Annotated in this window: 99 protein-coding genes, 8 tRNA genes, 2 other RNA genes, 5 pseudogenes and 1 riboswitch (2 of these 115 cut by a window edge); of the genes and pseudogenes, 70 read left to right on the top strand and 44 right to left on the bottom strand. The window is 34.9% G+C overall.

Annotation, left to right across the window (positions count from 1 at the left end; translation table 11 throughout):
- Positions 1 to 387, top strand: the 3' portion of a protein-coding gene (locus tag K5I29_RS03395; RefSeq protein ID WP_264434448.1) for a LytR/AlgR family response regulator transcription factor. 300 nt of this gene lie to the left of the window's left edge; 387 of the gene's 687 nt are visible here — the last part of the coding sequence; the start codon falls outside the window, past its left edge; its stop codon occupies positions 385 to 387.
- A gap of 64 nt (positions 388 to 451) precedes the next feature.
- On the opposite strand, the gene pdxR is transcribed toward K5I29_RS03395, so the two are convergent.
- Positions 452 to 1,873: a MocR-like pyridoxine biosynthesis transcription factor PdxR gene (pdxR, locus tag K5I29_RS03400; protein WP_264434449.1), complete on the bottom strand. Its 1,422-nt coding sequence runs from the start codon at positions 1,871 to 1,873 to the stop codon at positions 452 to 454.
- Positions 1,874 to 2,197: 324 nt separating this feature from the next.
- Between pdxR and K5I29_RS03405 the strand changes: the two genes are divergently transcribed.
- The 8 genes from K5I29_RS03405 (at position 2,198) to K5I29_RS03440 (ending at position 6,036) form a co-directional block, all read left to right on the top strand.
- On the top strand, positions 2,198 to 2,476 hold the full coding sequence (locus K5I29_RS03405) for a cupin domain-containing protein (RefSeq protein WP_264434450.1): 279 nt from the start codon (positions 2,198 to 2,200) through the stop codon (positions 2,474 to 2,476).
- Between the two features lie 20 nt (positions 2,477 to 2,496).
- Positions 2,497 to 3,396, top strand: coding sequence for a dihydrodipicolinate synthase family protein (locus K5I29_RS03410; protein WP_264434451.1), 900 nt, complete (start codon positions 2,497 to 2,499; stop codon positions 3,394 to 3,396).
- Positions 3,397 to 3,419: 23 nt separating this feature from the next.
- Positions 3,420 to 3,650 carry a thioredoxin family protein gene (locus tag K5I29_RS03415; protein ID WP_264434452.1) on the top strand — a complete coding sequence of 77 codons (231 nt, stop codon included), beginning with the start codon at positions 3,420 to 3,422 and terminating at the stop codon, positions 3,648 to 3,650.
- Between the two features lie 88 nt (positions 3,651 to 3,738).
- A complete protein-coding gene (locus K5I29_RS03420) occupies positions 3,739 to 4,071 on the top strand; it encodes a 2Fe-2S iron-sulfur cluster-binding protein (RefSeq protein ID WP_264434453.1) in 333 nt (110 codons plus the stop codon).
- 12 nt (positions 4,072 to 4,083) lie between these two features.
- Positions 4,084 to 4,626: a GNAT family N-acetyltransferase gene (locus K5I29_RS03425; protein ID WP_264434454.1), complete on the top strand. Its 543-nt coding sequence runs from the start codon at positions 4,084 to 4,086 to the stop codon at positions 4,624 to 4,626.
- Positions 4,627 to 4,723: 97 nt separating this feature from the next.
- Positions 4,724 to 5,170, top strand: a complete 447-nt coding sequence (locus K5I29_RS03430; RefSeq protein WP_264434455.1) for a GNAT family N-acetyltransferase — start codon at positions 4,724 to 4,726, stop codon at positions 5,168 to 5,170.
- Between the two features lie 36 nt (positions 5,171 to 5,206).
- A tRNA-Ala gene (locus tag K5I29_RS03435) sits at positions 5,207 to 5,277 on the top strand.
- 27 nt (positions 5,278 to 5,304) lie between these two features.
- On the top strand, positions 5,305 to 6,036 hold the full coding sequence (locus K5I29_RS03440) for a YggS family pyridoxal phosphate-dependent enzyme (RefSeq protein ID WP_264434456.1): 732 nt from the start codon (positions 5,305 to 5,307) through the stop codon (positions 6,034 to 6,036).
- Between the two features lie 108 nt (positions 6,037 to 6,144).
- Here K5I29_RS03440 and K5I29_RS03445 read toward each other — a convergent pair whose 3' ends face one another.
- Positions 6,145 to 6,714, bottom strand: a complete 570-nt coding sequence (locus K5I29_RS03445; RefSeq protein ID WP_264434457.1) for a Crp/Fnr family transcriptional regulator — start codon at positions 6,712 to 6,714, stop codon at positions 6,145 to 6,147.
- A 286-nt stretch (positions 6,715 to 7,000) separates the two neighbouring features.
- Between K5I29_RS03445 and K5I29_RS03450 the strand changes: the two genes are divergently transcribed.
- The 4 genes from K5I29_RS03450 to speD are packed head-to-tail and all read left to right on the top strand — an operon-like array spanning position 7,001 to position 9,830.
- Positions 7,001 to 7,717, top strand: a complete 717-nt coding sequence (locus tag K5I29_RS03450; protein WP_264434458.1) for a serine hydrolase domain-containing protein — start codon at positions 7,001 to 7,003, stop codon at positions 7,715 to 7,717.
- Between the two features lie 15 nt (positions 7,718 to 7,732).
- Positions 7,733 to 8,374, top strand: a complete 642-nt coding sequence (locus K5I29_RS03455) for a beta-lactamase family protein (protein ID WP_264434459.1) — start codon at positions 7,733 to 7,735, stop codon at positions 8,372 to 8,374.
- A 60-nt stretch (positions 8,375 to 8,434) separates the two neighbouring features.
- The gene (locus K5I29_RS03460; protein ID WP_264434460.1) at positions 8,435 to 9,466 is read left to right on the top strand and encodes a bis-aminopropyl spermidine synthase family protein; all 1,032 of its coding nucleotides are present in this window, start codon (positions 8,435 to 8,437) and stop codon (positions 9,464 to 9,466) included.
- A 4-nt stretch (positions 9,467 to 9,470) separates the two neighbouring features.
- Positions 9,471 to 9,830, top strand: a complete 360-nt coding sequence (gene speD, locus K5I29_RS03465) for an adenosylmethionine decarboxylase (RefSeq protein WP_264434461.1) — start codon at positions 9,471 to 9,473, stop codon at positions 9,828 to 9,830.
- A 107-nt stretch (positions 9,831 to 9,937) separates the two neighbouring features.
- Here speD and K5I29_RS03470 read toward each other — a convergent pair whose 3' ends face one another.
- Positions 9,938 to 10,561: a histidine phosphatase family protein gene (locus K5I29_RS03470; protein WP_264434462.1), complete on the bottom strand. Its 624-nt coding sequence runs from the start codon at positions 10,559 to 10,561 to the stop codon at positions 9,938 to 9,940.
- 161 nt (positions 10,562 to 10,722) lie between these two features.
- On the bottom strand, positions 10,723 to 12,723 hold the full coding sequence (gene mobC / locus K5I29_RS03475; protein WP_264434463.1) for a conjugal transfer protein MobC: 2,001 nt from the start codon (positions 12,721 to 12,723) through the stop codon (positions 10,723 to 10,725).
- A 301-nt stretch (positions 12,724 to 13,024) separates the two neighbouring features.
- Between mobC and K5I29_RS03480 the strand changes: the two genes are divergently transcribed.
- Positions 13,025 to 13,780: an aminoglycoside 6-adenylyltransferase gene (locus tag K5I29_RS03480; RefSeq protein ID WP_449404060.1), complete on the top strand. Its 756-nt coding sequence runs from the start codon at positions 13,025 to 13,027 to the stop codon at positions 13,778 to 13,780.
- A gap of 155 nt (positions 13,781 to 13,935) precedes the next feature.
- Here the strand turns inward: K5I29_RS03480 and K5I29_RS03485 are convergent, their stop codons facing one another.
- On the bottom strand, positions 13,936 to 15,234 hold the full coding sequence (locus K5I29_RS03485; protein WP_264434465.1) for a relaxase/mobilization nuclease domain-containing protein: 1,299 nt from the start codon (positions 15,232 to 15,234) through the stop codon (positions 13,936 to 13,938).
- Between the two features lies 1 nt (position 15,235).
- Complete coding sequence (gene mobA, locus K5I29_RS03490) at positions 15,236 to 15,673, bottom strand: conjugal transfer protein MobA (protein WP_264434466.1); 438 nt, start codon at positions 15,671 to 15,673, stop codon at positions 15,236 to 15,238.
- A gap of 683 nt (positions 15,674 to 16,356) precedes the next feature.
- On the opposite strand from mobA, the gene K5I29_RS03495 reads away from it, so the two are divergent.
- From K5I29_RS03495 to K5I29_RS03510, 4 genes are read left to right on the top strand one after another with little or no spacing between them, the layout of a single operon-like run.
- On the top strand, positions 16,357 to 17,124 hold the full coding sequence (locus K5I29_RS03495; RefSeq protein WP_264434467.1) for a ParA family protein: 768 nt from the start codon (positions 16,357 to 16,359) through the stop codon (positions 17,122 to 17,124).
- 5 nt (positions 17,125 to 17,129) lie between these two features.
- Positions 17,130 to 17,552, top strand: a complete 423-nt coding sequence (locus K5I29_RS03500; RefSeq protein ID WP_264434468.1) for a DUF3408 domain-containing protein — start codon at positions 17,130 to 17,132, stop codon at positions 17,550 to 17,552.
- Between the two features lie 11 nt (positions 17,553 to 17,563).
- Complete coding sequence (locus tag K5I29_RS03505; RefSeq protein ID WP_264434469.1) at positions 17,564 to 17,839, top strand: DUF3408 domain-containing protein; 276 nt, start codon at positions 17,564 to 17,566, stop codon at positions 17,837 to 17,839.
- 2 nt (positions 17,840 to 17,841) lie between these two features.
- The gene (locus K5I29_RS03510) at positions 17,842 to 18,480 is read left to right on the top strand and encodes a conjugal transfer protein TraD (RefSeq protein ID WP_264434470.1); all 639 of its coding nucleotides are present in this window, start codon (positions 17,842 to 17,844) and stop codon (positions 18,478 to 18,480) included.
- A 35-nt stretch (positions 18,481 to 18,515) separates the two neighbouring features.
- On the opposite strand, the gene K5I29_RS03515 is transcribed toward K5I29_RS03510, so the two are convergent.
- A complete protein-coding gene (locus tag K5I29_RS03515; protein ID WP_264434471.1) occupies positions 18,516 to 21,674 on the bottom strand; it encodes an SIR2 family protein in 3,159 nt (1,052 codons plus the stop codon).
- 286 nt (positions 21,675 to 21,960) lie between these two features.
- On the opposite strand from K5I29_RS03515, the gene K5I29_RS03520 reads away from it, so the two are divergent.
- The 10 genes and pseudogenes from K5I29_RS03520 (at position 21,961) to K5I29_RS03565 (ending at position 29,762) form a co-directional block, all read left to right on the top strand.
- Positions 21,961 to 22,266: a DUF4134 domain-containing protein gene (locus K5I29_RS03520; RefSeq protein ID WP_028069456.1), complete on the top strand. Its 306-nt coding sequence runs from the start codon at positions 21,961 to 21,963 to the stop codon at positions 22,264 to 22,266.
- An 11-nt stretch (positions 22,267 to 22,277) separates the two neighbouring features.
- Positions 22,278 to 22,610 carry a DUF4133 domain-containing protein gene (locus K5I29_RS03525; protein ID WP_264434472.1) on the top strand — a complete coding sequence of 111 codons (333 nt, stop codon included), beginning with the start codon at positions 22,278 to 22,280 and terminating at the stop codon, positions 22,608 to 22,610.
- Positions 22,607 to 25,115: pseudogene (locus tag K5I29_RS03530) on the top strand (TraG family conjugative transposon ATPase). Before K5I29_RS03525 ends, K5I29_RS03530 begins: the two are co-directional and overlap by 4 nt.
- Before the next feature lie 19 nt (positions 25,116 to 25,134).
- Entirely contained in the window at positions 25,135 to 25,767 is a 633-nt protein-coding gene (locus tag K5I29_RS03535) for a DUF4141 domain-containing protein (RefSeq protein WP_264434473.1), read from the top strand.
- 3 nt (positions 25,768 to 25,770) lie between these two features.
- Positions 25,771 to 26,766: a conjugative transposon protein TraJ gene (gene traJ, locus K5I29_RS03540; RefSeq protein WP_264434474.1), complete on the top strand. Its 996-nt coding sequence runs from the start codon at positions 25,771 to 25,773 to the stop codon at positions 26,764 to 26,766.
- A 12-nt stretch (positions 26,767 to 26,778) separates the two neighbouring features.
- On the top strand, positions 26,779 to 27,402 hold the full coding sequence (gene traK / locus K5I29_RS03545) for a conjugative transposon protein TraK (protein WP_264434475.1): 624 nt from the start codon (positions 26,779 to 26,781) through the stop codon (positions 27,400 to 27,402).
- Between the two features lie 10 nt (positions 27,403 to 27,412).
- On the top strand, positions 27,413 to 27,841 hold the full coding sequence (locus K5I29_RS03550) for a hypothetical protein (protein WP_264434477.1): 429 nt from the start codon (positions 27,413 to 27,415) through the stop codon (positions 27,839 to 27,841).
- A 12-nt stretch (positions 27,842 to 27,853) separates the two neighbouring features.
- On the top strand, positions 27,854 to 28,138 hold the full coding sequence (locus K5I29_RS03555) for a nitrogen regulatory IIA protein (RefSeq protein WP_264434478.1): 285 nt from the start codon (positions 27,854 to 27,856) through the stop codon (positions 28,136 to 28,138).
- A complete protein-coding gene (gene traM / locus K5I29_RS03560; protein ID WP_264434479.1) occupies positions 28,125 to 29,450 on the top strand; it encodes a conjugative transposon protein TraM in 1,326 nt (441 codons plus the stop codon). Before K5I29_RS03555 ends, traM begins: the two co-directional genes overlap by 14 nt.
- Positions 29,451 to 29,477: 27 nt before the next feature.
- The gene (locus K5I29_RS03565) at positions 29,478 to 29,762 is read left to right on the top strand and encodes a hypothetical protein (RefSeq protein WP_264434480.1); all 285 of its coding nucleotides are present in this window, start codon (positions 29,478 to 29,480) and stop codon (positions 29,760 to 29,762) included.
- On the opposite strand, the pseudogene K5I29_RS03570 reads toward K5I29_RS03565, so the two are convergent.
- Positions 29,737 to 31,094: pseudogene (locus K5I29_RS03570) on the bottom strand (IS3 family transposase). The gene K5I29_RS03565 and the pseudogene K5I29_RS03570 sit on opposite strands and share 26 nt — an antisense overlap.
- 63 nt (positions 31,095 to 31,157) lie before the next feature.
- On the opposite strand from K5I29_RS03570, the gene K5I29_RS03575 reads away from it, so the two are divergent.
- The 4 genes from K5I29_RS03575 to K5I29_RS03590 all read left to right on the top strand — a co-directional run bounded on the left by K5I29_RS03575 (position 31,158) and on the right by K5I29_RS03590 (position 35,660).
- A complete protein-coding gene (locus K5I29_RS03575; protein WP_264434481.1) occupies positions 31,158 to 33,596 on the top strand; it encodes an RHS repeat domain-containing protein in 2,439 nt (812 codons plus the stop codon).
- Between the two features lie 2 nt (positions 33,597 to 33,598).
- Positions 33,599 to 34,219, top strand: coding sequence for a hypothetical protein (locus K5I29_RS03580; protein WP_264434482.1), 621 nt, complete (start codon positions 33,599 to 33,601; stop codon positions 34,217 to 34,219).
- A 128-nt stretch (positions 34,220 to 34,347) separates the two neighbouring features.
- A complete protein-coding gene (locus K5I29_RS03585) occupies positions 34,348 to 35,082 on the top strand; it encodes a hypothetical protein (protein WP_264434483.1) in 735 nt (244 codons plus the stop codon).
- 11 nt (positions 35,083 to 35,093) lie between these two features.
- A complete protein-coding gene (locus tag K5I29_RS03590) occupies positions 35,094 to 35,660 on the top strand; it encodes a hypothetical protein (protein WP_264434484.1) in 567 nt (188 codons plus the stop codon).
- A 408-nt stretch (positions 35,661 to 36,068) separates the two neighbouring features.
- On the opposite strand, the gene K5I29_RS03595 is transcribed toward K5I29_RS03590, so the two are convergent.
- The 4 genes and pseudogenes from K5I29_RS03595 to tsaE form a co-directional block, all read right to left on the bottom strand.
- Positions 36,069 to 36,146, bottom strand: a tRNA-Val gene (locus K5I29_RS03595).
- A gap of 43 nt (positions 36,147 to 36,189) precedes the next feature.
- A complete protein-coding gene (locus K5I29_RS03600; RefSeq protein ID WP_264434485.1) occupies positions 36,190 to 36,567 on the bottom strand; it encodes a DUF4258 domain-containing protein in 378 nt (125 codons plus the stop codon).
- Positions 36,568 to 36,602: 35 nt separating this feature from the next.
- Positions 36,603 to 37,795, bottom strand: a pseudogene (locus tag K5I29_RS03605) (alanine dehydrogenase).
- A gap of 4 nt (positions 37,796 to 37,799) precedes the next feature.
- The gene (tsaE, locus tag K5I29_RS03610) at positions 37,800 to 38,210 is read right to left on the bottom strand and encodes a tRNA (adenosine(37)-N6)-threonylcarbamoyltransferase complex ATPase subunit type 1 TsaE (protein WP_264434486.1); all 411 of its coding nucleotides are present in this window, start codon (positions 38,208 to 38,210) and stop codon (positions 37,800 to 37,802) included.
- 402 nt (positions 38,211 to 38,612) lie between these two features.
- Between tsaE and K5I29_RS03615 the strand changes: the two genes are divergently transcribed.
- The 3 genes from K5I29_RS03615 to K5I29_RS03625 are packed head-to-tail and all read left to right on the top strand — an operon-like array spanning position 38,613 to position 45,792.
- Entirely contained in the window at positions 38,613 to 42,917 is a 4,305-nt protein-coding gene (locus K5I29_RS03615) for a T9SS type B sorting domain-containing protein (RefSeq protein ID WP_264434487.1), read from the top strand.
- Between the two features lie 4 nt (positions 42,918 to 42,921).
- Positions 42,922 to 43,848 (top strand): PorP/SprF family type IX secretion system membrane protein, encoded by a 927-nt coding sequence (locus K5I29_RS03620; RefSeq protein ID WP_264434488.1) that lies wholly within the window; start codon positions 42,922 to 42,924, stop codon positions 43,846 to 43,848.
- Between the two features lie 12 nt (positions 43,849 to 43,860).
- Positions 43,861 to 45,792: an OmpA family protein gene (locus K5I29_RS03625; protein ID WP_264434489.1), complete on the top strand. Its 1,932-nt coding sequence runs from the start codon at positions 43,861 to 43,863 to the stop codon at positions 45,790 to 45,792.
- 47 nt (positions 45,793 to 45,839) lie between these two features.
- On the opposite strand, the gene K5I29_RS03630 is transcribed toward K5I29_RS03625, so the two are convergent.
- From K5I29_RS03630 to K5I29_RS03640, 3 genes and pseudogenes are all read right to left on the bottom strand, one after another.
- The gene (locus K5I29_RS03630) at positions 45,840 to 47,189 is read right to left on the bottom strand and encodes an anaerobic C4-dicarboxylate transporter family protein (RefSeq protein ID WP_264434490.1); all 1,350 of its coding nucleotides are present in this window, start codon (positions 47,187 to 47,189) and stop codon (positions 45,840 to 45,842) included.
- Positions 47,190 to 47,258: 69 nt separating this feature from the next.
- Complete coding sequence (locus K5I29_RS03635) at positions 47,259 to 48,323, bottom strand: type II asparaginase (RefSeq protein ID WP_264434491.1); 1,065 nt, start codon at positions 48,321 to 48,323, stop codon at positions 47,259 to 47,261.
- 64 nt (positions 48,324 to 48,387) lie between these two features.
- Positions 48,388 to 49,857 (bottom strand): annotated as a pseudogene (locus K5I29_RS03640) (anion permease).
- A gap of 269 nt (positions 49,858 to 50,126) precedes the next feature.
- Between K5I29_RS03640 and K5I29_RS03645 the strand changes: the two are divergent.
- The 10 genes from K5I29_RS03645 to K5I29_RS03690 all read left to right on the top strand — a co-directional run bounded on the left by K5I29_RS03645 (position 50,127) and on the right by K5I29_RS03690 (position 59,493).
- The gene (locus K5I29_RS03645) at positions 50,127 to 51,362 is read left to right on the top strand and encodes an HD domain-containing protein (protein ID WP_264434492.1); all 1,236 of its coding nucleotides are present in this window, start codon (positions 50,127 to 50,129) and stop codon (positions 51,360 to 51,362) included.
- Positions 51,363 to 51,392: 30 nt separating this feature from the next.
- Positions 51,393 to 52,418 carry a UDP-3-O-(3-hydroxymyristoyl)glucosamine N-acyltransferase gene (lpxD, locus tag K5I29_RS03650; protein WP_264434493.1) on the top strand — a complete coding sequence of 342 codons (1,026 nt, stop codon included), beginning with the start codon at positions 51,393 to 51,395 and terminating at the stop codon, positions 52,416 to 52,418.
- A gap of 2 nt (positions 52,419 to 52,420) precedes the next feature.
- On the top strand, positions 52,421 to 53,809 hold the full coding sequence (locus tag K5I29_RS03655; RefSeq protein ID WP_264434494.1) for a bifunctional UDP-3-O-[3-hydroxymyristoyl] N-acetylglucosamine deacetylase/3-hydroxyacyl-ACP dehydratase: 1,389 nt from the start codon (positions 52,421 to 52,423) through the stop codon (positions 53,807 to 53,809).
- Between the two features lie 10 nt (positions 53,810 to 53,819).
- A complete protein-coding gene (lpxA, locus tag K5I29_RS03660; RefSeq protein ID WP_264434495.1) occupies positions 53,820 to 54,614 on the top strand; it encodes an acyl-ACP--UDP-N-acetylglucosamine O-acyltransferase in 795 nt (264 codons plus the stop codon).
- Positions 54,615 to 54,646: 32 nt separating this feature from the next.
- Positions 54,647 to 55,213, top strand: a complete 567-nt coding sequence (efp, locus tag K5I29_RS03665; protein ID WP_264434496.1) for an elongation factor P — start codon at positions 54,647 to 54,649, stop codon at positions 55,211 to 55,213.
- Positions 55,214 to 55,225: 12 nt separating this feature from the next.
- Positions 55,226 to 56,155: a UDP-3-O-(3-hydroxymyristoyl)glucosamine N-acyltransferase gene (locus tag K5I29_RS03670; protein WP_264434497.1), complete on the top strand. Its 930-nt coding sequence runs from the start codon at positions 55,226 to 55,228 to the stop codon at positions 56,153 to 56,155.
- Between the two features lie 6 nt (positions 56,156 to 56,161).
- Positions 56,162 to 56,521, top strand: coding sequence for a nuclear transport factor 2 family protein (locus K5I29_RS03675; protein ID WP_264434498.1), 360 nt, complete (start codon positions 56,162 to 56,164; stop codon positions 56,519 to 56,521).
- A 112-nt stretch (positions 56,522 to 56,633) separates the two neighbouring features.
- Positions 56,634 to 57,509, top strand: coding sequence for a succinate--CoA ligase subunit alpha (sucD, locus tag K5I29_RS03680; RefSeq protein ID WP_264434499.1), 876 nt, complete (start codon positions 56,634 to 56,636; stop codon positions 57,507 to 57,509).
- 107 nt (positions 57,510 to 57,616) lie between these two features.
- A riboswitch (SAM-I-IV-variant riboswitch) is annotated at positions 57,617 to 57,710 on the top strand.
- A 30-nt stretch (positions 57,711 to 57,740) separates the two neighbouring features.
- Positions 57,741 to 59,063 (top strand): Na+/H+ antiporter NhaC family protein, encoded by a 1,323-nt coding sequence (locus K5I29_RS03685; protein WP_264434500.1) that lies wholly within the window; start codon positions 57,741 to 57,743, stop codon positions 59,061 to 59,063.
- Between the two features lie 64 nt (positions 59,064 to 59,127).
- Positions 59,128 to 59,493, top strand: a complete 366-nt coding sequence (locus tag K5I29_RS03690; RefSeq protein WP_264434501.1) for a DUF805 domain-containing protein — start codon at positions 59,128 to 59,130, stop codon at positions 59,491 to 59,493.
- Between the two features lie 38 nt (positions 59,494 to 59,531).
- Here the strand turns inward: K5I29_RS03690 and K5I29_RS03695 are convergent, their stop codons facing one another.
- Positions 59,532 to 60,167, bottom strand: coding sequence for a nitroreductase family protein (locus K5I29_RS03695; protein ID WP_264434502.1), 636 nt, complete (start codon positions 60,165 to 60,167; stop codon positions 59,532 to 59,534).
- Between the two features lie 132 nt (positions 60,168 to 60,299).
- Here K5I29_RS03695 and fabG point away from each other — a divergent pair, with 132 nt between their 5' ends.
- From fabG to K5I29_RS03720, 5 genes and pseudogenes are all read left to right on the top strand, one after another.
- Positions 60,300 to 61,046, top strand: coding sequence for a 3-oxoacyl-[acyl-carrier-protein] reductase (fabG, locus tag K5I29_RS03700; RefSeq protein ID WP_264434503.1), 747 nt, complete (start codon positions 60,300 to 60,302; stop codon positions 61,044 to 61,046).
- A gap of 72 nt (positions 61,047 to 61,118) precedes the next feature.
- The gene (locus tag K5I29_RS03705; protein WP_264434505.1) at positions 61,119 to 63,143 is read left to right on the top strand and encodes a hypothetical protein; all 2,025 of its coding nucleotides are present in this window, start codon (positions 61,119 to 61,121) and stop codon (positions 63,141 to 63,143) included.
- 851 nt (positions 63,144 to 63,994) lie between these two features.
- Positions 63,995 to 67,116: pseudogene (locus K5I29_RS03710) on the top strand (S41 family peptidase).
- 6 nt (positions 67,117 to 67,122) lie between these two features.
- The gene (locus tag K5I29_RS03715) at positions 67,123 to 67,683 is read left to right on the top strand and encodes a GNAT family N-acetyltransferase (protein ID WP_264434506.1); all 561 of its coding nucleotides are present in this window, start codon (positions 67,123 to 67,125) and stop codon (positions 67,681 to 67,683) included.
- A gap of 175 nt (positions 67,684 to 67,858) precedes the next feature.
- Positions 67,859 to 68,119, top strand: a complete 261-nt coding sequence (locus K5I29_RS03720; protein ID WP_264434507.1) for a hypothetical protein — start codon at positions 67,859 to 67,861, stop codon at positions 68,117 to 68,119.
- Between the two features lie 69 nt (positions 68,120 to 68,188).
- On the opposite strand, the gene K5I29_RS03725 is transcribed toward K5I29_RS03720, so the two are convergent.
- Together K5I29_RS03725 and K5I29_RS03730 are read right to left on the bottom strand one after the other, a co-directional pair.
- Entirely contained in the window at positions 68,189 to 68,608 is a 420-nt protein-coding gene (locus K5I29_RS03725) for a hypothetical protein (RefSeq protein ID WP_264434508.1), read from the bottom strand.
- A gap of 23 nt (positions 68,609 to 68,631) precedes the next feature.
- On the bottom strand, positions 68,632 to 69,753 hold the full coding sequence (locus K5I29_RS03730) for a glycosyl hydrolase family 79 N-terminal domain-containing protein (protein ID WP_264434509.1): 1,122 nt from the start codon (positions 69,751 to 69,753) through the stop codon (positions 68,632 to 68,634).
- Between the two features lie 247 nt (positions 69,754 to 70,000).
- On the opposite strand from K5I29_RS03730, the gene K5I29_RS03735 reads away from it, so the two are divergent.
- From K5I29_RS03735 to K5I29_RS03745, 3 genes are read left to right on the top strand one after another with little or no spacing between them, the layout of a single operon-like run.
- Positions 70,001 to 71,455 (top strand): MATE family efflux transporter, encoded by a 1,455-nt coding sequence (locus K5I29_RS03735; protein WP_394358584.1) that lies wholly within the window; start codon positions 70,001 to 70,003, stop codon positions 71,453 to 71,455.
- Positions 71,452 to 72,450, top strand: a complete 999-nt coding sequence (locus K5I29_RS03740) for a nitroreductase family protein (RefSeq protein ID WP_264434510.1) — start codon at positions 71,452 to 71,454, stop codon at positions 72,448 to 72,450. The genes K5I29_RS03735 and K5I29_RS03740 overlap by 4 nt, the downstream gene beginning before the upstream one ends.
- A gap of 6 nt (positions 72,451 to 72,456) precedes the next feature.
- Positions 72,457 to 73,593, top strand: a complete 1,137-nt coding sequence (locus K5I29_RS03745; RefSeq protein WP_264434511.1) for a polysaccharide pyruvyl transferase family protein — start codon at positions 72,457 to 72,459, stop codon at positions 73,591 to 73,593.
- Between the two features lie 51 nt (positions 73,594 to 73,644).
- On the opposite strand, the gene K5I29_RS03750 is transcribed toward K5I29_RS03745, so the two are convergent.
- The 9 genes from K5I29_RS03750 to K5I29_RS03790 all read right to left on the bottom strand — a co-directional run bounded on the left by K5I29_RS03750 (position 73,645) and on the right by K5I29_RS03790 (position 87,200).
- Complete coding sequence (locus tag K5I29_RS03750) at positions 73,645 to 75,441, bottom strand: acyl-CoA dehydrogenase family protein (protein ID WP_264434512.1); 1,797 nt, start codon at positions 75,439 to 75,441, stop codon at positions 73,645 to 73,647.
- Positions 75,442 to 75,503: 62 nt separating this feature from the next.
- Positions 75,504 to 76,685, bottom strand: a complete 1,182-nt coding sequence (locus K5I29_RS03755; protein WP_264434513.1) for an acetyl-CoA C-acyltransferase — start codon at positions 76,683 to 76,685, stop codon at positions 75,504 to 75,506.
- A 10-nt stretch (positions 76,686 to 76,695) separates the two neighbouring features.
- Complete coding sequence (locus tag K5I29_RS03760) at positions 76,696 to 79,086, bottom strand: 3-hydroxyacyl-CoA dehydrogenase/enoyl-CoA hydratase family protein (RefSeq protein WP_264434514.1); 2,391 nt, start codon at positions 79,084 to 79,086, stop codon at positions 76,696 to 76,698.
- Between the two features lie 23 nt (positions 79,087 to 79,109).
- Complete coding sequence (locus tag K5I29_RS03765; RefSeq protein ID WP_264434515.1) at positions 79,110 to 79,559, bottom strand: MarR family winged helix-turn-helix transcriptional regulator; 450 nt, start codon at positions 79,557 to 79,559, stop codon at positions 79,110 to 79,112.
- Between the two features lie 123 nt (positions 79,560 to 79,682).
- A complete protein-coding gene (locus K5I29_RS03770) occupies positions 79,683 to 81,455 on the bottom strand; it encodes an AMP-dependent synthetase/ligase (RefSeq protein WP_264434516.1) in 1,773 nt (590 codons plus the stop codon).
- A gap of 127 nt (positions 81,456 to 81,582) precedes the next feature.
- The gene (locus K5I29_RS03775) at positions 81,583 to 83,355 is read right to left on the bottom strand and encodes an AMP-dependent synthetase/ligase (RefSeq protein WP_264434517.1); all 1,773 of its coding nucleotides are present in this window, start codon (positions 83,353 to 83,355) and stop codon (positions 81,583 to 81,585) included.
- A 32-nt stretch (positions 83,356 to 83,387) separates the two neighbouring features.
- Complete coding sequence (locus tag K5I29_RS03780) at positions 83,388 to 84,614, bottom strand: DUF445 domain-containing protein (RefSeq protein WP_264434518.1); 1,227 nt, start codon at positions 84,612 to 84,614, stop codon at positions 83,388 to 83,390.
- Between the two features lie 6 nt (positions 84,615 to 84,620).
- The gene (locus K5I29_RS03785) at positions 84,621 to 85,028 is read right to left on the bottom strand and encodes a thiol-disulfide oxidoreductase DCC family protein (protein ID WP_264434519.1); all 408 of its coding nucleotides are present in this window, start codon (positions 85,026 to 85,028) and stop codon (positions 84,621 to 84,623) included.
- Between the two features lie 3 nt (positions 85,029 to 85,031).
- A complete protein-coding gene (locus tag K5I29_RS03790) occupies positions 85,032 to 87,200 on the bottom strand; it encodes an endonuclease MutS2 (protein WP_264434520.1) in 2,169 nt (722 codons plus the stop codon).
- An 86-nt stretch (positions 87,201 to 87,286) separates the two neighbouring features.
- Here K5I29_RS03790 and ung point away from each other — a divergent pair, with 86 nt between their 5' ends.
- Complete coding sequence (gene ung, locus K5I29_RS03795) at positions 87,287 to 87,940, top strand: uracil-DNA glycosylase (RefSeq protein WP_264434521.1); 654 nt, start codon at positions 87,287 to 87,289, stop codon at positions 87,938 to 87,940.
- Between the two features lie 32 nt (positions 87,941 to 87,972).
- Here ung and K5I29_RS03800 read toward each other — a convergent pair whose 3' ends face one another.
- The 4 genes from K5I29_RS03800 to tsaD all read right to left on the bottom strand — a co-directional run bounded on the left by K5I29_RS03800 (position 87,973) and on the right by tsaD (position 91,863).
- A complete protein-coding gene (locus tag K5I29_RS03800) occupies positions 87,973 to 89,091 on the bottom strand; it encodes a redoxin domain-containing protein (RefSeq protein WP_264434522.1) in 1,119 nt (372 codons plus the stop codon).
- A gap of 126 nt (positions 89,092 to 89,217) precedes the next feature.
- Positions 89,218 to 89,910, bottom strand: coding sequence for an OmpW/AlkL family protein (locus K5I29_RS03805; protein WP_264434524.1), 693 nt, complete (start codon positions 89,908 to 89,910; stop codon positions 89,218 to 89,220).
- Positions 89,911 to 90,136: 226 nt separating this feature from the next.
- Positions 90,137 to 90,841 (bottom strand): 16S rRNA (uracil(1498)-N(3))-methyltransferase, encoded by a 705-nt coding sequence (locus K5I29_RS03810; protein WP_264434525.1) that lies wholly within the window; start codon positions 90,839 to 90,841, stop codon positions 90,137 to 90,139.
- Positions 90,841 to 91,863 carry a tRNA (adenosine(37)-N6)-threonylcarbamoyltransferase complex transferase subunit TsaD gene (gene tsaD, locus K5I29_RS03815; protein WP_264434526.1) on the bottom strand — a complete coding sequence of 341 codons (1,023 nt, stop codon included), beginning with the start codon at positions 91,861 to 91,863 and terminating at the stop codon, positions 90,841 to 90,843. Before tsaD ends, K5I29_RS03810 begins: the two co-directional genes overlap by 1 nt.
- 360 nt (positions 91,864 to 92,223) lie before the next feature.
- On the opposite strand from tsaD, the gene K5I29_RS03820 reads away from it, so the two are divergent.
- The 5 genes from K5I29_RS03820 (at position 92,224) to K5I29_RS03840 (ending at position 99,859) form a co-directional block, all read left to right on the top strand.
- A complete protein-coding gene (locus K5I29_RS03820; protein ID WP_264434527.1) occupies positions 92,224 to 96,495 on the top strand; it encodes a translocation/assembly module TamB domain-containing protein in 4,272 nt (1,423 codons plus the stop codon).
- Positions 96,496 to 96,579: 84 nt separating this feature from the next.
- Entirely contained in the window at positions 96,580 to 97,569 is a 990-nt protein-coding gene (gene pfkA / locus K5I29_RS03825) for a 6-phosphofructokinase (protein WP_264434528.1), read from the top strand.
- Between the two features lie 10 nt (positions 97,570 to 97,579).
- Positions 97,580 to 98,581 (top strand): type I glyceraldehyde-3-phosphate dehydrogenase, encoded by a 1,002-nt coding sequence (gap, locus tag K5I29_RS03830; protein ID WP_264434529.1) that lies wholly within the window; start codon positions 97,580 to 97,582, stop codon positions 98,579 to 98,581.
- A 59-nt stretch (positions 98,582 to 98,640) separates the two neighbouring features.
- Entirely contained in the window at positions 98,641 to 99,483 is an 843-nt protein-coding gene (locus tag K5I29_RS03835; protein ID WP_264434530.1) for an N-acetylglucosamine kinase, read from the top strand.
- A gap of 1 nt (position 99,484) precedes the next feature.
- Complete coding sequence (locus K5I29_RS03840; protein ID WP_264434531.1) at positions 99,485 to 99,859, top strand: methylglyoxal synthase; 375 nt, start codon at positions 99,485 to 99,487, stop codon at positions 99,857 to 99,859.
- Between the two features lie 30 nt (positions 99,860 to 99,889).
- Here the strand turns inward: K5I29_RS03840 and K5I29_RS03845 are convergent, their stop codons facing one another.
- A complete protein-coding gene (locus K5I29_RS03845) occupies positions 99,890 to 100,963 on the bottom strand; it encodes a glutaminyl-peptide cyclotransferase (RefSeq protein WP_264434532.1) in 1,074 nt (357 codons plus the stop codon).
- A gap of 89 nt (positions 100,964 to 101,052) precedes the next feature.
- Here K5I29_RS03845 and ffs (K5I29_RS03850) point away from each other — a divergent pair.
- From ffs (K5I29_RS03850) to K5I29_RS03860, 3 genes are all read left to right on the top strand, one after another.
- An RNA gene (gene ffs / locus K5I29_RS03850) (signal recognition particle sRNA small type) lies at positions 101,053 to 101,151 on the top strand.
- Positions 101,152 to 101,313: 162 nt separating this feature from the next.
- Positions 101,314 to 101,412: signal recognition particle sRNA small type (gene ffs / locus K5I29_RS03855), an RNA gene on the top strand.
- A gap of 181 nt (positions 101,413 to 101,593) precedes the next feature.
- Positions 101,594 to 102,424, top strand: coding sequence for a universal stress protein (locus K5I29_RS03860; protein ID WP_264434533.1), 831 nt, complete (start codon positions 101,594 to 101,596; stop codon positions 102,422 to 102,424).
- Positions 102,425 to 102,460: 36 nt separating this feature from the next.
- On the opposite strand, the gene K5I29_RS03865 is transcribed toward K5I29_RS03860, so the two are convergent.
- Positions 102,461 to 103,219: a C40 family peptidase gene (locus tag K5I29_RS03865; protein ID WP_264434534.1), complete on the bottom strand. Its 759-nt coding sequence runs from the start codon at positions 103,217 to 103,219 to the stop codon at positions 102,461 to 102,463.
- Positions 103,220 to 103,295: 76 nt separating this feature from the next.
- A complete protein-coding gene (locus K5I29_RS03870) occupies positions 103,296 to 104,474 on the bottom strand; it encodes an acetyl-CoA C-acyltransferase (protein WP_264434535.1) in 1,179 nt (392 codons plus the stop codon).
- Between the two features lie 272 nt (positions 104,475 to 104,746).
- Between K5I29_RS03870 and K5I29_RS03875 the strand changes: the two genes are divergently transcribed.
- The 6 genes from K5I29_RS03875 to K5I29_RS03900 all read left to right on the top strand — a co-directional run bounded on the left by K5I29_RS03875 (position 104,747) and on the right by K5I29_RS03900 (position 105,329).
- Positions 104,747 to 104,830: transfer RNA gene (locus K5I29_RS03875), tRNA-Ser, on the top strand.
- 7 nt (positions 104,831 to 104,837) lie between these two features.
- A tRNA-Pro gene (locus K5I29_RS03880) sits at positions 104,838 to 104,912 on the top strand.
- Between the two features lie 13 nt (positions 104,913 to 104,925).
- Positions 104,926 to 104,999, top strand: a tRNA-Arg gene (locus tag K5I29_RS03885).
- Positions 105,000 to 105,076: 77 nt separating this feature from the next.
- Positions 105,077 to 105,160 (top strand) — tRNA-Ser (locus tag K5I29_RS03890).
- 7 nt (positions 105,161 to 105,167) lie between these two features.
- Positions 105,168 to 105,242, top strand: a tRNA-Pro gene (locus K5I29_RS03895).
- A gap of 13 nt (positions 105,243 to 105,255) precedes the next feature.
- Positions 105,256 to 105,329 (top strand) — tRNA-Arg (locus K5I29_RS03900).
- 33 nt (positions 105,330 to 105,362) lie between these two features.
- Here K5I29_RS03900 and K5I29_RS03905 read toward each other — a convergent pair.
- The 5 genes from K5I29_RS03905 to K5I29_RS03925 all read right to left on the bottom strand — a co-directional run bounded on the left by K5I29_RS03905 (position 105,363) and on the right by K5I29_RS03925 (position 109,940).
- Entirely contained in the window at positions 105,363 to 105,893 is a 531-nt protein-coding gene (locus tag K5I29_RS03905; RefSeq protein ID WP_264434536.1) for a hypothetical protein, read from the bottom strand.
- A 9-nt stretch (positions 105,894 to 105,902) separates the two neighbouring features.
- Positions 105,903 to 106,523 (bottom strand): hypothetical protein, encoded by a 621-nt coding sequence (locus tag K5I29_RS03910; RefSeq protein WP_264434537.1) that lies wholly within the window; start codon positions 106,521 to 106,523, stop codon positions 105,903 to 105,905.
- Positions 106,524 to 106,527: 4 nt separating this feature from the next.
- Positions 106,528 to 107,460 (bottom strand): transglutaminase, encoded by a 933-nt coding sequence (locus K5I29_RS03915; protein WP_264434538.1) that lies wholly within the window; start codon positions 107,458 to 107,460, stop codon positions 106,528 to 106,530.
- Position 107,461: 1 nt separating this feature from the next.
- On the bottom strand, positions 107,462 to 108,307 hold the full coding sequence (locus tag K5I29_RS03920) for a substrate-binding domain-containing protein (protein WP_264434539.1): 846 nt from the start codon (positions 108,305 to 108,307) through the stop codon (positions 107,462 to 107,464).
- Positions 108,308 to 108,431: 124 nt separating this feature from the next.
- Positions 108,432 to 109,940 (bottom strand): succinate CoA transferase, encoded by a 1,509-nt coding sequence (locus K5I29_RS03925; RefSeq protein WP_264434541.1) that lies wholly within the window; start codon positions 109,938 to 109,940, stop codon positions 108,432 to 108,434.
- A 163-nt stretch (positions 109,941 to 110,103) separates the two neighbouring features.
- Between K5I29_RS03925 and K5I29_RS03930 the strand changes: the two genes are divergently transcribed.
- On the top strand, positions 110,104 to 110,916 hold the full coding sequence (locus K5I29_RS03930; RefSeq protein WP_264434543.1) for a helix-turn-helix transcriptional regulator: 813 nt from the start codon (positions 110,104 to 110,106) through the stop codon (positions 110,914 to 110,916).
- A gap of 37 nt (positions 110,917 to 110,953) precedes the next feature.
- Here the strand turns inward: K5I29_RS03930 and K5I29_RS03935 are convergent, their stop codons facing one another.
- The 5 genes from K5I29_RS03935 to K5I29_RS03955 all read right to left on the bottom strand — a co-directional run bounded on the left by K5I29_RS03935 (position 110,954) and on the right by K5I29_RS03955 (position 114,474).
- Positions 110,954 to 111,547, bottom strand: coding sequence for a hypothetical protein (locus tag K5I29_RS03935; protein WP_264434544.1), 594 nt, complete (start codon positions 111,545 to 111,547; stop codon positions 110,954 to 110,956).
- A gap of 136 nt (positions 111,548 to 111,683) precedes the next feature.
- The gene (locus tag K5I29_RS03940) at positions 111,684 to 112,556 is read right to left on the bottom strand and encodes a nucleoside phosphorylase (RefSeq protein ID WP_264434545.1); all 873 of its coding nucleotides are present in this window, start codon (positions 112,554 to 112,556) and stop codon (positions 111,684 to 111,686) included.
- Position 112,557: 1 nt separating this feature from the next.
- On the bottom strand, positions 112,558 to 112,908 hold the full coding sequence (locus K5I29_RS03945; protein ID WP_264434546.1) for a translation initiation factor: 351 nt from the start codon (positions 112,906 to 112,908) through the stop codon (positions 112,558 to 112,560).
- 68 nt (positions 112,909 to 112,976) lie between these two features.
- Positions 112,977 to 113,927: an isopenicillin N synthase family dioxygenase gene (locus tag K5I29_RS03950; protein WP_264434547.1), complete on the bottom strand. Its 951-nt coding sequence runs from the start codon at positions 113,925 to 113,927 to the stop codon at positions 112,977 to 112,979.
- 91 nt (positions 113,928 to 114,018) lie between these two features.
- Complete coding sequence (locus K5I29_RS03955) at positions 114,019 to 114,474, bottom strand: hypothetical protein (protein ID WP_264434548.1); 456 nt, start codon at positions 114,472 to 114,474, stop codon at positions 114,019 to 114,021.
- A gap of 253 nt (positions 114,475 to 114,727) precedes the next feature.
- Between K5I29_RS03955 and acs the strand changes: the two genes are divergently transcribed.
- Positions 114,728 to 115,343, top strand: the 5' end (the start) of a protein-coding gene (acs, locus tag K5I29_RS03960) for an acetate--CoA ligase (RefSeq protein WP_264434549.1). It continues 1,292 nt past the right edge of the window; the window shows 616 of its 1,908 coding nt (coding positions 1–616); its start codon is at positions 114,728 to 114,730; its stop codon lies off the right edge, out of view.

Raw genomic sequence — 115,343 nt, forward strand, 5'->3', positions numbered from 1 at the left:
TTTCATCGCTCCATCCAAAAAGCTAAGAATTATTTTGGTCTTATAGAGGTCAACGCTTCATCACCAACAACCCAAGAGCTGATTATTAAAAGCGAGGGCGAATGGTTACGTATCGAACCTTCCGAAATCCTATTTCTGAAAAGCATGCAGAATTATGTTGTTATTCATTTAGCTAATTTCAAACCTAAAATGGTTTTACAGCCACTAAGAGAGGTATATGCTCTTTTACCCTCATTCTTTGTACAAACGCATCGCTCATACGTAGTCAACATTAATCTGATAGATAAAATTGGTGATAGCTGTTTAACCCTCCGTGAGTTTACTATTCCGCTTAGCAGGTCGAGAAAGAAAGAAGTAATTGAGTTGTTTATTAATAAAAAACAATGATATTTAGATAGCAAGAATAATATTTAAAAACCTTCCAAGAGAAAATTTTTTCACAAAAAAAATATCATATTACTTCTCCCAAAGCAATAATTCCCTCTTCCAAATCTTTTTCAGAAAGTGAGCCGTAGCCCAATCTTATACCGTTTATGGTTTCATCGAAGCTATACGTATCGGGCGTAATGATTTTAATGCCTTTGCTCTTTAGCTTTTTGGAAATCTGTAACCAGTCCACTTGCTTATTAGGAACGACCCAAAACGCCAAACCACCTTCGGGAATTGTATAAGTTGCTTTATCCTTAATGTATTTATTCAACACAGTTGCCATAAAATCTCTTTTGACTTTGTAGTGATTGGTTGACTTTTTGATATGCCGTTTTATTGTACCGTCTTTGATAAGTTGCAAAACCGCCTGTTCCATTATGCTGTCGCTCTGCACATCAATAATCTTTCGCAAACTGCCCACCTGTTCAATCAAATCACTGTCGTTACTTGCCAAATAACCGATACGTAAGGCGGGTGCAACAACTTTACTCATTGTACCAATGTAAACGTAGTTTTTTAGTTCTGTAAAACTTGATAATGGCAATACCGGACGATAACCAAAATGAAACTCATTATCGTAATCATCTTCAATAATTGTAAAACCGTGTTTGTTGGAAAGCCCTATCAATTCCAATCTTCTTTTCAAACTCAATGTTACAGTAGTCGGATATTGGCGATGCGGTGTAACGTAAATTGCCTTTATCTTTTTTCCCGATTTCAGATAAGAAGTTACCTCATCAATCTTCAGACCTTCTTTATCCACACTTACAGGCAAAAGTTTTGCACCTGCATGCTCAAAGGCTTTCCAAGCAGGTTTATATCCTGGATTTTCAACAAGTACATAATCACCTTTTTTAAACAAACATTGAGCCGTTAGATACATCGCCATTTGACTACCACGAGTGATGCAAATACTTTGTTCGTTTATCTGCATACCTCTTTGATGATTGAGCATCTGAACAATAGTTTTTCTAAATTCCAAATCGCCTAATTCATTGCCGTAGCCCATCATCTGCCACCTTGCTTTTTGGTTGAAGATTTGGCGGTATGCCCTTGCCAGTTCTGGAATGGGTGCAATTTTACTGTCGGGGCTTCCGTCATCAATTTGCAGATGATAATGCTTACCCTCTTTATTTTCTATGCTAGAAGTTAAAGGCTTAATTTTTTGTACTTCTTTAAAATCAGGCAATGTATCAGCAACAAAAGTTCCCTGCCTTTCTTTGGAAACCAGCCAACCCTCAATAAGCAATACATTAAGAGCTTCTACAACCGTATTCCGATTGACCTTTAAAAGTTGTGCAAGGTTTCTACTGCCCGGCAAGGCATCACCTGATTTTAACCTCCCCGAATGAATATCTTTTATAATAGCATCGGCTATTTGTAGATAAATGGCTTTATCGGATTGTTCGTCTAACTGTATTTCAAATTTCCAACCTCTCAGCATCTGGACTATCTATTTTTACAAAAACTGTATCATTATAACAGTCCAAAGATACAATACTTTTGTAATGCAATAATGCAACAGAACAATAAAAAATTTCAGTTATGTCAAAATTAGAAACAGCGACAGAAGTAAAAAAATCAATCCACGCAGAGCAAAAACAATTCAGCTCAAAGGACTTCCATCAAACCTTTGCAAGACCAACTTTTGTGAGGACATCACACGTTATCCACAAAAATGTTGAAAATGCAGGCGTACACAATCAGTTTTCGGAAGAAAGAAAACACCCTGTTTTCTTTGTGGATTTACCGAGCAAAAGACGTAAGTATGACCATTGGAGGGTTACTTCCCGGACAAAAAACACACAAACACCGCCACACCTACGAAACCATATTGTATGTGCTGGAGGGTAAAGGTTCTACTCTTGTAGAAGACGAAATCGTAGAATGGGAAGCAGGCGATGCCGTTTATATTCCGTCGTGGGCGTGGCATCAGCATCAAAACCTCAGCGAAACTGAACCTGCAAAATACATCGCTTGCGAAAATGCACCTCAACTACAAAACTTAGGAGTAGCATTACGTGAAGAAGAAGGTAGAGATTTTTAATTTTTAAAACAGGACAGCAAATGAACAAAGTACCATTTAAAGGCGTAATCGCATACCCGGTTACACCATTTGATGACAACGAGAATGTCGATATTTCGTTATTCAAAAAACAAGTAGAGCGATTGGTTACAACAGGTTCACACGGTATTGCTCCATTGGGTAGCACAGGTGTAATGCCTTACCTCAACGATGCTGAAAAAGAAGCCGTAACCGAAGCGACTATGCAACAGGTAGCAGGCAGAGTGCCTACATTGGTAGGTGTTTCCAACCTTACTACGGAAAAAACCGTTTACCACGCACAATTTGCCGAAAAAGCAGGTGCTACGGCAGTAATGATTATCCCGATGAGCTATTGGAAACTGACCGACGACGAAATTGTGAAACATTACGATGCCGTTGCTTCTAAAATTTCCATCCCCATAATGGCATACAACAACCCTGCAACAGGCGGTGTGGATATGTCGCCTGCATTGTTGAAGCGTTTATTGGAAATTCCGAACGTAACGATGATAAAAGAAAGTACAGGGGATATTCAACGTATGCACTATTTGAGAAGAGAATTAGGTGAAGAAGTAGCTTTTTTTAACGGTTCTAACCCATTGGCACTATCCGCTTTTTCGGCAGGTGCAAGAGGTTGGTGTACCGCTTCGCCCAATCTAATACCCGAACTCAACATTGCCCTTTATGATGCCATACAGGAGAACGATTTGGAGAAAGCCCAAAGAATATTCTACAAACAGTTTGATTTGTTAAAGTTCATTGTAGCCAAAGGTTTACCACGCTCTATAAAGGCAGGCTTAGACCTATTGGGAGTAGGTGGAGGCGGTTTTAAAAGCCCTTTGAAACCACTTAGTGAAAATGAAATAGCCGAACTGGACAGCATACTTTCGGCTATTGAAAGTGAAGTTTATCAGTATTAACCATAATTCTAAAATAACGTAAAATGGCAAAAGCAATTTTTTATCACGCAGGTTGTCCTGTATGCGTAAGTGCAGAAAAGGACATTTTAAATCTTATACCTGAAAATCAGGTTGAAGTAATCCATTTGGGTACAGACAAAACAAAAGTAAAAGAAGCAGAAAATGCAGGTGTACAATCTGTTCCTGCATTGGTTTTGTCTAATGGCAATGTGCTACACATCAACTTTGGTGCTTCCATAGAAGATTTAAAGTAACGTCAATCTAAAAGCCCGAAAGCAGTAAAGACTTTCGGGCTTTATACACTATTGTTTCAATGTTAAACTACTACAAGCAAATTATAATATGAACCCTAAAGGAGAAACTAAACTTGCCGAAGAACAAGACGAGTATTCGGAAAACGTGAAAGTAACATTGATATTGAATGGTAACACAAAACATATCCAATGGAACAAACAGATACCTTTGCTTGATGCGATGCTCAATGCCGGAGTTGATGCTCCGCATTCCTGTTGCAGAGGTACGTGTGGCACTTGTGTATGTAAATTGGAAGAGGGCGAAGTGCGTTTAAGGAGGAATTTCGTTCTATCTGAAGCCCATATACAGCAAGGCTTGATTTTGGCTTGTGTGTCCAATCCTATAAGCGATAGCATTAAAATAAACTATGATAAGTTTTAATATTTAAAAAAAATGAACATCAATATCCAACCCCTGTTAGAAAACGAAAAAGCAATCCTTTATCCATTGCAGGAAAAGGATTTTGAGGCTTTGTATACCGTAGCATCCGACCCCAAAATATGGGAACAGCACCCCAATAAAGACCGTTGGAAAAAAGATGTATTTAAAACATTCTTTGACCTTGCAATGCAAAGCAAAGGAGCATTTAAAATCGTAGATAAAACCACAGGAAACATTATCGGAAGTACACGCTTTTACAATTACAACGAACAGGAAAACAGCATTTTCGTAGGCTATACCTTTTATGCCGTTGCCTATTGGGGCAAAGGCATAAACAAATTGGTAAAAGTCACGATGTTGGATTATATTTTCCAATTCGTTTCAAAAGTATATTTCCATATCGGGGCAAACAATATCCGTTCGCAGGTTGCCATAGAGCGTATCGGTATAGATAAAATTGCGGAGGAAGCAGTAACCTATCCGGACGGAGCATCACGATTGAATTTTGTCTATGGAATAAGTAAAGAAAAATGGTGTAAACCGAAAAAGCGATGAGCGTTGTTCTGGACTACTTACATATCATCAAACTGTACCATCAAGCTAATCCTGTAATTTGATACTTTTACAGCATTAATCAAAATAATTTATTGAAATGGAGTACAACATTAAGAAAGTAGGACTAAAAGATTTAGACACAACAGCAGAGTTATTTAATCTCTATCGGGTTTTTTACCGTCAGGCAGATGATTACGAAAAATGCAAACAGTTCATTAAGGAAAGATTAGACAACGACCAATCAAACATTTTTGTCGTGTATGCAGACGGCAAAGCAGTTGGTTTTGTTCAGCTGTACAAACTATATCATTACATCAAACTGGCAAAGCAATGGCTGTTGAGCGATTTGTTTGTTCATCCCGATTACAGATGCAATGGACTATCAGTTGCTTTAATTGACAGAGCCAAACAGTGGTGTGATGAGACAGGAGCTTGCGGATTGATGTTGGAAACTGAAAAAACGAACGACATTGGCAACAAGCTTTATCCACGTTGCGGATTTGAATATGACGATAAGCACAATTATTACTATTGGTGGAAATAAAAAGAAAAGGCGGACTAAGTCGGTTCGCCTGAAATTGGTCGGATGGCTGAGTGGCAAAGCAAGGATACGCAATATCTTTTACAATGGTTCAAATCCATTTCCGACCTCAAAATATTCCAAGAAAACATCAACGTATGAATGAAGAAATCTTGCGAAATATGGCAGTTATACAAGAACGGATAAACAATGCCTGCAAGGAAAGTAACAGAAATCCCGATGAAGTAAAATTGTTATTAGCAACTAAAACCGTACCTGTCGAACGTATCAAAATTGCATTGCAAGCAGGACATACACTGATAGCAGAAAACAAAGTGCAGGAACTCAAAGAGAAATATGAAGCATTGAAAGGTGTTTCACATACCAATCATTTCATTGGGCATTTGCAAACCAATAAAATCAAAGAGGTTTTAAAATATGATGTTTCCTGTATTCAATCTCTTGACCGTATAGACTTGGCAGAAAAGTTACAGCAACGTTTGGAGTATGAAGATAAAACGATAGATATACTTGTACAGGTCAATACGTCCAATGAAGAAAGTAAATTCGGGGTGCATCCCGATAAAGCCATAACTTTGGTTCAGCAGATTGCCCGATTGAACCGACTAAAAATAAAAGGATTGATGACCATTGGTTTATTCAGTGCTGAAACCGAGAAAGTGAGACAATGCTTTAAATTATTGAAAAGTATTCAACAGGAAATTATCGCATTAAACATTCCTGATATACAAATGAAAGAATTGTCAATGGGAATGAGCGGAGATTTGGAAACAGCTATTGCAGAGGGAGCAACAATAATACGTGTAGGAACAGCAATATTTGGCCAGAGAATACATCCTGACAGTTATTACTGGGATGAGACCAATTAATGTTTAGTGATTTAGGTCCGCATACGTAACAGACAAACACCATCTTTCAGCTGAGTGCCCATATTTTTTAAAGGAACTAAATTAACCCAGTCCACTCATTAATTGATATTAAATCCTTGCTCTTATTCTGCTCAATGATACTGGCGAAACGCCAATATAAGAAGCTATCTCTTTGAGCATGACTCTTTGAAATAAGGATGGTTGTGTTGACAAAAGCTTTTGATATCGCTCTTCTGGACTCAGTAAAATATAATCGAGGTGCCTTTCTTCCGATAATATTCCTTCTTTCTCAGTTATCACACGAGACCAATTTGCTATTTCGAGGTTCTCATTATATAGATTTCGCATCTTCTCCATATCGATTTTTAACAAGCTGACACTTTCTAACGCTTGAAAATTTTCATACCCTTTTCTTTTGTAAAAGTATCCATATGTAGATGTGACAATATCACCTTCTTTCGGAAACCAAAAAGTAATTTCTCTATCCTCGGTGTTTATATAGGCACGAAGTATTCCCTGCTTTACAATATAGGAGTGCATATCCAATTTCATGTCGGATATTAGCAATTCTCCTCGTTGCATTTCTATAAGGGTTAAACAAGTACAAATTTTTTCTAAGGATCCTTTAGAAAGTAATTCTTTATAGGGGATGTACTCGCTGTAATTTTTATTTTCCATTTAAAATTTTGTATTGCGATAGTATTTACAAAGGTACAAAAAGGTAATGTCTCGAAGTTTCTTAACACAAGTTAAGTAACTTAACTACTTAAAGGAATATATTTGCGATGTATCATAACGTAAGCAAAAAACGAAAATTAAAGAAGTGACATTTTGCGATATAAGCCGAGAGCAGATCGCAAAGATTCTCTCAGATGAATCGGAACTTTAGCTGAAGCAACAACTGTGCAAGCATTAATTTTGATGTCTAGTGTGGTTTATAAAAAGGTTTGTAAAAAAATAAAGTATGAAAGAAAAACTCAGATCATTAATTTCCAAGGTAAAGGAACAAGAGAGTTTTAATGGTGTGGCTCTACTAGCAGTTGATGGAGAAATACTATTGAGTGAAGCAATAGGTATAGCAGAAAAAAAACAAAATACAGCGCGTTTATTGACAACGAACTCAATGTTTGAACTCGCTTCTGTCTCAAAGCCCATTACGGCGACAGCAATTATTCGTCTGCAGCAAAAAGGAAAGCTAGATTTCGACAACCCCATTTCCAATTGGATTCCAGAACTTCCATATTCCGGCATCACAATTCGACATTTGTTAAATCATACCTCTGGTTTACCTGATTATATGGAGTTGTTTGCTAAAAAATGGAACCCAGCCCGCTATGCTTTTAATGAAGATGTACTTCGTCTAATAGTAGAGCATCGACCTGATGTATTGTTTGCTCCCAATGAAAGCTGGGAATACAGTAATACTGGCTATATTCTTTTGGCAATCCTCATCGAACGAATATCTGGTCAGTCGTATAGCGAGTATCTTGAAGAAGCGATATTTAAGCCGTTAAAAATGGACCGAAGTATGGTGTTTAATCGTAGAATTAATTCTCGTTTTACGCCATTAGATTACGCATATGGGTACGTATATCGCATTGGATATGGCGGTTATGTATTGCCTGACGAAATACCTGAACTTAATTATGTGAAATATTTAGATGGTTTACAGGGAGACTGAATGATAAACAGTACTGTGAATGACTTGCTACGCTTGGATAGAGCTTTGTATAATGATGAATTCATTATCGCAGAAACGAAAAAACTTATGTACTCACCAGCTATAATAAATAATGGGGTATCTATTAATTATGGGCTGGGATGGTTTCTTCAAGAAGATGATCGATTAGGAAGCATAGTTTATCACACGGGTGGTTGGCCGGGGTATTCAACGTTGTTTAAGCGATATATTGACCGTGATATAACCCTTATACTCTTGCAAAATGGTGAACGGAGTCACTCTTATACCCAGCAATTAGTGACAAGTTTTGAGCAAATCATGTGTGACGATGACTCTTATGATCTACCAATTCCTTTAGAAAACAAAAATATTATTGAATTTAACCCGAGGAATGTCCAAGCATTTACTGGAAAGTATAGGTTTGGCGACGAGGAGGGGAAATCTCTTGCCGTAGATATATATATTGATAAAGAACAACTATGTATGAAATTAGCAAATGGTATGATATTAACACTTTTACCACTAAATTCAAACCGCTTCTTTGAAGAGCATACTGCTACCGAGCTAGAGTTCATATTCCAGGAGATGGATAATAACATTCGCCTGCTTTGGTATACTAACTCCGAACCAGAAATAGCTCAGCGTATCTTTCAATAAGGGTTAAATTAATTAACATATGCAAAGTACATTTAAAGTTTATAGAGATATTTTTGCTATATGACAAAAAAGAAACAAATTTTAAATCAGATTCATACATCTTCTTGTCCTCACGAGCCTTACGTGCTGGTGGAGAATATACTTTCTGAGATATACATAAAACAAAGTTTGAAAACGTTGGATATTTCTGAGAATTTCAATATACCAAAACCAACGGCTGTAGCCATTAGAAATGAATTGCTTTCTAATGGATTAATAGAACAAGTAAATAGAAAAATCCATTTATCCCCTCGAGGTATTGAATACGTAAGAAATACGCTCAGATACGGACTTGTCTGTTTAGACAAATACCAACAATTTATTCATGGGCATTCTGAAATAGTCGAATTTATACACTCCAAAATCCAATCAATTTTGAAACAACGACCATATGTAAAGTATGAATTAGACCAAGCACATTGCACTATTGAAACCCTTTTGAATAGGGTCAGATTTTCTTTGTTAAACTTTGATATCATCGGTAGAAGAGTACTTTGCATTGGAGATGATGACTGTCTTAGTATTGCTATTATTAGCGTTTTGAAAGCCATCAGCATTGGTAAAGGCTTAATTTGTGATATTATAGTGGTCGACATTGATGAGCGATTAACCAAGTTTATAAAACTAACAGGTATAAATGAAAATTACCCAATTGATACAGTACTTGGAAATCTGCAGTGCCATTCTTCCATTAAACTCCCCCAAAATATTGATACTGTTTTTACAGATCCACCATATACCATAAACGGTCTTAATTTATTTCTTTCGGTAGCAAATATTTCTTTAAAACCTAGTATTGGAGGAAAAGTGTATTTGTCATTTGGTCAAAAGAAAGCTATGGATTTGATGAAAACGCAAAATATAATTGATAGTAATGGATTTTTGATAGAACAAATTAGAAAAAAATTCAACAGATATGAAGGGGCAAGCATTCTCGGTGGTAGGAGTAATATGTATTACTTAATGAAGATAAAGTCAAAAATTGACACGGCAGTAGAGATAGAAAATATTTATACCTATTCAAATAGAAATAAACAAAAAAGAGATAATTGAGAAATTGAAAAAAGATATTAATACGAAAGGGATACACTACATATTAGACCTCTGGAATTGCAACCAAAAAATTTTGAATCAGCCAAATACATTGTTAAATATTCTTACCACTTGTAGTGAGAAGCTTGAAACTCAAGTTGTCGGAAAATGCTTTCACCAGTTTCAACCGCAGGGAGTGACAGGAATATTACTACTGGCCGAGTCTCACATCTCAATACATACATTTCCTGAGTATAGTTATGCCAGCGTTGATTTTTATCTATGTAGTACTGATAGGGATGCGATTGAAGCAGTTACTTGGATAATAGACCAACTTTCCTCTGAAAAGTGGCATATCAAAACTTTGGTTCGTGGCGTGTTGTGAAAAATAAATCCACAATGAAAGTCGTATGAAATGTCTCCACCTAATTGCGTTAAACACTATACAATTGAAGACATTTTAAATCCGCCCGATACTGGTTAAGGATTGGCTTACCAAAATTTGACATAAGAGGTATCGCTCAATCTTTTGATAACCCTTTTTCCTGTGCTTGTTTGGTGTAAAAATGAGACACCTCCACTTACACCGTATAAGTCAATTCTATTTAATATTTCAGCTTCCAAACCCAACCACATCGCATTGAATATGCTCAATGTATCTCCGTGGGAAACAATAATTATATTTTCATCATCATGGATGATGATTTCGTTGTAGAAAGGTAGTAATCTTTGCCAAACATCATATCTGGATTCTGCATCGTTAAAGCATTTATCGTAAATTGTTATTTCCTCATTTTCGATGTTTTCTTTTAGCCATTGTACAGATTTTCCGTTTGCTTTACCTAAACTCCTTTCTTTTAAAGCATCTGTTATCCGAGGTTGTATATTCAGCTTTTCTCCAATGATTTCGGCAGTTTGTTTTGCTCTTTTAAGAGGGGATGTAAAGAGCGAAAATTCATTATTTTTAATCTCTAATTGTAGACTACAGGCTATATTTTCTGCTTGCTCAATTCCTTTTTCAGATAGTTCCCAGTCTGTCCATGAACCAATCATTCTATTAGTATGATGAATTGATTCGGGATGTTGGATGGTGATTATATTTTTCAATACGGTCATTTTGTTTTATAGTCTTTATGCAAAGTTTGGTGACAGTTTTGCGTCCGCACCGGACGGAGAACATTCTTAACCAAAAAATACGTAGGCGTTTTGTGCTAATTTAAAGAAAAACACAACACGAAATATATTATAAGCTGAAAATGCTCAATGTTAGATTGTTACTAATCCTGCTGTATCAAATGCTGTAAATCGGGGTCGTTCTTGATACGCTCCATTTCGCTTTCCACAATCTGCAAAACGTCCGTTTTGACTTGCCTGTAATTGTCTTCAATGACTTGCTTCATATTGTCGTTGCCGTTTTCATCAGCAAAAGATAAAATCTGCGGTATCTTCTGATATGCTTTGGTTTCGGCAGAAACCTTTTCGTTATCCACTACAATTTCAGCATGAAATATTTTCTGCTCGATACGCTCATCGAAGTTGTCCGATACTGCCCCGACAAATATACCCTGTGTGAGCGTGGATATTTTGGAAGCCGGAATAAGGCTGTCTAATTGGGTGGATATAGAAGTAGATTTGTCATTACGGTTGATGGTCATGCTTTGCCGTTTCTGCAACACTTTCCCGAAGCGTTCACTTAGGTTTTTAGCTGTTTCGCCCACTACCTGACCGGAGAAAATATTGCCCACCGTATTTTGGATGACCTTGCTTTCCTTGTCGCCGTAATCCCTTATTAATTGCGAATAGTCTTGAAAACCCAAGCACACAGCCACCTTATTGCTACGTGCCGTTGCGATAAGATTATCCAAACCCCGAAAATATATCGTAGGCAACTCGTCTATGATAACGGAACTCTTTAACTTATCTTTCTTATTGATAAGTTTTACAATCCTCGAATTGTACAATCCTAAAGCGGACGAATAGATATTTTGACGGTCGGGATTATTACCCATGCATAGGATTTTCGGTTCTTGGGGGTTGTTGATGTCCAGTGAAAAATCATCCCCCGTCATTACCCAATAAAGTTGTGGCGAAATCATGCGTGACAACGGAATTTTTGCCGATGCTATTTGCCCCTGCAACTGGTCTTGCGCTCCGCCCTGCCACGCATCCATGAAAGCCGATAAATAGTTTTCAAGTTCGGGGTATGAGGTCAAAATTGTAAACACGTCTGCATATTTTTTATTAAGCAATTCAATAGCATGGGGAAACGTGCAATACTTCCCGTTTTCATAGATTTTCAGAAACCAAATGATTGAAGCAAGCAGTATAATTGGGCTTTCCACGAAAAAATCCCCTTGCTTCAAAATCCACGACCTGTTGAGGTTTAACATGATGGTATAAGAGGCTTCGTAAGCATCGGATATATCCGTCATAAAGGCAGGGCTTAACGGATTGCATCTATGGCTTCGGCGTGGGTCGTCAAAATTGATAACATAAAACTTGGGTGTTATCTTATACTTATCGGAATGTTTCAGCAAATGGTTGTAGGCAATGGTGGAAAGGTCGTCAAACTTGAAATCGTAGATATACATCGCAAAGCCCTTTTCGATATGTTGCTTGATGTAATTGTTTACGATGGCGTAGGATTTTCCGGAGCCGGGAGTGCCAAGCACAATCGAAGCTCGAAAAGGGTTGACGATATTAATCCATCCATTGTTCCACTTGCCTTTGTAAAAAAACCTTGTGGGAAGATTGACCGAGTATTCATTTTCTATCAGACGGGTTTCTTGTTGGAAACTCTCGTTTTCATTATTAAAAACATCGTCCATCAGATTGTTGCGGAGTAGTCTGCTCATCCATACCCCTGCCATGAGCAAAGCTATATATCCCAAGCCCGTTGTAAGGATGTAAAGCGATGTGGCAATCACTGCCGACAGCTTTAATAATGGTATGTTCAGAAAGAACAGCACAAAGCCAATACCTAAGGCGGTGTAAATCTTAGCCCATGTTATCTTTTCATTCTTTACGCCCTTAGTACCGAGACAGCTTAACGCCAACAATAGCAATGCGAAAATCTTAGTGAAAAGCGTGTGTGAAAAAAGCCCTGCGGTACGGTTGAAATTGGTCAGTATCTTGCCGATGATTTCCAGTGTCCATCCACGCTCGGCAAAGAAACCGTAACAGAACCAATAAAAATGCATCAGTACCAATAGAATACTTACGGCACGCATAAAAGCCATAATTTTGGCTAAGCCTCTCAAATCGTCTTCTCCTTGCATAACAAAAATTTTAGTGATGCAGGGAATTTAGAGGCTATTTAAAAGCACTTATTCAAAGCGGTGTCGGATGGCTTTTGGTGGCTTAGTTTGGCTGAGTATAGTAGAAGCCGAAAAAGTAAAACTTGCTATTGAGTATCAAGAGCAATTTTTTGTAACTTTGTTCCTAACAAAAAACTAAAATATTTAATCCAATGAAGCTGTAAGTAACCGTTCAAAAATGGAGTTGACAATTCATCACTTTGTATAAGTGATGAAGAAATGCATGCAAAACTTTAAATTTAGTACAATGACACAGCTACAAATGATTGATACGACCAAATCAATCGCTCAACAGGACGAAAATGTTTCCGCAGTTTTAATGTATGGGTCGTTTACCAAAAACGAGGGCGACCAATATTCTGATATTGAGTTTTATATTTTTCTGAAAAGCAAAGAAAATTTTTCTGCCAAAAAGTGGGTAAACAAGATTTATTCGACAACGTTATACTTTACGAATGAATATGGCAGTGAAGTCGCAATTTTTGAGAACCTGATTAGAGGTGAATTTCATTTTTTAACAATAAATGAGATTGACGTCATAAAATCGTGGGAGGGCTTTGTATCGTTCAGTGATTTTGACCAAATGAACTTAATTGACAAAGACGGTTTTTTGACTGAAACACTTAATCAAATAAAAACAAAATTGCCCGACAGAACTACAAATGAAAATATCTTATTTTTAAGCCAATCATTACTGAATGTATTGTTGACAACAAGTAACTTGATTAAAAGAAAGGAATACGCTCACGCTTACCAAAGCCTGTCAAACGTACAAAAGTATTTACTTTGGTTAATCCGAATAGCAACAAATCAAACCCACCATTGGGAAAGTCCGACAAAAAGTTTAGAGAATGATATTGACAAAGATTGGTATTCAGAATTTAGATTGACAACATCTGATTTGGACACTGGCAATTTAAAAGTAGCTTTCCAAAATTCATTGAACTTATCAAAAAAGCTGTTTGATGAATTAGGTGTTAAGACAGACCTAAAACGACTACTAAATAGGATTGAATAAGCTGATTTTCTATTTCTTTATGTGGTTGGGAAATGTTTATTGCTTGTAATCTATTCCTACAAATGCGGTTTACCCATCCACTCTGTTAAACGTTTCATTCAAAGCTAACCATCAAAGACCAAGATGTTAATCCTGGTCTTTGATGGTCAAAAAAGCTATTGTTGTCTTCCATGCCTTTTGCGTTTCTTCTTTTTCTTCATACGGTTGGCAAATTCCTGTTCCTCGTAGTCTTCGCCCTGTGCCTCCGGCAGTAGCCCACCCAATCCGTCTATCCATAAATCATCGGTCTGCTGTTCTTTATTTAGGAAGTTAAAAAGTGCATGGGCTTCCTCTTTCTCTACGGTGTTGCCTGTGATCGATGACTGATTTTGTGCGTTTGTTTTTTCAGTTTCTTGGCGTTGCCCAACCGCTTGCTCGTTCCACCAATCATTAAAGACATTCGCCGAAAGGTTTTTACCTAAAGCTGAACCGTTCCAAACGGTACGGCTTTCGTGGTCGATAAAAGTCATACCATATATACGCGCCTCATCGTTGCGCCGTACCACGGTATTGATACCCTGTTCCAATAACTGCTTTTTAAAATCGGTTTCGTTTGTAGCGGTGTGTATTGCCACTTCAATGGTGCTTTTGAGTACAGCTCTTACGGGGTCGGCTTTCATTTTCTCTTTAGCCTTTGCGAATTGGTTTTGCAATTCGTCCAGTCCTGCCTGCTTCCCGAAAAGGGATGCCTTAAAAGGATTGCTCGCTTTTTCTCCCTGTTCGTTCAGCGCAAAATAAACAAGACCGTTTTTAGGCTGTCCGTGCAGTTCCCCTTTGACTTCCTCCGCCGTAATATTGAAAAGCGATAGCAAAGCGTTGTACGCTCCGAGGCTTGCGTAACTGTAATACTTCGGCAAGTGTCGCACCACCGATGCGATTTGGCTCTTAACGTCTCCGGCTCTGTAATCCACCGGACGGAATACCTGCTCGTTTCCGGTACGCTGTTTTTCCGTTGCAGGTATAAGATTGTACATTTGTTCCAAATCCCGACAGATTGCCATCGAACGTGGATGGTCGTAACTGTCCCGTAGCTTCTTGCCGTCCAAACCCACACAGACCGTTACGATATGAATATGGGTGCGTTCAATATCGGTATGCTTAAAAACGATATATGGTTGGTTGCCATATCCCATGCGCTCCATGTACTCCTGCGCCATTTTTACGAACTGCCCATCGCTAACCCTATCCACAGGATCAGGGTTCAGCGATATGTGGCGCACTGGCTTTTCCGTTCTGATATTTGCGGACAGATACGGCTCAAAACACAGGTGCAGGTAACTGGTCGAATAGGTATTATCCAATGTTTCGGGTATTCTGTTCAATAATAAAACCTGCCCGTTTTCACTGTCAATCTTCTTTTGGTTGTATGAAATTGCACCGTACAAATTCTCGCTCTTGCCAATCTTTGCTATCATCTTATCTATGTTTTTGTAGGTGTTCTCTTTCAAATTCCTGTGTTAGCTCAATCACTTTCCGGCATAAATCCGCCATTTCTGCCGTCTGCTTTTCCAGTTTAAAGAGGTAAGCCGATGCCTTTTTCTCCGAGAAATTGCGGTAAAGTATCTTCACGATTTGGTTATAATTCACACCAACGGCTCTGAACTGGCTGTAAAAATTGGTGAGCCTTGTATGAAAATCGACTGCATCCATATCAATTTTTACGGTCTTTATTGGCTTCTGAAAGATACAGGCTGTAATGAAATGTGCCATTACTTTCATTCCCGATTGCTCGAACAACGTAAGAAACTGTGCATTTTCCATGTCGTTGAGACTAATCGAATAACGGTGGCTAGCAGGGTCTTTCTTAGGCTTGCGACCAACTTTGTTTGTTCGGTTTCTTCTGTTGTCTTCCATATATAAATCCATTAATAATTACTATAAACTGCGACTTCGGAGCGGTTTTCAGCCCCCTGCAAGATCAAGTGGTTTTGAGGTGCGGGAATTTATTTCGAGCATCTCAAAACATAACTTGCTCTGTTCGGGTGAACAGAAAATCCGCCTTACGGGTCGGATTGGATAAAGCGGAAAAAAACGGCTTTGAGCCGTTCCACTCGTTAATGCTATACCCCAATAATTTCTCCATTCACCCCTTGCATTTAAGTCCTTACAAAGTAAGGGTAGCTTTTCCAAAACATTGCCCTATCGCTCCCGACCAAACATTGCCAATAAATGCCCCAAACTACCGCGTTAAAAGAGTGCATCGGAATAACCTGCTTCTTTGTGCTATCAGTCACGCAAGCCTGTTTGCAGGCATCCGCTCCCGATGGCAACGCTGAATGACAGAGCGCAGGATTGCAGGAATGCCGCAACGCATGACGGCATTCCGCACGGCAGGCAGGAATATCGGACGACAAGCAAGCCATCGGTCTTGCCCGTGTGAAAGCCGTAATGACGGCACGGCTGACTGAACGAACGATGGCAAGCCCGACAGACAGGATTGTATCAAGACTGCCGGACGGTGTGCAGGGATGACAGCCCTGTTTCATGCAGGACGGCAGGCAGTACACGGAAAATAGAAACTTAAAAATAGAATAGAAATGGAAGCAACAAACAGGACAAAATTCATTGCTTTTTCAAGCCAAAAAGGAGGCGTTGGAAAAAGCACATTTACAACCGTTACGGCAAGCATACTCCATTACCAAATGGGTTATAACGTAGCCGTTTTTGACTGCGATTATCCACAGCACAGCATCTGTCAGATGAGGGAACGGGATTTGAAAGTGGTCATGCAAAACGAGGTGCTGAAAAAACTGGCACACCGCCAATTTTCCACCATCAACAAGAAAGCCTATCCGGTATTGCAAAGCAAGGCTGACAATGCCCTAACGGATGCGGAAGCATTCGTAAAGTCCTCGGCTGTTCCCGTGGATATGGTTTTCTTCGATTTGACGGGTACGGTGAACACTTCGGGCTTACTGAATACTCTGGCAGGAATGCACCACATCTTTTCGCCCATCACCGCAGACCGTGTGGTCATGGAAAGCACATTGAGCTTTACCGATGTGCTGACCAACGTCCTTATGAAACATGGGCAGACCTCCATCGAAACCATAAGGCTGTTTTGGAACATGGTCGATGGCAGGGAAAAATCGCACCTGTACGAAATCTACGGCAACGTCATTAAGGAGGTCGGACTGCAAGCAATGGAAACACGTATTTCCGATAGCAAACGCTTCCGCAAAGAAAGCGAGACAACCGCAAAGAACGTCTTCCGTTCAACGTTATTGCCTCCCGATAAAAGATTGTTGAAAGCCTCCCGCTTGGATTTGTTCATCAGTGAATTTTTACGAACCATCAAACTGTAACTGCTATGGAAAACGAAAACAAGAAAAAACCGAATGCTCCGATTGACGAGGCATATCTCATGTCCATTATGGCAGGCGAAACAAAGAAGCCCCAACAGGCGGTAGCTCCCCAAGAGCCGAACGCAGAGCCGACAAAGGAAACCACTACGGAAAAGCCCGTAACCAAAGAGCGTACCCGACAAAAAAGGGCTTCCGGTACGGGCTATGGTGAGCGTTTTCTCAACAGCCATACCATGACACGCCGTGGCGACAAGAGCATCTACATCCGGCAGGAATACCACGAACGGCTTTCCCGTATCGTGCAGGTTATCGGGGAAGATAAGATACCCCTTTATGCCTATTTGGACAATATTCTCGAACATCATTTTGAGCAATTCGAGAAAGCCATCACCGATGATTTCAACGATAAGTTTAAACCCATTTTTTAAAGTATTCGATTATGAACAAGACACAGCAAAACCAACAGAAAAAAGTACTGCGCATAGCCCGATACAAGTCGGCTTTTCTAAGACCGACCGGAGTTGTCGCACGGTGTGGAAAGTCGGTATATATCTGCCCCGATTTCCACAAGAAATTATCCCGTATCGTCTGTATTCTCGGAGAAGGAGATATTACGCTTACCGATTACCTGCACAGTGTACTGAAATACCACTTTGAGGATTTCGGCGAGGAAATAAATACAATCCATGCCCGAAACCAAAAGCCAATATTATAGCTATGGAAACATTGATTGTAATATGCCTTATCATCGTCATCATCCTTTTGCTGAAAGATAAGGTGGTCATCCATAAGACTATCCGCAGGGAAATAAAGCCGGAAAAGAAAAGTCCCGACCTGCCGGATATTATGGGGCTTCCAAAACCTGTGGAACGCCACACCTTGCCACTGGATGCCACAAAGAGACAATCGGGCGAACGTGACGGGATAGCTGATAATTTTGGTACAGAAACCTACGGGATAGGTTTTGGATTGGAAAATCCGCAGATTGAGGGAGAGCCGGATGAAGTTTTCGGGAGTATGTCCGATTTTGAAAATCAGGAAGACGAATGGGATGAGTACGGGTTTGAGGACAGCGACAATGAGTTTGCCACAGGGGTTACCTTTGATGAACTGACAACCGTGGGGGCATGGTTGGAGCAAGATACACTTGAACCTGCCCAGCAACAGAAAGCGGTGGATATAGTTCAGCGATTACAGGGAACGGAATTGTTAAGTCTGCTCGAAAACTCAATGGATGGGGCTTCACGGAAGATTGCAGAATTGTTGGACAAGAGCCTCTCCGCCGGAACGGATTTCAGTTCTCCCGATTTGCGGAAAAGTGATTTAGAGGATTTCGACATTGGGGAGTTTGTGTGAACAAACTCCCTTATTATTTGGTCTTGATTACGAAGTTATATAAAAAGTCTATAATCATACGATTTTCCCTCAAATCTTGAAAGCAGTTTACCAATTCGAGCAATCTGATTTGATGAATCAATTGTCGCAGGAAGTTTAGAATATAAATCAAGAGAGTTCCAATTCATCTTAGTTAATCCTAATATTTCTCTCGCAATAATATCTATATTCGATTCACCATAATGCTTAATTATTTTTATCGGTGCAGGGATACTCCGACCCCCTAAATAAAATTTATAGTTAGGTTGTCGTACAGAAGGTACTATACCATGTGTCCATAACAGAGCTGTATGTTTATTTGTCACAATGCAAGTACCTCTTGAGATTGGGAATTTGTCAATTTGTAAATTATTCTGATACACACTCATTGCTAAGAACCGTGCATCTGCTTCGTAATTTATTTCTATAAGGTCAATCTTTTTTATTCCAGCTTTATTAAGACTTCCTTTTATACCGTTAATTTCATCCTCCGTAAACTTGGTTCTTTTGTGTATCACCACTCTTTCAGGTATTTTGTCCATCGACTGATAAAATAGTTCATGGATTGATACCCCAAATTGAAAAGCTTCCTTAAAAGACAGATAAGGGTTATTTTGATTATCTAAAAAATAATTATCAATTTTTGAAAGCCTATATTTTAACCCTTGACCATTAGAATCGTAAATATGACTACAACCGATAACAATTTCAGATTTATCTCCCCTATGTGAAATACTATACCCAATTCCTGCATAAGCTGTGTTTTTCTCTTGACCATATAACAGCCAAGGTGTTCTAAGTGATTTAACGTAAAAGGATAGTGAAAGCCACCAATAAATTTGACACTTCAATTTATCATCTAATGTCTCCTCTCTTATTAATTGGGTAGTAACGCCTTTGGAAGCAGAAAATGCCTTGACGTAATCATGTAAGTCAAAAGTTTCACCTTGATTAGTGTAATTCTCAAATGGTTGCCATTCATTGGGAATAAATATCACGACAGGTCCCACACTTTGAGTATTCGCTAATTGTTCTATTCTCGATGTTATCAATCTTGCTAATTTCAAAGCATTTGTATGATTTTCCTCCACACTATCCGCTTTAAAATTAATATCTACCCATTTTTCGCTATTATCAGCATTCGGTATATTTATAGGTAAATTGTATGTAGATAAAAAACCAGGATATTCGATTAAGTAGTCAGAATTGTTGTTTTCTGGCGCATGCTTTGAATTTAATTCTGAAAGGAAATCAAATAGTTTGTCAGCATAATTTCTACCGCATATGACGGTGAGATTTACCTCCGTCGAATAGACTAATCCATTTAAATTGACATCAAAAGGCCTATTATTGACTAAACCTCTCATCGGGTGATAATCTTTGAATTCGATATCTGATGCAACATTTCGGAACATCAACTGTGGTTCTAAAAACTGAACACCTCTAAATTGGGTTTGCCTTTTGTTATAATTATTCGGATTATATGTCCGAAAATTTGGGTCTAAAACATTAATTTCACCAAATGCAGTATTGGAAGATATTTGAAACTCAAATCCAGTTCCCGACTTTTCGGGATATTCGAATTTTAAATTCCTTTCTGGAAATATAATTCCATTCCAAAAATTCAATAATTCATCATATTTATTGTTGTATAATTTTTCTAATTGCCCTTTACTTATCGATTGTTTATGCTGTTTTGAAATCTCGTTATTAGAAGTAAGATGAACGGCAGGAACGAAAGATAAATATGCAAATTTGCTGTTTTTATCGAAGTAAAACGAAAGAAACAATGCCTTGTGTATGTTAATCTCATCGTATTTACCAACGATAGATTTTAACCAAATTTTATCCTTGAAATTCGTATCTATTTCATACTTGTTGATAATATATTTCAAGACTGCTTTTAACATTAAAGACTGAAAGGCAGAAACATTTTCTACATCATATTTTGAAATAGGCTCTCTTTTTATTTCCGATTTTAGGTGTGCTTTGAAAACTTTATCTATGTCTGTTAACGTTCCGACAGCATAGACCTTACCTTTAAAAGGTACTGCACATATACTTGTTTCCTTTGTTATTTCCTTTAAAAAACTCCACGGTCTTTCATCTTTATAATCTATCTCAAACTGAAAAACTTCTTTTGGAAATGTAACAGCATGAAGGTTGCTTTTTATGTATTTATCGGTTTTCTTAATATTTAGGCTAAACTCTGTTTTAAAATATTCTTCATCTTTTGAGGACTCCAAAGCTTTTTGGATTTGTTGCTCAATTTCAGAATTTCCCTCAAATGCCGATTTTGATAAATGTATTAAGGTCTTATCGAAACCATCAGTTGATATGTAATATGCTTCTCGTCCCGACTTCCTGATTTTTGAAATCAAATCAGATACTTCTTTATTTATTTGGTCACCAAATCCACACCAATATAATCTACCAGAGCCTTTTTTGGAGAACGCCATAAAAATTGCGTCCATAAGAGACTTATCTCTGCCACTATAGCCTAACACTATTAGGTTTTTATCAATGTGATAATTAGAAAAATGCTCTATAAAAGTATCATTTTGATTATCTAACTCCTTTTCCGTATTCTTCAGAGTAGAGAATTTGTAATCACCATGTAAGGCGATAGTTAGCAACTCTTTACTACTTTGATTTCTATAAATTCTATCAGCGTTATCTAATGTTACCTCTATTGGTGTCAGTTTATTCTGATGTGCTGAACGAACAATTAACCCATCAAAATTTGTCGTCCAAACGGATTTGACAATGTTATGTTCAGCTAACGTGCAAAGTAATTTATATCCGATATAGGGTTCTTTATTTTCAATGAGACTGAAAAAATATTTCCGTCTATCATCGGCAATAGGATAAGCTTTTTCGGCATAAAAAGAATATTCATTAGGAGAATCTATAGGAGGATATTCTCCTTGATTATCTAACCAGTTTTGAATGCTCTTTCGGACAGATTCATTTTTGTAGTTTTTATAAAACTCTGCGGAATTTATATTTTTCGAAAGATAGATATCCTTCTTCCATTCCCAAATACAATCGTATGCAGATTGAATTCCAGAACTAATTGAAGCTCCTGCACCTAATAAAAATGAATGTGGAACATCCACATTTCTTTTAAATGACCTTAAAAAGGCATCATATTCAAGTTGTATATTTTCCGTCATAAAGTAATAATTCCAAGTTATTCAGGAACATAAAAGTCCTATAATTTCTACCATGAAAAATGAGCGATTAACAATAAGTAATGTTCAAATCAGTTTTGAAACACTTAAAAGTTTTGCTTGATTCAATTATTTGCTAAAATACTAATTTTTGAGTGTCTAATCGCCACTCACTGCCAACTAATTCCGCTGAATTCCACTTTCCCGTACCGCTTCGATTTCCATAAGACTTTTGTTGCAAAAGCCCACACGGGGTGGGCAGGCAATAACAATTTAATTCAGTTTAATCATGGAAAAACAAAGCAAAAAAGTGTTGCTGACAGGCGTCGCGTTCCTGTCGGCATTTGGTGTGTTCGCACAGGGCAACGGCTCGGCAGGTATCACCGAAGCCACGCAGATGGTAACGAGTTACTTCGACCCTGCAACCCAATTAATCTATGCAATTGGTGCAGTGGTTGGGCTAATCGGAGGCGTAAAGGTGTACAACAAATTTAGTAGTGGTGACCCCGATACAAGCAAGACTGCGGCGTCGTGGTTTGGGGCTTGTATCTTCCTTATAGTCGCAGCGACCATTCTCCGTTCATTCTTCCTTTAATCTGGCGTATTATGAGCAACTACAATATCAATAAAGGTATCGGTAGGACGGTTGAGTTCAAAGGGCTGAAAGCACAGTACCTGTTCATCTTCGCCGGAGGTCTGCTCGGTGTGCTTATCCTCGTCATGATAATGTACATGGCAGGTGTAAACTCATACATCTGTCTGTTTGTCGGGGCAGGCGGAGCATCGCTTATCGTTTGGCAGACATTCGCATTGAACGGCAAATATGGCGAATACGGATTGATGAAAGTCGGGGCAAAGAAAAGGCATCCGAAATATATCATCTGTCGCAGATCCGTACATCGCTATCTGAAATGCACCCCTAAATCCAATGCCCTATGAGAAATACAGGAAAAGCCACAACTCTCGAAAGCAAGTTTCCATTACTGGCGGTGGAACACAACTGCATCATTTCAAAGGATGCGGACATCACGGCTTGCTTTCGAGTACACCTGCCGGAACTGTTCACCGTAGCATCGGCAGAGTACGATGCCATACATTCAGCATGGCACAAGGCTATCAAGACCTTGCCGGATTACGCCATTGTCCACAAACAGGATTGGTACATCAAGGAAAGTTATGCGCCGGATATTGCACAGGAAGACCAAAGTTTTCTTGCGAAATCCTATCAGCAACATTTTAACGAACGTCCTTTTTTAAACCATTACTGCTACCTCTTTTTGACCAAGACGACCAAAGAGCGGATGCGGATGCAGAGCAACTTTAGTTCGCTTTGCAGAGGTGTCCTTATCCCGAAAGAAATTAGAGATAAAGAAACCATACGCCGCTTCATGGAGACGGTTGCACAGTTTGAGCGGATTATCAATGACAGCGGTTTTGTGAAACTGGAACGCTTGTCCGAGGGTGACATCATTGGCACAGACGGTACACAGGGGCTGCTCGAACAATACCTTACCCTGTCGAGGAGAAACCGGAACGCCCATGCAGGATATAGCTTTGGGCAGTGAGGATGTGCGTATCGGCAACAAAAGGCTGTGCATGCACACCTTGTCCGATACGGACGATTTACCCAACATGGTATCGGCAAATACGAGGTATGAAAAGCTGTCCACGGACAGGAGCGATTGCCTGTTGTCCTTTGCCGCTCCGGTTGGCTTGCTCCTTAGTTGCAACCACATCTACAACCAATATTTGTTTTTGGATAACAGCGATGAGAACCTACGCAAGTTTGAAAAGTCAGCCCGTAATATGCACTCACTGGCAAGGTATAGTCGTGCCAATCAGATTAACAAAGAGTGGATTGAGAAATATCTGAATGAAGCGCATAGCTTTGGGCTTTCCTCAATCCGTGCGCACTTCAATGTGATGGCGTGGTCGGATGACCCGTACGAACTCAAACAGCTAAAGAACGATACGGGCAGTGCGTTGGCATTGATGGAATGCAGACCGAGGCATAACACGGTAGATGTTGCAACGCTGTATTGGGCGGGCATGCCGGGCAATGCAGGTGACTTCCCGGCAGAGGAAAGTTTTTATACGTTCATCGAGCCTGCACTGTGCTTCTTCACCGAGGAAACCAATTACCAAAGTTCGCCATCACCTTTCGGTATCAAGATGGCGGACAGGCTTACGGGAAAACCGATCCATTTGGACATTTCCGACCTGCCCATGAAAAAAGGTATTATCACGAACCGTAACAAATTTATTTTGGGGCCATCGGGTTCGGGTAAGTCTTTTTTTACCAATCACATGGTACGCCAATACTATGAGCAAGGTGCGCACGTCCTGCTGGTGGACACCGGAAACTCTTATCAAGGATTGTGTGAGTTGATTAAGGGCAAGACCAAAGGTGAGGATGGTGTTTACTTCACTTACACGGAAGACAACCCGATTGCATTCAATCCATTTTACACGGACGATGGTGTTTTCGACATCGAGAAAAGGGAAAGTATCAAGACTTTGATACTGACCTTATGGAAGCGTGATGACGAACCGCCGACCCGTTCGGAGGAAGTGGCGTTGTCCAACGCAGTGAGCGGTTATATCGACCGTATCAAGCAGAGCGATGAATATCCCTCTTTCAATGCATTTTACGAGTACGTAAAAGGCGACTACAAAAGGGTACTGGAAGAAAAACAGGTAAGGGAAAAAGACTTTGACGTTGCAGGTTTTCTAAATGTATTAGAACCTTACTATCGTGGGGGTGAATACGATTACCTGCTCAATTCAGATAAACAACTTGACCTACTTTCCAAACGCTTTATCGTGTTTGAAATTGATGCGATTAAAGACCACAAAATCCTCTTTCCCATAGTGACCATCATCATTATGGAGGTCTTCATCAACAAGATGCGCAGGCTCAAAGGTGTACGTAAGCTAATACTGATTGAGGAAGCGTGGAAAGCCATCGCCAAAGAGGGAATGGCGGAGTACATCAAGTACCTTTTTAAAACCGTCCGCAAATTTTTTGGTGAGGCCATCGTGGTCACGCAGGAGGTGGACGACATCATCCAGTCACCCGTGGTCAAGGAAAGTATCATCAACAATTCCGACTGTAAAATCCTCTTAGACCAACGCAAGTACATGAACAAATTCGATGACATCCAAGCGATGCTCGGACTGACGGAAAAGGAAAAATCCCAAATCCTTTCCATCAACATGAACAACGACCCGTCAAGGCTTTACAAAGAGGTGTGGATTGGGCTTGGCGGTACGCATTCCGCCGTGTATGCCACAGAGGTTTCGCTCGAAGAATACCTCGCCTACACCACGGAGGAAACCGAAAAAATGGAGGTCATGCAACTGGCTTCCGAACTGGAGGGCAATGTGGAACTGGCGATAAAGCGCATTGCTGGGCAAAGGCGTGAGAACACAAATAATTATTAATCATTTAAAAATCAGAACAATGAAAAAAGTAATGTTACTGGTGTGTACGACATTTATGCTTGCCGTTGCACCGTCCGCAAAGGCACAATGGGTGGTAGTTGACCCGTCAAATCTGGCATCGGGTATCATCAACTCCGCCAATGAAATTGTGCAGACCTCTTCCACTGTATCGAATGTAGTGAAGAATTTCAACGAGGTAAAAAAAGTGTATGAACAGGGTAAGGAGTATTACGACAAATTGAAAGCGGTAAACAACCTTGTGAAAGATGCCCGAAAAGTGCAACAAACGGTGCTACTCGTAGGCGATGTGTCCGAAATGTACGTGCAGAATTTCGGTAAAATGATGAACGACCCGAATTTCAGTCCGCAGGAACTGACGGCAATTGCCAATGGTTATTCCACGCTATTGAACGAGAGTACCGAACTACTCAAAGAACTGAAACAGATTGTTACCTCTACCTCGCTTTCACTGAACGATAAGGAACGTATGGACATTATCGACAGGGTTTACAAAGAGGTCAAGGATTACCATAGCCTTGTCCGCTATTTCACCAACAAGAATATCTCCGTGAGCATTTTGAGGGCTAAAAAACAGAACAACACCAAGAGGGTGCTTGAACTGTACGGCACTGCTGAACAAAAATACTGGTAAGCTATGGAATGGAACAATCTTCACGAACTCCTGCGCTCGCTTTACGATGAGATGCTCCCACTGTCCGCCGATATGGCGACAGTGGCAAAGGGTATCGCCGGATTGGGCGCACTGTTCTACGTAGCACTGAAAGTGTGGCAGGCATTGAGCCGTGCAGAACCGATAGACGTGTTTCCGCTCCTGCGACCTTTCGCCATAGGGCTTGCCATTATGTTCTTTCCGACCATCGTATTGGGAACTATCAATGCGGTAATGTCTCCGGTGGTAAAAGGCACACACGCCATGCTCGAAAACCAAGTGCTTGACCTAAACAAGTTACAGCAACAAAAAGACCTATTGGAGAGGGAGGCGATGCTCCGCAATCCCGAAACCGCTTACCTCGTAAGCGATGAGGAATTTGATAAGAAACTGGACGAATTGGGGTGGTCGCCGTCCGATTTGGCTACGATGTCTGGAATGTACCTTGACCGACAAGCCTATAAGATTGAGAAAGCCATAAAGGAATGGTTTCGCAACCTATTGGAAATACTTTTCCAAGCCTCCGCTTTGGTCATCGACACCATACGGACGTTCTTCCTTATCGTACTGTCCATCCTCGGGCCGATAGCCTTTGCGATAAGTGTATGGGATGGTTTTCAATCCACACTTACGCAATGGCTGACCCGATATATCAGCGTGTACCTGTGGTTGCCCATCGCCGATATATTCAGCTCCATGCTTGCAAAAATTCAATCCCTCATCATCGAACGGGATATTGATATGCTCGCCGACCCGACCTATATCCCAGACACATCCAATACGGTGTACATCATTTTCATGCTGATTGGCATAGTGGGCTATTTCACCATTCCAACAGTGGCAGGTTGGGTTATCCAAGCCGGAGGCGCAGGGAACTTCATGCGCAACGTCAATCAGACAGCATCGAAAAGCGGAAACATCGCCGGAGCCGGAACAGGGGCTGTTGCAGGCAATATCGGTGGCAGGTTAATGAACAAATAAAATCAGGAAGCAATGGAATTTAAGACACTAAGAAATATCGAAAACAGCTTTAGGCAAATACGGCTGTACGCCATTGTATTTGCCGTACTCTGCACCTGCGTGGTAGGATATGCCGTATGGCAGTCCTACCAGTTTGCGGAGGCACAACGCCAAAAAATATATGTACTGGACAACGGTAAATCCTTGATGCTGGCACTGGCACAGGATGCAAGCATCAACAGACCCGTTGAGGCAAGGGAACACGTTAAGCGTTTCCATGAACTGTTCTTTACGCTCGCACCGGATAAGAACGCCATCGAAAGCAACATGAAAAGGGCTTTTAATCTTGCCGACAAATCGGCATTCGATTATTACAAAGACCTTTCGGAAAAGGGCTACTACAACCGTATCATTTCGGGCAACGTGCAACAGCGTATCGAAGTGGACAGCGTGGTCTGCAACTTCGACACCTATCCCTATGCCGTAAGGACGTATGCCAAACAGTTTATCATCCGTCCAAGTAATGTGACCAAACGAAGTTTAGTCAGCTCGTGCCTATTGTTAAACTCGGTCAAGTCCGACAACAATCCCCAGGGCTTCAATATCGAAAAATTTGCCGTGTTGGAAAACAGGGATGTAGAAGTCGTTGACCGCTAAAATAAAGATTATGGAAGCAATATCAGATTTGAACACATTCGCCAAAATCCTTACCGCAAAGGGGTATAACGGCTATTTCCATACGCAGGGAGCGTATGCCGGAAAACTGAAAGACAGCATAAGTGAATACCTCGAAAACTGCCGAAAGGGTGCGGAGGGCGTACCAAAGTCGCAGTTATTATTGACGGGCTTTCTGCAATGGGCAGGCGATAACAAACCCTATGTAGAATGCTGTATGTGGGTGAAGTACCTAAACGGGAAATTCTTCCTCCATAAAATGGAAGTTGCAAGAAAAGACCAATTCGGGCAATTACTGAAACAAACGGAACTGACCGACCTGTCGGTCGTGACCGCTCCCAAAGCAAAGGAGGCAATCGCTATGGTGAGCGATGCACAGGAGCAAAAGGCGGTTCACAGGCAGAAACGGTTCAGTCTCTAAAACGGGTTAGGCATGAAAAATCTAAGAACGGCAATCAATAATTGGTTTGACAAACTCGATGGACAGTGGCGAGCGATGCCTGTCAAAAAACAGCACCGCTATACGCTACTGCTCTTTTCGGGCTATGCGCTATTGTCCATTATCGTACTGTTGAAAATCTGCTACGATGTAGCACAGCCCGATAATACTATGACCATTGAGCATATCGAAAACCCTATTAGGCAAAACAATTCCTCGGTTTCTCCGCAGGACAGTATTAAAACAATTTTAAAAGGTAAAAATTATGAAAGACAGTGAAAACAAAAGGGTAAGTTTTTTGGTCGAAGATGACGACCCCAAAAACGGAATGGATGCACCGCAGGACGGTGCGCAGAACAAAGCCGAAAAGTTAAAGAAGCCTATCATTTTTGCCCTTATGGGCGTGGTGTTCTTCGGCTGTATATATTTAATCTTCAAACCATCTTCCGACAAGCAAAAGGTTGAGGATATTGGTCTGAACGATGCCGTACCACAGGCAACAGATGCAGTGCTTCAATCCGATAAGCAAAAGGCTTATGAACAGGAAATGCTCGAACAGAAAATGGAGGAAAAGCGCAATGCGCTCCTGTCATTATCCGACTATTGGAGCGAGGACAGTATCGCCGATCCGGAAGCGGAGCAACCGGATGAGGGCTACGAAGACGGTTACGCTTACGGCGGTGGTACACGCAGGAACAGCAACCCTGCTTTGAACAGCTACCGCAATGCACAAAGTACGCTGACCTCGTTCTACGACAACAGCGATTACGAAACGCAGGAACTCCGCAGGCAGGTTGAGGAACTGAAAGAACAACTGGCAGAAAAGGACGTACCGCCTGTAACGACCGTGGATGACCAGTTGGCTTTGATGGAAAAGTCATACGAAATGGCATCCCGTTACCTGCCACAGTCTCCGGCACAGGGGGAAAATACGGACACAACAGTTTCGGCAAAGAGTACCTCACAAAAGGAACATTTCGTGGCGTTCACCCCTGTAAGGAAAAATGCGGTTTCCGCATTGTACCGTGAACCGACCGACAGTGCTTTTTTGGCAAACTGGAACGAAACCCGAAACCGTGGCTTTTATACGGCAGGCGTTTCGGAACAGGTCATACAGCCGAAAAACAGCATCAAGGCGGTAGTACAGGAAACACAGGTCGTGACAGGCGAAAGCGGTGTACGGTTGCGCCTGTTGGAAACAGCAAAAACGCCTGTTCGCTCCATTCCGGCAGGAACGGTACTGACGGCAAATGCCAAGTTTCAAAGTGGCAGGTTACAGTTAAAGGTAACATCCATCGAATTTGAGGGCAACATTATTCCGGTCGATATAACCGTGTATGATGTGGACGGACAGCAAGGGCTATATGTACCATATTCACCCGAAATGAATGCCCTTACAGAGATAGCCTCCAACATGAGCCAAACCTCCGGTACTTCCATCATGATGACCCGTTCGGCAGGGCAACAGATGGCAGGCGACCTTTCCCGTGGTGTGGTGCAGGGTGTATCGGGTTACTTCTCCAAGAAAGTGCGGACACCCAAAGTAACGGTTAAAGCCGGTCATCAGCTATTCCTCGTTTCAAAAAACTAATGTTCAACACTAAAAATCAGAAAGAAAATGAACGCAATATTTAAAAACCTCTTGGCACTGGTCTGTTTGACCCTCTTTATTACAGGTGCAAATGCACAGCAAGTCGCATCCAGTACAACAAAATTGAGCATGGGCAAGGTTGAGCCTTACGAAATGCAGGTGACGTACAGCAAGACCTCGCACCTCATATTCCCGTCCGCCATCCGCTACGTGGATTTGGGCAGTGTGTATGTTGTCAAAAGAATTGAGACACTTTGTTTAAAAAAATTAAGAGAGCGTTTTTGTTTTATAAATGTATTATTTTTTCTTTAAAATACAGTTGTTTTCTTTTTGCAAAAGTTTGATTTTTAATTATTTCTCTTTGTTTTAAAATTTGGTCTGATCTACCAAAGTACACATCTGCAGGTGTTAAATTATTTATAGCCTCATGATACCTACTGTTGTTATAATTTTCTACGAACTTTTCTAATGCTTGTATTAATTCTTCAGGATGGTAATAATGATCTAATTTCATAACGTTTTTCATTGTTCTGTGGTATCTTTCAATCTTTCCCTGCGTTTGTGGGTGTAGTGGTTTACCTCGAATATGTTTCATTTTCTGCGTGTTTTTTAAGTAATCACTCAGTTCATTTGATACGTAGCACGGTCCATTGTCAGAAAGCAACTTAGGCTTTTGTTTGGTTTTTAACTTTGCCTTTTCAATAGCCGTTTTGACGGTTCTTTTTACATCTTCAGCCTTCATTGAGCTGCATAACTCCCAATGAATGATATAGCGGCTGTAATCGTCTAAAATTGTACTTAAATAATACCATCCCCAACCAATTATCTTAAAATAAGTAAAGTCAGTCTGCCACATTTGATGAACAAAATTAGTTTTATCTTTAAACTCATTCGCGGCTTCAATTAAAATATGACTAGGGGCTGGTAACAAATCTCTTTGTCTTAAAATGCGATAAACACTCGATTCTGAAATGTAGACGCCCAACTCATCGGTCATTTTAAAAGCTAATTCTCTAGCGGATAACTCTGGATAATCCAAGGCTAGCTCAACTAGTACATCTTTTTGTGATTCAGGAATACTGTTCCATTTTCGATATACGGTCTGATGCTTGGGTTCAAGTCCTTTAAATCCATTTTCCAGGTAACTCGCATACCATTTGTAAAAGGTACTTCTGGCAATACCAAACTCTTGTAGGGTCCGCTTTACGCCAATTTCTGAGCGAGTAACTATTTGGATTATTTCATATTTTTCACTAGCTGTTAATCGCATGTATCTCCCGAATTTATTTTTTAATCCAACGAATCCGAGGTTTTTTTTACAATATCATAACGAACCACTAAGTCAGCTATAATTTCTTTTAAACGCAGGTTTTCTTTACGCAAATCAGAAACTTCATCACTAGTTGCTTCACGTGTAATATCGCCAGATAACCTTTTTTTACCTGCTTCTAAAAACTCTTTATTCCATTTATAGAATTGAGATTGAGAGATGCTATACTTTCGACATAACTCTGATACAGAGATTTCGGCTCGCAAGGCTTCCATAACGATTAAAATCTTTTGTTCTGCTGTAAAGATTCGACGCGTGTTGTTGCGAATATCTTTTACAAACTTTTCTGGAGTTTTCTTTTTAGATGTAGCCATAATTAAAAGTAATGTTTTTCGTTTAAACACTATCTTAACTTTTCTATTTTATGTGTCCACTTTTTGCTGACGATTTACAATGAATCAGGAAGGCTGTTAAGCAAAAAAACAACAGGGAAATCTAATTTAGAAGTGTTTTATACTTACAGCCCAGCTTTAAAAAACTTGCTTATTAAAGAAGAGGGGACAAATGAAGGTAATTCATTCGCTAATACCGTAAATTATGATAACTATTTTAGGATTTCAGAACAAACAAATACTACTCCTTATTTTAGCTTTAAAGAAATTGTAAACTATGATGCAATAGGGCGGGTTAATAATTCAAGCTCTGAAGTTATAAAAGACGGACAAATACTACAGAATGTAACATTAAACCATCAATACAATCCGTATAATGGAGAGGTAATGTCAGTTAAAGAAGTAACAAATGGTACGGTAGGCAAAACGATTTGGGAAGTAACTTTAAAAAGTCAAAGAGGGGAAGCTTTAAAACAAAAATTAGGAGAAGCTATTTTTGTAGAACATGATTTTGATCTTTATGGAAACCTAATCAATATTAGAAATAGAAATGAAACGCAATGGTTATCCAATAAAGAGTATCAATATCAAGTTGATAGAGGTTTACTTATTAAAAGAAAAGATACGCACTTTGGTTGGGAAGAAAACTTTACCTATGATACTTTTGATAGGTTGTTAACTTGGTCGTCTCCGTTAGGTACCAATTCTAATACATACATTTCTGATGGTAGAATTAACCAAAACAGCCAAGTAGGTCAATACAGTTACAATACGGCTGCCAAATACAAAAAGGAAACAATTGCTTTAAATGAAAATGGAGCGAGCTATTATAATAATAGATCTACTCAAACGGTAGTTTATGATGGTTTTAAACGTCCTTTAAATATTAAGGAAGAGAATAGAGGTATTATAGATTTTGAGTACGGTATTAACAGTTCTCGCATTAAGGCTGTAAAAAACAATCTGATAACCAATGAGAAAACTACTAAATATTATGCTCCAAATGGTACTGTTGAAATAGCTGTAGATGAAAACCAAAATGCAAAAATTATTAATTATTTAGGTTCTCCATACGAAACACCGTATATTTATATAACAGATGTTAATTTAAACTCAAAAATAAAAAGTAATGAAAGCTTTTATTATTTAGGCAGGGACTTTCAGGGATCAATTACTGAAGTTTTTGACGCAAACGGTAGCTTTGCTATAGAAAGACGTTTATTTGACCCATGGGGTAATGTAACCAAGCTAGAAAACAATGTCAGTCATAACTATGCAGAAGGGGAAAATGCGTACCTTGTATTCTTAGATCGTGGCTATACAGGACACGAACATTTTAACGAGGTGGGGATCATTCATATGAATGGTAGAATTTATGATCCTATATTGAAACAATTTTTAAGCCCTGATAACTTTATACAAGATCCGTCTAACTCACAAAACTACAATCGTTATGGATATGCTTGGAATAATCCGTTAAAATACATAGATCCAAGTGGTGAATTGTTTGGAATGACAGTATTTGCAGCTGCAGTTGTAAAAGCTGCAGTTGTAAGCGCATTTGCATACACTATGGTTGGCTTAACAACTTGGACGGAATTTTCTGCTTTAGGTTTGTTAAAATCTACAACAATAGGAGCTGTAAGTGGAGCAGTATCTTTTGGAATAGGTAATCTAGTAAGCAGCTTTTTAAGTAATCTTCCTGCTGATTATGTACTAACCAAATTAGACGTAGGGTTGATTACTGGTACCCAGGCAGTTATGCATGGTATTTCACAAGGTTTTATTAGCGGTATTACAGGTGGAAGTTTTGAGACAAGTTTTGTTAGTGCAATGGTATCTAGTTTAGTTTCTACTGGTGTTGAATTTACTGGAGTAATCGCTGGTATAGGAGATTCTGGTACAGCAACTATATTATTTGGTACTGCATCAGGAGCTATAGCTGCCAAATTAACTAACGGTAATGTATGGCAAGGGGCTGCTGTAGGATTCTTTGTAAGTGCTTTAAATCACGCAGCGCATAAAATAGTTGAAAACATTGAGTTAGATGAGTTTGCAAAAACTGCATTTGGAGAAGATTATAAAGTGAAATATGGCGTTAAATCATTAAAATGGGGAAGTCAAATGAAAAAAGGCGAAGTAGAAGGTGCGTATTATAATCCAGATAATCAATCTATTATCAATAATGATTCACGTGTTGGCGGGATTAATACTCCAGATAATAGAATTTATATTTCTGATATATATAAAAATTACCCTTTACATTTAGAAGTTACAATAGGACATGAATTGATTCATTCTTATCATAGGACAATTTTTGGAAACAATTACTCACAATCATATTCAGAACATGCTGCATACCAATATTCAATTGATTTTACAGCAAAACACAATATGGCAAGAACAATGGAAGAATTTCAAAATTTCCAAGCAAAATACAAATCAAATGATTTATATAATTATAAATTAATACCAGGTTTTTAATTATGAAGAAAAAAGTATTATTATTAATCTTAAACATATCATTATTTAATGCGTGTCACGGGCAATTAGTAAAAAATGAAGATTTACATTTTTTTTACTTGGGGTATTCAATTTCAACTTTTAATAATGAAGTTAAAAATAATGCATATTTAAATATATTAATAAATAACATTGGAAACGATACTTTATATCTTTCTAAGAGTAACATACGAGTTATTATAAAAAAAGACAATAAGAATATAAAGGATAATAACTATAATGGAGATGCTAATAATAAAAATTCTTATCAACCATTCATTCCACCTTCGTTTCCATCAAAGTATAAGAGTGAAGAAAAGGAAAAGTACTTAATTATGAAAGACTCATTAATTAACATTTATTCAAATAAACTCTTTGAAAAAAATTTAAAAAAAAATCAATTGATAAATAGGTATAAAGAAAATATCTTGAAAAAAATAAAAGAAGATTGTATCGTAATTTTACCTAAAGAAACATATGAATATAATTATCTTGTTAAAAGTAAAAAAATTAATAGAGAATCTAAAATTGAGATATCATATGATTCTAAAAATATTTTTAGCACGATAGAATATGACAACAAGGTATTTAAAATCCAATTATAAAAAATTAGAGACACACATATAAATTAGTTCTATACTTTAAAGTTTATGAACTAATAGATATTTTTAACACAACAGCTACATTAACTCAATTACAAGTAGATTTAATTGTTGGAGGAGTACAGACTTTAATGCATAGTATTTCACAAGGAATAATTAGTGGTATCACAGGGGGGAGCTTTGAAACAAGTTTTGTAAGCGCAATGGTATCTAGTGTGGTTTCTTCGGGAGTTCAGCTAGGTGGAGTAGCAGCTGGCATAGGCGAGTCTAGCGCAACTACTATTCTTTTCGGTACTGCATCAGGTGCTATAGCCGCAAAACTTACTAATGGAAATGTATGGCAAGGGGCGGCTGTAGGATTCTTTGTAAGTGCTTTAAATCATGGAGCGCACCAAATGATACAGAAAGATCCAATAAAAAAATATTGGGATACTAATGGTGATAACAAACTTAATAAAAGTGAGGCTGATAATCACTGGTTGAATGGTAACGGAGAACCTATCACTGTAGATAATAGATTTATTGATTGGTCAGGCTTAAATGTAGAAAAACTTAAAGCTTTGAAAATAGGTGGCACATATGCAATTGAAACTCACGAAGCGTTTATCCATTTAAAGTATGAAACTGCAGCAACATATGGAGGAACATCATTTATAAAAACAGGTGTAAATACAATTGAGGTACAAGATCAAATGTATCATTACAACTATAGAAATAATAATTCTATAAAAAATATAATAAGAAATATAATGACGCGAGTAGGATTACCTGTTGGGCAAAGAGCTGGGACAGGTGCATTATATAGTGGAACGGATTATAAGATACATTATGAAAATAGAAGTATAAAAATTTCAGATTTAAAATAAATATAAATAAAATGAAAAAAATTTATTTTGGAATAATAATATTATTTTGTTTTACTAGTTGTAACGACAAAAATTATTTAGGAAATAATTTTTATTATTTATCTGAATATGAGTCAATGGATATAGGTTATCCTTATGGAACTATTATTTACAAATCAAGCGAAAAGAACATGTTTGAAAAAATAATTATTAATTCTGATGTAGTCAATATAAACAATGATGAGAATTATATAATTGTAAAACAGAGTCCTAATAAAAAACTACTACTTGAGAGCATTAAAAATGATCTAAATGTTTGGAACAATTATTATATTTCAATAAAAAAAGATAGTTTAATCGATTTGAATAATCAAAAAATATCAATCTACAATATTCATAAATTAGTCACAAATAGAGGTACAGAAGTAATTACGGATAGTATTTTTAATAACGAAGTACTATATAGAAAAATGTTTAGAAACAAATTCAACTACTATATAATAGAAAAAAAAACCGATTCTGTTTACGGTCCACTAACTCTGGAAGAACTAAATGTATTTAAAAAAAAAAAAAAAATAGATTTAAATTTCGAAAATTAAAACAAAACCCAGCTTAACGCTGGGTTTATTATTACATATATTACATAATACTTTATGTTTTTCTTTTAGCAATAAAACAAATACAAACAAAGAAATATTATTTATAAAGGTTTCATAGAACTGAAAAATAACAAAATGATTCCAGCAATTTTTTATCAATCTGAACATTTAATTTACTAGCAAACTATCTAAAATACTTACAATTTTACGGGCAATATCAATAGAAGGTAAAACCTCGTTACGCCCTGTATCTACCCAACACATTTTTATGAATACCCAAACGGTTGCTAAATCCGTTTTCTAAAGATGCATAACATGCATAATAAAAAACAAAACGTCCCCTGTACTATCCCCTAAAAACAAAAAAGCGTTGTTATCTACTAAATAACAACGCTTTATATATTTTAATGGTGGGCGATAAGGGATTCGAACCCCTGACCCCCTCGGTGTAAACGAGGTGCTCTGAACCAGCTGAGCTAATCGCCCTAAAACTTAATGCAACAAATATAAAATTATTTGTTTATTTCTATTAAATTTTTTTAATATTTTTTAAAACAACTTTATCTGGGTAGTTTATTAATTCTAGTTCAATAGGTTGGTTTTCTGGGTTTCTTCCTTCAACAATATATATTTTACCCGTTTCGTAAGGCAAATTACTTCTAGAAAAATCAATATCTCCGTGTTTTAAGTTTAAACGAACATCATCTAAGCTCATTTTTTCATTTTTCATTTCAAAATTAGCTTCTTCAGATGTCTGAAACGGTTTGCTACGTAAATCTTTTAAAACTCTACAATTAGGTAAATAGCAAAAAGTTTCTGTTTCTTTTTGATGCAAAATAAACCAAACGGCAAAAGCACCAATCATTAAACCAATTAGGTAATAACCTAAGCGTTGTATAAAATTCATTTATATTTATTTTGTGTAAAAATACAATTTATATTTTACATTAATAGTAAATTTAAATCTCTATAAGCTAAACCAAACCAATCGGCAATATGGCGTTTGGTAATCATACCAGCATAGCAATAAACACCAGCACGAATGGCTTTGTTGTAGGTGATTGATTTTTCTACGCCGCCATTTTCTGCAATTTCTAATAAAATAGGTTCTAGCATGTTGCTTATAGAAGTTGATGCTGTACGAGCATATCGAGACGGAATGTTAGGCACGCAATAATGTATTACTTCATTTTTAATAAAAGTCGGATTTTCGTGCGTGGTAACTTCAGAACTTTCAAAACATCCCCCAGTGTCAATGCTTACATCTACAATTACAGCTCCTTTTTTCATGTTTTCTAGCATGGTTTGTGAAACCAAAATAGGAGCGGGTATCGCCGCGTTTGGCACCAATGGCAACATCGCAACGGCGTAAAGCTTTTAATAAAGTATTGTGTTGTAGGGTAGATGTGTATACGGGAGCGCCAATATTATTTTGTAGGCGACGTAATTTGGTAATATCGTTATCAAAAACTTTAACGCTAGCACCTAATGATATGGCAGTTCGAGCCGCATATTCGGCAACGGTTCCTGATCCTAAAATTAAAACTTCGGTTGGGCGCACCCCAGTAATATTACCGAACAACATACCACGGCTGGTTAATGGGTTTGCCATTATTTCGGCAGCTATTAAAATAGATGCGGTACCGGCAATTTGGCTTAAGGCTCTTACTGCAGGATAACAACCGTCTGCATCTTGAATAAAATCGTAAGCTAAGGCAACAATCTTTTTTTGTTGCAGTTTTTCAAAGTAATTTTTATCTCGGGTTTTTAATTGTAAGGCAGAAATTACTGTTGTTTTAGGTTGAATTAAATCTAACTCGTCTAACGATAAAGGTTCAACTTTTAATAGTAGTGGGCATTTAAAAATACGAGCTGCATCTTGTGTAATTTCGGCTCCAGCCTTAATATAATCGTTATCACTAAAGGTTGCACTTTCGCCCGCCTCCGCTTTCAATTAATACACGATGTCCGTTATTAACCAAGGTTAAAACCGAATCAGGGGTTAAGGCAATGCGCTTTTCTTGGTAATATTTTTCTTTCGGAATACCAATGTGCAAAGCACTTTTATTAACGGGAATAGCTAATTTTTCTTCTAAAGGCATAAATGCCGTACTTGAAAAGGACGAACGTGGCATAAAACTAATTTTTAATAAAAAGTTTGCGTTTACCGTTAGGCAACGTTTCAATAGTAATTTTTGTATGGTTTTTGGGTAACAAATTACTTGCTTTTTCGGGCCATTCTATAAAACAAAAATGGTCTGAATATAAATATTCTTCAATACCAAAATCATACGCTTCTTCTTCCGAATTTAATCGGTACAAATCAAAATGATAAAACGTTTTGTTTTCGGCAGTAACATGCTCGTTTACAATAGAAAATGTTGGGCTTGAAGTTGCATCGGTAACGCCTAAGTTTTTTAGCAATGCTTTTATTAAGGTAGTTTTTCCTGTACCCATTTGGGCATCAAACAAAATAATATTGTTGGTTGTGTTTTGGATGATTTGTTTTGCAACGGCATCAATTTCTTCTAGGCTATAAACAATTTCCATTTTTACAATTTTTTACAAATTTATTTAAATAAAAGTAATTTTTGTTGCATGATGCGACAAATTATTGAATGTGTAATTTTTTAAAATGTGCTATTAGTAAATCTAAACTTTTTTTTACATAAATAGAAATGTTAATTTTTTAATCAATTGCTAAAGTTTAAACAATATAAAAAGTTTATTGAGGTTATATAATTATCGATTAAAGTTCATTTTTTACTGATTAAAAACATTTATCAGTTAGTTAACCCCAAAATCTTTGAATAAATGAAAAAGAATCTAACGTTAAAACCTTTATTCTTTGTCTGTTTGTTCTTTTTTTTTTCAGGAATAGCAAACAGTTATGGGAGTTGGTCACATTTATCCAGTAAATCGCCAATTTCAACAAGGAATTCAAACAACGATGTGTTAGTATCACCAACAAAACCTTCCTTCGTTTTTAGTGATAATTATTTTTTTGCTGATGCCATTTCTTCCTCCTCCAAAAACATAAGTCAGGCATCCTATTTATTTCACACCTTTAATTATGCTATTTTACCACAAACCGTTAATGCTTGTGGCAGTTTACTTATTGTTGATTTTTTGCAACAAAATAATATAGAACTTGATGCTATTGAAAGTTTAGAAGTTTATGATAGCACCAACCAATTGGTTACCAATTCAAGTATTACAGAAAGTGGGGTTTATAGATTTGAAATTACTTCTAATCTGGGTGCTTCAGAATCTTCACTTGTAGCAGTTACAATTACGCCGGCTCCCGTTTTAAGCATTGTTAATGAACAAGTTTTTTTACAAGTAGGACAAACACATCAAATTCAGGCAACTACAACCAACGGTTCTATAATTACGTATATTGATGTTGCTAAAAATCAGCCAGTTCAGGCAAACGTTGGGCCATTTACAACTGCTGGTACTTATATTTATAAGGTTGTTGCTACGCAAAATGAATGCGAAACTGTAAAGTTTGTTACGATTGATGTTAAAGATGTTGCTGCTTGTAAACAAAATAATGTTCGAGAATATGCTACTATCGCAAAACCAGGTAGAACCTTATTAGGTTCTGTTACAAATGCTGCAAACGCTGCTAATGCAAATACAGAAACCTATGCAACAATTACCTTACCTATAAGTTTATTAGGTTTAACTACTGCCTATTTAGATTTAGAGTTTACTAATCCGGTGCCGGCTGGTAAACCTATTGTTTTAAAGCTTGGTACAGGTTATGGTGCTTTAGATTTGCTTTCTGGAGCAACTTTAACAACAATTGTAGAAAGCCAATCTGGAGGCAGAGTAACTAGCGGATTACCGCAAAGCATTCAGGCCAATTTACTTGGCTTACTTAATGGAAAAAATGAATACGAAGTAGTTTTTAATCCCAACCCAAGCAATCCCAACCAAAAGATTTATGGGGTTCGTATTCTTATTACAGCAACTTTATCGGTTGCCCAAAACTTAAACGTTTATAATGCCTATTACAATTCGGATGCGTTAAACACAAATTGTGAAAGTGAAGTGATGGACGTTTTAAGCGGAACCAAAGGTTACGGCGTAAATGTAGCTAATGCTACAGTTGGCGTTAACAATCCTAGAAATTTTATGTTAGATGATGCTAATGCATTTACGCAAATGTTTGTTAATGTTGGTGTTTTAGCCGAATCATATTTAACGCCCGTTTACTCAACATATTCACAAAAAGAAGATGTGATTGAGATGGTTGTTTCTGATCCGAACGGATTATTAAACGTATCGCTTTTAAGCGCTTTAACATACCGAAAATTCGATCATCAAACCCCAGTTGGGCCTATAAATTCTTTAAATGCTAATCTGTTAAGTTTAACCTTACTTTTCGGGTCAACAGATAAATTTGTATTGCGTATTCAAGATTCAAATACTTTAGGACCTTGGGACAGATTTGAATTGCGTTTGGGAGCTGTAGCTAATGTTTTAGAAGCAATAAACATTTATTCAATTAAAAGACAACCCCAAATAAATTTTGTTAACAATCCAGCAGCAACCAATTTTACATTTTGCGTTGGTGAAGAAATTGTAGTAGAAAATCAAGAATGTACAAGTTTTAAATGGTACGAAAGTGCTACAGGAAATGATTTATTATCAAGCGCCAACTCGTTTACTATTCCAGCAAGTTTTTCTGGTAATAAAACAATTTATATTCAAGCCGTTAGAAACGGATGTGAAGTTTTAGAGCGCTATCCGGTGGAAATAACTGTAAAACCATCGTTAGTTAGCACAAACATTTCTGCCACAGCAACGCTAGATGTTGCAAATAAATGTTCAGGAAATGTTGCCCTAACCGCAACTGTTGCATCATCTGTAACCTTAACAAATCCGCAATATCAATGGTTTAAGTTAGTTAATGGTGAACAAATTTTGGTTGAAGATGAATCAAACAACGTTTTAAATGTTTCAGGTTTATTACCAGGAGCTTATTCCTATTTTGTGGGAATAGGTTCTGATGAATATTGTTTTACTCCAGAAAGCGAAAGAGTTCAGGTTGATTTTGTTGTACCGCGTAACACAACCACTGCCGATTTTACATCGAATCACACCGTTGATGTATGTAATGATTTGACAGTTTCGATTACGCCAGATGCTGCCTTAACTAACGTAACTTATGAATGGTATTTAGATGCTGCAGGAGTTACTAAAATTACTAACGTAACGCTTAACGGAGTAACGTACCAAGTTACTGCCAACCAATTATTGGTTACTGGCTTACCTATTGTTAATGCGCCGTTAACATATTATGTAGCTTTGGCGAGTGATCAAACCTGTGCAGATTTAACCAATTTATTACCTGTTGTTGTAAATTATGAACCACAGCCCAATTTAGCAGTATTAGTTCCGGGCGATCAAATATTCTGTCAAGCTAGCCAAGCAACTTTAGCCGATATTCGTTTAAATGCTACTGATATTGTTTGGTACGATGCTTTAACAAACGGTACTGTTTTACCTGCATCAACTATTTTAACAGATGGTGCTACATATTATGCGATTCGTACAACAACAGAAAGTTGTGCAAATGTGAGCCGTTTAGCAGTTACGGTTCGTTTAGACGATGTACCGGCACCAACTTTACCAGCAAATCAAATGTTTTGTGAAGTAAATCAGCCTAAGGTTAAAGATTTAGAGGCAAACAATTATTTGGTTGTTTGGAAAGATGAAAATGGGGTTGTTTTAAATGAAAACGATTTGTTAGTGCACGGCAAACAATATTTTGCATACAATGCACCGGTTGCAAATTGTGAATCGGCAACTGCAACTGCTGTAACAGTTACTATTACAACAGGGCAAACCACTGCTGTTAAAAACAATTTAGCTGTTTGTGATAGTACGGCTAACCTGCAAAGCTTATTAGCCGTTTATAATGGAGTTTGGTATGCAGATGCTGGTAAAACAACAATTTTAAATCCAACCGATGTTTTAGTTGCCGGTCAAACGTATTATGCAACGGATTTAGATTCTACAACTTGTGAAAGTACAGCGTACGAAATAACAATTCAAATTGTTCCTGATGCAATTGCAATAACTGCTTCTCAGGGTACAACTGATTTTTGTATCAATCAGGAATATACGTTTCAAGCAACTCCTGGTTTTAATACGTACAATTGGCAATTTGGTACAGCTACCGTAGTAAATGGAGGTGGAATAAACGATTCGTTTATAACGGTTAAATGGAGTACAACAGGTGCACATTCAGTTACTGTTTCGGTAGATGATTTAGCTTGCTTACCAACCAACGAATACGTATTTAACCTTACAACCGTTCCAGATGCAGTTACTATAACCAATTCGGAAGGCACAACTAATTTTTGCATCAATCAAGGATACACATTTCAAGCAACGCCAGGTTTTAGTTTGTACAATTGGCAAGTTGGTAATGCAACTGTTGTAGCTGGTGGTTCTGTAAACGATTCGTTTATAACTGTGAAATGGAATGCGCCTGGATTAAACACGCTTGCTGTAACCGTAAATAACTTAGCTTGTTTAACATCTAACCAACATGAAGTTGTTGTTACAACTTCGGATTGTAGTGTAATTTTAGATCCCGATTTAGGATTGCAAATTAGCTCTAGCCACGCAACACCGTATTTTTTAGACGATGTTCTTTTTACCATAAAAATTGTAAATATGGGAGAAGTAGACTTTACTGATGTTGTAGTTGCTTTTGAGTTAAGTTCAGGATTTGAATTCAAATCTTTTCAAACTCAAACCGGTACATACAATCGTAGATCGTGGACAATTCCTGAATTAAAAGTTGGCCAAGAAGCTATTTTATATGTTACGGCAAAAGTTTTAGAATTTGGTTCTCACGGCCAAGAAGTATCGCTAGTAAGCAGTGTTCCTGTTGATTTACATACCGAAAATAACTCAGCATTTTTACAACTTCAACCTGTAAAAAATGATTGTTTACTTGTTTACAATGAAATATCTCCAAACGGTGATGGCCAAAACGATTATTTTGTAGTTAGTTGTATTGAACGATATCCGCATACACAACTCCATATTTACAACCGATACGGAAATGTAGTGTATAAAAATGCAAACTACAACAATACATTTAACGGACATGCAAACGTTTCTAGAACCTTTGCAGGCAACGAGTTACCTAGCGGAACCTATTTTTACACATTAGATTTTGCAGATGGTACTACAGAAAAAAAATCAGGTTGGTTATACATAATGAGATAAGAAAATGAGACAGTTATATACAATTAAAAATATATTGGTATTTGCAATTTTAAACTGCTGTTCGTTTGCTTACGCGCAACAAACACCCGGTTATACGCAATACATGTACAACACCATGGCTATAAACCCTGGTTATACAAGTTCGGTAGAAAGTGCCGAAGTAAATCTTTTATACCGAACGCAATGGGTTGGTTTAGACGGGGCCCCAAAAACAGCAAATTTTAGTGCTTTAACTCCTTTTTCTTATGAAAGAATGGGTATTGGACTAAACGTTGTTAACGACCGCATCGGGCCAGCTAACGAAACATTAGCTACCGTAAATTATGCCTACAATGTAAGGTTATCTTTATTACATAATTTAGCTTTAGGTGTAAATGCCGGAGCAAAGTTTATGAATATTGATTGGAGTAAAGGCCGCCGAATCGAAGATGCTGATCCGGTTTTTGGTAAAAACATTAACGATTTAAAACCCGTAGTTGGTGCAGGTATTTATTTTTATACTGATAAATATTATGTTGGGCTTGCCGTACCTAATTTTGTTCGTTCTAATTATTATGATGATATTCAGCAGGCGCATGTGGTTGATGCTTTACATTATTATTTAATAGCCGGTTATGTGTTCAATCTTAGTTCGTCGGTTAAGTTTAAACCCAGTGCTATGGTTCGAGCAGTACAAGGAGCTCCGCTATCGTATGATCTTTCAGCTAATTTTATGTTTCATGATAAGTTTACCATCGGGGCTTCATATCGTTGGGACGATTCGGTTTCAGGATTAGCTGGTTTTCAAGTTTCAGATGCCATTTTTATTGGTTATGCGTACGATTATACCACAACTAATTTAGTGAAATACAATCACGGTTCTCATGAAATTATGTTGAAGTTTAGGCTTTTAGATAAGCATAAAACAATTAAATCTCCTCGATTTTTTTAAAAACTAAAAGTCATGAAAAAAACAATTCTAATTTTAGTATTTTGTTTAGGCACTGTGGGCATGGCTCAAGACAATTGGAAATGGTTGTTTGAAGAATACAAGCAACTCAATTATCCTGAAGTGGTGCACCTTTATGAAAAACAAGCTAAAAAAATAAAAGATGATAAAGTTTTACCCGCCGATGTTTACGAAGCAGTTGGTGAATCTTATTTAAAAACGGGTAATTACAGGCAGGCATCGGTTATGTATGGCAAGTTGCATCAATTACAAAAACACAACATGAACGAGGCGCATTTTATTAATTATACGCAAGCTTTACGTACATCGGGTTTTTATAAAGATGCAAATGATTTGGTAGAAGAACGCTTAAAAGCTCAGAAAAATACCAGCGCTTTAAAACTTTTCAATTTGCATAAAAAGCAAATTGATTCTATGGCCCAAGTACAGCCTTTGTATAAGGTGAGCAATATTTCTAGTAATTCTTCCAATTCAGATTTTGGAACGGCATTTTATGGCAATAAAGTTTTATATGCATCAAGTAAAGATGCACCAAAAGCATCTAAAAAGACAGAAGTTAATTTGCAGCCGTATTTAACAATTTATGAAGCCGAGAGAAATGCATCTAACGGAAATTTATCTAACGAAAAAAAATTTCACCCTGAGGTACAAAACAAATACCACAATGCAACGCCAACTTTTTCGCCAGATTATAAAACCATGTATTTTTCAACCAATTTGCAACATAAAAACAAATTAGTTTTAGATACAAACAAGGTAAATAACATTCAAATTTTGCGCGTTCCGATTGTTGATGGTAAACTTGGAGAACCAACCGATATGTTTTTCTCTAATCCAGATTATTCGTTTGGGCATCCTGCCATGTCATCTGACGGAAATTATTTGTATTTCACATCAGATATGCCCAATGGAGCAGGGCAGACCGATATTTACCGTGTTCGGGTTTTTGGAGATGCCTCATATGGGCCGATAGAAAGTTTGGGGACAACAATAAATACTGCCGGACGCGAAATGTTTCCGTTTGTACAAGACGATAAGTTGTATTTTGCTTCAGATGGACATTACGGATATGGCGGTTTAGATATTTTTGAGGCAACTATTTATCACGACGGAACTTTAAGTAATCCAGTCAACTTAGGTAAACCTGTAAATAGCGCTTGGGATGATTTTGCATATATTGCTGATGCGAACGATGATTTTGGCTATTTCTCATCAAACCGTTCGGGCGGAAAAGGAGATGATGATATTTACTTTTTTTTGAAAGAAAAACGAGTGTCTTGTACTCACGCAGTTTCTGGTTTTGTATTTTATGAAAAAGATAAAAGCCCGATTGCTGGTGCTAAAGTTATTTTAACCAATGATAAAGGCGAAAAGTTGGCCGAGGTGCTAACCAATGCAGACGGAAAATACGAAAGCGATATTTCGTGTAATAGCAAAGTTTCTGGCGTTGCAACTAAAGCTGGATATTCAACAGCTAAAAATCAATTTATAACAACTAACGAACCTGTTGTTGCCAATAATTACTTGTTAGCAAAGCTTGATGATTTTTTAGTTACCGATGGTGATTTTAAAAAAATAGATATTAATACTATTTATTTTGATTACAATAAGTTTGCAATTACGCCACAAGCTAAATTGGAGTTAAATAAGGTTGTTGGTGTGATGCAGCAATTTCCGGATGTAAAAATTAGAATTGAATCTCACACCGATTCTCGCGGAAATGACGCCTATAATCTAAAATTATCTGATAACCGAGCTAAAGCAACGCAAAACTATTTAATTGAGCAAGGCATTGCTGATAGCCGAATTGTAAGCGCGAAAGGCTACGGAGAAAGTCAATTAAAAAACAAATGTAGCAATCAAGTTACCTGTTCAGAAGCAGATCATGCTGTTAATCGGCGTTCTGATTTTATAATAGAAAAATAGCAACAAAAAACCTTATCGATTTCGATAAGGTTTTTTATTATATCTGTTTAAAGTAAAAAAGCACCAAGTAAAAACCCAACGGCTATGGCTACAATAACACCAACCAATCCGGGTAACATAAAACTATGATTTAAAACGTATTTACCAATTTTGGTACTTCCGGTTCGGTCAAAATTAATAGCTGCTAATAGGGTAGGATAACCGGGTAATACAAAATCCGAATTTACAGCAGGAAATATGGCAATTAATGCCGGAGTTGGTATTCCTAAAGCAATTCCTAACGGCATCATTGTTTTGGTTGTTGCTGCTTGACTAAACATTAATGCACCTAAAATAAATATTGCAATTGCAAATGTCCATGGATGTTCGGTTACAAAACCTTCTAGAACACCTTTAATTACCACTTCGTTATTTAGCATAAAAGTTGCGCTCATCCAAACAACTCCGAAAACCGAAACAACTGCTGTGGCCATTGATGTAAATAAAGAAGTTTTTGAAACATTTGCAGTTGGTGTTTTAGTTAAAAATAACATTAAAGCAGATGCGGTTAATGTAATAATACTAATAACGGTAACCATGGTTAATTCGCCATTGGCTTTTAAAACCAAGCTGGCTTTTCCGGGCTCAAAACGCGGTAATATTTCAGGAAAGGCACCACAAACTACAATTAATACCACTGCAACAGAAAATATGATTACCGATAATTTTGCGCCTTTTTTTAGCGGAGCAGCAGTTTTAGGATTATCATCCGCTTCTAAACTTTTTGCAAATTCCGGATCTTTCATTTTTTCAATAAAAATAGGATCATCAACCAATTCTTTTCCTTTTTTAAGTACAGCAAAACAAGCCAATAAAATACCAGCTAAGCAAGCCGGAATAGCAATTTTCATCACATCAATTAAAGCGCCCGGATAAGCTAAGATGCCTGCGCCAGCAAATGCAGCAGTTGCAGCACTCATTGGGCTACCGGTTATGGCTAAATGCGAAGCAATTACAGAAACGCTTAACGGGCGTTCTGGTCGTATTCTTTTTTTTGCAGCAACTTCAGCAATTACGGGTAATAACGAATAAAGTAAATGCGCGGTGCCGGCAAATAAACAAAAAATGTAAACCGTAAAAGGAGCAATAAATACAATTTTAGACGGATTACTACGAATTATTTTTTCGGCCAAACGAACCAAGTATTCTAAACCGCCACAAGCTTCTAAGGTTGCAGCCGTGGTAACAATAACCATAATAACCAACATGACATCGATTGGTGGTTCGCCGGGTTTCATGTTAAAAAGAAAAACAAAAATTAATAAACCTAACATTCCTGTTAAGCCCAAACCAATTCCTTTCATTCTGGAACCGATTAAAATCATCAACATTAAAATTGCAAATTGTAAAAATATCATGCTAAAATGTTTAAATAAAAAAATGGAGTTTGGTATTGTAACCATAACTCCATTTTTTTATTTATCGTATTAATAGGCAAAGAAAATATCTTGCAATTGCTGTTGCTTATTGGTTTGGGTTAAAGCTAACATAAGCAAAATTCGGGCTTTTTGTGGTGATAAATCATCGGCTACAATAAAACCAAGTTTTTTATCTTCTACTTCGTTATCTAAGGTAACGCGGCCAGAACCTGCTCTTGCAGCGCGGCATACCGCTACGCCTTTTTTAACTGCATTTTCTAAAGCCCAACCTACTGGTGTGTTAAAATTACCATTACCCATGCCAGCATAAACTAAACCTTTAGCACCTTCTTGTACGTATATATCAACTGCTTTTGGGTTGGCATCGGCATAGCCATAAATAATTTCAACTTGAGGTAATGTTTTTAAACCTTTAATATTGAATTTTTGGTCGTTATCACGAATCGATTTGTAAAAATACGATACTTTACCATCAAAAATTAATCCGATTGGACCAAAGTTTTTAGATTTAAATGTAGCTGTATTGGTAGTTGATGTTTTGGTTACATCGCGAGCGGCATAAACTTCTTCATTCATGGCTACAACAACACCAACTTCGGCACTATTTGGAGATGCAGCAACCATTACGGCATCTAATAAATTTCTGTTTCCGTCTTGGCTCATTGCTGTTGATGGGCGCATAGCCCCAACTAAAACAACGGGTTTATTTGAGTTTACGGTTAATTCTAAAAAATAAGCAGTTTCTTCTAACGTATCTGTTCCGTGAGTAATAACAACGGCATCCGCTAAGTTTTGAGCAAATATTTCGTTTACACGATTGCTTAATTTTAACCAGGTTTGTACATTCATATCTTGGCTTCCGATTTGCGCAATTTGTTCGCCAGATATTTGTGCCAATTGATGAATTTGTGGTACAGCATTTAGTAAATCATCAATCGGAACTTTACCTGCTGTATAAGCTGCTTTGGTTGCCGATTCGCCAGAACCTGCAATGGTGCCGCCCGTTGCTAAAATAAATACTCGAGGTAATTTTTTTGATGATTGATTTTGTGCTTGTGTGGTTTGCCATGGCATAACCAATAAAATAAATAAAAAAGGTATAATTTTTTTCATGTAACAATTTATATGATTGACTAAACTAAGAAATACATTTTATTGCATTTATCCTAATGCACTTTTACCAGTAACCTAAAAATTTCCACCATAAACCACCAATAAAAATCCAAATTAGTAAGTTTACAACGCTAACTACAAAACCTGTTTTCCACCATTCGCCTAAAGTTGTGTAACCGGTTCCAAAAATAATAGGTGCAGTACCTGTTCCATAATGGGTTAACGACATCATTAATGAAGATGAAAATCCTAAAATTAAAGCCCATAACATCGGTGGTGCATCTAATGCAATTCCGGCAATGTAAAAGGCACCAAACATAGCAGTAATATGAGCGGTTGTACTTGCAAAGAAGTAATGGGAATACACGTAAATGAGTAGTAATATTAATACACCTAAAACCCAATGCAAGCCTAAATTACCGATTCCGCTTCCTACGGTATGTGCCAACCAAGAAACCAAGCCTAGTTTTCCTAAAAAACCAGCCATCATCACCAACGCGGCAAACCAAACAATGGTATCCCAAGAACCTTTGTTTGATAAAACATCATTCCAAGAAATTACGCCGGTTATTAATAAAATTGCTAAGCCAATAAAAGCAGCTGCCGTTGGCGGTACCTCAAATTGTTCTCCAAAAAACATTGCTGGAATACCGGCCCATAAAAATAATAAGATGGTAAAAACCCCCATGGTTATTTTTTCGGGTAAAGAAATAGGCCCTAATTCTTTTAGTTTTTCTTTTGCGAATTGTGGGGCATCTGGTGTTTTTTTAATTTCTGGTGGATATAAATAGTAAATTACAATTGGAACAATAAATAATGAAAATAAAGCAGGAAGCAAGGCTGCAACCGCCCACATGCCCCAAGTTAATTTAAAGCCTGAACCTTCAAAAATTAAACTTACAACTAATGGATTAGGAGCTGTTGCGGTTATAAACATGGCTGATGTTATAGGATTGATGTTGTAATTTACCAATGCCAAATATTTACCAATTTTATTAGCCGATTCATCTTCAGGTTTAGAATTAAAACTTACAGCGATTGATCGCATAATTGGGTGAATAATTCCACCGCCTCGCGCGGTATTACTTGGTGTTACAGGAGCAATAATGGTTTCTGAAAAACCCAAGGCATAAGCGATACCTAATGTGTTTTTTCCGACTAAGGATATTAAGAAATAACCAATTCGAGAACCTAACCCGGTTTTACTTAAACTAATCGAAATCATAACCGAGATTCCGATCAACCAAATTAAATCGTTAGAAAAACCACTTAACGCATCTGCTAATGCAGCTTTTGGATTACCTGGGTTGGTAACTTATGTAATGGCTACCAATGCAATAGCAACGATTGAAATACCACCAATTGGTAAAGCTTTACCAATAATTGCTGCAATTGTGCCAACAAAAAGGGCTAGTAATTGCCAAGCATTTTCACTTACGCCTTCTGGAACCGGAATAACAAACCAAATTAATAAAGTTATGCCAATTGCAATTAAGGCTGGCATTGTTTTAACGGGGGTTAACTGATAAGCCATATTGTTTATTTATAGTTATCATTAAAACGCAATTCCTATATAAATAATATGTAACAACCCAAATATTAGTTGTATAGCAATTAATATTTAAAATATCACGTCTGTATTTATCTTGTTTTTACGGATTAACATCTTGTAAATGCTTCGAAAATAAAATAGCTACATCTTTTTATATTAAGAATTTACTCCTGCAATAAACCGACTAAAGTCATTTTTTTTTTAATATGTATCAATTTTATGTTATTTTTGCTGAAAATATCTTTTATTAGGTGAGTAACTCTAACAAATTAAAAATACTAAATGATCCTATTTATGGGTTTGTAACTATTCCAAATAGTTTGATCTATGACATAGTACAGCATCCTTATTTTCAGAGGTTGCGTCGTATTAGTCAGATGGGTATGTCATTTTTAGTTTTTCCGGGAGCTCATCATACACGTTTTCACCACGCCATTGGCTGCATGCATTTAATGCAAAAGGCTGTTTATTCTCTTCGTTTTAAAGGCGTTCAGATTTCTGAATCTGAAGAAAATGCCCTTTATATTGCTATTTTATTACACGATATTGGTCACGGTCCGTTCTCACATGCTATGGAACATTCTATAGTTGAAGGGGTGCATCATGAACAATTGTCGTTGCGTTTTATGCATGAATTAAACGAAACGTTTAACGGTCAGTTAGATTTAGCTATTCAGGTGTTTAAAGGCGAATATCCACGTCAATTCATGATTCAATTAATATCTTCTCAATTAGATATTGATCGCTTAGATTATTTAAAACGTGATAGCTTTTATAGCGGTGTTGCCGAAGGAAATATTAATTCGGAGCGCATCATTCAAATGCTAAATGTGGTTGATGATGTTTTGGTGGTAGAAGAAAAAGGTATTTATTCGGTAGAACATTTTTTAGTGAGTCGCCGTTTAATGTATTGGCAAGCTTATTTTCATAAAACCAGCTTAGTTGCCGAACTTATTTTAACCAAAGTTTTTAATCGAGCAAAAGAATTGGCCCAAAAAGGACAACTTGTTCCTTGTACCAAACCGTTGCAGTATTTTTTAAACCGCACGTTAACACAGGAAACATTTTCTAAAGAAGATTTATTTCAGTTTTCACTTTTAGACGATTCGGATATAATTGCAGCAATTAAAACTTGGATGTTTGAACCCGATTATGTGTTGTCAGCTTTAAGTAAGATGATTATTAATCGCGATTTACTTAAAATAAAGATGCTCACCGACAAAGTTTCTAAAGAAAAAGTTGACGAGTTAAGACAAAAACTAATACAACAAACCGATATAACAGCCGAACAAGCTAAATATTTAGTTTTTAGCGGTAAAATAAAAAATCAGGCTTATAATTTAGAAGACGGACCTATTTATATAAGTGATAAAAAAAATCAAATTAAAGATGTTATCATGGTTTCCGATCAGTTAAATTTAAAAGCTTTAACTAAACCAGTAACAAAATATTATCTGTGTTTTCCGAAATCACTTTTAGAAAACTAGATTTAAATAAATTTTATATTTTTGCTCAAAATGAAATTCACAGCAGAACAAATAGCAAACGTTTTAGGCGGTACGGTAGAAGGAGATGCAACCATTGAGGTTGATAAATTATCTAAGATTGAAGAAGGTGAACCAGGTTCTTTAACGTTTTTAGCAAACCCAAAATACAACCATTACATATATACAACCAAAGCAAGCTTAGCCATTGTTGCTACAACTTTTGAGGCAACTCAAGCTTTAGATGTTACCTTAATTCGTGTTGAAGATCCGTATAAATCATTTACACAATTACTTGAATATTACAATCAGGTAAAATTAATGAAATCTGGGATTGAACAGCCTTCTGTAATATCAGAAAACGTAACTTATGGTGACAATTTATATTTAGGAAGTTTTGCTTACATTGGTAAGAATGTTGTAATTGGAAATAATGTTAAAATTTATCCAAATACATTTATTGGAGATAATGTAACTATTGGCGATGATACCATTCTTTTTGCTGGCGTTCGCGTGTATTCAGAAAGCGTAATTGGTAAACATTGTGTAATTCATTCAGGAACTATTATTGGTTCTGACGGATTTGGTTTTGCACCATTAGAAGATGGAAGTTATAAAAAAGTTCCTCAAATTGGTAACGTGATTTTAGAAGATCATGTAGAAATTGGTGCAAATTCAACTATTGACCGCGCAACTTTAGGTTCAACTGTTATCAGAAAAGGCGTAAAGTTGGATAACCATATACAGGTAGCGCACAATGTTGAAATTGGCGAAAATACGGTAATTGCATCGCAAACCGGTATTGCAGGTTCTACAAAAATTGGTAAAAACTGCATTATTGGTGGTCAAGTTGGTATAGTAGGGCATATTACTATTGGTAATAATGTTCGTATTCAAGCACAAACAGGCGTAAGCAGAAGTGTAAAAGATGGCGAAGCCATTCAAGGAACACCAGCATTACCATACAACGCGTATAACAAATCTTTCATCCATTTTAAAAACTTGGATAAAATTGTAAAAGACATAAATAACCTTAAAAAAAATAATAAACTAGATTAATCATGGTTAAACAAACAACCATTAAGGAGCCAATCTCTTTAGAAGGAGTTGGGCTACATACTGGGCAAAACGTTAAAATGACATTCAAACCTGCACCAATTAACAACGGATTTACATTTGTTCGTGTTGATTTAGAAGGTGCACCCGTTATTGAAGCAGATGCAAATTATGTAACTACCACACAAAGAGGTACAAGTTTAGAAAAACGTGGTGTTAAAATTAATACTACAGAGCACGTACTTGCAGCTTTTGTTGGTTGTGACATTGATAACGTTATTATTGAATTAAATGCATCAGAACCTCCAATTATGGATGGTTCGTCAAAATACTTTGTTGAAGCGATTGAAAAAGCAGGCATTGTAGAACAAGATGCAGAACGTAAAGTTTATGTAGTAAAAGAAGTGATTTCGTACGTAGATGAAATATCGGGTAGTGAAATTACAATTATTCCAGCGGATGAATATTCTATTACTACCATGGTAGATTTTGGTACCAAGGTTTTAGGTACACAAAATGCCAATTTAAAATCAGTATCACATTTTAAAGACGAAGTTGCAAACAGCCGTACATTCTCATTTTTGCATGAATTAGAAGGTTTATTAGCTAACGGATTAATTAAAGGTGGCGATTTGAACAACGCTATTGTTTATGTAGATAAAGAAATATCTGACGAAACAATGGGGCATCTTAAAAAAGCTTTTGATAAAGAGCAAATTTCAGTAAAACCTAACGGAATTTTAGATAATCTAACCTTGCATCATCCAAACGAAGCTGCGCGTCATAAATTATTAGATGTTATGGGCGATTTAGCATTAATTGGTATGCGTATCCAAGGTAAAGTTATTGCCAACAAACCTGGCCATTTTGTAAACACTATGTTTGCTAAAAAAATGGCTAAAATCATTAAAAACGAGCTTAGAAATTACGTACCATCATACGATTTGAATAAAGAACCGCTAATGGACGTAACAAAAATTATGGCGATGTTACCACACCGTTATCCGTTTTTATTGGTAGATAAAATTATTGAAATGACCGACAGCCAGGTGGTTGGAGTTAAAAATGTTACCATGAATGAAGAATTCTTTCAAGGGCATTTTCCAGGAGCACCTGTTATGCCAGGCGTTTTAATAGTTGAGGCTATGGCGCAAACGGGAGGAATTTTAATTTTAAGTTCGGTACCAGACCCAGAAAATTACTTGACATATTTTATGAAAATAGATAATGTTAAGTTTAAACATAAAGTTTTACCTGGTGATACATTAATTTTTAAATTAGATTTATTATCACCAATTAGAAGAGGAATTTGTCATATGCAAGCCAATGCTTATGCAAATGGTAAATTAGTAGCAGAGGCCGAATTAATGGCTCAAATTGTAAAAGTGAATTAATTTTTTTATTATGAATCAACCTTTAGCATACGTTCATCCAGGAGCAAAAATAGCTAAAAATGTAGTTATCGAGCCGTTTTCAACCATTCACAACAATGTTGAAATCGGAGAAGGTTCTTGGATCGGATCTAACGTAACTATCATGGAAGGTGCAAGAATCGGGAAAAATTGTACAATATTTCCAGGTGCAGTAATTTCAGCTGTACCTCAAGATTTAAAATTCGGTGGCGAAGAATCTTTCGCTATTATAGGTGATAACACAACCATTCGCGAATGCGTAACTATAAACAGAGGTACTATTGCTTCTGGCCAAACCGTAGTAGGTAGTAATTGTTTAATTATGGCTTATGCACATATCGCTCACGATTGTGTAGTAGGCGATCATGTAATTATGGCAAATGGTGTTGCGCTTGCAGGTCACGTAACGGTAGGTAACTATGCTGTTATTGGTGGTTTAGCAGCGGTGCATCAGTTTATTTCAATCGGAGATCATTCAATGATTTCTGGTGGTTCTTTAGTACGTAAAGATGTACCTCCTTTTACAAAAGCAGCAAATGAACCGCTTTCATACGTAGGTATTAATTCAATCGGATTAAGACGTAGAGGATTCTCGACAGAAAAAATTAGAGAAATTCAAGACGTATATCGTATTTTATACCAAAAAAATTACAACAATTCGCAAGCAATAGATATTATTGAAGCAGAATTAGAAGCAACTCCAGAACGCGATGAAATTATTACTTTTATTAAAAACTCATCAAGAGGTGTAATGAAAGGCTATACATCATCATTAAGTAAAGACTAATTTTTAAATTAATTATTAAATAAAATTATAAAATGGCAACTACAGCTGATATTAGAAACGGTTTGTGTATTAAATACAACAATGATATTTATAAAATCACTGAATTTTTACACGTAAAGCCAGGTAAAGGTCCTGCATTTGTTAGAACAAAAATGAAATCGGTAACTAACGGAAAAGTTTTAGATAATACTTTTTCGGCTGGGCATAAAATCGACGTTGTACGTGTAGAAACACAATCGTACCAATATTTGTATGCTGAAGGTGATGATTTTCACTTCATGAACACAGAAACATACGAACAAATTACTTTACCAAAAAGTGCTTTAGATTCACCAGAGTTATTAAAAGAAGGTACTGTAGTTATGGTTCAAATTAATACAGAAACTGAGATGCCTTTAGCAGTAGATATGCCAGCTTCTATTATTTTAGAAGTTACTTATGCAGAGCCAGGAGTAAAAGGTAATACAGCTACAAACGCAACTAAACCAGCAACGGTTGAAACAGGAGCAACAATTAATGTACCTTTATTTATTAACGAAGGAGATAAAATTAAAATTGATACTGCTACCGGTGCTTACATGGAGCGTATTAAAGAATAATTTACATACATTATGAAGTTTCAAAAACCGCAAACATTAGAAGCTATTGCTCAATTAATTGATGCAAAGTTTGTTGGCGCAAATGATTATCCGGTACTGGGCATGAATGAAATTCATGTGGTAGAACCCGGAGATATTGTTTTTGTCGATCATCCAAAATATTACGATAAAGCCTTAAATTCAGCAGCAACCATTATTTTAATCAATAAAGAAGTTGCTTGTCCAGAAGGTAAAGCCTTATTAATTTCTGATGATCCGTTCCGAGATTTTAATAAAATTTCTAAGCATTTCAACCCATTTGTACCAGCAACAGCAGTAATAGCATCTAGTGCAAAAATTGGTCAAGGAACTGTAATTCAGCCTAATGTATTTATAGGTAATAATGTAGTAATTGGTGATAACTGTTTAATTCATCCAAACGTAATTATTTACGACAACATTACCATAGGTAACAACGTTATAATTCATGCAGGTACCGTTTTAGGTGCTGATGCGTTTTACTATAAAAACCGCCCTGAAGGGTTTGATCAGCTGTTGTCTTGCGGTACTGTAGTTATTGAAGATCATGTTACATTAGGAGCTCTTTGTACCATTGACCGAGGGGTTACAGGTAATACAACAATTGGTGCCGGAACAAAAATTGATAATCAAGTGCACGTTGGGCACGATACGGTTATTGGTAAAAAATGTTTAATTGCATCACAAGTTGGTATTGCAGGTTGTGTAGTTATTGAAGACGAGGTAACATTATGGGGCCAAGTTGGCATGACAAGCGGTATTACAATCGGGAAAAAAGCTGTAATATTAGCACAATCTGGTATTTCTAAATCTTTAGAAGGAGGTAAAAGTTATTTTGGATATCCTGCTGAAGAAGCTAGAGATAAATTAAAACAAATTGCAAACGTAAAACGCATTCCAGAAATTCTTAACAAATTAAAATAAGATAAAATGAATGTAACCGACATTGTACTTAATTTTTACAAAACAGATGCACTAACTAATCATCACGCAATTGTTGCGCTTTTACATGATGACTTAGAAGTAACATGGTATTCAACCGAAGGGTATCTTCACTTTAATAAAGAAGAATTAATAGATTATACCATTAAATTAGAAAAAGCATATAGCAAATCACGTTACGATATTACACATGTTTTGCACGATAAAAATCAAGTAGCTTTGCGTTACACGCATTACGTTTCGCCAATTGATAATCCCGAGCAAGAATTAATTTTAGCGCATTTTATGGGAATTTGGGAAATAAAAGACCAAAAGCTCTATAAAGCATATGTAATGAGTCAAAGATAATTTGAATATTTTTGTTCAAAAGTATCTAAAAATCGTTCAATAAGTTGTATATTTAGACTTTAAAATAATACTTGCAAAACAATAATAAACAAACAATAATAATAATTAAGTTATGAGCGTTTTAGTAAATAAAGATTCTAAAATAATTGTTCAAGGTTTTACAGGAAGTGAAGGAACTTTCCACGCTTCTCAAATGATTGAATACGGAACTAATGTGGTAGGTGGAGTAACACCAGCAAAAGGTGGAACAACACATTTAGATCGTCCAGTTTTTAACACAGTACAAGATGCTGTAGATACAACAGGAGCAGATACATCTATCATTTTCGTACCGCCAGCATTTGCTGCAGACGCTATTATGGAAGCTGCTGCTGCTGGTATTAAAGTAATTATTTGTATTACTGAAGGTATTCCAGTTGCTGACATGACAAAAGCAAACCAATACGTAAAATCTAGAGAAAACTGCCGTTTAATCGGACCAAATTGTCCAGGTGTTATTACTCCAGGTGAAGCTAAAGTTGGTATTATGCCAGGTTTTGTATTCAAAAAAGGTAAAGTAGGTATCGTATCTAAATCTGGTACTTTAACTTATGAAGCTGCTGACCAAGTTGTTAAACAAGGTATGGGTATTACAACTGCAATTGGTATTGGTGGTGACCCAATTATTGGTACTACAACTAAAGAAGCAGTTGAACTTTTAATGAACGATCCAGAAACTGAAGCAATCATTATGATTGGTGAAATTGGTGGACAATTAGAAGCTGATGCAGCTCGTTGGGTTAAAGCAGACGGTAACAGAAAACCAGTAATTGGTTTTATAGCTGGTGAAACAGCTCCAAAAGGACGTACAATGGGTCACGCAGGTGCTATTGTTGGTGGTGCTGATGATACAGCAGAAGCTAAAAAACGCATTATGAGAGAAAACGGTATTCACGTTGTAGATTCTCCAGCAGAAATTGGTAAAAAAGTAAAAGAAGTTTTAGGATAATTATCTTAAAACCCACAATAAAAAAGCAGATTCCTATATAGGAATCTGCTTTTTTATTTGATTTAACTTCTCAATTTGCAATTCTATTAAATAGTAGTATCTTTGCACATTATTATCACGAATCTCACAGAGATAGCAACCTGCAACAACAAGCAAGGTGCTAAAAAGATAAGCCAAGATTTTGGAAAAAATGTTGAAATTGCTTCTCTGTAGTTCGTTTATTTATATGTTATGAATTCAGAATTACAAAACAACAAAAAAGCATCTTTCATTAGTTTAATTCCTTTTGCTTTTTTTATTTTTTCCTTTTTAGCTTTTGGTATAATAACCGAAAGTTTTTATACCATTCCATCACCAATAGCAGTAATAATAGGTATTGCATCCGCCGTGCTATTATATAAAGGCGCAATTAACGATAAAATGGAAACCTTTATAAAGGGTTGTGGCGATAGCAAAATTATAACCATGTGTATTATTTATTTATTAGCAGGTGCTTTTGCAGTTGTAACTAAATATATTGGTGGGGTAGATGCTATTGTAAATTTAGGTCTAAATTATTTTGATTTGCGTTTTTTACCTTTAGGTGTTTTTCTTGTTGCTTCATTTTTATCAACTGCATCCGGAACTTCGGTTGGTTCAATCGTTGCTTTAGGCCCGATTGTTATGGGATTTCATGAGGTAACTCCAGAATTGTTGCCTTTATTAGCTGGCGCTTTACTTGGCGGATCTATGTTAGGAGATAATCTTTCTATGATTTCAGACACAACCATAGCTGCAACGCAATCTTTAGATTGTGATTTAAAAGATAAATTTAAAGTAAACCTTTATATTGCTTTACCAGCAGCCGTTGTTACGGTTATTATTTTATTATTTATAGGATTTACCGCACCAAATATTACAGCCGAATTACCCGTTGTAGCAGTAAATTATTGGACAATAATTCCGTACCTATTGGTAATTGTATTAGCAATTTTAGGATTAAATGTTTTTGTTACCTTATTTATTGGTATTCTTTTTTCTGGGCTAATCGGATTTAGTTTCGGAAGTTTAAATTGGATTACTTACTGCACCGAAATTTATAATGGATTTTTAAGCATGATCGATATTTTTTTACTGTCTTTGCTTACTGGTGGATTAGCAGCTATGGTAGAAAAACAAGGCGGAATAGCATTTTTAGTTTCTAAAATTAAAAAATTAATTAAAACGCCAAAATCAGCTCAGGTTGGTATTGGAGTAATTACTTCGTGTATTAATTCAGCTATTGCAAATAATACCGTATCAATTGTAGTTGCAGGGCCAATTGTAAAAGATATTTCAGATGAATATCAAATCGATAATCGTAAATCGGCAACCATAATGGACATTTTTTCATGTATTATTCAAGGCTTGTTACCTTATGGGGCACAAGTTTTATTGTTGTTGAGTTATGAAGGTACACAACTAAGTTATGGTCAACTTTTTATTTCTTCTTTCTACTTGTATATTTTATTAATTTTTACCCTAATTGCTATTTATTTTAAACCAGTAGATAGATATTTATCTAAAATGAGATAACCGTGCAATAAATATTTTTTTTGCCGTTATATAGATGATTATGTATAATTATTAAATTAAAATTATGTTTCAGTGGTATAAAAAGGTAGTTTTTGAAAACTACGCAAACTTTAATGGAAGGGCAAGAAGAAAAGAATATTGGTATTTTGCTTTAGCAAATATAATCGTGTCTTTTGTAGTTGGTTTTATTTGCGGACTATTAAGTTTACCAGATGCAATTATGAGTGCTTATTCTTTAGTTATTTTAATTCCAAGTATTGCAGTAGCTGTTAGAAGAATGCATGATGTAAATAAAAGTGGTTGGTTTGTTCTAATCCCTATTTATAATCTAATTTTAGCTTGTACTGAAGGAACAATTGGAGATAATAGATTCGGAAAAGATCCTAAAGGAAAAGGAGAATCAATCGATGATATTGGAACTCAACAATAATATAATAAAAAAAGCCTCGAATTTCGAGGCTTTTTTTATTACTTAATTTCAATTACAAATTCTTCTTTAGGTAATCTAACTTTTTTCATTGGGCCAACCCAATCTTTTTCAGCATCAGCATAACCCACGTACATTAAAACAACGCTTTTAAGGTTTAAATCGTGTAGTTTTAAAACATCATCAATTACTTTTTTATCAAATCCACCCACGGGTGTAGTATCAACTTTTAATTCGGCAGCTTGCGCCAGGGCTAAACCTAAAGCAATATAAACTTGATTGGCTACGTGGTTATGATTCTCTGCATCAGAAAGGCTTCCAAACTTAGCTTTAATTTTGTCTGTATAGCTATTAAAACGTCCTTGTGGCAAACCGCGTTCTGAAGTAGTTAAATCATAAATGTAATCAATTCTTTCAGGCGTATATTTGTCCCAACCAGCAAAAACAAGCAAATGCGAGCAATCGCGCATGCATTCAGGGTTTAATGATCCTTCAACTAATTTTTCTTTAATTTCTTGGTTTTCAACAACAATAACTTTAAAAGGTTGTAAACCGGATGATGTTGGTGCTAAACGTGCTGCTTCAACTATTTTATCTATATTTTCTTGAGAAACTTTTTTGGTTGCATCATATGCTTTAACAGCATGTCTCCAATTTAAATTTTGAATTAATGTCATACTAAATAATTTTTATACAAGTTACGATGGATTCTTATTTTTAAAAACAAATCAACCATTATTTATCACGCATCTTATTTAGAACTTTATATATAATTATTATATTTGTTGCGAAATAAAAACTAAATCTATATGAAATTGTTAGAAGGAAAAACAGCAATTATTACTGGTGCTACGCGTGGTATTGGTAGAGGAGTTGCTGAAGTTTTCGCAAAACAAGGTGCGAATGTGGCTTTTACATACAGCTCGTCTGAAGAAGCTGCCAAAACATTAGAAAATGAATTATCAGCTTTAGGTATTAAAGCAAAAGGATATAAATCTAACGCTGCAGATTTTAATCAATCTCAAGAATTGGTTGATGCAGTTTTAGCAGAATTTGGTACTATTGATATTTTAATCAACAACGCAGGTGTTACTAAAGATAACTTATTAATGCGTATGTCTGAAGAAGATTTTGATTCGGTTATTGATGTAAACTTAAAATCTGTTTTCAACATGACCAAAGCCGTACAAAAAACAATGCTTAAAAACCGCAAAGGTTCAATTATAAACATGAGCTCGGTAGTTGGGGTTAAAGGTAATGCCGGACAAACAAACTACGCAGCATCAAAAGCTGGAGTTATTGGTTTTTCTAAATCAATCGCGTTAGAATTGGGTTCTCGTAATATTCGTTGTAACGTAATTGCTCCAGGTTTTATTGAAACCGAAATGACAGCTAAATTAGCGCCAGAAGTAGTAAAAGGTTGGGCAGATGCAATTCCTTTAAAACGTGGCGGATCTGCAGAAGATGTTGCTAACGTTTGCGTTTTCTTAGCATCAGATATGTCAGCTTATGTAACCGGTCAGGTTATTAATGTTGATGGCGGTATGTTAACATAATTAAAAAGATAAGTTTCATTTTTACAATTATTTGATTTATTTTCACAAAAGCCAAATCAAATTTTTTTTAAAATGATGCAAACGCAAACCTTATTAATAATCGCAGCTGTTGCGGCAGCGTTTGGATTATCTTATTTACAATATATTTTTAAAGCTAAAACAAAACGAACGTACGTTTATGTTTTAGCTTTTTTGCGTTTTATAAGCTTTTTATTGGTGTTTGTTTTACTTATAAACCCAACTATTACAACTAAAACCCAACAAACAGAAAAGGTTGTTTTACCTGTTTTACTAGATAATTCTCAATCTATAAAAATATTAGATAGCGCTTTTACACAAACCAATTGGGTAACTTATTTCAAACAGCATAAAGCACTTAATGCAAAATATAACGTACAAGTTTATCCGTTTGCAAAAAATATTGAATTAGAAACCGATTCTTTAAGCTTTGCTGGGCGAGAAACGCAAATTGCACAAGCTGCCATAACCTTAAAAGGTTTATATAAAAATTCGCACCATCCGGTTTTGTTAATATCCGACGGAAATCAGACGCAAGGTTCCGATTATGTTTTTGCTTTTTCACCCAATAATACCGTATATCCGGTTGTAGTTGGAGATACAGCTTTTGTTTACGATGCGCAATTAACCCACGCACAAACTAATAAATATGTTTATTTAAATAATGAATTTCCGATCGAAGTTTTTGGCTATGTTGCCACACAAGTTCCTACAACAGTTAATTTGGTTGTTACCGAAAGCGGAAAGGTTGTTTATAAAAAACAAATAGAAATTACACCCAATAAAAATGCCATTGCCGAGGTGATTTATTTAAAGGCACAAGCTGTAGGTGTAAAAAAATATAAAGTTGAGTTACAAAGTAAACTACCCGAAAAAAACATACAAAACAACAGTAAAGTTGTTGCTGTTGAAGTAATTGATCAAAAAACGAATGTTGCCTTGCTTAGCAACATCATGCATCCCGATTTAGGTACATTAAAAAATGCAATCGAAAAAAACGAACATCGCAAAGTAAGCCTTTTAAAACCTGATCAGGTACAATCGCTGCAAGCATATGATGTTGTAATTTTATACCAGCCCGATGCAGGTTTTGCTAAAGTTTGGGATGAAATAGAAAAAAAACAATTGAATTATTGGCTTATTGGTGGTTTGCATACCAATTACAATTGGCTCAATCAAAAGCAAAAAGATTTTCAGTTTCAATTCTCTAATCAAAAAGAAGCATATGCCGGTCAAATTAACCCCAATTTTACTGTTTTTGAACCGCCTAATTTAGCATTTGATGCCTTGCCGGGCTTAGATATGCCTTTCGGAACATTTAAGCCCCAAACGCAGCAAAATACCTTATTGTATTTAAAAATAAAAGGAATAACAACCCATTTGCCTTTGCTCACGTTTACTGAAGTTCAAAATAAACAGAAAAAAAGTTATTGGTTTGGTGAGAATTTATGGAAATGGCGGATTGAAACAGCCGATCAGAATTCGTATTTTGATGAATTAATTAATAAAATTGTTCAATATTTAGCCATTCAGCAGCCCAAGCAAAACTTATTGGTAGATATAGATCCGATTTACAATCAGAACGAAACCATTCAGGTAACTGCTCAATATTTTAATAAAAATTTAGAATACGATGCGCAAGCGGTTTTAGAGGCCAATTTAGAGCAACTTACAACCAATAATAAAACGAAGCTTGTTTTTACCTCAGCAACCAATCAAGCGATTTTAAATCTTGAAGGTTTAGATCCTGGTGTATACCAAATTCAAGTAATCGAACCTAAAAGCAAAACGCAAATATCCAAAACATTCGAGGTGCTTGCTTTTAACCCAGAAAAACAAGCGTTACAAGCCAATAAACAACAATTACAAGCTTTGGCTAATCAATTTAAAACAAGCTTGTATTACAGTCAGAATATAGAAGCTGTTATTCAAGATTTACTTGCTAATTCAGATTATGTGCCAACACAGCATGAAAGTAAAACTCAAAAAAGCTTGATAGATTGGCGTTATATTTTATTACTTATTTTGATTTGCTTTACTGCCGAATGGTTTTTACGTAAATACAACGGATTAAAATAAATGTTATAAATAAAAAGCAACCGCAGCATTGCGGTTGTTTTTTTTGTTTCTGTAATTCATAATAACTTAAATATAAAGTAAAATGTATTTTTTAAAACAGAAAAGAATAGGGGTGAAGTGAAAATAAAGCAACAACATTTTTAATTAGCTATAAAATAGAGTATTTATTTTTTGTTCATATTTTTAATTAACTGTTGCAAAAAATATTCATTTAAAAACTTTTTAAGTTTTAATTATTTGTAATAGTTGTTTGTAATATTTTATTATGGTTAAAATAATGCAAGTTTTGTTTTAAGTAAATATAAATAATAAGAATGAGTAAAATTTTGTTGTGTAATTTTTGTGTATTTGTAAAATTTAAAACAAATCGTTTTTTAGAAGGCCAAAATCATATTAAGGGTTTTTTTTGAACAAAAATCAATATAGATTTTATTTATAATAAAAAACTAATTAGCATATAATCAAAATAATAAGCATATTTATATCAACTAAAAGTTTAAGTAAATTAAATCAGTAATTACTCTTGGTTTTTATATAATTTAATTTTGTAAAAAGATGCTTTGTTCAGGTTTGTTTTATAAAATGTCTTATTTGTGCATTTGTTGTTTTTTAGTTTTATGAATTTATTTTTTATTCGATGTCGTTATTGTGTAAAATAAAATTAAATGCTAATCATATTTTTTTGTAAACTTCTAACAGAACAATTTAAAATTTGTTACAAAAAATTTTACCTTTAAATTGTATTATGTGCTACTTTAAATTGATTTATTTAATTAGATATTTTAATTATTTCAAAGTGAGATATTTCTTAATTAATTATTAAGTTTATGCTAACTATAATCTCACTAAAAATGAATAAAAAAATTACTACGCTATTTAGCTGCCTTTGTTTTTTATCAGCAGCTGCTCAACAACAAGCTTATTTTACTTCAAACCCATCTTTAAGCCCAGACGGAAAAACAGCTTATTTTAGTTACGAAGGAGATATTTGGAAAGTAAAAACATCGGGCGGAAATGCATCTCGTATAACCGCTTTACCGGGTGAAGAAATTAATCCGCGTGTTTCGCCAGACGGAAAATGGTTGGCATTTAGTTCAAACCAATTTGGTAATTACGATGTTTTTGTGATGCCCATTCAAGGCGGACCAATTAAGCAACTAACTTTTCATCAAGCAAAAGATGATGTAGAAAGTTGGTCGTGGGATAACGAAACCATTTATTTCACATCAACTGCAAATAATAATTACGGCAGTTATAAAGTAAATGTTAATGGCGGTACGCCTCAACCTTTATTTAGCAATTATTTTAATACAACCAATGGATTAGTTGAAACGCCAGCGGGCGAATTTATTTTCACCAATTCAACCGAAAGTTCAAATCAGGTTGCTCGTAAACGATATAAAGGTGAAAATAACCCCGATTTACTCGCTTACAATCCTAAAACAAAAGCATTTAAACAATATACCGATTACAACGGAAAAGATTTTAATGCATCGGTTGATAAAAACGGTGTTATTTATTTTATTTCTGATGAGAATAATGGCGAATACAATTTGTATAAAATTGAAAATGGCATCAAAACAGCACTTACGCAATTTGATTCTTCAATAAAAAAACCTTCGGTTTCTGCTGACGGATCTAAAGTTGTTTTTGAAAAAGATTATCAATTGTATTTGTATGATGTAGCAACAAACAGCACCAATCCGATTTCGGTTCAGGTTAATACCAATCCGGTTTTAGCAAAAGATAAAAGTTTTACTGTGGCAGATGATATTTCGTACTTCGATGTTTCTCCCGACGGAAAAAAATTAGCTTTTGTAAGCCGCGGAATTGTTTTTGTTTCTGATCTAGAAGGTAAGTTTGTAACCCAAATTACCAACGGTAAAGAACGTGCTATGGAAGTAAAATGGTTGAAAGACAATAAAAACCTGCTATTTAATCAAACCAACAACGGGTACCAAAATTGGTTTACGGTAGAAGCTACCGGTAAAGGTTTACCCAAACAACTAACAAACGATTTACGTAACAACCGTGATATTGCGTTTAATAACGATTTAACCGAAGCGGTTTATTTAAGCGGTCGTGACGAAGTACGTTTATTAGATTTAAAATCGTTTAAATCTAAACCGATTGTAAAAGATGAATTGTGGGCCTTTCAAAATTCTGCACCTTCGTTTTCACCTAACGGGGAATATGTTTTGTTTACAGCCAAGCGCAATTTTGAGTTAGATATTTTTGTGCATCATATCAAAAAAATCAAACAATTAATTTAACCAACACCAGCGTTACCGAAACCGATGCAGTTTGGTCGCCAAATGGTAAGTACATTTATTTTACGAGCGATCGTATCAATCCGTCTTATCCATTAGGAATGCAAAATCCAAGCGTTTATCGTTTTGCTTTAGATTGGTTTAACGATCCGTTTAAATCCGATCAGTTTGATAAGTTATTTGAAGAAGAAAAGAAACTAGATAAAGCAGAAAAAAAACAAGAAAAAGAAGCGTTTAAAGCGCTAACGGTAAATGCTGATGGTGTTTTAGAACGTGTAGAACGCGTTTCTGACCGTTTCGGTAACCAATCATCTCCACAAGTTTTTGAAGATGGCAAAAAAGAAGTTGTGTTTTACAACACCAACCAAGAAAACGGCAAATACCAATTGTACCGCAAAACGTTTGTAGATTTTGATGAAACTAAAAACGATAAAATATTTAATCGTGCCTCGTATCAAATTTTAAAAAACGATAAAAACGTTTACTTTTTAAGCGGTGGCAACATTTATAAAATGGGAATTAACGCCACCAATCCGGAACAAATTAAAATAAACCATGCGTTTACTAAAAACCTGAATAATGAATTTGTACAAATGTACGATGAAGCATGGGCTGGGGTAGAAGAGAATTTTTATGACGAAAATTTTCATGGTTTAGATTGGCAAGCCAAAAAAGCACAATATGCAGCTTTTTTACCTTACGTTACCAATCGTAACGATTTACGTATTTTATTAAACGATTTGTTGGGCGAATTAAATTCGTCGCATTTAGGTTTTTCATCATCAGGTAAAGAAGAAGAAAAGCAACTTACCTATTTTACCAACGAAACCGGAATTGTTTTTAAAACAGATAATCCGTTTGAGGTAGAACGCGTGGTGCGTAAATCGCCAGCATTTGCACAATCGGTTGATGTTTTGCCTGGCGATATTTTAGTTTCGGTTAACGGTGTGAAAATAGACTCAAGCCAAAATCGTGATGCATATTTTACAACACCAACCAAGCAAGATGAATTAGTTTTAGAATTTAATCGTAACGGTAAAGTAAAAACTGCCAAAATTCATCCCATATCAAACGCGGCTTTTAAAGGCTTGTTATATGATGAGTGGATTGCTGCTAACAAAAAACAAGTTAATGAGCTTAGTGATAATAAAATAGCGTATTCGTACATGAAAAATATGGGGACGGCTGAATTAGAATCGTTTTTGTTGGATATGGTTGAACAAGAAAACCAAAAAGAAGGATTAATTTTAGATTTACGATTTAACACCGGCGGAAATGTGCACGATAAAGTACTTAACTTTTTAGCACAACGTCCGTATTTACAATGGAAATACCGCGAAGGTCAATTAACCGTACAACCTAACTTTGCTCCTGCAGGTAAACCAATTGTTTTACTTATAAACGAATATTCATTAAGCGATGCCGAAATGACAGCTGCTGGGTTTAAAGAATTGCAATTGGGTAAAATTATTGGTCAAGAAACGTACCGTTGGATCATTTTCACTTCAGCAAAAGGATTGGTTGACGGATCGTCGTACCGATTACCTGCTTGGGGAACTTATACGTTAGCTGGTGATAACCTTGAAAAAACAGGGGTTGCGCCAGATATTTATGTAAAGAATACGTTTGTTGATCGTTTAGAAAATAACGATCCGCAGTTAGAACGTGCAGTGCAAGAAATTTTAAAAGATTTAGCCAAATAGTTTTTTATGAAAATTGATGTTAAGGCAAACTTTTGTTTAGAATTGGTTACCATACAGGATGCGCCAGCTATTTTTGATATTATTGCTACTCAAAAATTGTACTTAGGGCAGTGGTTGCCATTTATAAAACATACCAACCAAGTAAGCGATACCGAAAATTGGATTGCCAGTTTGTTGCAAAAACCAAAAGAAGCTTTAGAATTTACATTTGCTATGAAAGTGAACCAGCAAATAATTGGCTTAATTTCTTTATTACGGACCGATTTGGCAAACAATAAAACTGAAATTGGTTATTGGGTTTCAGAAAGTTTTTCTGGACAAGGGTTTACAACCTTAGCAACCCAAGCTATTTGTAATTATGCTTTTAATACGTTGCATTTTAACAGAATAACCATTAAGTGCGGTAGTTTAAATTTTGCAAGCCAAGCCATTCCTAAAAAATTAGGATTTACTTTTGAAGGAATTGAAAGGCAAGCCGAACAATTGCAACCTAATTTATTTCATGATTTGCATGTTTTTTCACTTTTAAAAAGTGAATATCAGTCCATAACATTCAACTGCGATTAATTAACTAATTTTTAATAAACTTTTTGTTTACAATAAAATAACCCCAGAAATAGGTTCTGGGGTTATTTTATTGTAAACAAATCACTCGTAATATTAAATTAATTTTAACTTTTGTAAAATCGTTTTTTTACTTTCTCAAAGCCCTTATTTTTGCATCAGCTAAAACATAATAACCATGAACGATTTAAAAGATTTTGCTGAAGAGTTAAATGAAATTAATGAAGCTTTGGAAAATCAGCAACCTGATGCTGATCATTTACTTTATGATTTAGAAAAAAGAGTTGAAATAGCAATGGATATGGAACACGATCCGAAAGCTATTTATCGCTTTGAAAAACTTTTACATAAAATTCAGAACACAAAAAAAGAATTTGATTTTTATGACGAAAATACCATTATGGATTATATGTTTCCGAATGGGCAAGACGAAGATTAAAGCACATTGATCTTTTAATTAAAAATCCCGTGGTTGTTGTGGACCCGGGATTTTTTAATTTACTACGTTTTACTTTGGTAAAGTAAAAAAACTTAAGCTATATGCAGGTATTTTTACTATTCCTTTTTTTACGTCTTTACCAATAATTTCTGGCAATTCATCGGCTTCTGTAATAGCAAGTTTATTTCCGTTTAAAAAAACTTCAGTTCCTTCTAATTTATCTGATGTTAATGTAAATTGTTTTGCATTTTCAGATAAGTTTAATTCAATTTCTTTCTCATTTGTATTAATAACTAACAAAGTTAGGCTGTTGTTGGTGTTTTTTGTGTTGTGCGCAAATAAGTAAACTCCAGGTTCGCCTTTTCCTGCCTCATAAACTTCGGTTCCCATTAATTTAGACCAAAGCAAAGCAGCCCAATAATTGGGTTTAGGTAGGTAAGTACTTTGATCTAATAAGCTGTAAATTCCTGCTGCTAAGGTATTGTACATAATTATCTGAACGCCTTTTTTAGCTAAAGATCCGTGTTGGTATAATATCTAAACGAATCTAAATATGTTGCTGAATACGGATCACCGCCTGCAGCAGCTTGTGCTGTTTCTGTTATCCAAATTGGTTTACCTGGCATAAACTTGTCACGCATTCCGGCATAAAAGGTTTCTACGGTATCCGTTTTAAATAACCAAGCTTCTGTTAATGCATCTTTCGCTTTTATTGTAAATGGCCCGCTTTGCATCATTCTAATTGATGCAGCTCCATAAAAATGATATGAAAAAACATCAAATTTAGCTTCTGGTTTGGCAGATAATAAAGCTTCGGTTGGTAAAATGGTCATACCAACTCCTTGTAAAGTTACGGTAGGCGAGCCCTCGCCAACCGAACTAGGACCTACGGTTAACATATTAGGAACGCTATCTTTCGCCCATTTGTTAAATACACGAACATCGGCAGCAAAGTTATTGGCATCATATTTTGGATTAATATCCCCACCAGCTGTTGGCATGGTTGGTTCATTAAATAATTCGGCTGCATCTATTTTACCGCCTAAACTTTTGGTATAATCTAATAGTTTTTGAGCTTCAACGGGCGTCCAAACGCCATTTTTATCACGCACCCCGTTTGAAACTGCGAAGGAAGTAATTAATTTGTTATCTAAATTTTTAACAAAATCTACAACGCCTTTCCATTGCTTTTGGGTAACTACATTTGCAAAACCTTTTGGTGCTGGAGCCGGTGGTAAATCGTTATCTTGAAAATAAATGGAATTGGCCCAGGTTCCGCTAACGCGAACATAAGCTGGTCCTAAACCTTTTGCCATGTTTACCAATCTTTTATTTGTTAAATCGATTGGTTTTAGCTCCTGATACAAATCTGGATTTTTTTCTGAAACGTTGTATGTTGAAACCGATTGGGCTGTTGGTAGCGCTTTCATATCTTTATACGGTTTCCAGAAGCCACCACCGATAACTTCGACCATTTCGACATTGTATGATTGATAATATTCGCTTACCGTTCCAATCTGTTTCATTTCCTTTGGATTAATTGCTGGTTGTTTTTCTGAATCTTTTTTATCTGTTTTGTTACATGAGGCAAGCATGGTTATGATGCAAACGCAATAAATTCCTTTACGTATCATACTTTTAAGTTTTAGTTATTGTATAAAACGTTTGCATGTTGTTGTAAATTATATAGTTGCGGTTTTTATATAAATAATGTATCTAAAAAGATAAATAATTATATCTATAAAAATAGGTTCTCTATAAAATATGTGCGAAATTTACTTTTTGTAAAAACTTTACATTACTTCATATTATATTTTAATGTCATCACACAAAACGATAGCTAAAAATACAATGTTTTTGTATATACGAATGTTCCTTATTATGGGAATAACCTTATATACATCACGTATTGTTTTAGAACAACTAGGCATTTCTGATTATGGAATTTATAGTTTAGTTGGCGGTGTGGTTGCTATGTTTGGTTTTTTTAATGCAGCTATGTCAAGTGCTACACAGCGATATCTTTCTTATGATATTGGTCGGGGCGATAAATTTCAATTACAAAAAACATTTAGTGCTACTTTAACCTTACATATTGGGATTGCAATTCTTGGTTTTGTTTTAGCAGAAACTATTGGTCTTTGGTATGTTAATTTTAAAATGGTTGTTCCTGATGATAAATTATTTTCTGTAAACATTGTTTATCAATTTTCAATTTTAACTTTTATTGTTGGTATAATTCAGGTGCCATATAATGCATTAATAATTTCACATGAACAAATGAAAGTTTATGCATACATGAGTATTATTGAAGTGATATTAAAGCTTGGAGCAGTTTATATTTTAATTTTCTTCCCTTCTTACAAATTGATTGTTTATTCTATTTTAATTTTTGCCGTTTCTTTTTTGATAAGTTTATTTTATCAAATGTATTGTCGAAAAAAATATGAAGAAAGCATTTTTAAATTTGAATATGATAAAAAATACTACAAAGAACTTATTAGCTATTCTGGATGGAATTTGTTTGGTAATATTGCTTGGATCTCAAAAAATCAAGGAGTTAATTTAATTATTAATCTCTTTTTCGGGACTGTTCTTAATGCATCATATGCAATAACAAATCAAGTAACAACCGCTATCAGCCTTTTTGTATCTAATTTGCAGACAGCATTTAACCCTCAAATAATAAAAAAATATTCCCAGCAAGATTATGTTGGGACACAAAACCTTATTTTTCAAGGCTCAAAGTTTTCTTATTTATTAATTTTATTACTTATAATGCCAATATTATTAAATACAGATTATATTTTAAAGTTATGGTTAAATGAAGTGCCTGATTATACAGTTGTATTTGTAAAATTAGCATTGTTAAATGTTTTGATAGAAAGTTTATCAGGAACTTTAATGACTGGTGCTCAAGCAACAGGCAAAATAAAATGGTACCAAATAATAATAGGTACATTAATTTTTTTTAATTTACCTTTAGCGTATTATTTTTTAAAATTAAATTTCTCTCCTCCTGTTATTTTTAAGATAAGTAATATTATATCTCTTATTGCTTTATTATGTAGATTGATAATCTTAAATAAAACACTAAAACTTAGCTATAAGTTATATTTTAAAAATGTACTACTAAAAATAGCTTATATATCTTGTTTTGCAGTAATCTACTATTCCTTGTATATAAATTTTTTTAAGGAAAGTATAAGTTTTATTAGATTTATACTTGATTCAAGTTTTTGTGTTTTAATTTTAATAATACTTATCTATCTTGTTTGTTTTAATAAAGCTGAAAAAAAAGAAATAGGACTATATATAAAAAATAAAATAAAGTGAATAAAATCAAATCAATAATAAAATCAATACTAAGGCCTTCATATCATAAAATTATTCTTATTTATAATTTTATTGTAGATTTTAGGCTATTTAAAAAGTACTCGCTTGCATTTAATTCAAAATCATTATTAAATAAAGAAGCTAATTTAATTTTAAATTATCATTCAATAGAAAAAGGAATGTTGTTTAAAAATATGAAAAAAGGATTTGGTGCAGAAAGAATAAAAAAATTACATGTTATTTTAAATGATTCAGAAATAATAGAAAATATTAATAGAAGTCAAATAAGAGTTGGATATCAAGTTGTTTGTCAATACTATGAATTGCACCAAGAAAAAGCTTATAATATTGAAGAATTGTATAGCAAACAGCAATATTTAAAATATAAAGGGATATTAAACAGATATTACGATAAAGATTTTAAAGGAACTTATAGCTGGAATAATAAAACTTTTTATAATAATGTTTATGAAGATTTTAAAACTTTTTCTTCATCTCGAAAAAGTACGAGAGATTTTACTGGAAAAATAATTGAAATCGAAAGGATTAATAATGCCATAGAACTAGCAAATAATGCTCCTTCTGTTTGTAATAGGCAAGCTAGTAATGTTTATTTAGTAGAAGATAAAATTAAAATTGACCAGCTTTTAGAAATTCAAGGGGGTTTAACAGGTTATACTAAAAATATTTCTCAGTTATTAATTTTGACGAATGATAGAAGTTTTTATTATACAGTTGGAGAAAGAAATCAATTTTATATTGATGGAGGAATTTATTTAATGAACCTACTATATGCGTTACATTATTATAAAATTGGAAATTGTCCTGCTAATTGGGGTAAAACTATTGCTGATGAAAATAAGCTTAGTAAAATAATTTCAATTCCTAAATCCGAAAAAATAATATGTTTTATTGCTATTGGCGATCTTGTAGAAAATTTTAATACAACGTTATCTGCTAGAAGACCTTTTACTGAAAATTTTTTTAAAATCTAATTAAAAATGAACAACAAAATAGCTATTTTAACACAACCTATCGGAAAAAATTATGGGGGCATGATACAAAATTATGCTTTGCAATACATTTTAAAGGAAAAAGGATTTAAGGTAGAAACACTGGCTCGTGATAAAAAAAACAGTTCTTTACGTAAAGTACTTTCTATTATTAAAAATAAAACATACAATCTTGCTCTAAATAAACAGGTAAGAAAGTTTTCGGATGAAGAACTTAACTACATTTTAGATTCTAATTTTAAGTTTCTAAATGAACACATTAACATATCTAAAAATTTATTTTCAACACAAGATTTAAAAAAATATTTTGAGCAAAATAAATTTAGTCATGTAATTATTGGTAGTGATCAAACATGGCGCCCAATGTATTCTCCCGATATATATAATTATTTTTTAGATTTTTTAGTAGATAATCCTCAAGTTAATAAGTTAGCTTACGCATCTTCTTTTGGAACTGATAAATGGGAATATTCTAGTAAAGATGCCGAAATATGTAAAAAGTTGATAAAACAATTTAATAATATTTCAGTTAGAGAAGATTCTGGAGTTGATTTATGCAAGAGATATCTAGATGCAGATGCTAAATTAGTTCTAGATCCTACTTTATTGTTAGATAAAGAAGTTTATATTAATTTATTTCAGCATGAAAACACAACAAAATCTGGGCTTTACAATTACGTTTTAGATAAAAATGAAATTAAACAAGGTTTTATTAAAAAAATTAGTCAGCATTTAAATATAGAGGTTTTTAATTGTCAGCCCAAAGCAGATATGTATGGAAAGCTTAATGATTATTCTTTAGATGATTATAAGTTTCCAACAATTCAGAGCTGGTTAAAAGGATTTCATGACGCAGATTTTGTAGTAACAGATTCTTTTCACGGAACTGTTTTTTCTATCATTTTTAATAAACCGTTTCTTGCTATTACAAATGTTGAAAGAGGCGCTTCACGATTTACCTCTTTATTAAAACTATTTAATTTAGAACATAGGCTGGTAACAGATATAAATAATTTTGACTTCAATCTATTAAATAAAGCAATTGATTATAAGAAAGTTAATGAGATAAAAGAAAGGTTAAAACAAGAATCTTTAGATTTTTTATTAACTAGTTTAAAAAAATAAAAAAGCGCATGTAATTTACATGCGCTTTTCATTTAAAAACTATTTAACTAATTAAAAACAATATTCGTTTTCTTGCACTACTTTTTCTGCAATAAGTTCGCGTAAAGCACCAACATTTGGCATGTTGTCGTATTTAGTAAAACGGCGTAAGCCCATTAACATCATACGTTGTTCATCGCCTTCGGCAAAAGAAACAATTCCTTCTTTTCCTTTGCTTGCAATAATGTCGGTAGCATGGTATAAATAAAGTTGAGCCATTGCAATTTGTACTTTAGCTGCATCTTCACCAATTTTGTTTACTAGCTTTTCTGTACGTAAAATACCAGATTCTGCCATGTAAATTTCAATTAACATATCAGATGCTGCCATTAATAATTGTTGGTGTTTGTCTAAATCTGTTCCGTATTTCTGAACTGCTGATCCAGCAACCATTAAAAAGGCTTTTTTAAGCTTGTTTACCAACGCTTTTTCTTCCGCAAATAATTCGCTATAATCTGGCGTATTAAAATCAGGAATTCCCATTAATTCTTCGCCAACTGCTGTTGCAGGACCTAATAAATCTACATGTCCTTTCATTGCTTTTTTAATCAGCATTCCAACGGTTAACATACGGTTAATTTCGTTTGTACCTTCGTAAATACGAGAAATACGTGCATCACGCCAAGCCGATTCCATTGGGGTATCTTCAGAAAAGCCCATACCTCCAAAAATTTGAATTCCTTCATCTGCACATAATTGTACATCTTCAGAAACGGCAACTTTTAGAATAGAACATTCAATAGCAAATTCTTCAACACCTTTTAATTCAGCTTCTTGATGCTCGTTTCCATCAGCCAAACGTGCATTAATTCTATTTTCTATATCACCAGCAGCACGGTACGATGCCGATTCGCCCACATAAGCATTGGTTGCCATTTCAGCAAGTTTAGAACGAATAGCACCAAAGTTTGCAATAGGTGTTTTAAATTGAATACGTTCGTTTGCATAATTTACCGATTTGGTAATTAAACGACGTTGTGAATCTAAACAAGCTGCTGCTAATTTAATACGGCCCACGTTTAAGGCATTCATAGCAATTTTAAAACCTTCGCCACGGCCTGCCAACATATTTTCTACCGGTACTAACGTATCGTTAAAAAATACCTGACGTGTTGAACTTGCACGAATGCCTAATTTATGTTCTTCTTCGCCTAAAGTAATTCCGTTAGCGTTGTTCGGATCGTATTCTACAATAAAACCGGTAATATTTTTATCGTCTTCAATACGTGCAAATACAATCATTACGTTACAAAAACCTGCGTTAGAAATCCACATTTTTTGTCCGTTAATTTTGTAATGTTTTCCGTCTGCAGTTAATTCAGCTTTAGTTTTACCTGAATTTGCATCCGATCCTGCACCTGGTTCGGTTAAACAATAAGCTCCAAACCATTCGCCCGAAGCTAATTTAGGTACATATTTATTTTTTTGTTCTGTTGTACCGTATAACGTAATTGGCATGGTACCAATTCCGGTATGTGCTCCAAAAGCTGTTGAAAAAGATCCGGTTGCACCCGAAATGTAATCACAAGTTAGCATGGTAGAAACAAATCCCATACCTAAACCGCCAAATTCTTCTAGAACCGAAACGCCTAAAAATCCTAATTCACCGGCTTTGCGCATGCATTCTTCAGTAAATTTGTAATCTTTTTTCTCAAAACGTTCTTTGTTCGGCCAAATTTCGCGATCAATAAATTCTTTTACTGAATCGCGCATCATTTTTTGTTCTTCAGAAAAATCTTCTGGTGTAAAAATATTTTGTGATAGCGTTTCTTTTACCAAGAATTGACCGCCTCTAGTAATATCTGCCATAATTTTTTTATTTTTATTGATGAAAGCTAAGCGCTTTACCAAGGTTAATTATTTAGTAGTTTTTATAAAAGTTCGTAAATACCTGCTGTTCCTTGTCCGGTACCCACGCACATGGTTACCATGCCGTATTTGTTTCCGCGACGTTTCATTTCGTCGAATAACTGAACCGAAAGTTTTGCACCTGTACAACCTAGTGGGTGACCTAAAGCAATAGCACCACCGTTTACGTTAATAATTTCAGGATTTAAATCTAATTCGCGAATAACCGCTAACGATTGTGCTGCAAAAGCTTCGTTTAATTCGATTAACTCAATATCATTTTGTTTTAAACCAGCTTGTTGTAATGCTTTTGGAATGGCTTTTACCGGACCAATTCCCATTATACGCGGTTCAACCCCAGCAGATGCAAAAGTTACCAAGCGCGCAATTGGTTCAAGGTTTAATTCTTTTACCATTTCTTCAGACATAACTAAAACAAAAGCTGCTCCGTCTGACATTTGTGACGAATTTCCTGCTGTTACAGATCCATCTGCTGCAAAAACCGGACGAAGTTTAGCTAAAGCTTCTAACGAAGTTGCTGCACGTGGTCCTTCATCAACTGCAACGCTGTAGTTTGTGGTTTCTTTTTTACCTTTTTCGTTAATAAAAGTTTGTTCTACTTTAATAGGAACAATTTGAGAATCAAATTTACCTTCTGCCTGAGCTTTTAGAGCTTTTAGATGTGATTGTAAGGCAAATTCATCTTGATCTTCACGAGAAACGTTGTATTTTTTAGCCACTGCTTCGGCAGTTAATCCCATGCCCCAATAATAATCTTCATGCCCTTCTTTGGCCACTTTATAATCTGGCGTTGCACGGTAACCACCCATTGGAATAAAGCTCATAGATTCGGCTCCACCAGCTATAATGCAATGTGCCATACCTGACTGAATTTTTGCGGTTGCCATTCCAATAGTTTCTAATCCTGAAGCACAATAACGATTTACGGTTACTCCCGGAACATCGGTCACTTTTAATCCCATTAACGAGATTAAACGGCCCATGTTTAAACCTTGTTCGGCTTCGGGCATGGCGTTGCCTACCATAACATCGTCAATACGTTTTTTATCAAGCTGCGGCACTTCATTCATCATAAATTCGATGGTTTCGGCAGCAAGCTCATCCGGTCGTTTAAAACGAAACAATCCTTTAGGTGCTTTACCTACGGCTGTTCTATATGCTTTAACAATATATGCTGTTTTCATTTTTTCTAAATTAATTTCTTAACGGTTTTCCTTTGGTTAACATGAATTGAATACGTTCTAACGTTTTTCTTTCAGTACATAACGATAAGAAAGCTTCACGTTCTAAATCCAATAAATATTGTTCTGAAACTAGGGTAGGTTCTGACAAATCTCCACCAGCCATAACATATGCTAATTTGTTAGCAATTTTACGGTCGTGTTCAGAAATGTATTTTCCGGCCATCATACCATCGGTTCCTACCAAGAAAGCACCTAAAGCTTGCTTACCTAAAACTTCAACATCTTTTCTGCGAATAGGTTGTGTATAACCAGCTTCGGCCATAATTAATGCATGTTTTTTAGCTTCGGCAATCTGACGATCTTTGTTTACTACAATTATATCTTTTCCTTTTTGTAAAAAGCCTAAATCTATTGCTTCATAAGCAGATGTTGCAACTTTAGCGGTACCAACGGTTAAAAAATATTCTTGTAAAATATTTAATTTTACGTCATTTTTCTTGAACAGATCGGCAGCACGTAAAGCCATTTCTTTAGAACCACCACCACCGGGAATAACTCCAACACCAAATTCAACCAAACCAATGTACGTTTCGGCGGCAGCAACAGCTTTATCTGCATGCAAGGTTAATTCGCATCCGCCGCCTAATGTCATTCCGTGAGGAGCAGCAATTACAGGAATGCCTGAATAACGCACGCGCATCATGGTATCTTGGAATGCTTTGATTGAGAAGTTTAATTCGTCATATTCTTGCTCAACCGCCATCATAAAAATCATGGCTAAGTTTGCACCAACGGAGAAATTTGCTCCTTGGTTACCAATTACTAAACCGTTATATTTTTGTTCGGCAATATCAATTGCTTTGTTGATACCAGAAATAACACCACCGCCAATTGAATTCATTTTTGAATGGAATTCTAAGTTTAAAATACCATCACCAATATCGTGTAAGGTAACATCTGAATTACCCCAAACTTTTTTGCTTTCACGAATGTTATTTAAAATGATAAAGGCATCTTGTCCAGGAATTTTTTTCTGAGTTTTAGTAGTTAAATCGTAGTAATACGTTGCCCCATCTTTTACAGTATAAAAAGATTTGTTGCCAGAAGCTAACATTTCTTGAACCCAAGCTGCCGGTTTTTCTCCAAGCTCATTCATAAATTCTAGAGCTTTTTCTACCCCGATTGCATCCCAAATTTGGAATGGTCCGTGTTCCCAACCAAAACCAGCTTTCATGGCATCGTCAATTTTATATAAATCGTCGGTAATTTCTGGTACACGATTAGAAACATAGGCAAATAAGCCCGCGAAAGATTTACGGTAGAATTCACCTGCTTTATCTTTTCCTTTCACTAAAACTTTAAAACGATCAACTACTTTATCGATGGTTTTAGTTAATTCTAAGGTTTGGAATGATGCTTTTTTGGCAGGGCGGTATTCTAACGTTTCTAAATCAAAAGATAAAATGTCTTTATCTACTTTTTTGTAAAAACCTTGTTTTGTTTTGCTGCCTAACCATTTATTATCTAATAAAAACTGAACGAATGCAGGTAGTTTAAATAAATCATGCGCTTCGTCATTCGGGCAATTGTCGTATAATCCGTTTGCAACGTGAACCAACGTATCTAAACCAACCACATCAACCGTACGGAAAGTTGCTGATTTTGGGCGGCCAATAACCGGACCGGTTAATTTATCTACTTCCTCAATAGTTAAGCCCATTTCTTTTACTAAATGAAACAAGCTCATGATACCGTAAATACCGATGCGGTTACCAATAAATGCTGGTGTATCTTTTGCTACAACCGATGTTTTACCTAAAAACTTTTCACCATATTCATTTAAAAATTCTAAAACTTCTGGTTTTGTTTTTGGACCAGGAATGATTTCGAACAATTTTAAGTAACGAACTGGGTTAAAAAAGTGCGTACCACAAAAATGTTCTTGAAAATCTTGGCTACGTCCTTCACTCATAAAATGAATCGGAATACCAGAGGTATTTGAAGTTATTAAAGTTCCAGGTTTTCTGTATTTTTCAATTTGTTCATAAACCGCTTTTTTAATATCTAAACGTTCTACAACAACCTCAATAATCCAATCTACATCTTTAATTTTAGCCAAATCGTCGGTTGTGTTTCCTGTAGAAATGCGGTTGGCAAATTTTTTGTCGTAAATAGGTGAGGGGTTAGATTTTAGCGCTGCCGCTAAATTGTCGTTTACCAATCGGTTACGAACTGCTTTGTTTTCTAACGTTAAGCCTTTTTTAGCTTCGGCATCTGTTAATTGGTTTGGAACAATGTCAAGTAATAGCACCTCGACACCGATGTTGGCAAAATGACATGCAATGCCTGATCCCATAATTCCTGAACCAATGACAGCTACTTTTTTAATAAGTCGTTTCATTTTTTAGCAATTATTCGTTTAATTTATTTGTTTTTATTTGGATTGAATATTTTTTTATCTGCAATTAGTTGATTAATAATTTCTGAAACTTCTATAAAATGTTTCAACTTTTCTTCGCCAACTTCTTTTTTTACTGCTTCGTTAAATTGTAAAACGGTTTGTTTAGATAAATCTCTTTTTTGTTGCCCAAATGCGGTTAAAAAAATTAAAACCCCTCGTCCGTCTAACGGATTTTTACGTCGGGTAATTAATCCTTTTTCTTCCATTGTTTTTAAAGTACGTGTTAAACTGGTAGCTTCCATACCCATTTTTGGACCTAATGTGGTAGATGGAGTTCCTTTTTCTCTGTCAATGCTTAATAATGCAAATCCGGTTGACATGGTTGCACCGTATTTTGCTGCTTCTTCATTGTACATTCTGCTAACCGCTTGCCAAGTTGCTCGCAAAACATAATCTATGGTTTTATCTTTCATTAATTATAATCTCGTTTAACCAAATATATAAAAAAATAATATACTATGCACGCATAATAAATGTTTTTTCTGAAAAAAAAACCCTTGATAAAGGGTTTTTTAGAAATCAATAAAGTAAAATGATTAGTTTTTGTATATTTTATCGTATAAATCTTGATATTTTTCTTTAATAACTTTACGTTTTAATTTAAGCGTTGGTGTTAATTCACCGGTATCGATCGACCAAACGGTTGGCGTAAGTTCAAACTTTTTAATTTGTTCCCATTTACCAAAACGTTCGTTAATTGCATCAAGTTCTTTTTGAATACGCGCAATTACTTTTTCGTTAGAACAAACATCTTGATTGCTTGCTCCTAAATTTATTTTTTTACGTTTTGCCCATTCGCGTACAAATTCATAATTAGGTTGAATAAAGGCAGCTGGCATTTTTTCGCCATCTCCAATAACCATAATTTGTTCTATAAAATGCGATTGTTTAATGGCGTTTTCTAAAACCTGAGGTGCTACATATTTACCGCCCGAGGTTTTAAGCATTTCTTTTTTACGATCGGTAATTTTTAAGAAACCTTGTGCATCAATTTCACCAATATCTCCGGTGCAGAAATATCCATCAGAAAAAGCTTCGGCTGTTTTTTCAGGTTCTTTATAATAACCTTTGGTAACATTTGGACCTTTAACTAAAATTTCGCCATCTTCAGCAATTTTAACTTCAACACCATCTAAAATTTTACCTACGGTGCCAAATTTTAAACCACCGTTGCGTTGGTCGTTTACTGAAATTACGGGTGATGTTTCGGTTAAACCATATCCTTCCATAATCGGAATTCCGGCAGCTCCAAAAATACGTGCTAATCTAGATTGTAATGGGGCAGAACCCGAAACCATAAGTTTTAAATTACCACCTAAACCTTCGTGCCATTTAGAAAAAACTAATTTACGAGCCACCCAAAGTTTTAATGAATATAAAAAGCTGTTGTGGTACGCTTCGTATTTTTCGCCTAATTCAATGGTCCAATAAAACAGGTTCTTTTTAAATCCGGTTAAATCATCGCCTTTGGCATAAATTTTATCATAAACCTTTTCTACCAAACGTGGTACAACCGTCATAACGTGCGGTTTAACTTCTTTTAAATTATCAGAAATGGTTTCTATGCTTTCTGCATAATAAATTGAAATTCCACAATATTGGTATAAATACAACAACATGCGTTCAAAAATATGGCAACACGGTAAAAAGCTTAAGGCAACGTCACGACCTAAACTTAAAGGCACGCGTTTAAAGCTCATTAATACGTTTGAAACAATGTTTTCGTGAGTTAATAAAACGCCTTTAGGGCGTCCGGTTGTTCCAGATGTATAAATAATTGTTGCATCATCTTGGCTGGTTACGTTTTGCTTTAAACGTTCTAATTCGTCATTATGTTTGTCAGATTTGCCCAGCTCAATAATTTCTTCCCAGTTTTTACATCCGGCAATGCTGTCAAACGAATAAACTTCTTTAATATTTGGTAATTGATGCTTGACTGCAACTAATTTGTCGTAAATAACTTGATCAGAAACAATGCAATAGCTTGCTTCAGAATGCTCTAAAATAAACTGATAATCTTCTGCAGAAATAGTAGGGTAAATTGGCACGGTTAAAGCACCTGTTTGTAAAACGCCAATGTCACAAATATTCCATTCGGTTCGGTTGTTCGATGTAATTAAAGCAACTTTTTCGCCTTTTTTTATACCTAATTCTATTAATCCTTTAGAAAAAGAATTAGCAAGATTAATATATTCTTGTGTTGAATGACCGCGCCAAATACCATTTTTTTTAGAAACGATTGCTTTTTCTAATGGAAATGTGTTGAGTTGGTAGTACGGGAAATCGAATAATCGGGTTACTTGACTCATAATTTGGACATTTAAAGTGTTTGTTTTTTTGTGTTAGTTTTTGCGTTTGTATTGCAAAATATACAAAAAAACATTCAGAAACAAAAAAGTCATTAATTATTAATCGAATAATTAATGACTTTAATTTTTAATGATTATACATTTTATTGTACAACTCAATAAATTTTTGCTTTATATATTTCCGTTTTAGTTTTAATGTTGGGGTTAATTCGCCCGTATCTACCGACCAAATATTTGGGGTTAATGCAAAAACCTTAATTTGTTCCCAACGCCCAAAATTTTGATTGATTGCATCTAATTCTGCTTGAAACTGTTTTATAATTTCTGGATGCGTAATAAGCTGCTCATTATTTACTACATCAATTTTATTTTGTGTTGCCCAATGGTTTACATAGTCAAAATCGGGTTGTATTAATGCTACTGGCATTTTTTCGCCTTCGCCAACCACCATAATTTGTTCTATAAAAAGCGATTTTTTAAATTCGTTTTCTAACGTTTGTGGGGCTACGTATTTTCCGCCCGATGTTTTAAACATTTCTTTTTTTCGATCGGTAATACGTAAAAAACCATCCTCATCCAATTCACCAATATCTTCGGTATAAAAAAAGCCGTTTTTAATAACTTCATTCGTTTTAACCGGATCTTTATAATAGCCCATCATTACGCATTCGCTTCGCGTTAAAATTTCGCCATCTTCGGCTATTTTAATAGTAACTCCATCAATAGGTTTACCAACGGTTTTAGATTTGTAGTTGTGGTTGTTATAATCGTTTACAGCAATAACCGGTGAAGTTTCTGTTAATCCATAACCTTCAACCGTATTAATTCCGGCAGCGGTAAAAAAACGAGGTAATCGGTCTTGTAAGGCAGCTGATCCGGAAATAATTAAGTTTAAACGGCCTCCTAAACCTGCTTTAAATTTATTTAAAATTAAAGCACGAGCTATTTTAAGTTTACATTCATAAATAGCACCATTTGCACCGTAAGGTTCGTATTGCTCGGCTAAATTAGTTGCCCAAAAAAACAATTGTTTTTTAAAACCAGTTAATTCGTTTCCTTTCGCGATAATTCGATCGTAAACTTTTTCTAACAAACGCGGTACAACGGTCATCATATTAGGGCGAACTTCTTTAATGTTTTCGGCTATATGTTCAATACTTTCGGCATAATACGTAGAAAAACCTTTGTACTGATAGCAATACAACAAAACGCGCTCAAAAACATGACAACAAGGTAAAAAGCTTAAGGTTACCGTTTTACCTAAAGGTAAATTAACACGGCTGCTTGCAAACAAAACGTTTTTAACCAAGTTATTGTGAGATAGCATTACGCCTTTAGGTTGTCCGGTTGTACCTGATGTATAAATGATTGAAGCTAATGCTAGCGGATTAACTGCAGCTTTTGCTTGTTCTACTTCTTCTTGATTTTGAAGCGTATTTCCTAAAGCAATCAAATCTTGAAAAGATTGCAATCTATCAACCGCATCAAAACAAAAAACTTTTTCTAAAAAATTAAGTTGTGGAAAAACGGCTTGAATTTTTTGAAACAAGGTTGCATCTGACACAAAACAATATTTACATTCCGAATGGTTAAAAATATATGCGTATTCAGATTCAGAAATATTTGGATAAATTGGCACCGTTACGGCACCTAATTGCGCAATGGCAGAATCGGCAATATTCCATTCCGATCGGTTGGTGCTGGTAATTAATGCAATTTTATCAGCTGGTTTTACGCCAAGCTGCAATAAGGCACGCGATAACGCATTGGTTTTATCAATATAATTTTGGGTGCTGGTTTTTACCCAAGTTCCGTTAACTTTATCTGCAAACGCATCGGCTAGCGGATATTTCTCGTTTTGGTAATATATAAAATCGAATATTCTGGTAATGTTAGGCATGTTTGCTGGCGTTTAAAAATTAAAAATGCGTGTTACAGTATAAAATACGAAATAAAAAAGAGCAATAAACCTACTAATCCGCCAATTAAGGTTCCGTTTACACGAATAAATTGTAAATCTTTACCAACTTCTAATTCTAATTTTTCTGACATTTCGCGTCCGTCCCATTTTGCAACCGTTTCTCCAATTACGGTTCCTACAAAATGAGCATTTTGTTGCACGGTTTCTAATAAAAAGGTGCGAATTTTGGCATTAATTTCTTGCTGAAAAGCTGTGTTATTTTGTAAATCAGTAAAAAAGCTTTTTAATTGGGCATCAATAATAGCATTAAATTTTGAATTTTCGTTATGCAATTCATCTAAAAGCGAAAGTTTACCTTTACGCATAAAATCTAGCAATAAATCATCTAATTTACCATGCAGCAAATTGTTTTTTAATTGATTTAAAGCTTGTAATAATTCGGGGTTTGATGTTAAATTATACAATTCTTCCGTAACCTTATCTTCAATCGCCAAACGTGTTTCATGCTCTGGATTGTGCATCATTTGGTAAAAAAAGGCTTGAATTTCTTCGATAATGTTTTGACTAAAACCTTCGCTTATTAACGCACCAAATCCAAAAGCTTTTTCGCTTATCTTTTGTTTTATAATGGGTTTTAAGTTCGGTACGTAGCTATTAATAACCGGATATAAACCGTTTAACGCCTTTTTATGATAATTTTGATTGATAACAGCCTGAATAGCTGGGTTTAAAACATTTTCTACCGGAAAGTTTTTTACTTTATCGCTAATTAATTGGCTAATTGATTCGGCCAATTGATCAGGATTTACTTGATTTACAATTTTAGTAACCAAGTTTTTTGCTTGAAACGAAACGGTTGCCTGATTGTTTGCGTACCAAGTTGTTATATGCGCAGCAAAATCTACTTTTTCGATATACGGATTGATTGATTCTGGAGTTAAAAAATTATCCTGAACAAATGCACCCAAGTTTTTACCGATATCGTTTTTATTTTTTTCTATTAAATTGGTATGCGGAATATTTAAACCCATTGGTTTTCTAAACAAGGCTGTTACTGCAAACCAATCGGCAAGGGCACCAACCATTCCGGCTTCGCAAAACGCGCGAATGGCTTTTAAAGCAAACGATTCGCTGTTTTTTAATAACAACGTGCTTGCTACAAATCCAAATAACATAAGTACAAATAGAGAAGTAGCAATTAACTTGTATTTTTTAAGGTTTTTTATTTTAGATTCCATAAAGAATTATAAAAATTTAGCTTTTTCGGCCGGAGTAGGAATGCGGCAACTTTCAGATTTTCCGTACCATTTGTACCGATTTTTGGCAAAATAATCGTAAGCAATATTTTTTAATCCGTTGGGAAAAAGCTGAAAAAATTTGGTGTAAAAAAACTTTGAACCTAAATGGCTAAAAATACGTAAAGCTGCATCTGCTTTAATATAATACGCAACGCCAGGTTCGTACAAAACAATTGAATCTATTTTAGGATTTAAACCGATGTGTTTTATAATTTGTTGCCCAACTTCTGATTGTAAAGCTGCAAAAACAAAAACATCATTTTTGTCGTGTTCTATAATGGTATTTACGGTATCGTTGCAAAAATTGCAAACCCCGTCAAATAGCACTATTTTTTTACCTTCGGGAAATGTCATGTTTTATTTTTTACGTTCAACCATTTCTAACTGATCTAAATTGACTTTAGAAGTGAAAAATCCGTAGTTTACGGTTGCTTTATTTTTTTCTATAACATCAATTGTACCCACCGCTAAACCGTCAATCATGCGCACACGATCGCCAACTTTAAGGACAAAATTGGTTTTATTTGGTTGTTGCGCTTCAATTTTTTTCTTTTCTTTTTTCTCTTCTCGAATTTTTTCTACAACAATTTTTACTTCTTCTTCAACCTTTTTAATTTCTTGTTCTTTAACTTTTTTTTCCTTAACGGTAAGTTTTTTGCGTTTAGAATTTTCAATTTCTACCAGCTTTAAAAAATCACCAATTAATTCTTTTTTATTTTTATTGTTAAAATAACGTTCTGAAATATCATCAATTTTTTGGCCCATATAAACCAAACGCTGATTCGCATCAAAAAGTTCTTGGTAGCTTTCTAATTTTTGTTGAATTTTAGAATTGATGCTTTGCATTCTAGAACTTTCTTCGCGCGCTTTAACTTCTTCTTCTTTTAAGTTTTGAGATGTTTTTTCGAGCTTGGTTCGTTCTTTTTGTAAGGTTGCAATGGTTTTGTCAAATCGAACCTTATCGGTTTCTACCTTCTTTTTAGCACGATTAATTAATCCGAAAGGAATTCCGTTTTTCTGAGCAACTTCAAACGTAAACGAACTTCCGGCTTGACCAATGACCAATTTATACAAAGGTTCTAAGCTGCGTTCGTCAAACATCATGTTGGCGTTTACAGCATGTGGCAATTCATTCGCTAAAATTTTAAGTTTGGCGTAATGCGTGGTTATAATTCCAAAAGCTTCCCGATCGTAAAATTCTTCTAAAAAAATCTCAGCCAACGCACCACCCAATTCCGGATCAGATCCGGTACCGAATTCATCAATTAAAAATAACGTACGGTTGTTGCATTTTTTTAAAAAATAATTCATGTTTTTTAAACGATAGCTGTACGTTGACAAATGATTTTCTATGGATTGATTATCGCCAATATCGGTTAAAATACGATCGAACAAGCTAGTTTTACTGCGCTCGTGTACCGGAATTAACATGCCCGATTGCAACATAAGTTGCAACAAGCCAACGGTTTTTAAAGTAATACTTTTACCACCTGCATTGGGGCCCGAAATAACAATAATGCGTTTATCTTCGGTTAGCTCAATATCCTGCGGATAAGTAACTTTTTTCTTTTCTTTATTATTTAAAAATAGAATAGGGTGGTAAGCTTCTCTAAAATAAATTACTTTTTCGTCAACTATTTCTGGTAAAATAGCATTGATGCGATTGGCATAACGCGCTTTACCCGATATAATATCGATATCAGATAAAAAGTTTTGATAAGCAGTTAGCAACTCATGATACGGACGTAAAATGTTGGTTACATGCTTAAGAATTTTTATAATTTCTTGCTTTTCTTCATACAATAAATTTTGTAATTCTCGACTGTAACGATGCGTAATTTCGGGCTCAATATATGTAATGCTTCCGGTTTTAGAACTGCCTAAAATACTGCCTTTTACTTTTTTACGATGCATAGAAAGCACAGCCAAAACGCGGCGGTTTTCTACCACCGTTTCTCGAATATCATCTAAATAGCCAGCGCCTGAATATTGCGTTAAAACCATTCCAAAAGATTGGTTTATTTTACCGCGAACAAAATTAATTTGTGTGCGAATATCTTTTAAATTTGGCGATGCCGTATCTTTTATTTCACCGTATTTATCACTAACATCATCAATGGTTTTGGTAATAAACTTAGTAATTTCAATCGCACTTGCTTTTTTGTGCAATTTTGGATAATAATCTTCAAATTTTTTAAAAAAATGAAGCAATATGTTGGTGTTTTCGCTTAAGGTTGCAATTTTGCGTAAACCGCTAATTTCAATATAGCTGTCTTCTATTGCTAAATATTTTAATTCGTGAGCAATAGATTCAAAATAATGCGACGGAATCGCGTTGTTGTTTGTATAAGAAGATTGATATTCTGAGGTTTGCGCTAAGGCATCTAACAATTCCTCCTTGTCCTTGTACGGCACAATATCAAAAGCTTTTTCTTTACCCATTTCAGTAGTACAAAGCCCTGAAATGGTTTCTAATATGGTATTAAATTCTAAATCTTCTAATGTTTTATTAGTGATCGATATCATAATTTGATTGCAAGTTGAATAGCAAATTTACAAACTAAAACCTTATTGTTACTTATTATCTTTAAATTTGAAGCTAAAATTATATTATGCAAGCAACTTGGACGGCTTTTTTAGCTCAAGAAAAAGAAGAAGAATATTTTACAAATTTGATGCAGTTTGTATTGCAGCAATATGATACTACAACTGTTTTTCCGCCCAAATCATATATTTTTAATGCGTTTGATTTAACGCCTTTGAATGCTATTAAGGTTGTTATTATTGGGCAAGATCCGTATCATGGTCCCAACCAAGCCAATGGATTAGCCTTTTCGGTTGCTGACGGAATGCCGTTTCCGCCTTCGTTGCGTAATATTTTTAAAGAAGTTCAGGCTGATTTTGGTAGCGAAATTCCGTTTTCTGGAAATTTAGAACGTTGGGCACTACAAGGCGTTTTTTTATTGAATGATGTTTTAACTGTTGAACAAAGCAAGCCAGGCAGCCATCAAAAAAAAGGTTGGGAAAAGTTTACAGATCGGGTAATTGCACATATTTCTGATAACACACAGAATACCGTTTTTTTATTATGGGGTAATTATGCCCATAAAAAAGGAAAAAATATTGATAGAACAAAACATTTGGTTTTAGAATCAGGGCATCCATCACCAATGAGCGCAAATCAGGGAAAATGGTTTAACAATAAACATTTTAGTCAAGCAAATAGCTATTTGCTTGAAAATGATAAAACGCCAATTGTTTGGTAATAAAAAAAGCGCTACAATTTGTAGCACTTTTTTTATTTTAATAATTCGGCAATCTTATCATCCAATTGTTTACCTCGTAAGTTTTTAGCAATAATTTTTCCGTTTGCATCCAATACAAAAGATGCTGGAATAGCATTAATTACATACGTTTGAGCTACCGGATCTTGAAAATATTGTAGGTTAGAAACCTGAACCCAATCTAGCTTATCATCTTTAATCGCTTTTTTCCATGCTGCTTCGCTTCGGTCTAAAGAAACACCAACAATAGCCAAACCTTTATCTTTATATTGCTTATATAATGCAACTAAATTTGGGTTTTCTTGACGACAAGGACCGCACCAAGCTGCCCAAAAATCAACAATGGTAACTTTACCTAAATTATCGTACAAGGCAACAACTTCACCTTCGGTATTTGGTGCAGAAAAATCAGGTGCTAAAGCTCCAATAGCGATGGTTTTAAGCTTTTCTAAACGTTCGTTAATTTTAGTGCCACGAATAGAGGTTTTTACTTCATTACTAAAACCGTTAAAAAGTTGCACGCTTTGCTCGTCATCAATTTCTAATTGATCCATGCCATCTTCTAAAACCCATAAGCTATATAATGCATCTGTATTTTGCGTTATAAAATCTAAATCTGCTTTATTTTGTTTTTCGTATAAAGCCATAAATTTAGGTTGCAATGTTTTTAATAAGGTTGTATCGTTGGTTTCTTGTGCTTTTTGAATAATTTCTGCATTTTCTTGAAACAAACTTTCAATTGCTAATTGATTTTGTTGCTTGTTTTTTAAATAAGATGCTGCTAAATCGTTGTTTTTTGTTCCTTTAACCTCAAACAAATCATCACTTTCTAAATCGTAAACTACGGCTATTTTTCCTTTTTCTAATACAAACGGAACCATATTTTCGGTGGTAGAATCTATTTGGATAAGTCCGAAATTAGGATTGGTTTGTGTGCCTTTAAAAACAAAGCTGTTGTTTTTAATTGTGGTAGAATCTATTTTATTAAAAGATGATTCGCCTTCAGTACGTAAATAAACAACCGTACCATCGTTAAACCCTTTGGTTTGTCCAGTTATTGTAAACTGATCTTTGGGTTCGGAACAGGCGGTTAATAAAGCTGCAATTCCAGCAAAAAAGAATATTTTTTTCATAAATGTTTTTTTTGATTTAAAATTTAGAACAATTGACCGTTAAATTAATAAAAAAACAATACAAAATCGTTAATAAACAAAAAAACTCGAGTAAATACTCGAGTTTTATATATTTATTGTATTGAATTAAAATCTGTATCCAACACCAAATCCTAATAATAGTGGATTTATTCTAACCGATGCAGGAATATCTAACGGAGCGCCTCCAACTAAATTAGATGCATCAACTTTTGCATTGGTTTTTAAGAATAAAAACTTCGCATCAATGTTTAAAAAGAAATTGTCTGTAATATTAAAATCCGATCCAACTTGTAATGCTAACGCAGCTTTGTTGTCGTATTTTACTTTTTGAACAGCACCTGGTTTAGAATCGTAAAAAATGGTGTAGTTAATACCTGCTCCAACATATGGTTTTACAACATTATCTTTACCTGGGTAAAAGTGATATTGCACTGTTAAAGTAGGAGGTAATAACCAAACAGATCCTAAATCTACATCAGCACTTGCTGGTCCACCAACAGCAGTAAGATCAGATCCGGTTGTGTTTACTTTATGTTTAGTAGTACCTAAAATTAATTCGGCAGCAATGTTTTTAGTAAAAAAATATGAGATATCAAGCTCTGGAATAAATTGGTTAGAAATTTGAATATCGCCACCAATACCACCAACATTTGCACCGCTTACGTTAGGAACAACTCCAACACCACGTACGCGAATTTGCCATTTTTTAAAATCAGAATTTGATGTATCTGATGTTTGTGCGTAAGTTGTTGTAAAAACACCTGCTAATGCTACAACTGCTAATAAAACTTTCTTCATGATTAATTAGGTTTAATTTTTATTAAAGGTACAAGGAGATAAGTTTTAATGAAATGATAAAAATCAGTTAAAAAAATCTAGCAATGTACTTGTATTAACATAAGTTATACCTAAGAAACGAAAATGTTTAGTGTTTATTTTGTTTTATTAAATTAAATTTATTAAAACAGCAAAAAGAATATTTATAAAGTAATGGTTGCCTTACAAAATCTTAAAATTTTATGTTTTATTCATTTTTTAAAACAAACGTATGACAACCTACAACTGCAGCTGTTTCGGTCCGTAAGCGGGTGTGTCCTAAAGAAACGGGTTGAAATCCTTTATTAAGGGCTGCATCAATTTCTTTTGATGAAAAATCACCTTCGGGACCAATTAGCAACGTATATTTTTTATGCGTTTGAACGGCATCGCGCAATAAAGTTTTATCTCGCTCTTCACAATGTGCTATAAACAAATCGCCCTCTAAATTTGTAGCCATAAATTGCTTAAACGTAATAGGTTCGTTTAATTTTGGCAAATACAATTGGTTAGATTGTTTCATTGCGGCTAAAATAATTTTATCAAAACGTTCGGTTTTAATAATTTTTCGTTCAGAATTATCACAAATAATCGGTGTAATTTCTTGTACGCCAATTTCGGTAGCTTTTTCTAAAAACCATTCGTAACGGTCATTCATTTTTGTTGGAGCAACTACCATATGAATGTAAAATGGGGATGCACTAACATGCTCACAAGCCGTTATTTTAACTGTACATTTTTTTTCTAAGGCTAAAATAATTTCAGAATTGTATAAATTTCCTTTTCCGTCTGTAATGTGAATAATGTGCCCTTCGGTTTTGCGTAAAACCTTTACAATATGCTTGCTTTCTTCTTTATCGAATGAAAATTCAGTTGCATTTGGACTAATATCTGGAGTGTAAAATAACTGCATTAAAATTCTAATCTAGCTTGATTTGTAACCGTTTTTTTTGCAAACTTATTATTTAAATAATACTGATAACCTACAATGCCAATCATAGCAGCATTATCTGTTGTATATTCAAATTTAGGAATAAACGTTTTCCATTTGTATTTGGTTTGTGCATCAAGCAAAGCTTGACGAATGCCAGAATTAGCTGAAACACCACCACCAATTGCGATTTGATTTATGCCCGTTTCTTTAACGGCCATTTTTAATTTATCCATTAAAATAGAAACAATAGTAAATTGAATAGATGCACAAATATCATTCATATTTTCTTCAATAAAATTAGGGTTTTCAGCCACATTTTTTTGAATAAAATACATGATTTGTGTTTTTAAACCGCTAAATGAAAAATTTAAACCATCAACTTTAGGTTTAGTAAATGTAAATGCTTTTGGATTACCAAATTTTGCGTTTTTATCAATTAACGGGCCACCCGGATAAGGTAATCCTAGCAATTTGGCAGATTTATCAAAGGCTTCGCCCACGGCATCATCTGTTGTTTCGCCTAATATTTCTAAATTAAAAAAATCATTAACCTTCACAATTTGTGTATGTCCACCCGAAATAGTTAATGCTAAAAACGGAAATTTAGGCTTATCATAACCTGGCTCATCAATAAAATGTGCTAATATATGTGCGTGCATGTGGTTAACAGCAATTAAAGGCACGTTTAAAGCAAAAGCTAAAGATTTAGCAAAATTACCACCAACTAATAAAGACCCCATTAATCCTGGTCCTTGCGTAAATGCAATGCCAGAAATTTGATCTTTAGTAATTCCTGCATCTTTAATGGCTATATCAACCACCGGAACAATATTTTGTTGGTGCGCACGTGAAGCCAATTCTGGAACAACACCGCCGTATTTTTGATGAATGCTTTGCGATGCAACAACATTGGTAATTACTTTATCATTACATAAAATAGCTGCACTTGTATCGTCACAAGAACTTTCTATTGCTAATATATATATAGGAGATTTTTCCATAAAAAAGGTTATTTTTGAGTGAAAATATGTAAACTCTGTATTATCTTTGAGCTTGTACAGCTTTTGGTGAGCTAAATCACCAACTTTTACATTTTTCAGTACAAAATTATAATAAAATAAGCTATCAAAAAATTAAATAAAATATTAAAACGCCTTTTACTAACTATTTTACTTTTACTTCTAAGTTTAAGTATTTTAGCTTTATTACCATTTGTTCAAAATTATTTTGGTCGTGTTTTAACCGAAAAGCTAAATGCCAACTTAGGAACAAATTTACATATTGAACAAGTTTACGTTTCGGTTTTTGGTACTGTAAATGTAAAAGGTTTATATATAGAAGATCATCATCAAGATACATTATTGTATGTAAATAAACTTAAAACCAGTTTATTAGGAGTTAAAGAGATTGCAAATTCTAAAGTTTTTTTAGGTAAGGCAGAATTGCACAACTTTAATTTCAAGGTTATTAAATATGAAAATGAAGATTATACCAATTTAGATGAATTTATTAGTAAAGTTGACGATGGCCAGCCCGGAACTGGCCGTTTCCGCTTATCTTCACCAAATATAAAAGCTTATAATTCTCGTTTTCAATTTATAAACAAGCAAGTAGAAAAATCTAAAATTTTAGATTTTAATCAATTAAACGGAGATTTAGATAACTTTTATATTAAAGGTCCTGAAATTACTACTAACATTAAACAATTAAGTTTTAACGAGCAAAGCGGAATTTCGGTTAAGCAATTGGCCGGAAACTTTTTGTACAACAAAACCAACTTGTATGTTAAAGAATTAAACTTAAAAACAGCCGAATCTACCATAGAAGGAAAAGTTGAGCTGATTTATAAGCCCAAATATTTTCAAGATTTTACCAATAAAGTTCGTATTGAAACCAATATTACGCGTTCGCGCATTTCGAGCAACGATTTAAATACGTTTTATAACGAATTTGCACCCAATCAATATTTTTATTTACAAAGTCAAATTCAAGGTTTTTTAAACGATTTTACCTTGTTTAATTTATCGGCATTTCATACCTCAGGAACCGAAGTTATTGGTAAAGTACAATTTCAAAATCTTTTTGATAAAGAAAAAGAATTTCGAATGATTGGGCGTTTTGCTAAAGCCGAAACATCATATCAAAAAACAAATCTTATTTTACCTCGAATTTTACACGACAAACTTCCCGAAGCATTAAACCGTTTGGGTAATGTAGTTTTAGTTGGTCAAATAGATTTAAGTAAACGCGATTTATCGTCAAACATGAGCATCTTAACCTCAATCGGTAAAGGTGAAGCTTTTGTTTCGTTAGAAGGATTTGATAACCCAGATAAAGTAAAATACCTAGGTAAAGTTGCCTTAAATGATTTTGATTTAGGATATTTTTTAAACGAAGATATTTTACAAAAAACAACTTTTAATATTAAGGTTGATGGTACCGGATTTACCAAAAAAGCCATGAATGTTGGTGTTAACGGTAAAGTAAATAAATTTTACTTTGGCGGTTATAATTATACCAACATCGAAATTGATGGTAATTTTAAACAACCGTATTTTAACGGAAACCTAAAGGCCAACGATCCGAATTTAAAAATGATTTTTAACGGATTGGTGAATTTAGAAGAAAATCACAAAGAATTTGATTTTAAAGCTCAAGTAGATTTAGCCAATTTGCATCTGCTTGGCATTCGTAAAAATAAAGAAATAGCAACTTTTAGTGGTAGTTTTGATGTAAAAGCTTCCGGAAATACCATTGATGATATTGCCGGAACAGCAATTATTGACAATATTGTTATTGATATTGATGATGAAGAATATCAATTTAAAGATTTTTTAATTCAATCTACATTTACCGATCAAGTGCGTCATTTAACCTTTCAATCGCCCGATATCGTTTCGGGTAATATTGTTGGTATTTATCAAGCCAATCAAGTTGGTAAGTTGGTACAAAATGCGTTAGGAAGTTTATATTCCAATTATTCTCCGTTCGAGCTTAACAAAAAACAATTTATTGATTTTGATGTTACCATTTACAACAAAATTGTTGAAGTTTTAGACGAAAAAATTAGCGTTAGCAACAAAACAACTTTAAAAGGACGTATTGATGGCGATTCTAACGATTTTAGCATGAATTTTAAATCACCAAACTTGGTGATTTATAACAACGAATTAGATAACGTAAACATTCAGGTAAATAACAAAAACCCGTTATTTAATACGTTCATCGAAATGGATTCTATTAAAATGCCAAAGTACAAACTATCAAACTTTAGCTTAATTAACTTAACGCTAAACGATACCATGTACGTGCGTTCCGAATTTGCCGGTGGTGCTAAAGCAACCGATTTGTACAACTTAAACTTGTATCATACCATTGATACCGATAATAAATCGGTTTTAGGTTTTAAAAAATCAGAAATAGCCATGAAAAACTTTACATGGTTTATTAATGAAGAAGATAGCCCAGAAGATAATAAAATCATTTTCAATAAAAAATTAGACGATTTTGAAATAGATAACATTTCGATGTCAAGTGCAGGGCAACGCGTAAACCTTTACGGAACCATGCAAGGCAAATACGATAAAGATTTAAGCTTAACTTTTGATGATGTTGATTTATCTAAGTTGCTCATAATCAATTCGGAAACGCTTTCTTTTGGGGGCGAATTAGATGGTGTTTTAAACGTTAAGCAAAACAAACCACAACAATATCAGCCATCAACCAACTTAATTATCGAAAAATTCAAGTTTAATGGCACTGAGCTCGGTAATTTTACTTTTAACATTAACGGTAATGATGATTTTAGTGTTTTTACAGTAAACTCAAAAATTAAAGAACAAGAAACCGAAAAATTAGCTATTGACGGAACTATTGATTTTAAAGCTGATCCGAAAGGAAAATTAGATTTAGAAATGTCTTTATCTAACTTTAAAATGCAGCCCTTACAACAAGTTTTAGGTAATATTTTTCAAAATATTCGTGGGTTTGCAAGCGGTAAAACAGCGGTAGAAGGCGTACTTTTAGATCCAGAAATTAACGGTCGCGTATATTTAACTGATGCCGGAATGACCATTCCGTTTTTAGGTGTAGATTTTAATATGGAACAAAACGCATCTATTGATGTTACCGAAAATCAGTTTTTAATTCGACACATTAAATTAACCGATACAAAATATAACACATCGGCTTATATTGATGGTTCTATTCGTCATAAACATTTGCAAAACTGGTTTTTAGATGTTGATGTGAATTCTAAAAACATGCTTATTTTAGATACGAAAGATAATTATGAAACGCCATTTTACGGAACAGCATTTATAGAAGGTACAGCGCATATTTCAGGCCCAACCAATGCATTGGTTTTTGATATTAAAGCCAAATCAAACACGGGTACAACCATTAAGTTACCGTTGGGCGAATCGGAGGGCGGCTTAGGAAATAATTCTTTTGTACATTTTTATAATCAAAAAGATAAAAAAAATATAGAAAAAGGCATCACAGCAGTTGCTACAAGCAACAATATCGAAATGATTTTTGATTTAGATATTACGCCAGAAGCCGAAATTGAAATTATTTTAGACCGAAGCTCAGGACACGGAATGAAAGGACGCGGAATCGGAACTATAAATATTGAATTAAATACCTTAGGCAAGTTTAGAATGTTGGGTGATTACCAAGTTTGGTCGGGCGAATATAACTTTAGATATGGCGGAATTATTGATAAAAAATTCCAAGTAAACAAATATTCAACCATCCGTTGGGCTGACGGAAACCCAATGAATGCGCTATTAAATTTACAAGCCGTTTATAAAACCGAATCTAACCCAGCAATTTTACTCGAAAACCCATCGTTTAACCGTAAAATTCCAACCGATGTAATTATCGATTTAAGCGGAAACTTAACCAATCCGCATCCTGATTTCATTATCAGCTTTCCAAACCTAAGTTCGGTAATGAAATCTGAAATTGATTACAAACTGCAAGATAAAGATACGCGCCAGACACAAGCAATGGCGTTATTAACTGGGGGTGGGTTTTTAACGCAAGAAAATGCAGCTAATGCCGTTTACGGATCTATTTTTGAGCGTGCCGGAAGCTTGTTCTCAGAAATTTTTTCGGGTGATGAAGAAGTGCTACAGGTTGGTTTTAATTACACACAGGCCGATCGTAATCCGTATATTCAAACAGAAGGTAGAATTGGGGTAACTTTATCAACCAATATCAACGAAAAAATTATGGTAAATGGTAAAGTTCGTGTTCCGGTTGGTGGAACTGAAGAATCAACCATAATCGGAGATATCGAAGTTGCTATCAAATTAAATACGGATGGAAGTTTAACCGCACGCGTTTTTAACCGCGAAAACGATATTTATTATTTTGGTGAAGGAATTGGTTACACACAAGGAGTGGGAGTTAATTACCAAGTAGATTTTGATACGTTTAGAGAATTGTTAGGTAAAATAATTAAAAGCGCAAACAAAAAAACGAAAGAAACTCCGGTTCAAGATTCTACCGATTCTGATTTTTCACCTGAATTTATCAAGTTTATCGAATCACGTAAAAATCGTCCTAACTTGCCAGAACCGCAAAAAACAACCGAACCGCCCATGCGTGTTCCCGATTTAGATTAGTAATAAAATAATAACATGTAAAAAAACCGTAATAAATTTTATTACGGTTTTTTTTATTAAATTTACTTATATACAGATTGATTTATGAAGCAACCAATTAAAAATATAGCGGTATTAACTTCGGGTGGTGATGCACCAGGAATGAATGCTGCCATTCGTGCCGTAGTTCGTGCGTGTGCGTATTATAATGTAAAATGTACCGGAATTTATCGTGGTTATCAAGGCATGATTGAAAACGATATGGTAGAAATGGGACCACGTACCGTAAAAAATATTGTTAACCGTGGCGGTACCATTTTAAAATCGGCGCGTTCAACCGATTTTAGAACCCCAGAAGGGCGTAAACAAGCGTACGAAAACTTACTAGCAAACGAAGTTGATGCCTTAGTAGTAATTGGCGGTGACGGAAGTTTTAAAGGCGGATTAGCTTTAACTAAGGAATTCAATTTTCCAATTATTGGTATTCCTGGTACCATTGATAATGATATTGCCGGAACTTCACATACTATTGGCTTTGATTCAGCGTTGAATACCGTGGTTGATGCCATTGATAAAATTCGCGATACAGCCAATTCACACAACCGCTTATTTTTTGTTGAAGTTATGGGCCGCGATGCCGGACATATTGCTTTAAATGCGGGGATTGGTGCGGGTGCTGAAGAAATTTTGATTCCGGAAGAAAACATTGGTTTCGAAAAATTAATTGATTCGTTAGAACGCAGCCGTAATTCTGGTAAATCATCAAGCATTGTTGTTGTAACCGAGGGCGATTCAATTGGTAAAACGGTTTTTGAGTTGGGCGAACAGGTTAAAAACACGATGCCTAATTACGATGTGCGTGTTTCTGTTTTAGGCCATTTGCAACGCGGTGGTTCACCAAGTTGTTTTGATCGTGTTTTAGCTTCTCGTTTTGGTGTAAAAGCAGTAGAAAGTTTATTAGCTGGTGAACATAGTATGATGGTTGGATTGTTGAATGATAAAGTAGTTTTATCTCCAATCGAAAAAGCAGTAAAATCTGCCGGAAATGGGGTAGATGAAGAATTAATTCGAATTTCAGATATTGTATCTATTTAAATAAAAATTTATGAGTAAAATAAAATTAGGAATTAATGGTTTTGGACGCATCGGAAGAATTGTTTTACGCGAATCTTTCGAGCGTAACGATATAGAAGTTGTTGCAGTTAATGATTTATTAGAATTAGATCACTTGGTTTATCTTTTAAAATACGATTCGGTGCACGGACGTTTTAAAGGAACCGTAGAAAGTGATGGTAAAAACTTAATTGTTAACGGACAAAAAATTCGCGTAACAGCCGAAAAAGATCCTAAAAACTTAAAATGGAATGAAGTAGGAGCAACCGTGGTTGCAGATTGTACTGGTATTTTTAAAACCTTAGCTTCTGCTGGGGCACATATTGAGGCAGGGGCTAAAAAAGTTATTATTTCGGCACCGTCTGACGATGCACTTATGTTTGTAATGGGCGTAAACGAAAACGAATTAACTGCTGCCAATCATATTATTTCTAACGCATCATGTACAACCAATTGCTTAGCACCCATGGCAAAGGTTTTAGACGATTATTTCGGAATTGTTGAAGGATTAATGACCACCGTGCATGCAACAACAGCAACTCAATTAACGGTTGACGGACCATCTAAAAAAGATTTTAGAGGCGGCCGTTCGGCTTTAAACAACATCATTCCTGCATCAACCGGAGCTGCAAAAGCCGTAACTAAGGTTATTCCGCATTTAAAAGGTAAACTTACCGGCATGTCATTCCGCGTTCCTACGGTTGATGTTTCTGTGGTAGATTTAACCGTGCGTTTAGAAAAAGCGACAAGTTACGAAGCAATTATTCAAGCGTTTGAAGCTGAAGCTCAAGGAAAACTAAAAGGCATTTTATCGGTAACACACGATGATGTGGTTTCGCAAGATTTTGTTTCAGAAACCAGCACTTGTGTAATTGATGCTAAAGCAGGAATTGCACTAAACCAAAACTTTTTTAAAATTATAGGTTGGTACGATAACGAATACGGTTATTCGGCTAAATTATTAGATTTAGTAGCAATAATGGCAACAAAATAAGCTTAAAAATCCCATTTATACGTGGGATTTTTTTATTTTTACTACATAAACTTTTTTACATGAAACTAATTGTTGATAGCGGATCAACCAAGGCAGATTGGGTCGCTATTTACCCAGATAATACAACTCGTTTTTTTTCAACTTTAGGTTTAAATCCTGAAGTTTTACGTCAGGACGAAGTTATTTCTCGTTTAGATTATTCCATCGATATTCTTGAAATTAAAGATCAGGTTACCGAAATTCATTTTTACGGATCGGGCTGTGGTACCGACCGAATGAAAAGTTATTTAAAAAATATTTTAGAAGAATATTTTCCGCAAGCTGATATTTTAGTTGTAGAAGATACGTATGCTGCAGCTTACGCAACAACGCCTAAAAATGAAAAAGCAATTGTTTGCATTTTAGGTACCGGATCAAATTGCAGTTATTTTGATGGCCAAAAATTGCATCAAAAGGTACAATCTTTAGGTTATTTAATTATGGATGATGCAGGCGGTGTTCAGTTTGGCAGGTTGTTATTACGCGAATATTATTACAACCAAATGCCAGCGCATATTGCAAAAGCTTTTGCTGATGTAGTAGAAACCGATGCCGATTATATTAAAAATAATTTATACAAAAAGCCAAATCCAAATGCTTATTTAGCCGGAATTGCCAAGTTTATTTTTGATTTTAAAGAAGATGCTTATATTAAAACATTAATAGAGCAGGAGATAACCCGATTTATTAAATATCATATTTTACAATATCCAGAAGCTTATCATGTTCCTATAAACTTTATCGGATCATTAGCTTATTATTTACAACCCGAAATTACCAAGCTTTTACAACAACATCAATTAAACATTGGTACGGTATATCAAAAACCGATTGATGGTTTAATTACTTATCATAAAAATTAACATGGAAATAGCAATTATTGCCCACGATGGAATGAAGGCTGATATGGTTCAGTTTTTAAACAACAACCTTGAATTTTTAAGAAACCCGAAGATTAATTTAATTGCTACTGGAACTACGGGCAGCAAAGCAGAAAAATTAGGGTTAAAAATTACAAAGTTTTTATCGGGTCCGAAAGGCGGAGATGCCCAAATTGCCGCACGCGTTGCAGAAGGTAAAACACAAATGGTTATTTTTTTTAAAGATCCTATGTCAAGCCATCCGCACGAACCAGATATTAACATGCTTATTCGTATTTGCGATGTGCACGATGTACCTTTAGCTACAAATGATGCTACTGCACAATTACTTTTTGAAGCTATTGCTAATAAGTTATAATAAAAAAGAGCCGTTTTAAACGGCTCTTTTTTATTCAGTTATTTTTATTTCAAACATTTTATCCCAGTTTTTACCGGTAACAAAAAACGTATTGGTTTCTATATTATAAGCAATTCCGTTTAAAACATCAACATCCGGATGTTGTGTAATTTTTGTTTTTAAAGCACTTAAATCTAATACAGCTTCTATTTCTCCGGTTTCCGGATTAATAACCGCTACCGCATCCGATTGGTATAAATTCGCGTAAATTTTACCATTTACATATTCCATTTCGTTAATGGTTTGTATTTTAGAGCGGTTGCTATAAACTTTAACTTCTTTTACTTTTTGCTTGGTTTCTGGATCAACAAAATATAATTTTTCAGATCCGTCGGACATAATTAAGTTTGTACCGTCGTTCGTTAATCCCCAACCTTGAATTTGTGAAAAGTAAGGAAAGGTTTCTAAACGTTCTAACGTTTTGGCATCATAAACATAACCTTCTACATTTCGCCAAGTTAATTGATAAATTTTATCATTTAAAACAGTTGCACCTTCGCCAAATACATCATCGGTTAATTCTACAATTTGTAAAACTTCGCCTGTTTTTGGATTAACACGACGAATGCTCGATTTACCACGTTTACCAGTTGGTCCTTCACCATTACCTGTACTTTCAATTAGCACATTGCCATCAAATTCTAAACCTTGCGTATATGCACGTAAATCGTGCGGATACGTATTTACAATCGAATAATTTAAAGGTTTTATTTCTTGTGTGCCTAAAACTTCAACACGAGTCGAAATAGGGGTTTCTACACCGTCTACAAATACTAATGCGCGTAAATAATTATAACCTAAATCGTAATCTTTTAAATTTACTTTAAAATCTTCAATTGCTTCTTTTTTACCAAGCTTTGTATTGTTAACATAATAAATAACCGAATCTATGGTATGGTTATCTGGGTTTAAAATTTTAAAATCAACTTGATCTGCTTTGGTATAAGTTGCTTTAAAAGTTGAATTATCGATAGAAAAGTTATAATTTTTATTTTTATTACTATCGGAACAGCTAAAAGATAAGGCACATAATGCGCTGAATCCGAAAAGTTTATATGTATTCATAAATCGTGTTATTTTTAAAGCAATATAACACTTCCATTTTATTTTCACAATTAGATTTGCAATAATAAAAAATGAATGTATATTTGCAGTGGCAAGTCCTACACGACCAGCTCCTAATGACTCCTCCAGGGCGGGAACGCAGCAAAGGTAATTGGTTGTAGCGGTGCGATGTAGATCGCTTGCCTTTTTTTATTACACAAAATCCTCAATATATAAATCTTCTCAGACTGAGAAGATTTTTTTATTCCTAATCTTTTGGCACTTAAAGGGTTTGCTTAGTATTAAAATTTTGTAATCAAATTCTTTCTTATCTGCGCTTGTTTTACAAAAAAATGGATGTATATTTGCAGCGGCAAGTCCTACACGACCAGCTCCTAATGACTCCTCCAGGGCGGGAACGCAGCAAAGGTAATTGGTTGTAGCGGTGCGATGTAGATCGCTTGCCTTTTTTTATTACAAAAACAACTCAATATATAAATCTTCTCAGGCTGAGAAGATTTTTTTTATTTACAAAATACTAACATTAAACAAATAGTATTTTCCCTGCCCTAAAATAAAATTTCGTAACTTGTCGTTAGTAATTATAAGGGTTCTTGCTAGTTAAGGATCAAAAAACTAAACTACCATATTATGAAAAAAATACTTTTTCCAACTGATTTTTCTGAAACATCATTCAATGCTTTTAAATATGCTTTAGAATTAGCCAATTTTTTAAAAGCTGAAATTCAGGTGCTGCATATTTTCGAATCTAAAACATTGAGCTCTTCGCGTTTGTCGCCAAAAACAATTGATGAATTTAAAGAAAATATAGAGCTAAAAGAATTTGAACATTTTAAAAGTTTTGGAACAAAATTTAGAGCAATTGCTGAAGAAATTGGACGTGATGATATTAACTTTCAATATATTTTAGAATACGGCTATTTACTACCTGTTGTTCAGAAAAAAATTAAAGAAGAAGGTATTGATTTGGTAGTTATGGGAACTAATAACGATAAGGATTTTGAAACTTCGGTTTTAGGAAGCAATACCTACAATGTAATTTTACATACCGATGTACCAACCTTATGTGTGCCTAAAATAGCTGTGTATAAAAAAATAGAAAAAATGGTTTTTTCGACAGCTTTTTCACCTAAAGACGTTACTGCATTAAAATATTTTATTGACTTGGCCAATGATAACGATTGTGAGGCAAAATGCGTTTATGTGGATTATAAAAACAGAAAGTACGACAACTTATTAAACGCTTGGAAAACAACTTTTTCTAAAGATAATATTGAATTTGTTATTTTAAAAGGAGATAATCCGGTAAAAGAAGTTACCGATTATATTGAGCGCGAAAATGTGGGGTTATTAACTACGGTAAAGTACAATAAAACCTTTTTTGAAAGTATTTTCACATCAAGTTTTACTAAAAAAATATCAAACCGCGTAAATATTCCTTTACTGGTTATTCATAATTAAAAATAAAAAAGCATTTACTTGGTAAATGCTTTTTTATTATACTATTTTTCTGATTACTCGTAATTTATGCGTATGCCTGCCGGTATCTACATTGTAAATGCCTTGATAATCTAATTTATCAATTCGTACTTGTCCTGAAGCATGAATAATAAAGTTATTGGCTAAAATAATTCCGACATGAATAATTTTACCTTCTTCATTATCAAAAAAGGCTAAATCTCCAGGTTCTGCTTCTTCAATAAAACTTAAAACTTCGCCAACGGCTGCTTGTTGATAGGCATCTCGTGGAATTGCATATCCAGCTGTTTTATATACCATTTGTGTAAAACCAGAACAATCTATTCCAAATGGTGTTTTACCACCCCATAAATAGGGTGCATTTAAATATAAATAAGCGGTGTTTAGAATAACTTCTTTGTTTTTTCCTTGATATAAAGTTCCATCAAAACTAAAATTAAATGTATTTATATCAGGTAACGATAAAAAGCGTAAATCAGAGCCTAAATGAATAGGTAATAACAAGCCATTTTCTGCAGATACGTATTCAATAATATCCCCGGAAACAGCTAGGGGTGTTTTTTGAAGAGTTGCAAAACTTGTTTCACTAATTTTAAAAACTTGCTTGGCATCAACCCATCCTTCGTACTGATCGTATTCTAAAACAATTTTATACCAACTACCTTGTTCTTCCGTAATTTTAAAAAAATCACCAAAAAGAACTTGTGTGGTCATCTCACTTCTGTCGTTAGGTTCCAATCGTAACGGAATATTAGCTAATATACAAATACCATGCATGTAATAAATTTTTTACAAAAATACAAAAACCTTATTCATAACAAATAAGGCTTCTGTTTTTATTCTTAATTTTAATTTAGGCTTTTTGAAGTACCACAGCAGATGCGCCGCCGCCGCCGTTGCAAATTGCTGCAGCTCCGTATTTTCCGTTGTTTTGTTGTAAAACATGAACTAAGGTTACTAAGATACGAGCACCAGAACAACCTAGCGGATGCCCTAAAGATACAGCGCCTCCGTTAACATTTACTTTTGTTGCATCTAATTTAAGTAAATCGGTATTTACCATACCTACAACAGAAAAAGCTTCGTTAAATTCAAAATAATCTATGTCAGTAGTTTTTAAATTTGCTTTTTCTAAAGCTTTTGGTAAAGCTTTTGCTGGCGCAGTTGTAAAAAACTGAGGTTCATGCGCTGCATCAGCATATGAAACAAGATAGGCTAGTGGTTTTAAATTAAGTTCTTTAGCTTTTTCTTCGCTCATTAGTACCAAAGCGGCAGCACCATCATTAATTGTCGATGCATTAGCAGCAGTTACGGTACCAGTTTTAGTGAAAGCCGGTGATAAGCTAGGTATTTTATCTAATTTAACGTTAGTAAATTCTTCATCTTTAGCAAAAATAATTGGTTCTCCACGACGTTGAGGAACTTCTACCGGAACAATTTCATCATTAAATTTACCTGCTTCCCATGCTGCAGCCGATTTTTTGTAAGATCCTATAGCAAATTCATCTTGCTGTTCACGGGTATACTTATACTTTTCAGCACATAAATCTGCAGAAACACCCATTGCATTATTATCATACGCATCTAAAAGACCGTCTTTTTGTAAGCCATCTATTAAAGTAGATGGGCCAAACTTAACACCGTTACGCATATGTACGTAATGTGGTATTTGACTCATATTTTCCATTCCACCAGCAACTACAACGTCAGCATCGCCTAATAAAATTGCTTGAGCACCTTGCATAACTGCTTTCATACCTGAGGCACAAACTTTGTTTACGGTAGTACAAGGTACCGTGTTTGGAATTCCAGCTTTTAATGCAGCTTGTCTTGCTGGCGCTTGTCCTTCGCCTGCCTGAATTACATTACCCATTAAAACTTCATCCACATATTTAGGATCTAAATTAATTTTAGCTAGTGCACCTTGTATTGCAGTTGCTCCTAATTGTGTTGCAGGAACTGATGCTAAAGATCCTAGAAAAGAACCAATAGGTGTTCTAACAGCCGATACAATTACAACTTTTTTACTCATATTATAGATTTTGTTTGTTTTCTATTGCTAATATACTAATTTGAGGTTATTAAAAATATAGAAGCTCAATTTTTAATTCTTTTTCTCTTTATTTATCTAAGTTAACTTACTATTAAAAAAAAGTTGCCTTTGTAATTGATTGAAATCTAAATCCTTAATAAAAAGATAAAAAAAAAAGACGAAAAAAGGCATGATATTATTTGGAAACATAGAGTCTTTGCTCTACATTTGCACTCGCAAAACGGTTGATAAATCAGCCGTTCGCAAAGCAAGGAGAGGTGCCGGAGTGGTAACGGAGCAGATTGCTAATCTGTCATCGGGTAACCGATGCCAGGGTTCGAGTCCCTGTCTCTCCGCTTTTTTCGGGGTGTAGCGTAGCCCGGTTATCGCGCCTGGTTTGGGACCAGGAGGTCGCAGGTTCGAATCCTGCCACCCCGACGGAAAAAATAATGGTCCAGTAGCTCAGTTGGATAGAGCAACTGCCTTCTAAGCAGTAGGTCTCAGGTTCGAACCCTGACTGGATCACAACAGTAAATATAAATTAACAAGTATTTGTTTACTTCATTTTAATATTTATATTTGCAAAACTTAATTTAAAAATAGGAGAGGTGCCGGAGTGGTAACGGAGCAGATTGCTAATCTGTCATCGGGTAACCGATGCCAGGGTTCGAGTCCCTGTCTCTCCGCTTTTTTCGGGGTGTAGCGTAGCCCGGTTATCGCGCCTGGTTTGGGACCAGGAGGTCGCAGGTTCGAATCCTGCCACCCCGACGGAAAAAATAATGGTCCAGTAGCTCAGTTGGATAGAGCAACTGCCTTCTAAGCAGTAGGTCTCAGGTTCGAACCCTGACTGGATCACAAAGCCCGATATTTAATATCGGGCTTTGCTTTTTAATGTAATACAACAAAATTGTATATATTTTTATAATCTACAACCGTTGTACTTATATTTACTGTAGGATTTGGGTTGTTGTTTTTAGAAATGACCCCTATTTGCTCCGGTTTAAAGCCTGCATCAAATCTTAATCTGTAAGAACCTACCTCTGGTAAGTAAATAGCTTCTCTGCCTTTATAAAAGGCACCATTTAAAACAATTGGAACTTCAGAAGTATTTATTCCATTTTTATAAACAATCCATTCTTTATTATTCCATTTTTCTAACGAATAGGCCAATAAAAAATATGGAGATTTAGTTGTTTCATACAAGTTTGTGGGCAATTCATCTGTTTCGCCTTGTAATAAATTAGGGAAAGAAATAGTAAAAACTAGCGAATCGTTTCTAAAATAAAAATTATTTCCTTCAATACTTACTAAATTCGGAGCTTCTATATAAACGGTATTATAAAACTGATCGTCCGTATGATTGCAGGCAGCTAATAAACTTAAAGAGCCAATAGCTAATATTTGTATTATTTTTTTCATAAGCATCAATTAAAAAAAATATCCTACGTTTAAAGCATAACGCGGCACATATTTAGGTGACTTTTCATTAAATAAATTAACACTGCTACCGCCTAAAACTTCAACGCTAAAACGTTTTTTTATTCTGGTTTTAAAACCTAAACTTAAACCAGGAGCAATATCTAAATAATTGCTTTGTTTTATTGTATAAACATAACTGCCATTATTTACTAATGCATCTAATGTTTTATGCTTTCCGCCGTTAATGGCTAAAAAACCTTCTATAAAAACAAATTTAACCTGATCTTTAGTTAAGGCATAACGTGCATATGGAATGATTTCGTACTGTGGTAAATTAAAGTATTTATCGGTTTCGAAAGAATTTTTACGAGATTTATTTTGATGAAAATTGATGCTCATTCCAAAATACCATTGTAATCTGGACTGATATTCGTAAGAAAACTGAATTTTTTGATTGATAGCTAAGGATAATAAATCAAATTTAATTTCATGTGGATGGGGCACATAATTTACTTCTCTAAACAAATCGTAATTTTCTTTCTTCTTTTTAAACAGTTTTTCGGGCAATATATGCTGAGCAAATGCCGTAATGGAAATTAGGCATACAAAGGTTAAAAGGCATCTTTTCATAAAATTAATTAATTGTGAGTTCCCCCAATATTTCTTTACTCATAAACGGTCCACCCGGATAACGCGCTGTATAATCTAAGTTAAGCCAAACCTGATCGCGCTCGTCAATATGATAAAAAATTTGTTTGTTTTTGGCTTCTTTTTCAAATAAAACTTCTTTTATTAAATAAATAGCTGTTTCTAAATCTGCTTTAGAACCAATAAGCATTTCGGGGTACATATGCCCTTGGGTATGAATAATACGCGGCGTACCACCTATGGCTTTAATACAAGCTGACATGAAGATGGCATGATCGTCGCAATCTCCCGAAAAATGTTCTAAAGATTCGCTGGCTGCGGCAATATATTCCTGACCGATAGGATCGTTAACATAATTCCATTTTTCATTAACTTCTTTAAAAACGGCAAAACACTGAATCATTTTACGATTTTCGCGATAACCTTTTAAATTAGAAAAATGTTTTGTTGTAGCACTAACAGCAAAATTGCGCACGCCCGGATTTGTAAATTCTACAGCTTTTAATATTTTGTTTTTATTAGGAAACGGTAAAAGACGTGAAATAATTACATCTTGTGGGTACGGATTATCTTGCATGCTATAAATCATAGAGCGATAATCTTCGTAAATGTTTGAAAATCCGTAGTTTCCGATTAATGTTCCGTAACCTAAAAGCATTAAATAAATTGCTATTGCAAATAACAAAACGCGTTTAACAGCACGTAATAAAAAAAACAAACCCAAAAGAATGGCAATAAAAATTAAGATACGGTCTAAGTGAAAAGGCCAATCGGGGTCAATTATATTTTGATGAAGGATGATGAATCCTGGAATCTCGATTAGTACAACAAGTAGCAATATAATAATGCTATCCCAAGGTTTTGGGATAGCAAGTTTTTGAACTATTTTTTTTATATTTTCTACTTTAAATCGGGGCACTTTATTTTACGAATTCCTGATAAGAAGGTTTGTGTTGAATTAAATTTAAATCGCTTAACTGATTTACCACCAAGTTAAATGATTTTTGATCGAATTTTTTTTGCGACCATTGGGTTAAGCTTAACCATTCTTGCACATCTTTTACTTCTAAATTATAACGTGAAGCTAAGGTTTTATCTATACTCGGAATTATTTTAAATTCACAAGTTGTGTTGTTTATAATTTCTAAAATTTGTTCAACAACAGCTGTGCTTTCATCATAAAACTGCTTACGAACGGCAACAACAAAACTAGGCCATGGAGTAGGGCATTCGCCAATTTTTTTAAAAACTTTTGCGTCAACCATAGGTTTAGTCATAAATCGTTCCCACATAAAATAATCTGCTGTTTTATTTTGTAACGCAACAACGGCATTGTCAATTGTATTTACAACTTCAAAATTTAATTGGTTAATGTCCCAATTTTGTAGGTTTGCATTTACTACAGACATAAGATGCGAACCAGAACCAAAACGCGAAATAGCTGCTGTTTTACCCTCTAAATCTGCAATTGACTGATATGGTGCGTTATAATCGGCGTGAATACCCCACAATAAAGGTGATTTAACGTAGGTTTGTACGATATAAGAAGAATTTGTAGTTGCTATGTTTTTAATGATGCCTTCGGTTAATATAATAGCAAAATCAGTTTCGTTGTTTGCTAACATATCACACATTTTTCCGGTGCCTTCTGGTACATCTGTCCATTGTAAATCAATACCAAACTCACCAAATTCATCATTTTCTATACACAAGTGCCAAGGCAAATTAAAATGCTCTGGAACTCCAACTATTTTAACGGTTTTCATTTTAATAAATTTATAAGCTAATATAATAAATTGTTGTTTAGTAAAGTCATAAAAAACCAATCCCCGCATAAAAAAATGCAGGGATTGATTCGCAAAATTAATAAACAAACAGACATAAAATCAATTATGATACCGTAGTGGCAAGCTGTTTTTTCATACTACCGGTTTCTGATAAACGTTGATGAAAAGAAAAAGCTTCGCTTAAAATATGTGGTGTGTGCCCGCCAAATCCAGCCGCTCGATTATAATAATCTAATAAATCAGCTCTGTAATCTGGATGTGCACAATTGTTTATAATAACTAAAGCACGTTCGCGTGGTGCTAATCCACGTAAATCGGCAACGCCTTGATCGGTTACAATAACATCAACATCATGCTCGGTATGATCGTGATGCGAGACCATAGGAACGATTGAAGAAATATTTCCGTTTTTAGCGGTTGCTGCGGTTACAAATATTGAAATGTAAGCATTACGTGCAAAATCGCCCGAGCCGCCAATACCATTCATCATATTTTTACCTAAAACATGAGTTGAATTTACGTTTCCGTAAATATCGCATTCTAACGAGGTATTAATTCCGATAATTCCTAAACGACGAATAACTTCAACTGAATTAGAAATGTTTTGCGGGCGTAACATGATTTTAGATTTGTAATGATCTAGATTAGCAATAACCCGATCGTAACAAGCTTGAGAAAGCGTCATAGAACAAGCCGATGCAAAATTCATTTTTCCAGAATCAATTAAGTTAAAAGTTGAATCTTGTAAAACTTCAGAGTACATTACTAAATCTTCAAAATCAGAGTTTTGTAAACCATCTAAAACAGCATTAGCAACTTTACCAATACCGCATTGTAAAGGCATTAATGATTTGGTTAATTTGCCTTGAGCAACTTCGTTTTCAAAAAACTTAATAATATTGTTTGCAATTGCAGTTGTTGCTTCATCGGCTGGCTGAATATCACCTGGTGCATCTTCAATATCATGAAAAACAATGGCAATTACTTTACTAGGATCTATTTTTAAACTTTCGGTTCCAATTCTGTCATCTGCCTTTAATATTTCAATTGGTTTACGATTTGGATATTTTGGAACTGAAACTATATCGTGCAATCCTTTAATATTTTTAGGAATAGCGGTATTAATTTCTAAGATAAGTTTGTCAGCATATTCGGCAATAGCTACGTTATTTCCGATTGAAGTGGTAAAAACCAAAGATCCGTCTTCAAGAATTTCTGAAACTTCTAAAATTCCAATATCTAAATTCCAAATGCCATCCATAATTTGTTCGCTAGATTCGCTTAAGTGCTGATCAATAAACAAAACTTCTCCTTGGTTTATGGCTTTACGTAATACATTATCTACCTGAAATGGTAAACGTTTGGTTAATGCATTACTTTCTGACAAAGCAGCATCGGTACCATGTCCTAATGATGCTCCGGTTAATAAAGTTATTTTAAGATCTTCATTTTTAGCTCTTTCTGCTAAAGCTTTTAAAACAACTTTAGAATCTCCTCCACGGGTAAATCCCGATGAACCAACGGTCATTCCGTTTTTAAAAAACTGAGCTGTTTCTTCTGCAGAAACTACTAAATTTTTAAAAGATTCGTATTTTATCCTTTCCAAACTCATATAACTTATGTATTATTTAATTTTGTAGTGTAATTTTTATCAAATATTTTGTTTTAATTTTAACAAGTAATTTATTTTAATTACTTTGTATCACAATTTACGACAATTAACCAATGTCTTAATATCGCAAAAAGACATAAACATATTAAAAAAGGACATAGTTATGGAAAAAAACGGAGAAAAATACTATATAACAGATGTTGATCTAGATGCATCAAGCATTTATTGTCACCATGATTTGATGGGGGAACTTTTAATTCCTACACACAGCCATGAAAAAGATCAGTTCTTATATACAGAAGGCGGTATTGTATATGTAACGACAGAATTAAGAAATTATTTTTTACCTGCTCGACATTTTATCTGGATTCCGGCTGGAGTTAAGCATTCTATTCATCCAAGTTCTGAAGATGTAATTATGCGTAACCTTTATTTTCCGAAAGAAAAAGGGGATATTGCATTTTATAAATCGGAAGGAATTTACCCAGTAAACGACATTTTATTACAAATGATTATGTTTACGAACCGTTGGAATGGGGATTTGCGCAAAGGTTCTAGAAATTATACCATCGCTAAAGCTATTAAAGCTATTTTACCAGAAATTTGCCATAATATTTTACCATTATCGTTACCGTATCCAAAAGATGATCGTTTGATAAAGATAATTGAGTACATAGATTCACATATTGACGAGTACTTATTGTTTTCTGAATTGTCAGCAAAATTTGGCTTTACAGAGCGATCGCTACACAGATTGTTTCAAAAAGATATGGGTATGTCTTTTATTCAGTATTTCACTGTTAGGCGCATGCTACGCGCTATTGAATTACTTTTAGAGCAACGCCTACCAATTAATGAGGTTGCACAAGCCGTTGGTTATACAAGTACTCCAACATTTAGCAATACGTTTAATAAAGTTTTAGGACAACGCCCAAGCGATTATTTAAATAAGTTAGAAATTTTACGAAAAGTATAAAAAAAGCACCTGTTTTAACAGGTGCTTTTTTTAGCTATTAATATTTTAATTGAATCCAATTTGGAGATTCTGATGATTTAAATTCCATAAAATAATCGTTCTTTTTATAGGCAACTGCAACATCTGAATGACGAGATAAAGCTTCGTTATCAAAATAAACAGTATAAACATAAAAATCGTTTGGTGGAACTACGTAGCAGTATGCACGAATTTTAGAAACCACAAAATCTTTATTCTGATTTTTTGAATGATGAGCTAAATTATTTTTATCGTAAAGATTTCTTACAAAGTTTTCTTTAGATTTATTAATTTTAGTTTTGTATCTTCTTTCAGTTTCACCAACAAATTCATTTCTATTTGATGCTACTGGTGATGTTGCTGGCTCAAAATTGGCATAATCAAAATTGTTTTTTAATATTTTATCATCATTTTTAACTAAAAAATAAATATCATTTTTAGAAAAAAACAATGTATCTGCATTTTCATTTTTGATGTGAAATTTTAAAAGATATATGTTACCAACATTTTCTTTCGGAAATTCATATCCAATATATTTTACATGAACTTGCGCATTCATTGTAAAACAAAAAAACAAGGATAATAAAGTAAAATATAAATATTTAATTTTCATAATAGGTTATTTAAATGGTTAGATGAATTTTAAGCGTAATTTGTATGTTAACGTAATCTTAAACAAAAAGATTGTGTTACTCCTAAAAATAAATAAAAAAAGCAAACATTTTAAAAGTAATGTTTGCTTTTTTTATTTATTCCGCTAATTTTTTTAATCCTAATTCAATTAATCGTTCTACCGTTTTATACGGATCTTCACTAAAAGTTCCGTTAGCACGGTTAGCAATAATGGCATTTAAAGATAATGCTTGGTGCCCTAAAAGCTTAGATAAGCCGTAAATGGCTGAAGTTTCCATTTCTAAGTTAGAAATCTTGATTCCATCAAAACTAAAGTTATCCATTTTATGGTTTAAATCTGCATCTTGAATGGGTAAGCGTAAAACACGACCTTGTGGACCATAAAAACCACCAGCTGTTGCAGTAAAGCCAGGGTGTACGCCAGCAATATTTCTGAATTTACTAGCTAAAGTTTCACTGCCTTTAAAAACATACGGACGGCCTTTACGTAAATCCCAATTGGTATGTTTAACAAACGCATCTTCAATAGCTGTTTCAGAGATGCCATCGATTTGATAAGAACGCATCATGTTATCTAAACCAATGGTGTATTCTGAAGCTACAATAGCATCAACCGGAATATTTGCTTGTAACGATCCTGATGTTCCGAATCGAACAATATTTAAGCTTGTTAATTGCGGTTTTATTTGACGTGTTTTAAAATCAATATTAACTAAAGCATCTAACTCATTTAATACAATATCTATATTATCTGGTCCGATGCCGGTTGAAACAACCGAAAAACGTTTGCCTCGAAAAGTTCCGGTATGCGTTTTAAATTCACGCTTTTGGGTTTCAAACTCAATTGTATCAAAATGTTTAGAAACTTTTTCTACTCGGTTCTGATCGCCCACTAAAATAATATTAGTAGCTAAATCTTGCGGTTTTACGTTTAAATAATAAACGCTTCCGTCTGGATTTATAATTAATTCTGATGATTTTATTTCCATATTAACCTCCTACACGTTTTACTTTATAATTTTTTTTACTTAAATAGTCCATAATCTTGTCACGAAAATTACCCTGAATAATAATTTCGCCATCTTTTGCAGCTCCGCCAACACCGCATAAAGTTTTAAGTTCTTTGGCTAATGCTTTTAAATCGTTATCAGTTCCTTCAAAACCTTTAATAATGGTTGCTATTTTTCCTGCTCTATTTTTTTTATCTAAATGGGCTTCTAAGCGTTGGTGATTAGGCGCTAAGGTTTCAGTTACTTCTTCAGTAGATTCAAATTCAAAATCTTTATTTGTAGAGAAAACAAAACCACCTAAATCTTCTAAACTAGACATTTTTTTTGCCATACCTTATTATTTTAAAATAAAAAGACACTGAAAAATTCAGTGTCTTTAATCTTATATAAATTTACAGATTATTTTTTAATTAATCCTAATTCTACCAATCTTTCGTATAAAAATTCTCCAGCGGTAATGTCTTCATATTGTTTTGGATGATTTTCATCAATACAATTTTCTAAACAATTAAGCGGCATAGAGCTTATTGGGTGCATAAAGAAGGGAATAGAATAACGTGATGTACCCCATAATTCTCTTGGTGGATTCACAACTTGGTGAATGGTAGATTTTAAACGGTTGTTAGAATGGCGTGATAACATATCACCTACATTAATAACTAACTGATCATCTTCTGCAATAGCATCAATCCATTCGCCTTTGTGATTTTGCACTTGCAGTCCTTTACCTTGAGCTCCCATTAATAAGGTAATTAAATTGATATCGCCGTGAGCTGCAGCGCGAACTGCATCTTTTGGTTCGTCTAAAATAGGAGGGTAGTGAATTGGGCGTAAAATTGAATTTCCGTTTTTAACGTAGTTGTCAAAATAAAATTCATCTAATCCTAAAAAAATAGCTAAAGCACGTAATACGTAAACTCCAGTTTTCTCTAGCATTTTATAAGCTTCTTTAGTTGTAGCATTAAACTCAGGTAATTCTTCAACTAAAACATTTTTTGGGTATTCAGCTTCTAATATCGGATCGTTCTCAACAAATTGACCAACATGCCAAAATTCTTTTAAATCTCCAACTTTTCTGCCTTTAGCCGATTCTTTTCCGAAAGAAACATAACCGCGTTGCCCGCCAATTCCAGGAACAATGTACTTTTCCTTAGTTTCGATAGGTAATTCGAATAAGTTTTTAACTTCTTTATATAAGTCGTCAACCAATTTAGGTTCTAAAAAGTGACCACTTAATGCTACGAAACCAATTTCTTCGTAGGCTTTTCCGATTTCATTTACAAATTTTTGTTTACGTACCGGGTCATCCGATAGGAAATCACGTAAGTCAACACTAGGAATGTTTTGCATTGTACTTAGTAGTTTGTATAATTTTTACAAAAGTATAAAATAAATGGTTTGCTTGTTTAAAAAGATGCCATTAAGGTTTAGTTTTTTGCAATTAATCAAAAAATTTATAAAATTCGCTATAAGAATGTTGTAAATCTAACACCAAAGCATTGGCTTTGTTAGTATCGGTTTCTAAATTTAGTGATTTTACCAAAATCATATGCGGATGTAACCATTTGTGCAATTCTTCATGTGCTTGGCCCGTCATGGTACAACTTTTAATTAATTGATTGTTTTGTTGCTTAACCTGATCTGCCAAAGCCTTAAAATCGGTTTGTCCTTCTTGAATAAAAGCATTTACCAAAGCTTCTCCTTGAGATACAAAAGGTTTCATTTCAGGGTTTACAGCCCATTTTTCGCCTTTGTTAAGTTCCAATCCGTTCGGATTAGTTTGGGGTTGGTTTACTATTTTTGTTGTTAATTCATCAACTTCTACTAGCTCGTTTTTCTGATTGCAACTGATGCAAAATCCAACACAGATACTTAAATAAATTATTTTTTTTATCATAATTTTTACAGCTTAGTTTAAAGAATAACTTACATATAATAAAGAAATAATGCTGTATTTATTGCTTTTACTTGCATTTTTTATTCAACTTAAAATACTTTTTGGGTAAATGATTAATTTCAGACTTTTTCTTCCCGAATTATTTTTTTATAAAAAAAGGTTAATTAAATTAGTAACTTCATAATGTAATTTATTTTTTTAAGTCAAATACATAAATAATAAAAACACAATTAACTAACTAACAAAAACAAGAATGAGTTATTACCAAATTGAAAATTTAGAAGAATATTTTAAACATTATAAAAAATCGATTCGCGAACCTAAAAAGTTTTGGGGTAAAATTGCTGAAGAAAACTTTACTTGGTACCAAAATTGGGATAAAGTTTTAGAAGGAGATTTATTTCAGGCCAATGTAAAATGGTTTAGCAATGCAAAGTTAAATATTGTAAAAAATTGTTTAGATCGTCATTTAAGTAAACGTGGTAACAAAAACGCAATCATTTTTGAACCCAATAATCCGGACGAACCAAGTCAATTTATTACATACAACGAGCTTTACGAACGTGTTTGTAAAATGGCAAACGTTTTACTAGAACAAGGCGTTAAAAAAGGAGATCGTGTTTGCATTTATTTACCAATGATTCCGGAATTAACCATTTCTATCTTAGCTTGTGCGCGTATTGGTGCCATTCATTCGGTAATTTTTGCTGGTTTTTCTGCATCAGCTTTAGCTTCACGTATTGAAGATTGCGGAGCAAAGCTTGTAATTACTTCAGACGGAGCGTTTCGCGGAAATAAAGTTTTAGATTTAAAAGCAATTGTTGACGAAGCTTTAACGCAAACGCCAGAAGTTGCTAAAGTTTTACTTG

It is taken from the genome of Flavobacterium agricola (assembly GCF_025919725.1).
GTDB classification, from domain to species: domain Bacteria; phylum Bacteroidota; class Bacteroidia; order Flavobacteriales; family Flavobacteriaceae; genus Flavobacterium; species Flavobacterium agricola.

Coding starts and splice junctions, on each gene's coding strand:
- fabG (WP_264434503.1), top strand. CDS start 60,300: ATGAAATTGTTAGAAGGAAAAACAGCAATTATTACTGGTGCTACGCGT.
- K5I29_RS03635 (WP_264434491.1), bottom strand. CDS start 48,323: ATGAAAAAAATTATACCTTTTTTATTTATTTTATTGGTTATGCCATGG.
- K5I29_RS03705 (WP_264434505.1), top strand. CDS start 61,119: ATGATGCAAACGCAAACCTTATTAATAATCGCAGCTGTTGCGGCAGCG.
- K5I29_RS03600 (WP_264434485.1), bottom strand. CDS start 36,567: ATGAATTTTATACAACGCTTAGGTTATTACCTAATTGGTTTAATGATT.
- K5I29_RS03785 (WP_264434519.1), bottom strand. CDS start 85,028: ATGACATTTCCCGAAGGTAAAAAAATAGTGCTATTTGACGGGGTTTGC.
- lpxA (WP_264434495.1), top strand. CDS start 53,820: ATGAATCAACCTTTAGCATACGTTCATCCAGGAGCAAAAATAGCTAAA.
- K5I29_RS03535 (WP_264434473.1), top strand. CDS start 25,135: ATGAAAAAAGTAATGTTACTGGTGTGTACGACATTTATGCTTGCCGTT.
- K5I29_RS03670 (WP_264434497.1), top strand. CDS start 55,226: ATGAAGTTTCAAAAACCGCAAACATTAGAAGCTATTGCTCAATTAATT.
- traM (WP_264434479.1), top strand. CDS start 28,125: ATGAAAGACAGTGAAAACAAAAGGGTAAGTTTTTTGGTCGAAGATGAC.
- K5I29_RS03585 (WP_264434483.1), top strand. CDS start 34,348: ATGCATAGTATTTCACAAGGAATAATTAGTGGTATCACAGGGGGGAGC.
- lpxD (WP_264434493.1), top strand. CDS start 51,393: ATGAAATTCACAGCAGAACAAATAGCAAACGTTTTAGGCGGTACGGTA.
- K5I29_RS03690 (WP_264434501.1), top strand. CDS start 59,128: ATGTTTCAGTGGTATAAAAAGGTAGTTTTTGAAAACTACGCAAACTTT.
- K5I29_RS03745 (WP_264434511.1), top strand. CDS start 72,457: ATGAACAACAAAATAGCTATTTTAACACAACCTATCGGAAAAAATTAT.
- K5I29_RS03460 (WP_264434460.1), top strand. CDS start 8,435: ATGACAAAAAAGAAACAAATTTTAAATCAGATTCATACATCTTCTTGT.
- K5I29_RS03720 (WP_264434507.1), top strand. CDS start 67,859: ATGAACGATTTAAAAGATTTTGCTGAAGAGTTAAATGAAATTAATGAA.
- K5I29_RS03955 (WP_264434548.1), bottom strand. CDS start 114,474: ATGATAAAAAAAATAATTTATTTAAGTATCTGTGTTGGATTTTGCATC.
- K5I29_RS03750 (WP_264434512.1), bottom strand. CDS start 75,441: ATGGCAGATATTACTAGAGGCGGTCAATTCTTGGTAAAAGAAACGCTA.
- K5I29_RS03445 (WP_264434457.1), bottom strand. CDS start 6,714: ATGGAAAATAAAAATTACAGCGAGTACATCCCCTATAAAGAATTACTT.
- sucD (WP_264434499.1), top strand. CDS start 56,634: ATGAGCGTTTTAGTAAATAAAGATTCTAAAATAATTGTTCAAGGTTTT.
- K5I29_RS03495 (WP_264434467.1), top strand. CDS start 16,357: ATGGAAGCAACAAACAGGACAAAATTCATTGCTTTTTCAAGCCAAAAA.
- tsaD (WP_264434526.1), bottom strand. CDS start 91,863: ATGGAAAAATCTCCTATATATATATTAGCAATAGAAAGTTCTTGTGAC.
- K5I29_RS03845 (WP_264434532.1), bottom strand. CDS start 100,963: ATGAATACATATAAACTTTTCGGATTCAGCGCATTATGTGCCTTATCT.
- traK (WP_264434475.1), top strand. CDS start 26,779: ATGGAATTTAAGACACTAAGAAATATCGAAAACAGCTTTAGGCAAATA.
- mobC (WP_264434463.1), bottom strand. CDS start 12,723: ATGCAAGGAGAAGACGATTTGAGAGGCTTAGCCAAAATTATGGCTTTT.
- K5I29_RS03840 (WP_264434531.1), top strand. CDS start 99,485: ATGGAAATAGCAATTATTGCCCACGATGGAATGAAGGCTGATATGGTT.
- K5I29_RS03865 (WP_264434534.1), bottom strand. CDS start 103,219: ATGCATGGTATTTGTATATTAGCTAATATTCCGTTACGATTGGAACCT.
- K5I29_RS03950 (WP_264434547.1), bottom strand. CDS start 113,927: ATGCAAAACATTCCTAGTGTTGACTTACGTGATTTCCTATCGGATGAC.
- K5I29_RS03470 (WP_264434462.1), bottom strand. CDS start 10,561: ATGACCGTATTGAAAAATATAATCACCATCCAACATCCCGAATCAATT.
- K5I29_RS03725 (WP_264434508.1), bottom strand. CDS start 68,608: ATGTACAATACCTTAGCAGCAGGAATTTACAGCTTATTAGATCAAAGT.
- K5I29_RS03685 (WP_264434500.1), top strand. CDS start 57,741: ATGAATTCAGAATTACAAAACAACAAAAAAGCATCTTTCATTAGTTTA.
- K5I29_RS03810 (WP_264434525.1), bottom strand. CDS start 90,841: ATGCAGTTATTTTACACTCCAGATATTAGTCCAAATGCAACTGAATTT.
- pdxR (WP_264434449.1), bottom strand. CDS start 1,873: ATGCTGAGAGGTTGGAAATTTGAAATACAGTTAGACGAACAATCCGAT.
- K5I29_RS03920 (WP_264434539.1), bottom strand. CDS start 108,307: ATGAAAACCGTTAAAATAGTTGGAGTTCCAGAGCATTTTAATTTGCCT.
- K5I29_RS03410 (WP_264434451.1), top strand. CDS start 2,497: ATGAACAAAGTACCATTTAAAGGCGTAATCGCATACCCGGTTACACCA.
- gap (WP_264434529.1), top strand. CDS start 97,580: ATGAGTAAAATAAAATTAGGAATTAATGGTTTTGGACGCATCGGAAGA.
- K5I29_RS03760 (WP_264434514.1), bottom strand. CDS start 79,086: ATGAAACGACTTATTAAAAAAGTAGCTGTCATTGGTTCAGGAATTATG.
- K5I29_RS03405 (WP_264434450.1), top strand. CDS start 2,198: ATGACCATTGGAGGGTTACTTCCCGGACAAAAAACACACAAACACCGC.
- K5I29_RS03630 (WP_264434490.1), bottom strand. CDS start 47,189: ATGATATTTTTACAATTTGCAATTTTAATGTTGATGATTTTAATCGGT.
- K5I29_RS03870 (WP_264434535.1), bottom strand. CDS start 104,474: ATGAGTAAAAAAGTTGTAATTGTATCGGCTGTTAGAACACCTATTGGT.
- K5I29_RS03625 (WP_264434489.1), top strand. CDS start 43,861: ATGAAAAAAACAATTCTAATTTTAGTATTTTGTTTAGGCACTGTGGGC.
- K5I29_RS03425 (WP_264434454.1), top strand. CDS start 4,084: ATGAACATCAATATCCAACCCCTGTTAGAAAACGAAAAAGCAATCCTT.
- K5I29_RS03420 (WP_264434453.1), top strand. CDS start 3,739: ATGAACCCTAAAGGAGAAACTAAACTTGCCGAAGAACAAGACGAGTAT.
- K5I29_RS03520 (WP_028069456.1), top strand. CDS start 21,961: ATGGAAAAACAAAGCAAAAAAGTGTTGCTGACAGGCGTCGCGTTCCTG.
- K5I29_RS03805 (WP_264434524.1), bottom strand. CDS start 89,910: ATGAAGAAAGTTTTATTAGCAGTTGTAGCATTAGCAGGTGTTTTTACA.
- traJ (WP_264434474.1), top strand. CDS start 25,771: ATGGAATGGAACAATCTTCACGAACTCCTGCGCTCGCTTTACGATGAG.
- mobA (WP_264434466.1), bottom strand. CDS start 15,673: ATGGAAGACAACAGAAGAAACCGAACAAACAAAGTTGGTCGCAAGCCT.
- K5I29_RS03620 (WP_264434488.1), top strand. CDS start 42,922: ATGAGACAGTTATATACAATTAAAAATATATTGGTATTTGCAATTTTA.
- K5I29_RS03655 (WP_264434494.1), top strand. CDS start 52,421: ATGGTTAAACAAACAACCATTAAGGAGCCAATCTCTTTAGAAGGAGTT.
- K5I29_RS03450 (WP_264434458.1), top strand. CDS start 7,001: ATGAAAGAAAAACTCAGATCATTAATTTCCAAGGTAAAGGAACAAGAG.
- K5I29_RS03590 (WP_264434484.1), top strand. CDS start 35,094: ATGAAAAAAATTTATTTTGGAATAATAATATTATTTTGTTTTACTAGT.
- K5I29_RS03415 (WP_264434452.1), top strand. CDS start 3,420: ATGGCAAAAGCAATTTTTTATCACGCAGGTTGTCCTGTATGCGTAAGT.
- K5I29_RS03905 (WP_264434536.1), bottom strand. CDS start 105,893: ATGAAAAAAATAATACAAATATTAGCTATTGGCTCTTTAAGTTTATTA.
- K5I29_RS03580 (WP_264434482.1), top strand. CDS start 33,599: ATGAAGAAAAAAGTATTATTATTAATCTTAAACATATCATTATTTAAT.
- K5I29_RS03935 (WP_264434544.1), bottom strand. CDS start 111,547: ATGAAAATTAAATATTTATATTTTACTTTATTATCCTTGTTTTTTTGT.
- K5I29_RS03835 (WP_264434530.1), top strand. CDS start 98,641: ATGAAACTAATTGTTGATAGCGGATCAACCAAGGCAGATTGGGTCGCT.
- K5I29_RS03550 (WP_264434477.1), top strand. CDS start 27,413: ATGGAAGCAATATCAGATTTGAACACATTCGCCAAAATCCTTACCGCA.
- pfkA (WP_264434528.1), top strand. CDS start 96,580: ATGAAGCAACCAATTAAAAATATAGCGGTATTAACTTCGGGTGGTGAT.
- K5I29_RS03500 (WP_264434468.1), top strand. CDS start 17,130: ATGGAAAACGAAAACAAGAAAAAACCGAATGCTCCGATTGACGAGGCA.
- K5I29_RS03910 (WP_264434537.1), bottom strand. CDS start 106,523: ATGAAAAGATGCCTTTTAACCTTTGTATGCCTAATTTCCATTACGGCA.
- K5I29_RS03735 (WP_394358584.1), top strand. CDS start 70,001: ATGGGAATAACCTTATATACATCACGTATTGTTTTAGAACAACTAGGC.
- K5I29_RS03945 (WP_264434546.1), bottom strand. CDS start 112,908: ATGGCAAAAAAAATGTCTAGTTTAGAAGATTTAGGTGGTTTTGTTTTC.
- K5I29_RS03940 (WP_264434545.1), bottom strand. CDS start 112,556: ATGGAAATAAAATCATCAGAATTAATTATAAATCCAGACGGAAGCGTT.
- K5I29_RS03925 (WP_264434541.1), bottom strand. CDS start 109,940: ATGAGTTTGGAAAGGATAAAATACGAATCTTTTAAAAATTTAGTAGTT.
- ung (WP_264434521.1), top strand. CDS start 87,287: ATGCAAGCAACTTGGACGGCTTTTTTAGCTCAAGAAAAAGAAGAAGAA.
- K5I29_RS03440 (WP_264434456.1), top strand. CDS start 5,305: ATGAATGAAGAAATCTTGCGAAATATGGCAGTTATACAAGAACGGATA.
- K5I29_RS03510 (WP_264434470.1), top strand. CDS start 17,842: ATGGAAACATTGATTGTAATATGCCTTATCATCGTCATCATCCTTTTG.
- K5I29_RS03555 (WP_264434478.1), top strand. CDS start 27,854: ATGAAAAATCTAAGAACGGCAATCAATAATTGGTTTGACAAACTCGAT.
- K5I29_RS03755 (WP_264434513.1), bottom strand. CDS start 76,685: ATGAAAACAGCATATATTGTTAAAGCATATAGAACAGCCGTAGGTAAA.
- K5I29_RS03775 (WP_264434517.1), bottom strand. CDS start 83,355: ATGCCTAACATTACCAGAATATTCGATTTTATATATTACCAAAACGAG.
- K5I29_RS03765 (WP_264434515.1), bottom strand. CDS start 79,559: ATGAAAGATAAAACCATAGATTATGTTTTGCGAGCAACTTGGCAAGCG.
- K5I29_RS03430 (WP_264434455.1), top strand. CDS start 4,724: ATGGAGTACAACATTAAGAAAGTAGGACTAAAAGATTTAGACACAACA.
- K5I29_RS03770 (WP_264434516.1), bottom strand. CDS start 81,455: ATGAGTCAAGTAACCCGATTATTCGATTTCCCGTACTACCAACTCAAC.
- efp (WP_264434496.1), top strand. CDS start 54,647: ATGGCAACTACAGCTGATATTAGAAACGGTTTGTGTATTAAATACAAC.
- K5I29_RS03505 (WP_264434469.1), top strand. CDS start 17,564: ATGAACAAGACACAGCAAAACCAACAGAAAAAAGTACTGCGCATAGCC.
- K5I29_RS03790 (WP_264434520.1), bottom strand. CDS start 87,200: ATGATATCGATCACTAATAAAACATTAGAAGATTTAGAATTTAATACC.
- tsaE (WP_264434486.1), bottom strand. CDS start 38,210: ATGGAAATTGTTTATAGCCTAGAAGAAATTGATGCCGTTGCAAAACAA.
- K5I29_RS03525 (WP_264434472.1), top strand. CDS start 22,278: ATGAGCAACTACAATATCAATAAAGGTATCGGTAGGACGGTTGAGTTC.
- K5I29_RS03675 (WP_264434498.1), top strand. CDS start 56,162: ATGAATGTAACCGACATTGTACTTAATTTTTACAAAACAGATGCACTA.
- K5I29_RS03780 (WP_264434518.1), bottom strand. CDS start 84,614: ATGGAATCTAAAATAAAAAACCTTAAAAAATACAAGTTAATTGCTACT.
- K5I29_RS03860 (WP_264434533.1), top strand. CDS start 101,594: ATGAAAAAAATACTTTTTCCAACTGATTTTTCTGAAACATCATTCAAT.
- K5I29_RS03480 (WP_449404060.1), top strand. CDS start 13,025: ATGATTGATACGACCAAATCAATCGCTCAACAGGACGAAAATGTTTCC.
- K5I29_RS03695 (WP_264434502.1), bottom strand. CDS start 60,167: ATGACATTAATTCAAAATTTAAATTGGAGACATGCTGTTAAAGCATAT.
- K5I29_RS03515 (WP_264434471.1), bottom strand. CDS start 21,674: ATGACGGAAAATATACAACTTGAATATGATGCCTTTTTAAGGTCATTT.
- K5I29_RS03485 (WP_264434465.1), bottom strand. CDS start 15,234: ATGATAGCAAAGATTGGCAAGAGCGAGAATTTGTACGGTGCAATTTCA.
- K5I29_RS03715 (WP_264434506.1), top strand. CDS start 67,123: ATGAAAATTGATGTTAAGGCAAACTTTTGTTTAGAATTGGTTACCATA.
- K5I29_RS03730 (WP_264434509.1), bottom strand. CDS start 69,753: ATGATACGTAAAGGAATTTATTGCGTTTGCATCATAACCATGCTTGCC.
- K5I29_RS03930 (WP_264434543.1), top strand. CDS start 110,104: ATGGAAAAAAACGGAGAAAAATACTATATAACAGATGTTGATCTAGAT.
- K5I29_RS03800 (WP_264434522.1), bottom strand. CDS start 89,091: ATGAAAAAAATATTCTTTTTTGCTGGAATTGCAGCTTTATTAACCGCC.
- K5I29_RS03565 (WP_264434480.1), top strand. CDS start 29,478: ATGAACGCAATATTTAAAAACCTCTTGGCACTGGTCTGTTTGACCCTC.